112 protein-coding genes, 2 tRNA genes and 1 pseudogene (2 of these 115 only partly in view) are annotated in these 115343 nt (G+C 42.2%); 52 read left to right on the plus strand and 63 right to left on the minus strand.

The features are described 5' to 3' along the window. A protein-coding gene (locus J699_RS11000) for an ADP-ribosylglycohydrolase family protein (protein ID WP_032867513.1) crosses the window boundary here: on the plus strand, positions 1 to 886 show its 3' portion. Its footprint begins 38 nt before the window's first position; only the last 886 of its 924 coding nucleotides appear in the window; its start codon lies off the left edge, out of view; it ends in the stop codon at positions 884 to 886. Positions 887 to 890: 4 nt separating this feature from the next. Then, entirely contained in the window at positions 891 to 1499 is a 609-nt protein-coding gene (locus tag J699_RS10995; protein WP_032868252.1) for an alpha/beta fold hydrolase, read from the plus strand. Between the two features lie 44 nt (positions 1500 to 1543). Here the strand turns inward: J699_RS10995 and J699_RS10990 are convergent, their stop codons facing one another. Continuing rightward, on the minus strand, positions 1544 to 2155 hold the full coding sequence (locus J699_RS10990) for a LysE family translocator (RefSeq protein ID WP_032867511.1): 612 nt from the start codon (positions 2153 to 2155) through the stop codon (positions 1544 to 1546). A 160-nt stretch (positions 2156 to 2315) separates the two neighbouring features. Between J699_RS10990 and xerA the strand changes: the two genes are divergently transcribed. From xerA to gyrA, 7 genes are all read left to right on the plus strand, one after another. Next, positions 2316 to 3209 (plus strand): site-specific tyrosine recombinase/integron integrase, encoded by an 894-nt coding sequence (gene xerA / locus J699_RS10985; protein ID WP_162137922.1) that lies wholly within the window; start codon positions 2316 to 2318, stop codon positions 3207 to 3209. A gap of 431 nt (positions 3210 to 3640) precedes the next feature. Then, complete coding sequence (locus J699_RS10980) at positions 3641 to 4390, plus strand: electron transfer flavoprotein subunit beta/FixA family protein (protein ID WP_032867509.1); 750 nt, start codon at positions 3641 to 3643, stop codon at positions 4388 to 4390. 17 nt (positions 4391 to 4407) lie between these two features. Beyond that, positions 4408 to 5343, plus strand: a complete 936-nt coding sequence (locus tag J699_RS10975) for an FAD-binding protein (RefSeq protein WP_004771288.1) — start codon at positions 4408 to 4410, stop codon at positions 5341 to 5343. Positions 5344 to 5419: 76 nt separating this feature from the next. After that, entirely contained in the window at positions 5420 to 6259 is an 840-nt protein-coding gene (locus tag J699_RS10970; RefSeq protein ID WP_032867507.1) for a helix-turn-helix transcriptional regulator, read from the plus strand. Between the two features lie 87 nt (positions 6260 to 6346). After that, complete coding sequence (locus J699_RS10965) at positions 6347 to 7309, plus strand: MBL fold metallo-hydrolase (RefSeq protein WP_416202133.1); 963 nt, start codon at positions 6347 to 6349, stop codon at positions 7307 to 7309. A gap of 213 nt (positions 7310 to 7522) precedes the next feature. Continuing rightward, positions 7523 to 8179 (plus strand): hypothetical protein, encoded by a 657-nt coding sequence (locus J699_RS10960; protein ID WP_032867504.1) that lies wholly within the window; start codon positions 7523 to 7525, stop codon positions 8177 to 8179. A gap of 345 nt (positions 8180 to 8524) precedes the next feature. After that, the gene (gene gyrA, locus J699_RS10955) at positions 8525 to 11254 is read left to right on the plus strand and encodes a DNA gyrase subunit A (RefSeq protein ID WP_032867502.1); all 2730 of its coding nucleotides are present in this window, start codon (positions 8525 to 8527) and stop codon (positions 11252 to 11254) included. Between the two features lie 25 nt (positions 11255 to 11279). Here the strand turns inward: gyrA and J699_RS10950 are convergent, their stop codons facing one another. The 4 genes from J699_RS10950 to J699_RS10935 are packed head-to-tail and all read right to left on the minus strand — an operon-like array spanning position 11280 to position 16195. Beyond that, complete coding sequence (locus J699_RS10950) at positions 11280 to 12392, minus strand: ABC transporter permease (RefSeq protein ID WP_032867499.1); 1113 nt, start codon at positions 12390 to 12392, stop codon at positions 11280 to 11282. After that, positions 12389 to 13519: an ABC transporter permease gene (locus J699_RS10945; RefSeq protein ID WP_032882799.1), complete on the minus strand. Its 1131-nt coding sequence runs from the start codon at positions 13517 to 13519 to the stop codon at positions 12389 to 12391. Before J699_RS10945 ends, J699_RS10950 begins: the two co-directional genes overlap by 4 nt. A gap of 3 nt (positions 13520 to 13522) precedes the next feature. Next, positions 13523 to 14686 (minus strand): HlyD family secretion protein, encoded by a 1164-nt coding sequence (locus J699_RS10940; RefSeq protein ID WP_032882800.1) that lies wholly within the window; start codon positions 14684 to 14686, stop codon positions 13523 to 13525. Between the two features lie 12 nt (positions 14687 to 14698). Beyond that, positions 14699 to 16195 (minus strand): TolC family protein, encoded by a 1497-nt coding sequence (locus tag J699_RS10935; RefSeq protein WP_032867495.1) that lies wholly within the window; start codon positions 16193 to 16195, stop codon positions 14699 to 14701. Positions 16196 to 16543: 348 nt separating this feature from the next. Between J699_RS10935 and serC the strand changes: the two genes are divergently transcribed. Continuing rightward, entirely contained in the window at positions 16544 to 17623 is a 1080-nt protein-coding gene (gene serC, locus J699_RS10930; protein WP_032867493.1) for a 3-phosphoserine/phosphohydroxythreonine transaminase, read from the plus strand. Positions 17624 to 17698: 75 nt separating this feature from the next. Here serC and J699_RS19630 read toward each other — a convergent pair whose 3' ends face one another. Beyond that, the gene (locus J699_RS19630) at positions 17699 to 17842 is read right to left on the minus strand and encodes a hypothetical protein (RefSeq protein WP_004771301.1); all 144 of its coding nucleotides are present in this window, start codon (positions 17840 to 17842) and stop codon (positions 17699 to 17701) included. 35 nt (positions 17843 to 17877) lie between these two features. Then, the gene (locus J699_RS10925) at positions 17878 to 18816 is read right to left on the minus strand and encodes a hypothetical protein (protein WP_005229387.1); all 939 of its coding nucleotides are present in this window, start codon (positions 18814 to 18816) and stop codon (positions 17878 to 17880) included. A gap of 230 nt (positions 18817 to 19046) precedes the next feature. On the opposite strand from J699_RS10925, the gene J699_RS10920 reads away from it, so the two are divergent. Next, positions 19047 to 19517, plus strand: coding sequence for a YaiI/YqxD family protein (locus J699_RS10920; RefSeq protein ID WP_005284529.1), 471 nt, complete (start codon positions 19047 to 19049; stop codon positions 19515 to 19517). 7 nt (positions 19518 to 19524) lie between these two features. Next, positions 19525 to 20418, plus strand: a complete 894-nt coding sequence (locus J699_RS10915; RefSeq protein WP_005284533.1) for a DMT family transporter — start codon at positions 19525 to 19527, stop codon at positions 20416 to 20418. 13 nt (positions 20419 to 20431) lie between these two features. Here the strand turns inward: J699_RS10915 and J699_RS10910 are convergent, their stop codons facing one another. Beyond that, on the minus strand, positions 20432 to 21013 hold the full coding sequence (locus J699_RS10910) for a PilZ domain-containing protein (protein ID WP_032867491.1): 582 nt from the start codon (positions 21011 to 21013) through the stop codon (positions 20432 to 20434). Between the two features lie 25 nt (positions 21014 to 21038). Between J699_RS10910 and J699_RS10905 the strand changes: the two genes are divergently transcribed. The 4 genes from J699_RS10905 to J699_RS10890 all read left to right on the plus strand — a co-directional run bounded on the left by J699_RS10905 (position 21039) and on the right by J699_RS10890 (position 26699). Further along, positions 21039 to 22274: a lipoprotein-releasing ABC transporter permease subunit gene (locus tag J699_RS10905; protein ID WP_032867489.1), complete on the plus strand. Its 1236-nt coding sequence runs from the start codon at positions 21039 to 21041 to the stop codon at positions 22272 to 22274. Beyond that, complete coding sequence (lolD, locus tag J699_RS10900) at positions 22267 to 22956, plus strand: lipoprotein-releasing ABC transporter ATP-binding protein LolD (protein WP_005229406.1); 690 nt, start codon at positions 22267 to 22269, stop codon at positions 22954 to 22956. The genes J699_RS10905 and lolD overlap by 8 nt, the downstream gene beginning before the upstream one ends. Continuing rightward, positions 22949 to 24184 (plus strand): lipoprotein-releasing ABC transporter permease subunit, encoded by a 1236-nt coding sequence (locus J699_RS10895; protein WP_032867486.1) that lies wholly within the window; start codon positions 22949 to 22951, stop codon positions 24182 to 24184. Before lolD ends, J699_RS10895 begins: the two co-directional genes overlap by 8 nt. An 88-nt stretch (positions 24185 to 24272) precedes the next feature. After that, complete coding sequence (locus tag J699_RS10890; protein ID WP_032867484.1) at positions 24273 to 26699, plus strand: DNA internalization-related competence protein ComEC/Rec2; 2427 nt, start codon at positions 24273 to 24275, stop codon at positions 26697 to 26699. A gap of 1 nt (position 26700) precedes the next feature. Here J699_RS10890 and J699_RS10885 read toward each other — a convergent pair whose 3' ends face one another. Continuing rightward, a complete protein-coding gene (locus J699_RS10885) occupies positions 26701 to 27690 on the minus strand; it encodes a lysophospholipid acyltransferase family protein (RefSeq protein ID WP_416202135.1) in 990 nt (329 codons plus the stop codon). 102 nt (positions 27691 to 27792) lie between these two features. On the opposite strand from J699_RS10885, the gene sppA reads away from it, so the two are divergent. From sppA to J699_RS10870, 3 genes are all read left to right on the plus strand, one after another. After that, positions 27793 to 28815, plus strand: coding sequence for a signal peptide peptidase SppA (gene sppA, locus J699_RS10880; protein ID WP_032867480.1), 1023 nt, complete (start codon positions 27793 to 27795; stop codon positions 28813 to 28815). A gap of 184 nt (positions 28816 to 28999) precedes the next feature. Next, the gene (locus J699_RS10875) at positions 29000 to 29791 is read left to right on the plus strand and encodes an alpha/beta fold hydrolase (protein WP_032867478.1); all 792 of its coding nucleotides are present in this window, start codon (positions 29000 to 29002) and stop codon (positions 29789 to 29791) included. 8 nt (positions 29792 to 29799) lie between these two features. Continuing rightward, positions 29800 to 30174 carry a hypothetical protein gene (locus tag J699_RS10870; protein ID WP_032867474.1) on the plus strand — a complete coding sequence of 125 codons (375 nt, stop codon included), beginning with the start codon at positions 29800 to 29802 and terminating at the stop codon, positions 30172 to 30174. 30 nt (positions 30175 to 30204) lie between these two features. Here J699_RS10870 and purN read toward each other — a convergent pair whose 3' ends face one another. After that, positions 30205 to 30834, minus strand: a complete 630-nt coding sequence (gene purN / locus J699_RS10865) for a phosphoribosylglycinamide formyltransferase (protein ID WP_171062221.1) — start codon at positions 30832 to 30834, stop codon at positions 30205 to 30207. Continuing rightward, entirely contained in the window at positions 30831 to 31901 is a 1071-nt protein-coding gene (gene purM, locus J699_RS10860) for a phosphoribosylformylglycinamidine cyclo-ligase (RefSeq protein WP_032867472.1), read from the minus strand. Before purM ends, purN begins: the two co-directional genes overlap by 4 nt. Before the next feature lie 133 nt (positions 31902 to 32034). Between purM and cxpE the strand changes: the two genes are divergently transcribed. The 4 genes from cxpE (at position 32035) to J699_RS10840 (ending at position 38468) form a co-directional block, all read left to right on the plus strand. After that, positions 32035 to 33228 carry a chloramphenicol efflux transporter CxpE gene (gene cxpE / locus J699_RS10855; protein ID WP_009514801.1) on the plus strand — a complete coding sequence of 398 codons (1194 nt, stop codon included), beginning with the start codon at positions 32035 to 32037 and terminating at the stop codon, positions 33226 to 33228. 20 nt (positions 33229 to 33248) lie between these two features. Continuing rightward, positions 33249 to 33947 (plus strand): DnaA regulatory inactivator Hda, encoded by a 699-nt coding sequence (locus tag J699_RS10850; protein WP_004771428.1) that lies wholly within the window; start codon positions 33249 to 33251, stop codon positions 33945 to 33947. A 115-nt stretch (positions 33948 to 34062) separates the two neighbouring features. Further along, positions 34063 to 35949 (plus strand): rhombotarget A, encoded by a 1887-nt coding sequence (gene rbtA, locus J699_RS10845; RefSeq protein WP_032867469.1) that lies wholly within the window; start codon positions 34063 to 34065, stop codon positions 35947 to 35949. A gap of 14 nt (positions 35950 to 35963) precedes the next feature. After that, on the plus strand, positions 35964 to 38468 hold the full coding sequence (locus J699_RS10840) for a CSLREA domain-containing protein (protein WP_032867466.1): 2505 nt from the start codon (positions 35964 to 35966) through the stop codon (positions 38466 to 38468). A gap of 55 nt (positions 38469 to 38523) precedes the next feature. Here the strand turns inward: J699_RS10840 and J699_RS10835 are convergent, their stop codons facing one another. The 5 genes from J699_RS10835 to J699_RS10815 form a co-directional block, all read right to left on the minus strand. Then, on the minus strand, positions 38524 to 38913 hold the full coding sequence (locus J699_RS10835; RefSeq protein ID WP_005284567.1) for a DUF3106 domain-containing protein: 390 nt from the start codon (positions 38911 to 38913) through the stop codon (positions 38524 to 38526). After that, positions 38903 to 39226 carry a hypothetical protein gene (locus tag J699_RS10830; protein ID WP_005229427.1) on the minus strand — a complete coding sequence of 108 codons (324 nt, stop codon included), beginning with the start codon at positions 39224 to 39226 and terminating at the stop codon, positions 38903 to 38905. The genes J699_RS10835 and J699_RS10830 overlap by 11 nt, the downstream gene beginning before the upstream one ends. Beyond that, positions 39213 to 39830 carry an RNA polymerase sigma factor gene (locus J699_RS10825; RefSeq protein WP_032867464.1) on the minus strand — a complete coding sequence of 206 codons (618 nt, stop codon included), beginning with the start codon at positions 39828 to 39830 and terminating at the stop codon, positions 39213 to 39215. Before J699_RS10825 ends, J699_RS10830 begins: the two co-directional genes overlap by 14 nt. Before the next feature lie 160 nt (positions 39831 to 39990). Then, the gene (locus tag J699_RS10820; protein ID WP_005229429.1) at positions 39991 to 40767 is read right to left on the minus strand and encodes a TrmH family RNA methyltransferase; all 777 of its coding nucleotides are present in this window, start codon (positions 40765 to 40767) and stop codon (positions 39991 to 39993) included. A 59-nt stretch (positions 40768 to 40826) separates the two neighbouring features. Beyond that, positions 40827 to 41798: a class 1 fructose-bisphosphatase gene (locus J699_RS10815; RefSeq protein WP_032867462.1), complete on the minus strand. Its 972-nt coding sequence runs from the start codon at positions 41796 to 41798 to the stop codon at positions 40827 to 40829. A 177-nt stretch (positions 41799 to 41975) separates the two neighbouring features. Between J699_RS10815 and J699_RS10810 the strand changes: the two genes are divergently transcribed. Further along, positions 41976 to 42161 carry an NF038105 family protein gene (locus J699_RS10810; RefSeq protein WP_005229431.1) on the plus strand — a complete coding sequence of 62 codons (186 nt, stop codon included), beginning with the start codon at positions 41976 to 41978 and terminating at the stop codon, positions 42159 to 42161. A gap of 58 nt (positions 42162 to 42219) precedes the next feature. Here J699_RS10810 and pal read toward each other — a convergent pair whose 3' ends face one another. The 12 genes from pal to J699_RS10750 form a co-directional block, all read right to left on the minus strand. Then, positions 42220 to 42786, minus strand: a complete 567-nt coding sequence (gene pal / locus J699_RS10805; protein WP_005229441.1) for a peptidoglycan-associated lipoprotein Pal — start codon at positions 42784 to 42786, stop codon at positions 42220 to 42222. Between the two features lie 22 nt (positions 42787 to 42808). Then, on the minus strand, positions 42809 to 44092 hold the full coding sequence (gene tolB, locus J699_RS10800) for a Tol-Pal system beta propeller repeat protein TolB (RefSeq protein ID WP_005229443.1): 1284 nt from the start codon (positions 44090 to 44092) through the stop codon (positions 42809 to 42811). A 98-nt stretch (positions 44093 to 44190) separates the two neighbouring features. Further along, positions 44191 to 45624 (minus strand): cell envelope integrity protein TolA, encoded by a 1434-nt coding sequence (gene tolA, locus J699_RS10795; RefSeq protein WP_032867460.1) that lies wholly within the window; start codon positions 45622 to 45624, stop codon positions 44191 to 44193. 3 nt (positions 45625 to 45627) lie between these two features. Then, positions 45628 to 46080: a protein TolR gene (gene tolR, locus J699_RS10790; protein ID WP_005211482.1), complete on the minus strand. Its 453-nt coding sequence runs from the start codon at positions 46078 to 46080 to the stop codon at positions 45628 to 45630. Next, positions 46080 to 46778, minus strand: coding sequence for a protein TolQ (gene tolQ, locus J699_RS10785; protein ID WP_004771450.1), 699 nt, complete (start codon positions 46776 to 46778; stop codon positions 46080 to 46082). Before tolQ ends, tolR begins: the two co-directional genes overlap by 1 nt. Positions 46779 to 46802: 24 nt before the next feature. Continuing rightward, positions 46803 to 47210: a tol-pal system-associated acyl-CoA thioesterase gene (gene ybgC / locus J699_RS10780; RefSeq protein ID WP_004771451.1), complete on the minus strand. Its 408-nt coding sequence runs from the start codon at positions 47208 to 47210 to the stop codon at positions 46803 to 46805. Between the two features lie 132 nt (positions 47211 to 47342). Beyond that, positions 47343 to 48251 carry a hypothetical protein gene (locus J699_RS10775; protein ID WP_032867458.1) on the minus strand — a complete coding sequence of 303 codons (909 nt, stop codon included), beginning with the start codon at positions 48249 to 48251 and terminating at the stop codon, positions 47343 to 47345. A 91-nt stretch (positions 48252 to 48342) separates the two neighbouring features. Beyond that, complete coding sequence (ruvB, locus tag J699_RS10770) at positions 48343 to 49338, minus strand: Holliday junction branch migration DNA helicase RuvB (RefSeq protein WP_005229454.1); 996 nt, start codon at positions 49336 to 49338, stop codon at positions 48343 to 48345. Between the two features lie 7 nt (positions 49339 to 49345). Then, positions 49346 to 49951 (minus strand): Holliday junction branch migration protein RuvA, encoded by a 606-nt coding sequence (gene ruvA / locus J699_RS10765; protein ID WP_005284596.1) that lies wholly within the window; start codon positions 49949 to 49951, stop codon positions 49346 to 49348. A gap of 8 nt (positions 49952 to 49959) precedes the next feature. After that, entirely contained in the window at positions 49960 to 50634 is a 675-nt protein-coding gene (locus tag J699_RS10760) for a hypothetical protein (RefSeq protein ID WP_032867455.1), read from the minus strand. After that, the gene (locus J699_RS10755; protein ID WP_005229461.1) at positions 50634 to 51974 is read right to left on the minus strand and encodes a deoxyguanosinetriphosphate triphosphohydrolase; all 1341 of its coding nucleotides are present in this window, start codon (positions 51972 to 51974) and stop codon (positions 50634 to 50636) included. Before J699_RS10755 ends, J699_RS10760 begins: the two co-directional genes overlap by 1 nt. Positions 51975 to 52231: 257 nt before the next feature. Beyond that, on the minus strand, positions 52232 to 54400 hold the full coding sequence (locus J699_RS10750) for a tetratricopeptide repeat protein (protein WP_032867453.1): 2169 nt from the start codon (positions 54398 to 54400) through the stop codon (positions 52232 to 52234). Positions 54401 to 54940: 540 nt separating this feature from the next. Between J699_RS10750 and purL the strand changes: the two genes are divergently transcribed. The 6 genes and pseudogenes from purL to J699_RS0218635 all read left to right on the plus strand — a co-directional run bounded on the left by purL (position 54941) and on the right by J699_RS0218635 (position 61984). Next, entirely contained in the window at positions 54941 to 58771 is a 3831-nt protein-coding gene (gene purL, locus J699_RS10745) for a phosphoribosylformylglycinamidine synthase (RefSeq protein WP_032867450.1), read from the plus strand. 74 nt (positions 58772 to 58845) lie between these two features. Further along, positions 58846 to 60051, plus strand: coding sequence for a multidrug effflux MFS transporter (locus J699_RS10740; RefSeq protein ID WP_032867447.1), 1206 nt, complete (start codon positions 58846 to 58848; stop codon positions 60049 to 60051). 229 nt (positions 60052 to 60280) lie between these two features. Beyond that, complete coding sequence (locus tag J699_RS19780; RefSeq protein WP_228131909.1) at positions 60281 to 60526, plus strand: hypothetical protein; 246 nt, start codon at positions 60281 to 60283, stop codon at positions 60524 to 60526. Further along, complete coding sequence (locus J699_RS19785) at positions 60499 to 60810, plus strand: DUF4189 domain-containing protein (RefSeq protein WP_228131908.1); 312 nt, start codon at positions 60499 to 60501, stop codon at positions 60808 to 60810. The genes J699_RS19780 and J699_RS19785 overlap by 28 nt, the downstream gene beginning before the upstream one ends. A 189-nt stretch (positions 60811 to 60999) precedes the next feature. After that, complete coding sequence (locus J699_RS10735) at positions 61000 to 61512, plus strand: SMI1/KNR4 family protein (protein ID WP_228133438.1); 513 nt, start codon at positions 61000 to 61002, stop codon at positions 61510 to 61512. Between the two features lie 62 nt (positions 61513 to 61574). Then, positions 61575 to 61984 (plus strand): annotated as a pseudogene (locus J699_RS0218635) (NUDIX hydrolase). Here J699_RS0218635 and J699_RS0218640 read toward each other — a convergent pair. Beyond that, the gene (locus J699_RS0218640) at positions 61979 to 62572 is read right to left on the minus strand and encodes a hypothetical protein (protein ID WP_032867443.1); all 594 of its coding nucleotides are present in this window, start codon (positions 62570 to 62572) and stop codon (positions 61979 to 61981) included. The pseudogene J699_RS0218635 and the gene J699_RS0218640 sit on opposite strands and share 6 nt — an antisense overlap. 165 nt (positions 62573 to 62737) lie before the next feature. Between J699_RS0218640 and J699_RS19895 the strand changes: the two genes are divergently transcribed. Both J699_RS19895 and J699_RS10730 read left to right on the plus strand, forming a co-directional pair. After that, on the plus strand, positions 62738 to 62869 hold the full coding sequence (locus tag J699_RS19895; protein WP_265596580.1) for a KGW motif small protein: 132 nt from the start codon (positions 62738 to 62740) through the stop codon (positions 62867 to 62869). Positions 62870 to 62931: 62 nt separating this feature from the next. Next, complete coding sequence (locus tag J699_RS10730) at positions 62932 to 63246, plus strand: NGG1p interacting factor 3 protein, NIF3 (protein ID WP_032882802.1); 315 nt, start codon at positions 62932 to 62934, stop codon at positions 63244 to 63246. 6 nt (positions 63247 to 63252) lie between these two features. Here J699_RS10730 and J699_RS10725 read toward each other — a convergent pair whose 3' ends face one another. Both J699_RS10725 and J699_RS10720 read right to left on the minus strand, forming a co-directional pair. Beyond that, entirely contained in the window at positions 63253 to 64395 is a 1143-nt protein-coding gene (locus J699_RS10725) for a glycerate kinase (RefSeq protein ID WP_032867439.1), read from the minus strand. A 130-nt stretch (positions 64396 to 64525) separates the two neighbouring features. After that, positions 64526 to 65326 (minus strand): enoyl-CoA hydratase-related protein, encoded by an 801-nt coding sequence (locus J699_RS10720; RefSeq protein WP_032867437.1) that lies wholly within the window; start codon positions 65324 to 65326, stop codon positions 64526 to 64528. Between the two features lie 107 nt (positions 65327 to 65433). Here J699_RS10720 and J699_RS10715 point away from each other — a divergent pair, with 107 nt between their 5' ends. Further along, positions 65434 to 66006 carry a nicotinate-nicotinamide nucleotide adenylyltransferase gene (locus J699_RS10715; RefSeq protein WP_165569300.1) on the plus strand — a complete coding sequence of 191 codons (573 nt, stop codon included), beginning with the start codon at positions 65434 to 65436 and terminating at the stop codon, positions 66004 to 66006. Between the two features lie 13 nt (positions 66007 to 66019). Here J699_RS10715 and J699_RS10710 read toward each other — a convergent pair whose 3' ends face one another. The 8 genes from J699_RS10710 to dapD form a co-directional block, all read right to left on the minus strand. Further along, positions 66020 to 66382 (minus strand): glyoxalase superfamily protein, encoded by a 363-nt coding sequence (locus J699_RS10710; RefSeq protein ID WP_032867431.1) that lies wholly within the window; start codon positions 66380 to 66382, stop codon positions 66020 to 66022. 12 nt (positions 66383 to 66394) lie between these two features. Continuing rightward, a complete protein-coding gene (locus J699_RS10705; protein ID WP_032867428.1) occupies positions 66395 to 66961 on the minus strand; it encodes a CAP domain-containing protein in 567 nt (188 codons plus the stop codon). A gap of 114 nt (positions 66962 to 67075) precedes the next feature. Further along, positions 67076 to 67537 carry a peroxiredoxin gene (locus J699_RS10700; RefSeq protein ID WP_005229490.1) on the minus strand — a complete coding sequence of 154 codons (462 nt, stop codon included), beginning with the start codon at positions 67535 to 67537 and terminating at the stop codon, positions 67076 to 67078. A gap of 19 nt (positions 67538 to 67556) precedes the next feature. Continuing rightward, a complete protein-coding gene (locus tag J699_RS10695; protein ID WP_032867427.1) occupies positions 67557 to 68243 on the minus strand; it encodes a diphthine--ammonia ligase in 687 nt (228 codons plus the stop codon). Between the two features lie 94 nt (positions 68244 to 68337). After that, the gene (locus J699_RS10690) at positions 68338 to 68760 is read right to left on the minus strand and encodes a hypothetical protein (protein ID WP_005229494.1); all 423 of its coding nucleotides are present in this window, start codon (positions 68758 to 68760) and stop codon (positions 68338 to 68340) included. A gap of 32 nt (positions 68761 to 68792) precedes the next feature. Next, on the minus strand, positions 68793 to 69461 hold the full coding sequence (queC, locus tag J699_RS10685; RefSeq protein WP_199949367.1) for a 7-cyano-7-deazaguanine synthase QueC: 669 nt from the start codon (positions 69459 to 69461) through the stop codon (positions 68793 to 68795). Positions 69462 to 69535: 74 nt separating this feature from the next. After that, on the minus strand, positions 69536 to 70246 hold the full coding sequence (gene queE, locus J699_RS10680) for a 7-carboxy-7-deazaguanine synthase QueE (protein WP_032867423.1): 711 nt from the start codon (positions 70244 to 70246) through the stop codon (positions 69536 to 69538). Between the two features lie 116 nt (positions 70247 to 70362). Continuing rightward, on the minus strand, positions 70363 to 71184 hold the full coding sequence (gene dapD / locus J699_RS10675) for a 2,3,4,5-tetrahydropyridine-2,6-dicarboxylate N-succinyltransferase (protein WP_005229497.1): 822 nt from the start codon (positions 71182 to 71184) through the stop codon (positions 70363 to 70365). A gap of 600 nt (positions 71185 to 71784) precedes the next feature. Between dapD and carO the strand changes: the two genes are divergently transcribed. Further along, complete coding sequence (gene carO, locus J699_RS10670) at positions 71785 to 72540, plus strand: ornithine uptake porin CarO type 5 (RefSeq protein ID WP_032867421.1); 756 nt, start codon at positions 71785 to 71787, stop codon at positions 72538 to 72540. A 104-nt stretch (positions 72541 to 72644) separates the two neighbouring features. Here carO and J699_RS10665 read toward each other — a convergent pair whose 3' ends face one another. The 6 genes from J699_RS10665 to J699_RS10640 all read right to left on the minus strand — a co-directional run bounded on the left by J699_RS10665 (position 72645) and on the right by J699_RS10640 (position 78171). Next, entirely contained in the window at positions 72645 to 73568 is a 924-nt protein-coding gene (locus J699_RS10665) for a CysB family HTH-type transcriptional regulator (protein WP_005229503.1), read from the minus strand. 74 nt (positions 73569 to 73642) lie between these two features. Beyond that, entirely contained in the window at positions 73643 to 74713 is a 1071-nt protein-coding gene (locus J699_RS10660; RefSeq protein WP_005229505.1) for a sulfate/molybdate ABC transporter ATP-binding protein, read from the minus strand. An 11-nt stretch (positions 74714 to 74724) separates the two neighbouring features. Beyond that, positions 74725 to 75624 carry a sulfate ABC transporter permease subunit CysW gene (cysW, locus tag J699_RS10655; protein WP_009514839.1) on the minus strand — a complete coding sequence of 300 codons (900 nt, stop codon included), beginning with the start codon at positions 75622 to 75624 and terminating at the stop codon, positions 74725 to 74727. Then, on the minus strand, positions 75621 to 76454 hold the full coding sequence (gene cysT / locus J699_RS10650; RefSeq protein ID WP_005229508.1) for a sulfate ABC transporter permease subunit CysT: 834 nt from the start codon (positions 76452 to 76454) through the stop codon (positions 75621 to 75623). Before cysT ends, cysW begins: the two co-directional genes overlap by 4 nt. A gap of 75 nt (positions 76455 to 76529) precedes the next feature. Beyond that, positions 76530 to 77132: an RBBP9/YdeN family alpha/beta hydrolase gene (locus J699_RS10645; RefSeq protein ID WP_005229510.1), complete on the minus strand. Its 603-nt coding sequence runs from the start codon at positions 77130 to 77132 to the stop codon at positions 76530 to 76532. A 31-nt stretch (positions 77133 to 77163) separates the two neighbouring features. Further along, the gene (locus tag J699_RS10640; protein WP_005284652.1) at positions 77164 to 78171 is read right to left on the minus strand and encodes a sulfate ABC transporter substrate-binding protein; all 1008 of its coding nucleotides are present in this window, start codon (positions 78169 to 78171) and stop codon (positions 77164 to 77166) included. A gap of 252 nt (positions 78172 to 78423) precedes the next feature. Here J699_RS10640 and pabC point away from each other — a divergent pair, with 252 nt between their 5' ends. The 3 genes from pabC to tmk are packed head-to-tail and all read left to right on the plus strand — an operon-like array spanning position 78424 to position 80916. Then, positions 78424 to 79236 carry an aminodeoxychorismate lyase gene (gene pabC / locus J699_RS10635; protein ID WP_005229514.1) on the plus strand — a complete coding sequence of 271 codons (813 nt, stop codon included), beginning with the start codon at positions 78424 to 78426 and terminating at the stop codon, positions 79234 to 79236. Position 79237: 1 nt separating this feature from the next. Next, positions 79238 to 80317 (plus strand): endolytic transglycosylase MltG, encoded by a 1080-nt coding sequence (gene mltG, locus J699_RS10630; protein WP_032867417.1) that lies wholly within the window; start codon positions 79238 to 79240, stop codon positions 80315 to 80317. Next, positions 80317 to 80916, plus strand: coding sequence for a dTMP kinase (tmk, locus tag J699_RS10625; RefSeq protein WP_005284658.1), 600 nt, complete (start codon positions 80317 to 80319; stop codon positions 80914 to 80916). The genes mltG and tmk overlap by 1 nt, the downstream gene beginning before the upstream one ends. A gap of 253 nt (positions 80917 to 81169) precedes the next feature. Here the strand turns inward: tmk and nadB are convergent, their stop codons facing one another. Further along, on the minus strand, positions 81170 to 82807 hold the full coding sequence (gene nadB, locus J699_RS10620) for an L-aspartate oxidase (RefSeq protein ID WP_171070844.1): 1638 nt from the start codon (positions 82805 to 82807) through the stop codon (positions 81170 to 81172). Between the two features lie 372 nt (positions 82808 to 83179). Here nadB and J699_RS10615 point away from each other — a divergent pair, with 372 nt between their 5' ends. The 13 genes from J699_RS10615 to J699_RS10560 all read left to right on the plus strand — a co-directional run bounded on the left by J699_RS10615 (position 83180) and on the right by J699_RS10560 (position 93704). After that, positions 83180 to 84556, plus strand: coding sequence for a Do family serine endopeptidase (locus J699_RS10615; RefSeq protein ID WP_032867413.1), 1377 nt, complete (start codon positions 83180 to 83182; stop codon positions 84554 to 84556). A 115-nt stretch (positions 84557 to 84671) separates the two neighbouring features. Next, positions 84672 to 85130: an acyl-CoA thioesterase gene (locus J699_RS10610; RefSeq protein ID WP_005229525.1), complete on the plus strand. Its 459-nt coding sequence runs from the start codon at positions 84672 to 84674 to the stop codon at positions 85128 to 85130. 226 nt (positions 85131 to 85356) lie between these two features. Beyond that, positions 85357 to 85542 (plus strand): hypothetical protein, encoded by a 186-nt coding sequence (locus J699_RS10605; RefSeq protein WP_005284672.1) that lies wholly within the window; start codon positions 85357 to 85359, stop codon positions 85540 to 85542. A 291-nt stretch (positions 85543 to 85833) separates the two neighbouring features. Then, the gene (locus tag J699_RS19935) at positions 85834 to 85947 is read left to right on the plus strand and encodes a hypothetical protein (protein ID WP_009514844.1); all 114 of its coding nucleotides are present in this window, start codon (positions 85834 to 85836) and stop codon (positions 85945 to 85947) included. A gap of 530 nt (positions 85948 to 86477) precedes the next feature. After that, entirely contained in the window at positions 86478 to 88295 is a 1818-nt protein-coding gene (gene lepA / locus J699_RS10600) for a translation elongation factor 4 (protein WP_005229528.1), read from the plus strand. A 71-nt stretch (positions 88296 to 88366) separates the two neighbouring features. Next, on the plus strand, positions 88367 to 89230 hold the full coding sequence (gene lepB / locus J699_RS10595) for a signal peptidase I (protein ID WP_032867410.1): 864 nt from the start codon (positions 88367 to 88369) through the stop codon (positions 89228 to 89230). Positions 89231 to 89254: 24 nt separating this feature from the next. After that, on the plus strand, positions 89255 to 89632 hold the full coding sequence (locus J699_RS10590; RefSeq protein ID WP_032867408.1) for a DUF4845 domain-containing protein: 378 nt from the start codon (positions 89255 to 89257) through the stop codon (positions 89630 to 89632). After that, positions 89601 to 90296 (plus strand): ribonuclease III, encoded by a 696-nt coding sequence (rnc, locus tag J699_RS10585; RefSeq protein WP_004771512.1) that lies wholly within the window; start codon positions 89601 to 89603, stop codon positions 90294 to 90296. The genes J699_RS10590 and rnc overlap by 32 nt, the downstream gene beginning before the upstream one ends. Positions 90297 to 90300: 4 nt before the next feature. Beyond that, complete coding sequence (era, locus tag J699_RS10580; RefSeq protein WP_005229533.1) at positions 90301 to 91329, plus strand: GTPase Era; 1029 nt, start codon at positions 90301 to 90303, stop codon at positions 91327 to 91329. Positions 91330 to 91344: 15 nt separating this feature from the next. Then, a complete protein-coding gene (locus tag J699_RS10575; protein WP_032867406.1) occupies positions 91345 to 91542 on the plus strand; it encodes an NF038104 family lipoprotein in 198 nt (65 codons plus the stop codon). A 9-nt stretch (positions 91543 to 91551) separates the two neighbouring features. Further along, the gene (gene recO, locus J699_RS10570) at positions 91552 to 92259 is read left to right on the plus strand and encodes a DNA repair protein RecO (RefSeq protein ID WP_005284688.1); all 708 of its coding nucleotides are present in this window, start codon (positions 91552 to 91554) and stop codon (positions 92257 to 92259) included. Positions 92260 to 92314: 55 nt separating this feature from the next. Beyond that, positions 92315 to 93043, plus strand: coding sequence for a pyridoxine 5'-phosphate synthase (gene pdxJ / locus J699_RS10565; protein WP_009514627.1), 729 nt, complete (start codon positions 92315 to 92317; stop codon positions 93041 to 93043). 4 nt (positions 93044 to 93047) lie between these two features. Further along, a complete protein-coding gene (locus tag J699_RS10560; protein WP_032867404.1) occupies positions 93048 to 93704 on the plus strand; it encodes a tRNA-(ms[2]io[6]A)-hydroxylase in 657 nt (218 codons plus the stop codon). Between the two features lie 110 nt (positions 93705 to 93814). Here J699_RS10560 and J699_RS10555 read toward each other — a convergent pair. The 10 genes from J699_RS10555 to gloB form a co-directional block, all read right to left on the minus strand. After that, positions 93815 to 93890 (minus strand) — tRNA-Asn (locus tag J699_RS10555). Positions 93891 to 93899: 9 nt separating this feature from the next. Then, positions 93900 to 93975 (minus strand) — tRNA-Asn (locus J699_RS10550). Between the two features lie 142 nt (positions 93976 to 94117). Then, a complete protein-coding gene (locus J699_RS10545) occupies positions 94118 to 95344 on the minus strand; it encodes a multifunctional CCA addition/repair protein (RefSeq protein ID WP_032867401.1) in 1227 nt (408 codons plus the stop codon). Between the two features lie 96 nt (positions 95345 to 95440). Then, a complete protein-coding gene (locus J699_RS10540) occupies positions 95441 to 97711 on the minus strand; it encodes an NADP-dependent malic enzyme (protein ID WP_009514604.1) in 2271 nt (756 codons plus the stop codon). Positions 97712 to 97902: 191 nt separating this feature from the next. Then, positions 97903 to 100773: an EAL domain-containing protein gene (locus tag J699_RS10535; protein ID WP_032867399.1), complete on the minus strand. Its 2871-nt coding sequence runs from the start codon at positions 100771 to 100773 to the stop codon at positions 97903 to 97905. A gap of 119 nt (positions 100774 to 100892) precedes the next feature. Next, positions 100893 to 101609 (minus strand): 16S rRNA (uracil(1498)-N(3))-methyltransferase, encoded by a 717-nt coding sequence (locus J699_RS10530; RefSeq protein WP_032867397.1) that lies wholly within the window; start codon positions 101607 to 101609, stop codon positions 100893 to 100895. 22 nt (positions 101610 to 101631) lie between these two features. Beyond that, on the minus strand, positions 101632 to 102468 hold the full coding sequence (metF, locus tag J699_RS10525; protein WP_005229551.1) for a methylenetetrahydrofolate reductase [NAD(P)H]: 837 nt from the start codon (positions 102466 to 102468) through the stop codon (positions 101632 to 101634). Positions 102469 to 102541: 73 nt separating this feature from the next. Next, positions 102542 to 103924 carry an adenosylhomocysteinase gene (gene ahcY, locus J699_RS10520; protein WP_004771530.1) on the minus strand — a complete coding sequence of 461 codons (1383 nt, stop codon included), beginning with the start codon at positions 103922 to 103924 and terminating at the stop codon, positions 102542 to 102544. A 302-nt stretch (positions 103925 to 104226) separates the two neighbouring features. After that, positions 104227 to 104433 (minus strand): hypothetical protein, encoded by a 207-nt coding sequence (locus tag J699_RS10515; protein WP_004771531.1) that lies wholly within the window; start codon positions 104431 to 104433, stop codon positions 104227 to 104229. A gap of 299 nt (positions 104434 to 104732) precedes the next feature. Next, positions 104733 to 105464 carry a hydroxyacylglutathione hydrolase gene (gene gloB, locus J699_RS10510; protein WP_032867395.1) on the minus strand — a complete coding sequence of 244 codons (732 nt, stop codon included), beginning with the start codon at positions 105462 to 105464 and terminating at the stop codon, positions 104733 to 104735. 352 nt (positions 105465 to 105816) lie between these two features. On the opposite strand from gloB, the gene J699_RS10505 reads away from it, so the two are divergent. Next, entirely contained in the window at positions 105817 to 106803 is a 987-nt protein-coding gene (locus J699_RS10505) for a hypothetical protein (RefSeq protein WP_032867393.1), read from the plus strand. Then, positions 106797 to 107666: a histone deacetylase gene (locus J699_RS10500; protein WP_032867391.1), complete on the plus strand. Its 870-nt coding sequence runs from the start codon at positions 106797 to 106799 to the stop codon at positions 107664 to 107666. Before J699_RS10505 ends, J699_RS10500 begins: the two co-directional genes overlap by 7 nt. A gap of 44 nt (positions 107667 to 107710) precedes the next feature. Here the strand turns inward: J699_RS10500 and J699_RS10495 are convergent, their stop codons facing one another. The 7 genes from J699_RS10495 to J699_RS10465 all read right to left on the minus strand — a co-directional run. Continuing rightward, positions 107711 to 108406 (minus strand): methionine ABC transporter permease, encoded by a 696-nt coding sequence (locus J699_RS10495; RefSeq protein ID WP_004654491.1) that lies wholly within the window; start codon positions 108404 to 108406, stop codon positions 107711 to 107713. Further along, positions 108403 to 109431 carry a methionine ABC transporter ATP-binding protein gene (locus J699_RS10490; protein ID WP_032867388.1) on the minus strand — a complete coding sequence of 343 codons (1029 nt, stop codon included), beginning with the start codon at positions 109429 to 109431 and terminating at the stop codon, positions 108403 to 108405. Before J699_RS10490 ends, J699_RS10495 begins: the two co-directional genes overlap by 4 nt. A gap of 72 nt (positions 109432 to 109503) precedes the next feature. Continuing rightward, positions 109504 to 110379 carry a MetQ/NlpA family ABC transporter substrate-binding protein gene (locus J699_RS10485; protein WP_032867386.1) on the minus strand — a complete coding sequence of 292 codons (876 nt, stop codon included), beginning with the start codon at positions 110377 to 110379 and terminating at the stop codon, positions 109504 to 109506. Between the two features lie 610 nt (positions 110380 to 110989). Next, entirely contained in the window at positions 110990 to 112276 is a 1287-nt protein-coding gene (gene purD, locus J699_RS10480) for a phosphoribosylamine--glycine ligase (RefSeq protein ID WP_032867384.1), read from the minus strand. Positions 112277 to 112476: 200 nt separating this feature from the next. Continuing rightward, the gene (gene purH, locus J699_RS10475; RefSeq protein ID WP_032867381.1) at positions 112477 to 114051 is read right to left on the minus strand and encodes a bifunctional phosphoribosylaminoimidazolecarboxamide formyltransferase/IMP cyclohydrolase; all 1575 of its coding nucleotides are present in this window, start codon (positions 114049 to 114051) and stop codon (positions 112477 to 112479) included. A gap of 80 nt (positions 114052 to 114131) precedes the next feature. Next, entirely contained in the window at positions 114132 to 114401 is a 270-nt protein-coding gene (gene fis, locus J699_RS10470; RefSeq protein ID WP_001086304.1) for a DNA-binding transcriptional regulator Fis, read from the minus strand. Positions 114402 to 114775: 374 nt separating this feature from the next. Further along, positions 114776 to 115343: the 3' portion of a DUF3426 domain-containing protein gene (locus J699_RS10465; protein WP_032867379.1), read on the minus strand. 293 nt of this gene lie beyond the right edge of the window; 568 of the gene's 861 nt are visible here — the last part of the coding sequence; the start codon falls outside the window, past its right edge; the stop codon is at positions 114776 to 114778.

Consider the following 115343-nt stretch of genomic DNA (forward strand, 5'->3'; position numbering starts at 1 on the left):
AATCGGTGATGCGGTTGGTGTGCCTTATGAATTTAACCTACCTGAACAACTTCCACATTTTGTTGATATCGATATGATTCCGCCTAAAAATTTTAGTCGAACCTATCCGGATATTCCAGTGGGGACATGGTCAGATGATGGTGCACAAGCTTTGTGTTTACTGGCATCTTTACTTCATTGTCAAAAGTTAGACCCAATTGATTTAATGAATCGTATCGCGAATTGGTATCAGTTTGGATATATGGCTCCTGATTATCATGTATTTGATGTAGGCGTGCAGACGGCCACAGCCATTCGGCAATATTTACAAGGCACGCCAATTATGCAAGTCGCGATTGATGATGAACATGCCAACGGCAATGGGGCATTGATGAGGGTTTTACCATTAGCGTTGTGGCATCAAGGGGCGGACGAGGCATTAATTTTAGCTGCCTATTTACAATCTCATATTACCCATGCGCATCTACGCTCAAAAGTATGTTGTGCTTTATATTGTTTATGGGCGAGATATATTTTAAAAGGGATGACGATTAATACGGCGTGGTCACATGCTGTGACTATCTTAAGAGGATATTGTGGAAATCGGCCAGATGAATTGGAACAATTAGAATTTTTTATCCGCCCTGATGATTTGGAGAAGGGAACGGGAAGTGGTTATGTGGTAGATTGCCTAAAATCAGCTTATTTAGCCTTACAAGAGTCAAGCTACCAAGCTGTGATAAAAAAAGCAATTTCTTTGGGGCGTGATACAGATACAACAGCATGTGTGGCTGGTGGATTGGCAGGACTTGCTTTTGGAGATGAGAATATTCCTCCTGTATGGTTACAGCAGTTAAGAGCGAAGGAAATGGTTGAGCCTTTGCTTACACAATTGATAGATGGCTGATGAGATGAACTTAGTCTTTCTTGCGGGCGCATCAGGCGATATACAATTTTGGAATCCTCTGATTGCACAGCTTCCTAATCATTATACAACGCAAGTGATTACGTATCCCGGTTTTCATGGAATGGCAACAGATCCTGATATTCACAGTTTTAATGATCTGAGCAATTATGTGATTGCACAGATTCAGCAACCTTCTATTCTTATTGCTCAATCCATGGGTGGAATCTTTGCTATAGCTGCGGTATTACAAAAAACAGAATTGGTTAAAGGTTTGATATTGATCGCAACTTCGGGTGGAATTAATTTAGACCGCTTTGAAGTTCAAGACTGGCGTCAGTTTTATCGACAGGAATATGTCGAATATCCTGATTGGTTTGTAACAACGAAAGTCGATTATGAGCAATCTTTATCAGATATTAAGGTGGACACTTTATTGATCTGGGGTGATCAAGATCCGATTAGTCCGATTGAGGTAGGTGAATATTTAAATCAGATTTTGCAAAAATCCAAACTCTATATTGTTGAAGGCGGTGATCATCAACTTGCAGAGAAATATGCTGAACAAGTTGCCATACAGATAAACGATTATTTAAAAAATTTAGAGCGTGATTGAAATTGGTATTGAGCGTGCTGTGATCAGCACGCTTTTTTTATGCTTTATCGTTTGCTCAAAGCCAGCTTGAGTGCAAATAGGATAAACACACTACCTGTGATCCGATCCATATATTGAATAAATTTGGGTTGTTTTAAATAGGCTGAAATGGACTGCATTGCAACAATCAGGAATATCGACCAAAACAACCCAATCATCACATGAATCATCACTAATCCCATGGTCCAGATGATTGGAGAAGAGGACTGGGGAATAAACTGCGGTAAAAAGGAAATATAAAAAATACCGACTTTAGGATTAAGCAAATTGCCCCAAAAACCTTTGATAAACCAGTTTTGCGCCGTCGTAGAATCATTCAGACCAGCGAGTTGGCTACGAGGTTTTAAGATCAGATTGAGTCCTAACCAGGCTAGATAAATGGCGCCCATCCATTTTAAAAGATTAAAGGCCAGATCTGAGGTCATCAATAAGGCGCCCAATCCACAGGCCACAATAACTCCCCACACGATACAACCCAGATTAATCCCCAAGGCCGCTTGAAATGCTTTGGCCTTACCTTCAAGCGTTGCGGTACGGATAATTAGCGTGGTATCAAGCCCGGGGGTAATGGTCAGCAGTGTAATTGCGATCAGATAGGGAATAAGCATTGTTGTCATGATGAGGACACCACTTAAAACTTGAAAAATGATTGTAGTACAGTGCACTACATTGTTCGAGTAGGTTTAGCAGGAATCGAGGGAAAAATTTGCTAGACTGTCGCTAGGTCTTGTTTTCAGCATGGAGCGTCATTTGGAAACCCCTGCAAAACTTCTATCCATGTGGTTAAAAGAACGGATGATTCAAAATCAGTCGGAACATACCATTGCGGCCTATCAACGCGACTTGACTGATTTCTTCCGGTTTTGTGAACAAAAGCAATTACAACTCCAGGATATTGAAGCTTCAGACCTGAGAGAATATCTGGCTGCCCGGGTTGAGCGGGATCAATTGAGTTCCAGCACGCTACAGCGACATTTGACTTCTATTCGCCAATTTATGAAGTGGGCAGAGCAAGGGCAATATCTGGAGCAGAATCCATCTGAAGATTTTAAATTAAAGCGCCAGCCACGTCCTTTACCGGGCATGATTGATATTGAGACGGTTCATCAAATTCTAGATCAGGCTGCCCCCGAAAAACCTGTTGAGCAGCAATTATGGCTACGCGATAAAGCCATGCTGGAACTGCTATATTCCAGTGGTTTGCGTCTGGCAGAATTGCAAGGCTTAAGCATTAAGGATATTGATTTCAATCGGCAGTTATTACGTATCACTGGTAAAGGCAATAAAACCCGCATAGTCCCATTTGGAAGCAAAGCCAAAGACAGTCTGGTGGAATGGCTAAAAATCTATCGGATCTGGCAAGGCGGCTTTCATGCGGATTCTGCGGTTTTTATCTCGCAACGCGGCAATGCCTTAACGCCTCGACAAATTGAAAATCGGGTCAAGTTGCAAGCGCAACGAGCAGGTGTCAATGTCGACCTGCATCCGCATTTATTACGGCATTGTTTTGCCAGTCATATGCTTTCTGCTAGTGGCGATTTACGTTCCGTGCAGGAAATGTTGGGACATAGCAACCTTTCCACCACTCAGATCTATACCCATGTCGACTTTGATCAGTTGGCAAAAGTCTATGATCAAACCCATCCACGGGCGCAAAAGGCGAGTTCCTGATATATTATGTTGCAAATTTGAACGATTAATCGTCGTCTACTTTTCCAGTTTATTCCGTACATTTGTTGAATTGATGTTATTACTTAATTGCCACGTTTTTGTAAAAGCGAAAAGGCAACCAAATTTGCAGGAAACGATCCGTTACAGATCGTTGCAATCCTGATGAAAAATGCTGGTTTAGATCGTTGAATTTTATAAAATATTAAAAAAATCAAAGTTTAATATTCATCATCTTGATGAGCTAAATAAATAGAATGAATCATTATTTTCAATTTGTGAACTGAGCGTTTCATGTTTTTTATGGCTGTAGCGGAAATTGTGACTTGACCGAAATGCCAAATACATTGCAAGATAGGGCACCTAAAAAGTTTCAATCGAAGAGTTAGAATACTCTTCATTACATTTACTTGCTTAGAACAGCCGAGGATTACATGAAGGCTCTTGTCGCTGTAAAACGTGTGGTTGATGCCAACGTTAAAGTTCGTGTTAAGCCGGACAATAGTGGGGTTGACCTTACCAACGTTAAGATGTCAATCAACCCATTCTGTGAAATCGCAGTGGAAGAAGCGGTTCGCTTAAAAGAAAAAGGAACAGTTTCTGAAATCGTTGTGGTTTCAGTGGGTGCTAAAGAAGCTCAAGAACAAATTCGTTCTGCAATGGCGCTAGGTGCTGACCGTGGTATTTTAGTTGAAACTGCTGATGAAGTTGGCGCTCTTGAAGTTGCTAAAATCTTGAAAGGCGTAGTTGATGCTGAAAAACCGGAACTTATTCTTCTTGGTAAACAAGCAATTGATGACGACTCTAACCAAGTAGGTCAGATGCTTGGTGCTTTACTGGGTGCAGGTCAAGGTACTTTCGCATCTGAAGTTAAAGTTGACGGCGGTAAAGTTCAGGTAACTCGTGAAATCGACGGTGGTTTACAAACTGTTGAGCTTACACTTCCTGCAATCATCACGACTGACTTACGTTTGAATGAGCCACGTTATGCTGCTCTTCCAAACATCATGAAAGCGCGTAAAAAGCCACTTGATACCAAATCACCTGCTGATTATGGCGTTGCAACAGGTACTAAGCTTAAAACAATTAAAGTTGAAGCTCCTGCTGAACGTAAAGCTGGCGTACAAGTGAAGTCTGTAGACGAGCTTGTTGAAAAATTGAAAAACGAAGCGAAAGTGATCTAATACAGAAGGATAAAATCATGAGTATTTTAGTTATCGCTGATCACAACAACCAGACACTTAACGGTGCAACTTTAAACGTTGTTGCGGCAGCTCAAAAAATCGGTGGTGATATTACTGTATTGGTTGCTGGTTCTGGCGCTCAAGCAGTTGCAGACGCTGCTGCTAAAGTTGCTGGTGTGAGCAAAGTATTACTTGCTGACAATGCTGCTTATGCAAACCAATTGGCTGAAAACGTTGCTGGCTTAGTTGCTGACATCGCGAAAGGCGGTTACAAATACGTATTAGCTGCATCTACAACAACGGGTAAGAACATTCTTCCACGTGTTGCTGCACTTCTTGACGTCAGCATGATTTCAGACATCATCGCTGTTGAATCTGCAAATACATTCAAGCGTCCGATCTATGCAGGTAACGCGATTGCAACTGTTCAATCTGACGAAGCAATCATCGTGGGTACCGTTCGTGGTACAGCATTTGATGCAGTTGCTGCTGAAGGTGGTTCTGCTGCAGTTGAAGCGGTTGCTGAAGCAAAAGACGCTGGTATTTCTACCTTTGTAAACGAAGAAATCGTGAAACTTGATCGTCCAGAGTTAACTGCTGCACGTATCGTTGTTTCTGGTGGTCGTGGTGTAGGTTCTGGTGAGAACTATCACAAAGTCCTTGACCCATTAGCTGACAAGCTTGGTGCTGCTCAAGGTGCTTCACGTGCTGCGGTAGATGCTGGCTTCGTACCAAACGATTTCCAAGTTGGTCAAACGGGTAAAATCGTTGCGCCTGATCTTTATATGGCGATTGGTATCTCAGGTGCGATTCAGCACTTGGCAGGTATGAAAGACTCTAAAGTGATTGTTGCAATCAACAAAGATGAAGAAGCGCCAATCAACAGCGTTGCTGACTACTGGTTAGTCGGTGATTTAAACACTGTTGTTCCAGAATTGGTAAGCAAACTGTAATTTATAGTCTGCTACTTATTCAAGAAAACGCCCTTGTGCTATACATTGCACAAGGGCGTTTTTTATTGGATAGATGATGAATATTGATTCTGCTGCTACGATGGATGCACAGCATTTACATGGTTCGCTGGTCAGCTTGGCACGTGCAGATATGGCGCGGGATTACTTATGTATTCGGGCGAAAAATCAGCATGGGTTAGCGAATATTCAAGTGAACCAGTTACACATGGGCATGATTCTGCATGGGCAGAAACAATTAAAGCTGCATCATCAGCAGGTGAATCTCAGTGCGGGTGACCTGTTTATTATCAAACCCGATACTGTTGCCGATACCGTCAATATTCCAGATCCGGAAACGGGCGAATATCTAACCATTCTGGTGCCGATGTGTGAAGAGGTGATTCAGGCTGCACAGATGATCTGGGCCAAGCCAATTACCGATAAAACAGAAGCAATCTTACGGTTTTCAATCCATGATTTTGCCCCTCATCTTCTAAGCTGGCAAACCGCTTTATTTGAACAGGATCTGGTCAAGGCACGTTTGTCGATTGCAGCGATACTAGTGCAGCTATGTCAACAGCAGTGTTCCGATGTACTGATTGTTCCTGCTCCACAACTCTCCAAACGAATTTACCAGTGGGTGCTGGAGCAGCCACAACATGCATGGCAATCCAGTGAATTTGAGGCGCGCCTAGGTTTAAGCAGTGCCACGTTGCGGCGTAAACTCAGTCAGGAACAGACTTCTCTAAGAGAAATCATTACCCGTGCCCGGCTTGCCTATGCACTGGAGTTGTTGTATTCAAACAAACTGCCGATGAAAACGATTGCAGCGAAGTCCGGCTATCAATCGGTTGCGACGTTCCGTGCCCGATTTATGCAGCGTTATCAGGTTGATCCCAACGTTTTAGCTTTGTAATCATCCAGATTGAGCGATTCACGTCGATGATTGAGCGATTTTGAACACTAGAAATACTTAGAGTTAAATCAATCTAATGTCGAGGTGATGAACGTGAAATTATTAAAACCGGTCCTGATTGCATTATTGTTTAGCACAGCTACTGTCCATGCTGAATCCAGTCCCCAGCTCAAGCAGGTCGCAGGATATTTTCTACAACCGATTGGAAATCTGAAAGTGACTGCGCTGTTTGACGGCGAACTTGGCTTGCCTCGTAGCGATTTGCTGGGAATTTCATCGGAAAAAGCCAATCAGTTATTTGCACAGAATTTTGTACCTGTCGATGAGCACAATCAGATCGTGACTGACTTTTCGGCTTATCTGGTCCAAACTCCGACCCAGAATATTTTAATTGATGCGGGCACGTCCCAATGCTTTGGCCCAAGCTTGGGACATGTTCCGGAAAACCTGAAAAAGGCAGGGGTACAGCCCGAGCAGATTGATACGATTTTGATTACCCATGCCCATCCTGATCATTTATGTGGCATTAGCCTAAACGGAAAAATGCTCTACCCAAATGCCAAGGTATATCTGGCCAAAGCGGATGTCGACTATTGGACATCAGCAGAGAACGAAGCAAAAGCCACTGATTTCTTCAAACCTTTATTTAAAATGACCCGCGATGCATTACAAGCTTATCAGCAAGCAGGGCAGTTGAATGCCTTTACCAAAAGCTCTTTCCATGTGCCGAATGTTGAGCTGATCACCACGCAGGGGCATACCGACGGCCATTCCTCATATCTGGTGGATGGACAAAATAGACAAAAATTTTTGGGACTGGGGGATGTGGTGCATTATGCTGCGGTGCAATTTCCTTATCCCGAAGCCAGCTATAAACCGGATACGGATTCCCGAAGTGCTATTGCAGTGCGTAAACATATCTTTGAACAAGCCTATCAGCATCAATGGTGGATTGGCGCTGCACATGTGGCTTTTCCCGGCATTGGTCATATCGGCAAGAATGCGCATGGCTATCAATGGATTCCAGCCCAATATCGCCCAGAACAGTGAAGGGTGGCTTTGATTTTTTCTTTGCTGATAGCAGGTTCAAGCTTATGAGACAGAGCGTTTCCTTTATGCAACGATACTGTAGCTAATTTAACGTACTGATTTAAATCGTATTTAATTAAGTTTTTCTTAATGGTTAATTTCAATTAAGCTAAAAGTGTACTGATTAGTACACTTTTGTTAGACTTTTATTTTCGCTGGTTTTTTTGTTGAATAATGAAGTTTGATTTCCGCTTAAATGGCGTTGTATTGTTTTTATTCTCCCTCTTATGTCTTACCGCATTTCTAGCCATTGCCCAAAGTGCTGTACTGTTGACATGGAATGTTCATGTTCTGGAGGCCTTTCAGGCCATTGTGTTATTGGCTTGTGTTCCGTTCACCTGGTTCTATGTCAAACCCAAGACCTTAACTGAGCAGAAGAAATGGTTCTGGATCTGGGCCATGGCGTGGTGGTTGATGTTCTTTGGACGAAGCATTAGTTGGGGGCGTGATTTTTTTCCTGAAGTTCCGCATGTCTATTATCGGATTATTTCAATTTTTGTGATTGCACCTGTGGTTCTGATGCTGTTTTCTCCGCACTTAAGAGCTGAAATCAAGTATAAGTGGCAACAGCTCAAGTTGCCGTTCTGGTATTTGCTGATTGCTGTTGTATCGTTATTTTTCGCCGATAGCGTCGAGCATCATCGCTTTATAGATACTTGGTTATTAAGCTATTCTGCAAATCAGGATATCGTGGAAGAGCTCTACGAAAATCCATTTATCCTGGCATTGTTCTGTTCTGCTTTTTATTTTATGCAGCAGGATCGGGTGACTGAACAGGACAAGCTCATGCCGGCGATGCAGTCAGAACTTTCACCCAAGCCCTATCAATAAAAATAGAGACTTTTTAAACGGTTTAGCTCGGGGCTTAACCGATGCGGAATTGCGTTAAATCAGCGACTTTTGCAGCAGGGTTTGCTGATTTTTTATCCAAACCGCTGGGCAAAGTATTTTTATCGGCGCTTTTCTGTTTTTAGCAATTTTAAGTCATTCATTTATATATCCTTTTTATTGTAAAAAAATGCTATTTTTGCAGGCTTAAACTTACCGTTATTTTGTGCTTTATGCTATAATTTTTCGCTGTATTTTTTATTTTAGTTCAAGTCTTTGAGCTGAATTTTTGCAAGATTGAAGACATAAAAACAGGTACAACTCTCTACCTGTAAACAAGGAGTATGCATGAGCGTATCGGAAATCAGACCGATTGCCATTGAGGACGAACTCAAGCATTCATATCTAGATTACGCGATGAGCGTAATCGTATCTCGTGCATTGCCAGATGTGAGAGACGGTCTAAAACCTGTTCATCGTCGCGTATTATATGCGATGCACGAATTGGGCAATGATTATAACAAAGCGTACAAAAAGTCTGCTCGTGTTGTCGGTGACGTAATCGGTAAATATCACCCGCATGGTGATAGCGCAGTATATGAAACAATCGTTCGTATGGCGCAGGACTTTAGTTTGCGTTACATGCTGGTGGATGGTCAGGGTAACTTCGGTTCGGTCGATGGGGATAGCGCGGCAGCAATGCGTTATACCGAAGTTCGTATGCAAAAGCTCACCCATGAAATTTTGGCCGATCTGGAAAAGGATACGGTTGACTGGGAAGACAACTACGACGGTTCCGAGCGTATTCCTCAGGTGATGCCAACGCGTATTCCAAATCTACTGATTAACGGTACGACGGGTATTGCAGTGGGTATGGCGACCAACATGGCGCCACACAACATGACCGAAGTGGTCAATGCATGTCTGGCGTATGCCAATAATCCGAATATTTCTGTAGAAGGGTTGATGGAGCACATCACGGGCCCGGATTTCCCTACAGGCGGTATTATTTACGGTAAATCGGGCATTGTAGATGCCTACCGTACCGGTAAGGGCCGTTTGCATATTCGCGGTAAATATCACTTCGAAGAAGACCAGAAAACAGGTCGTACCACGATCGTCTTTACTGAAATTCCTTATCAGGTCAACAAGGCAAAAACCATTGAACGTATTGCCGAGTTAGTCAAAGAAAAGAAAATTGAAGGTATTTCTGAGCTTCGTGACGAGTCTGATAAAGAAGGGATGCGTATCGCCATCGACTTGAAACGTGGCGAAAATGCAGAAGTTGCAGTGAATAACCTGTTCTTGCATACCCAACTTCAAAACTCGTTCAGTATCAACATGGTCTGCCTGGATAATGGTCAGCCTAAGTTGATGAACCTGAAAGATATTATTGCGGCATTTATCCGTCACCGCCAAGAAGTTGTGACGCGTCGTACCATGTACGAACTGCGCAAGGCGCGTGAGCGTGGTCATATCTTGGAAGGTTTGACCGTTGCCTTGGCTAATATTGATGCCATTATTGAGACCATCAAGACTTCTGCCAATCCGGCTGAGGCGCGTGAGCGTTTACAGGCTGGCGAATGGGCCGGGGGCGGGGTGGTTGCCTTACTGGAAAAAGCAGGCGCGATTTCTGTTCGTCCAGACGAGATTGAAGGCGAAGATCCAGCACGTCCGTTTGGCTTGTCAGGTGATATCTATCGCTTGTCACCAACTCAGGTTGGCGCGATTCTAGAATTGCGTTTACACCGTTTAACGGGCTTGGAACAAGACAAGTTACACGCTGAATATACTGAAATCTTAGGTCAAATTGCTGAATTAACAGCGATTCTGAATGACTTCAATTTGTTGATGAACGTGATTCGTGAAGAGCTGGCGTTGATCTTGCAACAATATGGTGATGGTCGTCGTACTGAGATTGTCGAGTCTGGTGTTGATTTCTGTCGTGAAGACCTGATTCCTGAAGAACAGGTGGTATTGACAGTTTCACAAACAGGTTATGCGAAAACCCAGCCGCTTTCTGATTATCAGGCGCAACGTCGTGGTGGTCGTGGTAAGTCTGCCACTGCAATGAAAGATGATGACATCATCCAGCATTTAATTGTGGCGTCGAACCATGCAACCGTGCTGTGCTTTACCGATGTCGGCAAGGTATATCGCTTACGCGTATTTGAAGTACCGCAAGCCTCTCGTGGCGCCAAAGGTCGTCCAATTATCAATTTACTTCCTCTGGAAGCGAATGAAACCGTTACTGCTATTTTACCGTTGACTGAATTCCCTGAGAACCATTACGTATTCATGGCGACTGCATCAGGTACGGTAAAACGTGTTGAACTGGCACAATTTAGCAATGTCCGTTCAAACGGTTTACGCGCAATTGAGCTGAATGATGAAGATACCTTGATCGGTGTTGCGATTACCGACGGTAACCAGCAGATCATGCTGTTCTCGAATGAAGGTAAGGCGATCCGTTTTGCTGAAACTGATGTTCGTGCCATGGGTCGTACCGCCAAAGGTGTACGTGGTATGCGCGTCAGCTTTGCAAGCAACAGTATCGAAGCTGAAGATGCTGACGTTGAAAATGATGACAGCGATGACAATGATGATTCATCAGATTCAAATGTCATCAGCCGTATCGTTTCGCTTGTAGTTGTACCTGAAACGGGTGAAGTGCTGTGTGCATGTGCCAACGGTTATGGTAAACGTACTCCAGTAGATGACTTCCCGACCAAGAAACGTGGCGGTAAGGGTGTAATTGCGATCAAGACCAGTGAACGTAATGGTGAGCTAGTGGGTGCGGTATCGATTGATGAAAGCAAAGAACTGATGTTGATTTCTGACGGCGGTACATTAGTACGTACTCGTGCTGCTGAAGTGGCAACCACAGGCCGTAATGCGCAAGGTGTACGCTTGATCCGCTTAAGCGATGCTGAAACCCTAGTGGGTGTGGTTTCGATTGAAGCTGTAGAGGATGACGAAGAGTTAGATGCTATAGATGAAGTTGAAAATACCGAAGCTGAAACAGTGACTTCTGAAGAAGTGGTTGCTGAGCCAAAAGATGATGCGCCTGAAGCGTAATCATTGAGGTAATAAAAAAGGAAGCTTATGAGCTTCCTTTTTTTATGGGTTGCATCATTACTAAACGGTAATAAGAAATTGCCAGTAAAATTGCAGCGACAGTAGCTAGATAAATCAGTTTTGGTACCACAATAGAGGTTGGTACACCCATTTGATTGAGCTGGACAAACATCTGGACACCATGTGTTGAAGGAAATATCCAGGCCAACCATTGCATCCAGTGCGGCATGGCTTCATGCGGCCAGGCTGTGCCAGTCAGTAAGAACAATGGAACAGAAGTCACTACAATCAGATGTCCAACCCGTTCCGGCATATCCACCAGTGAACCGAGCAGCATGCCCAAGCCAATCACACAACTGACATAGATTGGAACGGCCAAGAGCATACCCCAGAAGTTGCCACCGTGTGGAAATTCATACAACCAGAAGGTAAAGCCGAATAAATATAGACAGCTGAGGCAACCGGTGGTAAAAATGGCGGCAAATGTGGCCCAGAATTCAACAGGTTTAGCCACCCAGCCCTGTTCACGGTAACTGGCAATCAGCATGGCGAGACCCAACACAATGGTTTGGTGAATGATCAGGCTGGCCACAGCAGGGAAGATATAACTGCCATAACCTGACATGGTATTGAATAACGGAATCTGATGAATTGAAAGCTCTGGCTCAAAAGAAGAGGCATTACCGAATTTCTCTAAATGTTCTTTCAGGGTGTATTCGATTGAGCTTGCCAAACCCACGCCAACCTCTTTGGTCCGAATAAAATAGGCTGTACTCAAGTACAGGCCAATGCCACCCATTTCCCCGCGTTTCAAGCTATTGGTAAGATTCTCTGGAAGCAACAAGATGCCTTCAGCTTGCTGGTTCTGCACCATACGTTGGGCTTCAAGAAAGTTATCCGTCACCGTGGTGATCTTGATATGCGGACTATTCGAGGCCTGACTAATGATTTTTGAAGTCAAAATGCTTTGTTCATCATCCACAATCACAATCGGAATATCTTCTGCGGTTTGTGCTTTATAAGCGGTTGGGTAGAAGAAGCTATACAGCAGGGTTGCTGCAATCAGGGTGGTGAATACCGAATTATTGGCAAAAATATTCTTAAAGGTCTGTAGGTAATAGCTGAAAAATGACTTCATGCGCTCAGCTCCTGAGTATTTTTCTTCAACAGACGCACACTTAATGCAAAGAATAGGCTCCCGAAGACCAGTAAAATAGCAAAGGGAACCATCGAGACATGCAGATCGCTGCCGATAATCCACTGTTCGGTTTGCAGCTTGGCATAAGGGGTGTAGGGAATAATCATTGACCAGAACTGGGTAAATGCAGGCGCATTGTTCAAGGGCAATGTAATCCCTGAGAAACTGGGTGAAGAACCACCATAAAGAGCAATAAAACCAAAGGTTTTAGGCAGATTTTGGGTGGCGAGTACTACGGTGCTGCTGATCACGGCATAGGAAAAATACAGTAAAAATTGTGCTACCAAAATCAGCGTGAGTGAACCTGCAATAAAGTAACCGCGGATCTGTGCTAACCAGAACATCCAGCACCAGGTCCAGGCACAGAAAATAAAGACATAGAGCAATATTTTACCGAGTAGGCTGGAAACCACTTGTTTGGAACTGACCCATTCACCTACTGTTTTGCGCTTAAACTCTTGCCCTATGGCAAAAGCCACGCAGCAACAGAGCAATAAGTGTAAAACGGCTGGCACCATAAACGGCTCAAGAAATAACTCATAACTCATGCTGGGGTTATATAGGGTCGAGATCTTGATATGTGGGGTGGGCATGTCCAGATAGGGGATTGTATTGGACAGATAGCTTTGTCCCATATATTCCGCCATGCCATTCAGGGTGCTGATGAGCATGGCTGAGGAAATGGTATTCCCGATACTAAAAAATGACTGGTTATAGGCGATACTGATTTGTGCATCTTGGGCTTTGACCAGCCGTTGTTCAGCACCTTCGGGGATCATCACGAATCCCCAGGCTTCGGTTTTGTTGATCAGGTGTTCGGCTTCATCCTGACTGGCGGTAATGGTCTTGACCTGTAACGTATGGTTCAGACTTAAGCTACGAATCACCTTACGGCTCATTTCACTCTGGTCCTGGTCAATCACTACAATGGGCAGATGCTCAGCCTTACCGGCTGAAAACATACTGCCAAACAGCAGAATCACCAGCAATGGGGCAATGACCGCCATAAACAGATCGACTTTATGGCGTTTGAGATAGCGTAATTCCCGAAGCATGACAGCAAACATCGGTTATTTGGCCTCTTCGATTTTGAAGAGTACGCTCATGCCGACTTTTAAATCTGGAATACGTTGCTCGGGCACCAAGTGGAATTTAAAGCTGCGGATGTCATAACCACCCGTTTGACGCGTGGTTTTAATGGTTGCAAAATCACCTTCGGCATCAATGTTTTTGACTTTAAAAGTGACTTTCTGATTTAAAGCCGGAATAAAACCTTCAATGGTTTTCATTTGATACACAGCGCTGTACATGTCTTCGCGAACATTTAAGCTGACCCACAAATCGTGATCTTCAATAATACTGACCACAGGCACGCCTGTTGCGACTAACTCTGTCGGTTTACCATAGGTCTTAGAAACAGTTCCGTCAGTTGGTGAATACAGTTTGGTTTCTGCTGTCAATGCGTTGGCTTCTTTGACTGCCGCTTGCGCCATCGCCACTTGTGCATCCGCAGTCGATTTCTGTTGTTCGGTACTACCACGTTTGGCACGGGCATACTGTTGATAAGAAGCTTCGGCAGTTTCACGTGCAGAGGTCTGTGCAGCCCGCATTTCATCGCGACGTTGACGAGAAATCACCCCTTGCTGATAAAGGGTTTCACCACGCTTATAAGTGGTTGCTGCCAATTCTGCCTGGGTTTTCATGGCTTGCCAGTTGGCATACAGGGGCTCAATATTTTCTTGTTGAGCACCACGATACACAGTGGAATGGAATGCAGTTGCACTTTGTAAAGCTGCTTGAGCCTGTTCTTTTTTTGCTTCAAGTTCCGGGCTGACAAAACGGACCAGTGCCTGACCTTTCTTAACCGGCTGGCCTTCAGAAACATAGAACTCTTCGATACGACTTGGCACTTTGGTGCTGATATGCACGGTTTCTGACTCAACCCGACCTTGCAATTCAATGGCTTGCGGTTGATAGGCTTTCCACAAGCCAAAAGCGATTAAACCCAAAAGCAGAATCAAAATAATCAGGCCAATGATTTTTGCCTTGCCTTTTTTAGCTGGCTCGTTCGGTGGCTGCTGTGTATTGGAATTTGATGTCTCAGGTTGTGGCTGCGCAACTTGCTCAGTCGCGCTCACCTGTGCTTGAGCAGATTCAGACGCTTGGGTTTCAGTCTTGTTGTCCACTTGATTTTTATCGCGTTCTGAATTGGATGATGATTGATCTTGGCTCATAAAATTCTCCAATTAACGGATATAGTCAGTACGTGGTTGATGAACATACAGCTTGAACTCATCAATCGAGCCATAGCTTTGTAAAAGTGTTGCTAAAGATAAAATGTATTTATATGAATTAAGCGCCATTTCGCTTTTTAAAGCACTGAGGGCATTTTGTGCATCAATCACTTGTGTCGCTGTGCCCATACCTTCCTTAAAGGAAAGCTGCTGGATACGTAAGTTTTCTTGTGCCGCTTTGGTGTTTTGAACCAGTAATTGATGGCTATTCTGTGAGGAACTTAATTCGCTATAAGACTTATACAACACATTTTCGACTTCCTGCTTGGTGCGTTCGGTCATCAGTTCCGCTGCATACTTTTTAAGTTCGGCGGCACGGATGTTTTTATTGTTATCGATGCCCGAAAATAAATTGTATTTTGCCATGACGCCGACAATCCAGTTCTCTTTGCTGTCCAGTCCATATTCACCAAAGGCAAAAACACTCGGTTTTTTGGCTGACTGTTGAACCTTGATATTTTCATTGGCCAGTTGGGTGTCCATTTGCAGCTTTTTGATCAGATTGGAATTCTGATCATAATTTGCCAGCATTTTATCCAGAGAATGGTTTTGTGCATTATTCACAAACAGCGGCGTAGTGAGATTTAAACTTTCTCTGGTTTTAAGCAAATTTTGCAGGCTAAACTGACTGGCTTGTAAGTTCGATTGAGCATTTTGATAGCTACGTTGCGCATTATTACGTGCTACCTCAAATTGCATGCGCTGGCCTTTATTAATAAAGCCTTGCTTCTCCAGTTTAAGGGCATTGTCATAATGTTCCTGCATGGCATTTAAATTAAACAGGCTGGCATTGAGTAATTGCTGCTGTAATTGCACATTAAAATAGGACTGGATCATCTCAAAACGTTGCGAGTCTTGTTGTTGTTTTTCGCTAATGTTTGAGCGTTGTGCCTGAATGGTGGCAATCTGTTTGGCGCTGCTAATTTTACCGCCGGTATAGAGCGGCATCACCATGGAAACTGAGGTACGCACATCATGGTCTTTAACCGTAACATCTACATTATTCGGCACCTGATTCAAGCCTTCACTTACGGTTTGATCAAATCCCTGACTAACCTGATCAATCACTTCAGGCGGTAATACATTTCCCCATTGCGATAACTTGTCATCAAAACCACGGGTCAACGAATTTTCCAGTCGACGTTTGCTTGACCCTAAAGGCACGCTGGTTTCACTATGAAATGAATAAGCGCGCGCATTTAAATCAATACGGGGAAGGCCCAAGTTTTTAACCGCTTCCATCTCAAGTTGTGAAGCTTGTTGCAGTGCTTGTTGGGCTTGGGAGGCATAGGCATTTTCGACCACATACTGTTCAGCCTCGCTATAGCTGAATGTCTGGGCCCATACAGAAGATGAAAATAAGGCACAGCTGATCAGGCTTATACTCAAGCTTAACATTTTGGGAAAGCGCTTGACCTTGAAATCCGGTCGGTCATGTTGTTTCAACATCAGGTTATGTCGCAATTTAATAATATCCTGCGTTAGTCTAAATTCTTTTTATAAAATTAAAATATTATGTTTTTAATTAAATAGTTATATGGCTCAGATTGGTGTAGTGAATTTGTAAAAAGTAGAGTTTTTAATCTAAATAAAGTGGTGAAAAACCGGGACGTTTTAGGTTCGGGAAAAGGGCTAACAAGTTTGGCCTAAAATAATTGTAATGACAGAACATGATTGAAAAATTAATACTTTTTTTGCAGTCAAATTGAAATATTTACTGCATAAGCTGCTGCAAGCTTCGCCAATCTATGATTAAATTCCCATTCCAATTTGTTCCACTTTAACAAGGGAAAACTCATGCGTGCTTATAATTTCTGCGCTGGTCCTGCTGCATTACCTACTGCCGTTTTAGAAAAAGCTCAACAAGAATTGTTGAATTGGCAGGGCAAAGGTCTGTCGATCATGGAAATGAGTCATCGTAGCAATGACTATGTTGCCGTGGCAGAGAAGGCTGAAGCTGACTTACGTAAGCTCATGAATATTCCAGAAAATTATAAAGTACTGTTTTTACAAGGTGGGGCATCCTTGCAGTTCTCGGCGATTCCGCTGAACCTGTTAGGTAAAAATAACAAGGCAGACTATATCCATACCGGCATCTGGTCTGAAAAAGCGCTAAAAGAAGCGAAACGCTATGGCGATATTAATATCGTTGAAGCAGGTACGCTTATTGATGGTAAACATGCGATCACTGAACAGAGTACTTGGAATCTGTCGAATGATGCAGCCTATGTGCATTATGCAGATAATGAAACCATTGGTGGTTTGCAATTCGCGGCTATTCCAGATGTGAATGCACCGTTGGTCTGTGATTATTCATCTAGCATTTTGTCTGCACCATTGGATGTCAGCAAGTTTGGTCTGATTTATGCCGGTGCGCAAAAAAATATCGGCCCGGCAGGTTTGACCATCGTTATTATTCGTGATGATTTACTCGATCAGGCCAAGCCGGAAATTCCAAGCATCTTGAAATATGCAGATCAAGCCAAAAATGGTTCAATGGTCAATACCCCGGCGACCTATGCATGGTATTTATCAGGTCTGGTATTTGAATGGTTGCTTGAGCAGGGTGGAGTAGATGCTATCTATAAAGTGAATCAGGAAAAAGCCAAGTTATTATATGGTTATATTGATTCGAGTGACTTCTATAACAATCCGATCGCAGTGCCAAACCGTTCAATGATGAATGTACCATTTACCTTGGCGGATGAAGCACTTGAAAAGACTTTCTTGCAAGAAGCTGAACAGCATCACTTATTGAACTTGGCAGGCCACCGTTCAGTGGGAGGCATGCGTGCAAGTATTTATAATGCCGTCCCGTTAGAAGGTGTACAGGCTCTTGTTAACTTTATGGATGATTTTGCGAAACGTCATGGTTAAGCCATAAACAGCAGTTAAAATAAAAGCCCTCATCATTGAGGGCTTTTATATATGAATATAGGGTATGGGCAAAAATCAGAAAAAGCCAATTTGATGAAAAATAAGTGCTGCTAAGAACATACCGAGTAAGAAAAAGCAAAAAGCACCAACATCAAGTTTAAGACCTTGATCACTCGAATGAATCAGACTGGTGGTTGTTTGTTCTGGTATAATTTTCATTAGAACGCCTAAAATGCCATTTATGTGATTTTTTGTCACTCAAGAGCAGTTTTAGCATAAATATTGGCCTGAATCCATAGGTTGCCACGAATATATTGGCCAATGTTAAAGTTTCTATACAATTCGTTTTTAGTGGCAATACGAATCAGGATTGCTGGTAAATCATCTTCTAAAACCAGAGTTACGTCATACAAGGTATATTCATCCTGCATAAACTGCATTTGAGTTTTACCAACAATATTACCTTGGAACCAGGCTTCATCTTCCTGACCTAAAGTTTCACCGAATAAATAAGCCACCATTTTAGAAAAGTCGACCGTGACAGGTTCTTGATCTTCTGGTGTTTTTGGCTGCCACTCATTAATCAGTTCCTGTAAATTTTCAGGCGCTACACCATTATGTTCTGCCAAAATTGCATTTAAAGCGCGATGATGTTTAATCGAAGCAGGATCATCTACAATGATTTTCTCATCTGCAGCCACTGCTTCCAATTCATAGGCCCAAGCATTAAATTGAACTTTATAGCTTTGATTTTTGTCATATTGACAGCTATTTACACTGAATAGATTATCAAAGGCATAAATGGTGGTATCTTTATTTAAATTTAACCGTAATACGGCCTGAGTAGCAGAATCACAGGTAATAATGCGCTCAATTTTAGCATCATATTTATACGGGCTTTCGAAACTTGGAAAAGCAGTTTTTAATGCACGTGGTTTCTGGTCTTCCACCGCGATGATCTGGTTAATCGAAACAGATTCACCGCTTGGACCCTGAATCAACCAGAATGCCTGATCCATCTCATGTTCATCTTCACATAGCCCCATTGGCATAACCGGTGCATCAAGGGCCAGTCCTAACCATTTGGGAACATCAGTTTCGGGTGTATCTGTCAATAAGTTCCAATGCTCGACATGATTACCGAAATTTTGATCTTGAATTTTAATGATTTCTGGACTGTTTTGATTTTTCATAAAGCGAGAGGCTAAAAAGATTGAACTTATTCTATTAAATCGAGGGTAACCGGGATATTTCAAGTCTGAATCTGTAATTCTCTAAAATTTATTTTAATTTTTAAGCTGATATCAACCTCTACTCCAGTCGAAGCAAATGGAAAAATGCATGGGATGACCGCCGCTTTGTTAACTCTACTTTTCCCGTAATCTGCTACACTAGTCTTTTCTTCTCAAGAGTTTTCGTCAACGTGCTGCCATTTAAATTGTGGGTAGATGCTGATGCTTTACCTAAAATTTTACGTGAAGTGATTTTACGCGCATCCGATCGTTATCAACTTGAAGTGACCTTTGTCGCCAACCAGAATGTCGGTATCACCCCGTCCATGCGGATTAAATCCATTCAGGTGATGAGCGGGGCAGATCAGGCGGATCAGGAAATTGTGGAACGCATGCAAGAAAATGACATTGTCATTACACAAGATATTCCGCTGGCGGCGCAAGTGATTGAAAAAGGGGGAATTGCCATTCACCCCCGTGGTGAGATTTATACCACGGCCAATGTAAAAGCACGTCTCCATCTACGTGATTTTATGGATACCTTACGTGGGGCTGGGGTACAGACTGGTGGGCCACCACCGATTTCAGAACGAGATAAACGTGAATTTTCCAGTTCTCTGGATCAGACCATTTTAAAACAAAAACGAAAAACAGCATCTTGAGTTGAGTATGCCATCACGTATTAATCTCATGCTCACTTATGGACTACTGGTCTTTATCTGGGCAACCACGCCGCTTGCAATTGTGTGGAGTGTTTCGGACCTGCATCCGATGTGGGCATTGCTGATCCGCTTTTTTATTGCCTTACCACTGGCTGTGACGGTGTTATTACTGTTAAAAGTGAAATTTCCCACTCATAAAATTGCCTTATTGAGTTATGCCGCGGGCTCATTGAGTCTGATTGGTTCCCAAATCTTTACCTATGCAGCCACGGCTTATCTGAGTTCTGGGCTGATCGCCTTAATGTTTGGTCTGGCACCGATTATGGCGGGATTGATTGGACGTTTTGGTTTTCAGCAAAAACTAGCGGGCTTGCAATGGCTGGGAATGGCAACATCGATTATCGGCTTGGCCATGATTTGCTTGAGTGGTAGCCAGCAGCATGTACAGCCAATTGGCATTATTTTAATGCTGATCAGTGTTTTTTCTTATTCATTGTCGATTTTTCTGGTCAAGAAGATTAATGCAGACTTGCCAGTGATGGCGCAGGCCACCGGTTCAATTCTGGTCTCAACCTTATTGGCCACATTATTGATACCGTGGATCTGGCAATATGCCCCAACGCATTTTCCTTCTGCGAAGTCTTTGTTTGCACTGACCTATACCATCGTGATGGCCTCGTTAATTGCCATGTTCTGTTATTTTAAGCTGGTGCAGAACTTACAGGCGACCACATTATCACTCACGACTGTCATGACACCGATGCTGGCGATTCTGATCGGCGCTTATCTGAACCATGAACAAATATCAGCTCAGGTTTTTGTGGGCGCGAGTATTATCCTGTTCGGTTTAGTGCTGTACTTCTTCAGAGATTTAAGGGCATATCGCCGTTTGAAATCTTAAAGATGAGAGCAGATTAGCTGGCTTCACTTTGTTGAGCCTGTCGAATACTGGCAGCCAATTTGGCGCGATCTTGCGGATTGAGCGTAATAAAATAGGCACCGATACGGAATTTCCCCTGTTCTTCCGCGGTGCTATGGGCGACTTGCGCAATGGCTGCGATATGGAAGAAATTTTCAGGGTGGCTTAGGGTAATGTGGATATAGGAGCCTTGATTAATATCTTGAGAACTAAAGAAACTTAATCCATTCTCGGAAACATTGACCTGCTCAGGAACCGGCAATAAGGATTGCACGATATTGTCATAATAAGACCCCGTAATCAGGTTTAATTTCTGGTTAAAAAGGGATAAGATGCGAGCAATTTGTTGATCTTTTTCATTTAATTGTTCTAATTCGTAGCGAAACGCATGATCAAATTGATCTAATTCTGCAAGTAGTAGAAAATAGCGGGGCAAAACGAAATGGGAATCATACGGGTCATTCAGCGCTACATCATCGGGAATGATTTGATAGTTGATTCTCAACACGGCATCAATACGAGACATCACACGACGTTCAGTGTTGTCGTCAACAAGATGATGTTGTGAATTTTCCATAATAAATCACCTCGGACTAGATGGTATGTTTAAGCCAATTTCGCTGTATATAGGGTTGAGATACACTCGTGCTCAGCGGAGTAATCATTTTATTTCTTTTGTCGCCTTAGTTTCCATGATCGGCTTGACGCTTGGTGTTGCTGTGCTGATTACAGTGCTATCGGTCATGAATGGTTTCGATCGCGAATTAAAAAATCGTGTCCTTGGAATGGTTCCACAAGCCACTGTTTCTTCTAATCAAATTCTAACAGATTGGCCTGAGCTTGTAAAAAAAGTTGAGCATCACCCGCATGTCACAGGTGCTGCGCCTTTTACCCAATTGCAAGGGATGTTGACTGGGCAGGGGCAGGTCGCAGGTATTATGGTGACAGGGATTGAGCCAAAATATGAAAGCAAGGTGTCGATTATCCAGAACCATATGGTTGCAGGTGATTTAAATGCATTAAAAAAAGGCGAGTTCGGGATTGTGCTCGGTAAAGATATGACCGATGCATTGGGTCTGAGTCTGAATGACAATGTGACCTTGGTGCTGCCTGAAGCGACGCCGTCCCCAGCAGGCGTGGTGCCACGGTTTAAGCGCTTTAAAATTGTCGGCATTTTTAGTGTCGGTGCAGAAGTTGATTCTACAGTTGGCTACATTGCCTTGAATGATGCCTCGACCTTATTACGTTTGCCGGATGGTGCCCAAGGTGTACGTCTTAAAGTGGATGACATTTTTGCGGCCCCGAATGTGGTGAACCAGATTGTTAAACAATTACCAGATAATTTTTATGCAACCAGCTGGAAGGAAACGCATGGAAGTCTGTTTGGTGCGGTGCGAATGGAAAAGAATCTGGTGGGTTTACTGCTGTTTCTGATTATTGTGGTGGCTGCATTTAATATCGTTTCGTCACTGGTTATGGTGGTCACCGATAAAAAGGCAGATATTGCAATTCTGCGTACCTTAGGTGCTTCACCACGATTTATTACGTCTGTCTTTATTGTACAAGGGACCATTATTGGGGTGGTGGGTACGGTGACAGGAGTGATTTTAGGTAGTGCTTTTGCCTTAACCATCAGTGATTTGGTGGGCTGGTTAAATCACACCTTTGGACTTAATTTATTTAGTGGTTATGTCATTGGCTATTTACCTTCTTATTTACGCTGGCAAGATGTCCTGATTGTTGTGACCGCATCTTTATCTATCAGTTTTTTAGCAACAATTTACCCTGCTATCCGTGCAGCGAAAACGCAACCAGCTGAGGCATTACGTTATGAGTAAGATCGTTCTAGAATCAAAAAATATCTTTAAGCATTTCGATGATGGCAAAAGCAAAGTAGAAGTGATCAAAGGCTTATCCCTGCAAGTCAATGCCGGCGAGTTTGTTTCGATTGTGGGTTCAAGCGGTTCAGGTAAAAGTACCTTGTTGCATGTGTTAGGCGGTTTGGAGCAACCCTCGGAAGGACAAGTCTTCTTACAAGGCCAACGCTTTGATAATTTAGGCGAAGCGGAGCGTGGCTACAAGCGTAACCAATATCTGGGTTTCGTTTATCAGTTCCATCATTTGTTGCCAGAATTTACTGCATTGGAAAATGTGGCAATGCCATTAATGTTGCGCAGTGAGAGTAATTTTAAGGACGTAAAAAAGCAGGCAGAATATCTGCTGGATCGTGTTGGCCTGTCTCATCGTATGGATCATAAACCGGGTGAATTGTCCGGTGGTGAACGGCAACGTGTGGCTTTGGCGCGTGCTCTGGTGACCAAACCTGCGGTGGTGCTGGCAGATGAACCGACCGGAAATCTGGATCGTAAAACCGCACTCAGTATTTTCGAGCTGCTCACCGATTTGAAAAAAGAACTCAATATGGCGATGTTGATCGTGACCCATGATGAGCAACTGGCCCAGTCCGCGGATTCAATTTTGCATATGCAAGATGGTATATGGGTGGGTGAGCATGTTTAAACCCATTTCATTTTATATTGGGCTGAAATATACACAGGCGAGAAAAAAAAGCCGTCTGGTGTCGTTTATTTCATTGATGACCATGATTGGTCTCACGCTGGGTGTTGCGGTACTGATTACGGTTTTGTCGGTGATCAATGGTTTTGACCGGGAATTGAAAAACCGTATTTTAGGAATCGTGCCACAAGCGACGATTGCCTCCACTCAGATTATGACCAACTGGCAAGACCTGGCTCAAGATATTGCTAAACAGCCCCATGTGACTGCTGTTGCACCCTATACCCAGTTACAGGGGATGTTGACTGCACATGGCGAAGTGACTGGAATCATGATCTCAGGGATTGAACCGGAATATGAAAAACAGGTCTCTATTGTTCATAACTATATGCAAGCCGGTAGTCTGGAGGCCTTGAAGAAAGGCAAATATGGTATTGTGATCGGTCAGGATCTGGCAGACAGTCTAGGCTTGAAGCTGAATGATCCGGTGACGCTTGTGTTACCTGAAGCCACCAATTCATCTGCCGGGGTAGTGCCTCGCTTCAAACGTTTCCAAGTGGTGGGTATATTTAAAATTGGTACTCAGGTCGATTCGATGGTGGGATATGTGGCATTAAATGATGCCTCTACACTATTACGCTTGCCGGAAGGTGCTCAAGGCATTCGCTTAAAGCTGGATGATATTTTTGCTGCACCGGAGATTTCGGAGAGTATTATCAAAAAATTACCAAGTAATTTTTACGCTTCGAACTGGACCTATACACAAGGTAACCTATTTAGTGCCATTCAAATGGCAAAAAATATGGTCGGGTTATTACTGCTGCTCATTATTATTGTCGCAACCTTTAATATTATTTCATCCCTGATGATGTTGGTGACAGATAAAAAATCAGATATCGCCATCTTACGTACTTTAGGTGCATCACCCTTATTGATTACTCAAATCTTTATGGTACAGGGGACAATCATTGGTGTGATTGGTACCGGTTTAGGGACCATTTTAGGGATTATTTTATCATTAAGCATCGGTAATATTGTGTCTTGGGTGAATACCACTTTTGGCTTAAATTTATTAGATGCCTATTTTGTACATTATCTGCCTTCATATTTACGTTGGCAAGATGTATTGCTGGTGGTAAGTGTTTCATTGTTATTAAGTTTACTGGCAACAATTTATCCTGCCTTACGTGCAGCAAAAGTTCAACCGGCTGAAGCATTGCGCTATGAATAATGCATAAATATTGAATAAGACCTCTTGTTAAAGCTCCGAAAAGGGGCTTTAATTTTATCTTTAGAAAAACTAAATGCAATGTTAAGAAATGTTGAAAATTATTTTGTTCGGCTGGCTTGCCGGTATTACTTTGATGGGGCAGGATTTCCATTTTATAGGACAAACATGGTGGATATGGCTGATTTTAGCAAGTCTGATATTCGCTTTAGGACGATATAAAAGGCAGCGCTATTTTCAGCGGACTTGGTATAAGGCGCTCCTTTTAAGCAGTTGCAGCTGGGCATTGTGCTGTACCGGTTATCATTATGCTGATGTGGCTTTAGAACAGCGCTTAAGCTTACGGGAACTTCAGGTTCAACCATTTGAAGCCATTGTTTATATTAAAAAAATAGATGAACTAACAGATGAAGGGCAAAAACAGATTGCTGAAGTCCTCAATCGGCATAGCCAGCCAGTAGACTGGTTACTGTATCTGAATAAAGCACCTGAGCAATCCATGCAGCAGCCGAGCTTACAATTGGGTCACTATTATCGGATCAACGGGATAATCAGGCCTGCGCATAGTTATGCCGTAGCAGGAGCATTTGACCAGGAAAAATGGTTTTTACAGCAGAATATTCTCTCTGCATTTTCAGTCAGGCAGATTCAGCCGTTAAGCCCTGATGAGATTTATCGTTTGGGTTATCAGCAACACGATAAGCAACAACGTACGCTCAAAGCCAAGTTGCTGTTAAAGATTGAAGGCATGCGGCTGGACTTCCGGCAAATGCTGCAAACAAGTTCTCTGCAATATCCAGGTTTGCTGCTAGCTTTGCTGACTGGCGATGAAAGCCTGTTGTCGAGCGAGCTAAAACAGCAATTCCAGTTGCTGGGAATATCCCATTTACTGGCTATTTCAGGGCCTCATGTGCTGATCTTTGCCTTGATGCTGACCTGGTTGTGCCAAAGGTTGATACAGCGTTATTACCTAGAATTATATTTATGGAAACCCAGACAGATTCTGGTTATTTTTCCTTTTGTTGCCAGTGTTGTACTTTATGTAGCTTTTGTCGGCTTTGAGATTCCGGCTATCAGAACGCTGTTCACAGTGCTGATTGCCAGTCTTTTCCTGATCTTGCGACAGTCTATCCAACCTCTGGCTTTGCTGATCTATAGTGCTAGCTTACTGCTGATTTATGATCCATTTAGCATTTTGTCGGCAGCATTCTGGTTATCTTACGGGGCCTGTTTTATTCTGCTACGGATCTATCAAACGACAGCACACTTGCCTCAAGATCAGGTGCAGACCTCAATACAAAAGATGATACTGGCAATTAAAGTATTGATTGATGCCCAATGGAAAGTTTTTATTGCCTTACTGCCTCTGGTGATTATTTTCTTTCAGCAGATTTCCTGGGCAGCGCCATTGAGTAACCTGATTGCAATTCCGCTATTAAGTGGCGTGGTGGTGCCGCTAGATATTCTTGCTGCTTGTCTGTGGCTGATCATTCCTGCATTGGGTCTATTGTTGTTTCAGCTGAATGATCAGTTGCTTGCATTCTTGTTGTGGGGCTTAAACGGTTTACAGCACCTGTTCCCAGCGTTATACGGGGTCAGTTATACACCTGGCATGATGCTGAGCTTGATCTTGGGATTGGTCATTTTATTTATGCCTAGAGGTAGCGTACCCAGGCTTTGGGCTGGTGTCTGCTTTTTACCCATGCTTATCGGTGTAAAAACTCAATCTACGACTTTAACTATTCTCGATGTTGGGCAAGGGCAGGCGATCTTTTTACAGCATCCGCAACAGACATTAATGATTGATACGGGCGGGAATTATGACGAGCCCAAATTTGGTATCGGTGAGCGAGTCGACATCCCGTTCCTAAGACAGCAGGGTATTCGTAGCTTGGATCACGTCATTCTATCGCATCTGGATCAGGATCATAGTGGCGCATTTCCGGCTATACAAAATGCCTTTACGATTACTCAGGTGCAGTCAAGTGAACGAAGTGAAAAGCTCCCGTTTAAGGACAATTTCTCCTATTGCCAACAGGGTCAGCATTGGTCATATTCCAATCTTAAAATTGAGATTTTGTCGCCTACGCAAGATGGCCTGAATTTTGCCGAACATCAACAGAATGAACAATCTTGTGTGGTCTACTTACAGTTTCTCAATGCTCAACCTTATCAAAATTTTCTGATTATGGGCGATGCAGGCTGGGAAACCGAATTTAAGTTGCTACAGCAATATCCAGATTTAAAAGTAGATGTTCTGGTTTTAGGCCATCATGGCAGTAAAAATAGTTCTGCTTATGATTTTTTAAAAGTTTTAAAACCCAAGCTGGCGATTGCTTCAGCTGGCTTTAATAATCGTTATGGGCATCCGAGCCGGGAAGTCCAAAAGCGTCTGCAAGCTCTGAATATTCCGTTACTTAATACTACACGAACAGGGTCGGTGAATTTCCTGTTTGAGCATGGTAAAGTTGAGATAAAGCTGCAACGGCAGCAAAGGGAATGGTTACAACGAGAATAGCCTAAGCAAACTCTTCTTGGGCTTGCTGACGAACTGCAGCCACTTGAGCCAGTGCCTCCTGTTCATCAATATCATAAATTTTCTTCAGCGCGGGATTGGCACGAAAACGTTTATAGCTCCAGTGATAGTGTTCCGGATAGCGTTGAATCAGTTGTTCTAAAGTTTGATGAATGATCAGGGTACCTTGTTTGGCACCGCCTTCATAAATTTGAGGATTGACCGGCTCAATGAACATATCAAAGCCATCTCGCTCATTTCTTTTGGTGTAAAGCAACAGGGCTTTGGCCTTGGTTTTCTGGATCAGCTTGGCACTTAAACTGCTGGAAGCTAAAGGAATGCCGAAATAATTTACCATGTCACCGCCATGATCGGGGGTATGATCAGGCAAAATGGCGGTAGTACCACCTTGTTTTAAGGCTTTGAAAACTTGTCGTACACCACTTTCATCGGTCGGGACCAGATGCGCTTGCTCACGGCTACGTGCATCACGGACAAACTGGTCAGCATCAGGATTCTTAACGGGCTTATATAAGATAGTCATTTGGGTATATTGCGCTAACCATGCATTCATCACTTCCCAAGTGCCAAAATGAGGAACAACCAAGACCACGCCTTTTTTTTCTGCCAGCGCTTCATGCAGGTAGTGTTCGCCCTGAACGATATCAATACGCTGAATATTTTTCTGATTGGAAGCGCCCCAGATACTCAAAAACTCGAAATAAGAGGTGAGCTCATTCTGAATGGCGTGTTTGGTTAATAATTGTCTTTGTTGCGGTTCCATATCTGGAAACGCGATCTTTATATTCAGGCGAATAATTTTTGAAAGTTTAGATAGTTGAAAAGTATTGACCAGTCCAGCAACCAGACGTGCCAAAAAACGTCCTAATTGAATCGGCTGACGACTTAGGAGCTTGATGAGACGGTAATTTGAGCTGATCGTTCTGGAATGGGTCATGGAGGCGGTATGAGAAAAATTACAAAGGAAAAGTATAATGTAAAAAATAATTATAAGTTAAAACAAGTTATTTAAACAGTTTTGTTGAAATCAGCGTATATAATAAAGCCACTTTAAAACATATTGGATTGGAATCTTATGTCCGATTGGCCACCAAAACCAAAAAATGAATCAACAAATAGTGACAATGTTACGGGCAAAGAATGGCAGATTTTAGAAAAAGCCGTTCTTGCCTCTGTAGAGGAACAACGACGTAGCCGTCGTTGGAGTATCTTTTTTAAATGTTTAGGTTTCGCTTATTTACTCATTGTCCTGATTGCAATGACCAAGAGTTGCTCGACATCGACAGACAAATCAACCACCAATATCAGTAGCGACCATCTGGCCGTAATTGATATTGTAGGGACAATTGATTCATCTGCGGGTCAGTCGACTGTTAACAGTGAAGATACCAATAAAGCGCTTAAACGAGCGTTTGAGGCGAGTGGCAGTAAAGCAATTGTTTTAAATATTAACTCTCCTGGTGGTTCGCCGGTACAGTCAGATGAAATCTGGCAGGAAATTCGCTACCAGAAAAAACAGCATCCAGACAAGAAAGTCTATGCAGTAATTGGTGATATGGGTGCGTCAGGTGCATATTATATTGCGTCTGCTGCTGACGAAATCATTGTCAATCCATCGAGTTTGGTGGGTTCCATTGGCGTGATCATGCCAAACTATGGTTTAAGCGGACTGGCACAAAAGTTAGGAATTGAAGACCGGACTTTAACTGCGGGAAGTAATAAAGATATCTTAAGTATGACCAAGCCATTAGATCCGGCACAAAAACAACATGTGCAATCTGTACTGGATAATGTCCATACTCACTTTATCAATGCGGTAAAAGAAGGTCGTGGCAAACGTTTGAAGACTAACGATCCAGCGGTATTCTCTGGTTTATTCTGGACAGGTGAACAGGCGATTGCTTTAGGTATTGCAGATCGTAGCGGTAGCATTACCACACTGATGCGTGATCTTAAAGTTGAACAAAAAGTGGATTATACCGTTCAACGTAATCCTTTTGAGTCGATTTTAGGCCGTATGGGCGCCAAGATTGGTGAAGGAATTAGTAGTTCGCTTGCGTCACAGCTGGAAACTCAGCAGAACGCGAAAATTCAATAACAGGTCAAATTGTTCCAACTTTATTAAAGCGATGCTTTTGCTGGAATAGATTCTTCATACTCAGGCTGTGTTTTTCACAGCCTTTTTTATTGTAAAAATAACTGGGCAGTTCTTGTTTTGATTTGCAATACATGTGTAGAGCAGGATAATTGAACGATCAGTGAAAACAAATAAAGAACCCTCTATGAAACCCTTGATTCATTTTGCCCATGCCAACGGTGTTCCTTCTAAAGTTTATCAAAAGCTGTTTGATCAGTTGAAAGATCAATATGACATTATTTATCTGGCTGAAATTGGCAATGACAAACGTTATCCGATTACGCATGGCTGGACACATCTGGTCGATCAGGTCATTGATAATATTGTTCAGCAAGCCCAAGGACGTCAAGTGATTGGTGTAGGACACTCTTTGGGTTCGGTCCTGACTTTAATGGCTGCCTATCGTCTCCCCGAGTTATTTTCCCAAGTAATTATGCTGGATCCACCTCTAATCATTGGTAAAGCCTCTTTTGTGTTTCATTTGGCTAAACTTTTTAAACCTAAGCTGGTGGATAAAATTACCCCTGCGGGTTTATCTGCACGCCGTCGTGATCATTGGGAGTCGCGTGAACAAGCGGCTGAGCTGCTGGGTTCACGTGGTTTTTACCAACATTTCGATGCCGACTGTTTTCAGGCCTACATTGATCATGCCTTAACCGTTGATCCACAGCGGGGCGGTGTTACTTTAACCATTCCTAAGCAGGATGAAGTGAAGCTGTTTAGAACAACCCCATCGATGTGGTGGTTACCAATGCCAAAACCACCCGTTCCTGTACAGTTAGTAGTAGGCCAAGATAGTGTGTTTTTAAAAGAGAAATTTCCGCAGGTTGCACAAAAGAAACTGGGTATTCCATTTTCTGTTGTTGAAGGAGGGCATATGTTCCCATTGGAGCATCCACTGGATACCGTTGAGAAAATTAAAAGTCTGGTGCTTTGATTGTTTCGATGAGAAATACTGAGATTATTCTAAATGCACTCGGCTTGCTGGGGTATGGGCAAGAAAGTTGCCAAGCAAGCGTACTGATTTTTTTTGATGCTTATCAACAACGGGTTGCATATATCAGCAATTTTTTAGATATATTGGGCCTTGCGTTAAGCAATGTGCAAGCCCAAGACCAACTTGTAAGCATATTTGATCGATTCAATCATAAAAACTGGCAAGAAATAGATCAGTATTCATTTCAAGAAGGTGAGTATTACTGCTTTCTTCGCATCAAAGTTTTTCTATTGCATTTAGCTGATGAACATGACGCAGATGAAAGCATGGAGTGGTTAAATATTTTTCAAGAAAAATATTTAACCTATCTTTTAAAGTCATAAAAAAACGCATCCTTAGATGCGTTTTATTTTTTAGAATTGAGCAAACTGAATCGGTCGTTCCAAAGGCTTCTGGTTAAAATAAGCTTGGCCATTTTGCCAGCGCAGTTGACCTGTACAAAACCATTGCGCGACTTGAGGATAAATAAAATGCTCAAGTTCATGCACGCGTTGCGCTAAAGTCTCTACCGTATCATGTAAACCTACCTGAATGGCAGATTGCGCAATACTTTGTCCGGCATCCAGTTCAGCTGTCACAAAGTGAACGGTACAACCATGCAGCCGGTCTCCGGTATTTAATACCCGTTGATGGGTATTAACGCCTTTATATACAGGCAACAGAGAAGGGTGGATATTTAACATTTTGCCTTGCCATTGCAGCACAAAGCCAGGTGTTAAAATCCGCATAAAACCTGCAAGGATCACTAGATCCACCTGCCATGCTAGCAGTTGCTGGTGCATGGCTGCATCAAAGCTTTCGCGATTCGGATAATCTTTATGTGAAATAACAGCGGTTGCAATATTGGCATCTTTCGCACGTTGTAATGCATAAGCATCAGCTTTGTTTGATAACACACCAATGATTTGCCCTGACAGATTTGCATCTATCAGGGCCTGTAAATTACTACCGCTGCCTGAAACAAGGACAGCAATTCTCATTATGCAAAGATCACGCGAATTTTTTCGTCAGCGCCTTCAACTGATTCAGCATTTTCCTGAATGTGACCAATTTTCCAGGCTTTTTCACCTTGAGCATTCAACACATCAATGGCTTTGTCCGCTTCGCTTGGATCAACTGCAATCACCATACCAACGCCACAGTTAAAGGTACGATACATTTCAAAGCGTTCTACGTTACCTTCGCGTTGTAACAACTGGAACAACTCAGACCATTCCCAGCTTGATTCATCAATCACTGCTTGCGCGCCGTTTGGAAGAACACGCGGTAAGTTACCTGGTAAACCACCACCGGTGATGTGAGCCATGGCATGTACATCAACTTGTTTGCAAAGTTCGAGGACCGGTTTTACATAAATGCGCGTCGGTTCCATTGCAACATCGGCAAGTGGACGACCATCAACGATTTGGGTCAGGTCTACATTTTTAACATCTAAGATTTTGCGTAATAATGAATAACCATTTGAGTGTGCACCACTTGATGCCACACCGATGAGTACATCACCAGACTTCACTTTTGTTCCATCAATAATTTTACTGTGTTCAACTACACCCACAGCAAAACCGGCAAGATCGTAATCTTCGCCTTCATACATGCCTGGCATTTCGGCAGTTTCCCCACCAACCAATGCACAACCAGCAAGTTCACAACCTGTACCAATTCCTGTCACTACATTGGCAGCCACATCAACATTTAGATGACCTGTTGCATAGTAGTCGAGGAAGAAAAGTGGTTCAGCACCACAAACAAGCAAATCGTTAACACACATTGCCACAAGATCTTGACCAATCGTGTCATGACGATTGAGATTGAGTGCCAGGCGTAATTTGGTGCCTACGCCATCTGTGCCCGAAACCAATACAGGTTCTTCATAACCTTTTGGAATTTTGCATAGCGCGCCAAAACCACCAAGACCGCCCATTACTTCAGGACGAGTGGTGCGTTTCGCGACAAATTTGATACGATCGACCAGTGCGTCGCCCGCTTCAATGTCGACGCCCGCATCTTTATAGCTTAAACCAGTGTTTGGGGTAGAAGTTGAGTTGCTCATAGTGAAGTCTCCGCATTGGCGGCAGATTATAACCTGAATATACGAAACTCTTATGTTATTTATGCTCGAAAATGCTATCTTTAATTAAAATTTTTTTTATTTATAACGAATATACAATAAAAGGCTAGATTTTATGCAAGATCAGGTACTACGTCGTATCTTTATCCTCGCTGGGCTCGCATTACTGCTTTGGGTGCTCTATCTGCTAAAGCCCATCGTCATTCCTTTCGTAGGCGCTTTTTTTATTGCCTACCTGTTTAGTCCACTGGTGGATGTCCTTGTCAAAATCAAATTACCGCGTTGGTTAGCCATCAGTATCGTCTTTATTGGAATTGGTGTGACCCTGACCATGGTGTTGTGGTTCTTGGTACCGTTGATCTGGAAACAGCTGATGTATGCCCGGGATAGTATTCCTGCGGGTATCCACTGGATTAATGCCACTTTCCTACCTTGGGTATCACATACCTTTAATGTTGTACCTATGGAGATTGACACTGAACAGATTTCAAAAGCCGTAATGGATTATATCCAGACCAATTACAGCGCTGACAGCATCCAGACCATGGCATTACGAGTCGCCCAATCAGGATTGAACTTTATTCAGATTGGTGGGGTCGTTATCCTTATTCCAATTATCTCGTTCTACTTCCTGCTGGACTGGGAGAGAATGCTGCAAAGTTTAAGACGTTTAATTCCACGTCCATATGAAGCTTCAACCTTAACCATCGTGCGTGAATGTCATAGTGTCTTAGGTGCCTTTGTCAAAGGGCAGTTCCTTGTGATGCTTTTGCTGGGAATCGTTTACGCCGTCGGGTTACAACTGATTGGGCTGGAAGTCGGTTTAATTATTGGCATGATTGCTGGTTTGGCAAGTATCATTCCTTATCTTGGATTTGGTGTCGGGATTATTGCTGCTGTGGTTGCGACACTTTTCCAGTTTGGACTGGACTGGACCCAATTGCTGCTTGTCGGCGTGGTGTTCATGATCGGGCAAATGGTTGAGGGATATATTCTGCAACCGTTCTTGCTGGGTGATAAGATTGGCCTGTCACCTGTGGCTGTTGTTTTCGCGGTATTGGCAGGGGCACAGCTGGGGGGATTCCTGGGCATGCTGATTGCTTTACCTGTGGCTGCGGTGATTGTAGTGCTGCTTAAACATGCACGTGATAATTATGAAAGAAGCCGCTTCTATGGTTCTACCACAGAAGTTGTACTGGTACAGGGTGAAACTCAGCACATAAATGTGGATTCAGAGCAAGTAGAGCTTGATATTCAAATTAAAAACTCTCAAGATACAGAGACTTCAAACCCGAAAGATTTAAAGTAATTGAGGAACATATTAAATATATGCGTCAACTACAACTGGATATAGAACCACAACTCGATGCTCGAATCAGTGATTTTTCGGGGCCGGGTTGGGGGCCTGTGGTTGATGCAGTCAGACAATTACATGCGGGTTTGGTCAGCCGATTCTATGTCTATGGTGGAGCAGGAACAGGTAAAAGCCATTTGCTTTCTGCGATCTGTGATTCTTATCTGGAGCTGGGGCGGCCTGCAATTAAAGTCTCGCTACTCGAATTATTAGATGCACCGATCGAAGCAATTACTTCTCTAGAGTTTTATGATCTGGTTGCACTGGATGATATTGACGCCATTAGTGGTGTACCGCATTGGCAAAAAGCGGTTTTCCATTTGATGAATAATCATGAAGGTCAGTTGGTGTTTTCTTCTCGGGTTGCGCCGATTGAATTAAAACTGGAACTGCCTGATCTTCAATCAAGATTAACCCAGGCAGTCAGTGTTAAAGTCCCGAATGGAAGTTCCTATATTGACCGTCAGGCCTTACTTCAATCGGTAATGACTCGTCGAGGCATTCATTTTGACCAGCAAATTGTTGATTATTTATTAAGTAATGGTCCGCATCAGGCCTCAATATTATTACAAACATTAGCCCAACTTGAAAAAATGCTAAAAGGCGAAAAAACCAAGCTATCCAATACTACTCTTAAACAAATTTATGCCTTAATAGATGAATATCGCCAATAGTATAAAATTTCTTGAGTAATTTTGAGAGCTATGACAAAGTACGCACAAAGGAATGTGGTTGCAAACACCTAGTTTGTAAAATTAAAAAAATGAAAAAACATGAAAGGAGATCGGTATGCTCAAACGGACGCTTGCCTGTACTTTATTGGTGATGACTGGGCACGCTTATTCTGCGGATATCCAAGTCAACACATTAGCTGATGACGAGAATTATACCGGTTGTTCTCTGCGCAACGCCGTAGAATTTTTAAATAAAAGAAGTCAAAAAGAATATGAAAATGGCTATCAGGGCTGTGGTGATAAAGATTCAAGCAGTGTAATTATTTTACAACGAGACCAAACCTACCAGCTAAAGTCAGCATTAAATATCAAGGCTGAGATGATCATCCGTACAGCGAATAGCGATGCTTTTAATGATAATAAACGTGGGCTAAACAATGCGACGATCAAAATGGTAGGCAATGATCGTCTGTTTGTAATTGATGACAACAATGTCGAAAAAGCGTTATTAAGAGTGGCATTGCTTGAGCTGAATTTGCAAGGAACGTCAAAAAAGCTCAATGATGGGGGGCTGATTCTCAATCGTGAAAACTTGGCAATCCAATATTCGCGTTTAACGGGAGGCGCTGCAAATAGAGGCGGGGCAATTTATAATGTCGGCGTCTCATCGGATAAGAATACTGCTGGTTACGTAACTGTTACTAATAGCCTTTTGCAAAATAATAAAGCTGATCAAGGGGCAATTATCTATAGTGAAATTCCCATGTATCTGATCACAAACTCTGTGATGCGTGATAACGAAGGCGTATCAGGGACAGAGGGTGCTTTATTGTATGTCTTGAATGGTTTTAATAATGACACCATTGCTGGAGCATTAACGGATCGATCTGCGGGCATTCGAAGCAGTACTATTTTTCAAAATAAAGGTGGCTATGTCGCAAATATTCGTGAAGGGATGATTCTCAATAATAATACAATCATAAAAAATGCCGCTGGTTTATATTTGCAGTCTTTAAATCGCAAGGTAACCACAGAAGAAACTGTGAATGGAGAGAAGGTAGAAAAAGTAACAGAATATCCAAGTGCCTATGTTTCCAATAGTATTCTAGTAGCGAATGGTAATAGTAATTGTGGCAGTATGACTACTGACACAACTATCGTACAAAGCAATTTAACCACTTCTGACTGTGATCGTAATGCTGAAAAGCGTTTACCCAACTTTATATGGAATGCAAATGATCCCGAGCAGGCATTAATCGCAGGAGGCAGCAATGATGAAGGGATTTGTGCGGCCCCTCCTGCAAAAGGATTATTGTGCCCATATAGTATTCCAAAAGATCAAATGCTAGGTTTCTTCAAACCACGTTTATTAACCTCTTATAAGCAATTATCTGACTCAATTATTGTCAATAAGGGAAGAATTTATAGTGATGGGACGACTTTTAGCTTAGCGAGTTGTGAGGGGGCTGATCAGCGAGGAAAACTTCGTACTGGTTTAAATGAGCTTTGCGATTTAGGATCAATTGAATTGACTGTTGATCGAAGTAATGTTGCTGTTGCTGGAATGGATATCCGTTTTAAAGAAATTGCAAAATTTAGTATTGCAGATAATCTATTAGATGGTGAACTCTTAGACCCCGCTTCGTGTGAACAATTACTGGGCAAACGTTCAGATGGTCAAGCTTGGCAATCAGGTTGTCTGGATATTGTGCAAAATCAGACACCATCTAAAGGAAAGCTCACTCTTGATCAGGATGGGAATGTAACTTATGTGCCTTATAGCGATTGGCACGGCGCTGATATGTTTAAAATGCGCATCATGACGACGATCACGCGTTTTAATAACGTGACCAATTACTATATCGAAATTCCTACCAATATTGTTCAAGATCCACCAGATACTTTCAAAAGTAAAACTGTGAATGTCAGTGGGGGAAGCTTAGGGGTTGGAGCGATTTTTATACTGTTAGGCTTAGTACGGTTGCGTCGGTTTAAATCATAATCAGGGATGATCAGATGAAAAATTATAAAAAAGCGGTATTGGCCACTATGGTTATGGCTGCCATGCCATTATTAGCGGCAACAAATGGAACAGCAATCAAAGTTACAACTTTTGTAGATGAGGACGGCGAAAACCTGAATGCCTGTTCATTACGTGAGGCATTAAAAACCGCAGAGACGCGTGTTTCTTATGGTGGTTGTCCCGTTACTGATAAATTATCTAGTACCACAAAAGTAATTCAACTTGAAAAAGGTGTATATACCTTAAAAAAAGAGCTTAGCCCAAATGTATCCGTTTCAATTCTGGGAGCTAGCCCGGAAGACTGGGAGGAAAAAAGTGTTTTACTTAATGATGTTGTGAATCAATATCCTGCTCAAATCCCTTTACAGACTACAATCAAGGCCGAGAACTCGCGTATTTTTAATACTGCCCTAGGTGCAAAAAATCTAAGCTTAACCAACCTAATTTTAACTGGTGGGCGTTCTTCAGATTTTGGGGGAGCCATATATGCAGGGGCGGATGTTGCATTACAAAGTAGCCAGGTTCTTGACTCTCAAGCAAAGGAGGGAGGCGCTATCTTTATGGCGGGACCTTCATCTACATTAACAATTTCTAAAAGTGTTATACAAGGAAATCAGGCGGAAAAGGGCAGTGTGCTGTCAATGGGATGCATGTCAGATGCAAAATATATTAAAAATACTATTAAATTAACTGCAAATAGCTTTATCAATAACGGCTCTGAAAACTCAAATAGTATGTTTGAATTTTGTGGAGAAGTAGATGCTGAGTTAAAAACCAATACTATTGCAAAAAATAGTACTAATACCACAACTGGCAATCTGATTAAATTTACCGGTGATACCAAAGTTGGGTCGGATGTTAATAATCGGCCAAGTGTATTAAGTGATACAAGTAAATTAACGTTGGTTAGTAATACCATAGTCGAGAATAAAGCTTTTACAACACTGTTATATGACAAGCTAGGTAACAAGAAATTAGATTATAATGTGATCGCTTATAATGGTGATGGTAATAGTTATGCCTGTCGTTATTTATTTGGGAACGCAGTCAATGAAGAGAAGGTCAAATTTGCGGTTAGCTATAATGCACTTGCATTGAAGGAAGACACTTCTACCTCTCCTGTGAATAATGTATGTGATGTTCCCAAAGAATCGCTCAAAGATAATAAAACTAATCTCAATGTCAGTAATATCAGTTTTGCAACGTTGCTAGATTATCAAGCCGCTTCTGCTCATACTGCTTTTATGCCGATTTATTATCCAAAACCAAATGTCACAAGTGTGCCTATAAATGATAAAGGAGATACAAAATTAGTAGGTTTATTAGACGTTGAAGGTACCGGCTGTAGTTCAACTGATCAGCGGGGACTAGCGCGTATTACAGATGGAACCTTATATTATGATCCTGATGCACGTAACCGCTGTGATATTGGTTCGGTTGAATTGATGCGTTTTACTGCGGGTGATTTGCAAGATTTAACGAATAGTTCAATTAGTAATGCTATGACAAATTATCAGGCACAACTAGACTTTTTTAATGATTTGGTGAAACATCCCAATAATCCTGACTTTTTAACTTATTATAAATTCCGGGTAGACAAGTATCAAAGATTATTGAAATATACCAAAGAAAACTTTCACTATCGTGCAATTTATATTGATCTCAGAAATTATCAGTTACCTTTACCCCAAGATGTAAAACAGGCTGATGGTAGTTATAAATTACAGTTTTTTGATCCTGAACTATATACGGTAACAACAGAGCCTTTAGGAAAAGGACAAATTAATGAAACTGTAACCGATATTGATGAAAGTGATAAAGAAAATCTGGTATGTCGTTGGGATAACAACTTACAGCAAATTATTTTTTATCGTAAGAATGAAAGTATTACTCAGGCAGGTGATAAAATTTTCTGTAAATATACGGTTACCTCTAAAGCGAATCCGAGTATACATTCTTCAGGCCTGATCCGAGCTGCATTTGCTAATATTGCGCCTGTAGCCACAGATACTTCTATTACCTTTAAATATAAGCAGAAGCAAAAGTTAAGCCTTAATTTATTGAATTTTGCCAATGATTATGGTGATACAGGTGAAGGTGGACCTGGTCCTGAACAGAATCCAAATAAATCCCAGTTTTGGAAAAATCAAGAAGGGGTAGAGTTACCGATCCGTTTGAGTAATGTGCCTTCTAAGGATTTGAGCATAACTGCTGATCGCCAAGGGCCTTGTCCTGAACCTGATCAAAAGGAAACCTGTTATGGTGGGAATATTTATGTTCAAGAAGTAAATGCATTTAATCCATTTAACTTCTCGTTTAATTATCAGGTATATGATGCGGATGGTATGTCATCAAATGCTGCAACAGTCCGTACCATTAATACTGCAACGACAACGGATGATACGCGTACATCAAGTGGCGGCGGCGGAGGTAGCTTTGGTATCTACTCGCTCCTAGGTCTGTTTGGTCTATTAACCTATCGTCGATTGAAAAAGTAAGTCAAAAAAAGAGCGCCAAATTAGGCGCTCTTTTTTTAGAAAAGAAATTAAAAAATCAATGTTCAGCGTATTTACTTAAATATTCTTCTCGGATATTGACGCGTTCTTCAGTACTCGCATTTTGCATACGTTTACGCAAGGTAGTGCGTTCCTGAGTACTCATTTTTTGCCAGACATCACGCATTTTCTGTTTTTCATCTTCCGGCAGTTGAGTAAACCATTCCATTCTTTGCTGGAGCTGTGAACTTTGTGTGGTTGGAATTTCCTTTAACGACTGATAGCGTTTAATTAAAACGCGTTGTTCTTCAGGAGTTAAATCATCCCACGCTTCTTCAGTCGTGGGTTTATTCTGTTTGGAAAAAATCCAGAAACGTTCTGAACCTGCAAAACTGGTTTGCAATAATCCAAGCGTACACACAACAAGTGCTAATCTTTTAGCTGCCATGTGGAACTTTATCCTCACCTAAAACCAGTAACATTTCCATATCTTCAACCATCTGAGGTGAAAGTTTGGGATTCACTACCACTTGATTCTGTGGTTTATCGATTAACTGTAAAGAACTTGGCAATACAGCAATTCCCATAATCGCGGCTGCAAAGGCAAAGCCTGTCATTTTCCAGATACTGTAATAAGACGTTGGTTTCTTTTGTACGGTATCTAAAACATGATTCATCACCCGCATTTTATTGTGGTGCTGCTCTCTTGCAAGTTGATCAAGTTTGGAAGTCACTTGTTTAGCGAACTCATCTTTTTTCATCTGATGATCCTCCCGTATGTGGATTTAAGTGCTCTAAGGCAATTCTGAGTCCCTGAATTGCACGGTGATAATGTGTTTTTACACTACCTTCACTACAATCCATAATTTGCGCTGTCGTTATCGTATCAAAGCCTTCCCATGCTCTTAACATGAACGCTTGTTGCTGACGGACCGGTAGTTGATTGATTGCAGCCTGAATTTCCTCCATAGTCACTTCCTGATCAAGGAACTCAAATGGATTTGGAGTTGATTCATCGACTACATCAATGATTTCTTCGTCATCGTCTAAACTGATCTTTTTAAATAATGAGAATGGACTTGCCCGGCGGGCCTCCTTTCTTCTCCAGTCCTGGAGCTTATTATTCAATATGGTATAGAACAGGGGATACCATTCGTCGGTACTTTTATCGGCATAGGATTTATGCAATGAAATAAAGGCTTCCTGAACCAGATCCATTGCAATACCTTGTTGTCCCTGTGTCGCACTTTCCATCATCACAAGCGCACGACCAGTCACGTCTTGCATAAAGAAACGCAGACGTTGTTCAACTGTACTACGATCAGTACCGTTTTCTGTTCGAGCCTGTTTAGGTGCTAAATCCATAGAGATGGAAAATCCTGTCATGGATACCCACCATTATTATTTCAATTCATTAATCATATAACGTTGAAAATGGTGGGCGCGTTGACAACTTAAGCAATTATTTTTAGTAGTGTAATAGATTTTCCCCGTAAAAAACGCGTATTTAAAATAAAATAACGTTTTACTGACGTTGGCGCACCATTTCAAAGAAGCAGACTGAACCCGCAATTGCAACATTTAAAGATTCTTGACCACCCGGCTGAGGAATTGTAACCGCCTGAGCATGTTCTAGGGCGTAGTCACTTGCACCTTGGCCTTCATTACCCAGGATCCATACACAAGGTTGGGTTAAATCTTGAGTATATAAACTGGTTGAACGATGTGAGCTGGTTACAAAGACAGGAATTTGAAACTTTGGCAGCAGGTCGTTGAGTTGGAAATTTTCAAAACAAGTCAGACTGAAGTGTGCTCCCATACCCGCACGTAACACACGCGGTGACCATAATGAAGCCGAGCCTTGCGTACAAATTACCTGTTTAATATTGGCAGCTGCCGCAGAACGCAACAGTGTACCGACATTTCCTGGGTCCTGAACATTTTCAAGAATGAGTGTATCTGCTTTAAAATCAATGGTCACTGAGCTTTTGGGCAAATCAATAATGGCCAAGCAGGGCAAGGTTGTGCCTAGAGTACTCAAGTCTTTATACAGTACTTCGCTAATGACAAAAATATGCCCTTGGTGTAATTCAATCACCTGTTGTAACTCTGGGTGATTGAGAGCCTGTTCGGTGGTAAAGAGAGAAAAGATTTTTTTCTGCTGTTGTAACCAAGCCAGGCAAAGATGAGTACCTTCCAGAACCGTTTGCTGATGTTTTTTTCGGGCGCTGTTCAGCTCGATCAGCCCACGCAAATGTTTGATCTTTGCATTGTCTTTTGATTCTAGAAAAATAACTGCCATAAGATAAACATCCAAAAGGGCATTATAAATGGATGATAATGCCCTGATTTTAAAATTAATTAGTGATAACTGGTGACGCGTTCAACTTCATTCTTAGAACCAATAATTACTGGAACACGTTGGTGGAGTTCGGTTGGTTGAATATCCAGAATACGAACACGGCCTGTTGTAGAGGCACCACCAGCCTGTTCAATCAACATGCTCATCGGGTTAGCTTCATACATCAAACGTAAACGACCTGCTTTTTTAGGGTCTTTCAAGTCATATGGATAAAGGAAGATACCGCTACGGCATAAGATACGGTGAATGTCACCCACCATGCATGCAACCCAACGCATATTAAAGTCTTTTTCACGCACCGAAGTTTTACCCGCAAGTAACTCATCAATATAACGTTTTACCGGATTTTCCCAATGACGTTGATTAGAGGAGTTGATTGCAAATTCTTGTGTATCTGCTGAAACCTGAACTTTTTCAGAAGTTAACAAGAAGCTTTGTGTCGTCGGGTCAAAAGTAAAGAATACAACACCAGCGCCAACAGTCAGTGCGAGCATGGTTGAAGGTCCATAAAGCACATAACCGGCAGCAACTTGCTCAGTCCCTGCCTGCATGAAATCAGCAGCTTGGGTGACTGCATTTTTTGCTGGAAGGATAGAGAAAATGGTACCTACACACATATTGATGTCGATGTTGCTTGAACCGTCTAATGGGTCAAATAACACCAAGTATTTACCGTTCTCTTGAGCAGGGGTGAAGTCATCCAGTTCTTCTGAAGCCAAGCCACCTACCTGTGGATGTGCTTTCAATGCATCAATCAGGTAATCATTTGAAATGACATCTAATTTTTTCTGGGTTTCACCTTGGACATTTTCGTTGCCCGCGCTGCCTAAAATACCTGCTAAAGCACCTTTTTGTAAGGCTTGGTCAATGGTCTGGCAGGTTGCTGCAATTGTTTCAATGACTTGTGCCAACTCTGGAGTCAAATTCCCGTTTTGTTGTTCTAGGTATTGGGTCAAAGTAAGGTTTGACATATTGAATAGCTCCGATTTAGCCGTGTCAAAAATTGATAAAAATGAATGTGGCTATTCTAGATGAGATCGCCCAAAAATAAAAATTATCTTACTTTATTTATGTTGCTTTTATGATTACAACTAAGCCATTACATGCTATGTTGCATAGATACTAAACAGGATGTTTGGAGGCTAAAGATGACAACCAAGAATTTTGAGGCAACGCCCACGCCAAGTGAACCTATTAACTTAGATACGATTTCCAAAGAAAATGTGAAGGATGCATGGAAAGAGTATGAGGCCAAGCCAGAATATAAAGAGTTTAATAAGCATGATTTGATTGAGTCGATGCAAAATAAGCCTGACGCTCAATCTTCATCTTAAGCAATGGAATAAAAATGCTCACATGAAGTGAGCATTTTTATTTATAGCGGAACCACAATTATTTTAATAGTGGTGGAACTGCTTCGTAGTTAATTTCTACACGGCGGTTTTCTTTCCATGCAGCTTCGTCATGACCTGCATTCACTGGAGATTCTTTACCGTAACTAACTGCTTCAAGCTGTTGCGGATTCACACCATTGGTGATCAAGAAGCTTTCAACGGCTTTGGCACGACGCTCACCAAGTGCCATATTGTATTCACGTGTACCGCGTTCATCTGTGTGGCCTGTAAGGGCAACACGAGAGTTCGCATTGGCAACAAGGAACTGAGCATGGGCTTGTAATGTTTGATAATCTTCGTTTGATAAATCACTGCTGTCATAGTTGAAGTGAACAACACGTTTTGCCAAGAATGCTTTATTGGCAGCAGTTACGCCTTTTGAAGATGCGCCAGCAAGGTTTTGTGCATTTAAAGCAGCATCTTCACTTAAACCGTCAGTGCTGACTGATGATGCGCCATTCGGATTCGTACCTGTAGTAATTTCAGCAGCAGGTTTACGGCTTGCACAACCCGTGAAAACCAGTGTCGCAGCAATCAATGGCAGCGTTAGATATTTAATGTTCATATGATTCTCCAATCAATTAAATTTATTTTGGTGCCCAAGCAGGTTCACGAACTTCACCTTGTTCGCTTGGTAAATTCATGCGGAAACGACCATCAGTAGACATGACTGATAAAAGACCACGATTTCCTTCACGCGTTGCGTAAACCACCATTTGACCATTTGGCGAGAAGCTCGGTGATTCATCTAAACTGGTTGGCGTGAGAATATTGGTGATGCCTGTATTAATATCCTGAATCGCAACTTTGTAGTTACTGCCACTTGGACGATGCACCAGGGCAATCTTTTTACCATCTGCGCTTAAGGTACCGCGCGCATTGAATGCACCTTTAAAGGTAAGACGCTTAACTGAACTGTCATCAAAGCTATAGCGGTAAATCTGTGGTGAACCGCCGCGATCCGAGGTAAATATGAAGGATTTGCCATCTGGTGAGTAGCGCGCTTCGGTATCAATCGCTGAGTCATTGGTCATGCGTTGTACTTGGCGGGTGCTTAAATCCATTTGATAGACTTCAGGGTTGCCGTGCATCGATGCAGTAAATAGCATTGATTTACCATCTGGCGAGAAACTCGGTGCACCGTTTAAACCACGGAAGCTGGCTAGCACTTCGCGCTGGCCAGTCGCTAAATCTTGTAGATAAATTGCAGGTCGTTTGGTTTCAAAAGACACATAGGCAATTTTCTTGGCATCAGGTGTCCAGGCCGGAGAAAGGATCGGATCACGTGATGACAGAACTGTTTTAGGTTGTTCGCCATCCGTATCTGCAATTTGCAAGGTATAACGTTGTGCAGGCGTGGCCTGATTACGTAATACATAGGCAATACGACCGCTAAAGTCACCTGCGATACCGGTTAAGGCCTGATAAATCGTATCACTGATCAGGTGGCCTGCTTGACGCACACGTGAACGAGGCACAGTCAGTACTTCATTCAGTAGATATTGTTGTTTTTGTACGTCATACAACTGGTAGTGAATTTCAAATGTATTGGCATCCACAGCCTTCATTTGGCCCACGACGACATAAGGCACACCCGCAGTTTGCCAATCGCCTGCCTGTACCTGATTAAGGCTGGCAGTTGCAGGTAAGTTCTGAGATGCACTGGTAAAACGGCCTGAACGGTTCAAGTCGCTTTCCACAATTGGATAGATCGCATTGTCATTGGCAAATGGAATGATCGCGATTTTTGGTGCTTGTTCAGGTGCTTTGGCAATTTCTAGATGTAATTGAGCAAAAGTTGCAGTAGGAACAACTGTGCTAATTGCAGCGAAAACTGCTAAAGAGAGGAGGTGTTTACGAGTCTTGTCCATAGTTACAATTACTTGCGTCGTATTTTTGTGGCTGTTGATTATTTAACACAGTTATAGGCTTTGTGCTATTAAAAGCCTATAACGTTAACTATTCATTACTATTTTGCAGTAAAACTTGAAGTAAAGCTTCTTGCCTCACGGCGTGCAACAGGATCATCTGGCATTGGATAAGGTGCAGCAGCACGAACTGCAGCTTCTACACTTGCTTTCACGTCTGGGTCGCTTGCAGAAACAACAACAGATAATACAGCACCGCTATCGCTCAAGGTAACACGTGCGCTGGCACGCTGACCTGATGAACCCGATGGCATATTCCAGGCACGATAGATTTTTTGTTCAAAATCACGTTTAGCTGTTGATGCAATACGTTTTGCATCGGCTTTTTTCTGAGCAGCATCCTGTTCTGCTTTTTTAGCAGCAGCGGCTTTTGCGTCGGCTTCTGCTTCAGCTTTACGTTTCGCGTCTGCCTCAGCTTTGGCTTTTGCATCGGCGTCGGCCTTGCGTTTGGCATCGGCATCCGCTTTTACTTTGGCATCGGCATCCGCTTTACGTTTGGCATCTGCATCTGCTTTGCGTTTAGCATCTGCATCTGCTTTGCGTTTGGCATCCGCGTCAGCTTTTGCTTTCGCATCGGCATCTGCTTTACGTTTAGCATCTGCGTCGGCTTTGCGTTTGGCATCCGCGTCAGCTTTCCGTTTTGCATCGGCATCAGCTTTACGTTTCGCGTCTGCATCAGCTTTGCGTTTCGCATCTGCATCCGCTTTACGTTTCGCATCTGTATCAGCTTTGCGTTTAGCATCTGCATCCGCTTTGGCTTTTGCATCTGCATCCGCTTTGCGTTTGGCATCTGCCTCAGCTTTACGTTTCGCGTCCTGCTGAGCTTGAAGCTTGGCATTTTCAGCCGCTTTCTGCTGTTTTAACTTGGCATCTTGCTCTGCTTTCTGACGAGCTTTAGCGTCTGCTTCAGCTTTCGCGTTTTGTTCAGCCCTGCGTTTTGCTTCAGCTTCATTTTTAGCTTTTGCATCGGCTTGACGTTTTGCTTCAGCTTCATTTTTTGCTTTCGTATCGGCCTGACGTTTTGCTTCAGCATCTGCACGTTGTTTTTGTGCTTGTGCTTCTGCAAGTTTACGTTGTTGTTCCTCTTGCTGAGCGCGAGCAGCTTCTTCAGCTTTACGTTTTTGTTCAGCTAATTTTGCCTGCTGTGCTTGTGCTGCCTTTTGCTTCTCAGCTGCAAGTTGTTGAGCCGTTGGTGGTGGAGGGGCTACAGGAATATTTTCAGGTAGGGTCAGATCTACATTCGGACTGACCACTTCTGGTGCCTGTTTGTCAGCCGTGACCTGTTGTTCAGGCTGTTGTAGCGATGAAGGTAAATCTTCTGGCTTCACCAAAATAGTGGTGAGTTTTTTAGGCTCTTCTGGTGGTTTACTCAAGCCTAAAAACAGTAAGCCAACAATCGCGATTGCATGCACACCGAGTGTGAAACCCAGTGCAATCGCATTTTGTTTAAAAGGCGGCTCTTGAAATTTTTTCATAGCTTATTTTAACGGCTCAGTCAGTAAGCCAACTTGAGTTAGGCCGGCTTCTTGTAGACTCGCCATCAGTGAAACCACTTCACCATAAGGACGAGATTTATCACCATTCACCAGAACAGTCAGTTGCTTATTTTCTTGCTCGGCTTGAGTTTGTGCCTCACTTAAAAGGGTTTCAAGCTGGGCAAGTGATAGCGGTTCGCTACCTTTGTGCTCTTGATATTGCAAAAAGATATCACCATCTTTACCAATCGTGACCATTGCTGGCATATCTTTAGATTCAATAGGGTGATTATTGGCTTGAGGTAAATCCACTTTGATACCACTGGTAATCATGGGTGCGGTCACCATAAAAATGACCAGTAGCACCAACATGACGTCGATATAAGGAACCACGTTCATATCGCTTTTTAGTGGTTTCTTAATCCGCTCAAAACGTCCAGATCGTTGAATCGCCATTATGCATCTTCCTGTGTCGTTCCAATTGCTTGACGCTGTAAAAGAGCAACCATTTCTTCTGCAAATAAGGCACGGTCTGAATAGATTGATTCACCTTTGGCGGTATAGTGGTTAAACGCAAGTACCGCTGGAATGGCTGCAAATAAGCCGATTGCGGTAGCGATAAGGGCCTCGGCAATACCCGGTGCAACGGTGGCTAAAGTGACTTGATCAACTGCAGCTAGACCGATGAAGGCATTCATGATACCCCAGACAGTACCGAATAAACCGATATAAGGTGCAACCGAACCAATGCTGGCCAACGCACCTAAACCTTGCTCCAAACCACCTTGATCACGGCTTAAACCGACACGAAGAATACGTTCAGTTCCTTCGATAGTCTGGTTGGTATCTGCTTTACGTTTTTGTAATTTAAAAAACTCACCCAACCCTTGATAGAAGATGTCTTCCAAACCACGACGTTTAGAGTTGAGTTGAGCATTGTTATAAAGGGTATTTAATTCGGCACCTGACCAGAACATCTTTTGAAAATGCTCATCATCTTGTCCTGCTTTTTTGAAGCCCATATGTAATTTTGCAATCAGATACCAGCTGTAAATTGAAGCAAGTAATAAGATCAGCATGACCAGCTGTACAACAGGACTTGCTTGTAAAATAAGGTCGGAGATGTGTAGAGAAGATTCTAAATTAGTTGCCATAAGTTACTGTGCCGAAAGTTTATTTTAGTCCTGTGCCAATTCTTTTTGAATCAGGTCACGAATTTCATCAGGAAGTCGACGTGGCATTAACTCTTTGTTTAAACATGCCAACACAACCTCACCTGAAGCCAGCAAGATTTCACCACGATAAATATTTTGTTGCAACACAAATGATGCGGCTTTACACGAAATAACACGTGCTGTAACGGTAATTAAGTCATCCATTAATATAGGTCGTACATATTTGACCTGAATCTGGTGCACTACAAAGTTGTAATCTTGTTGATGCCAGTAGTGATCTACACCCGCAGCACGTAACCATTCAGTGCGCGCACGTTCCATAAAACGGATATGGTTGGCGTGATAGACGATACCACCTGCATCTGTATCTTCAATGTAAACGCGAATTTTAAATTCAAAATGATTAGCCATGTTTTTACCTATTTCCATGCTCAGTCGGCAGCAATCAGGGAATGATAGGGGGTCAATTCGAAGATGGAAATAGTAATAAATAACATATTGTTGAACTTGATAAAAAAGAAGCCCTCCGAAGAGGGCCTTTTTCTAATAATTTAAATCTTGCCAGTCTACAACTTTAGGAAAGCCAGTTACGCTTGAACCGTTAGAATAGGCACGCATTAAAGCTTTATAATCAGCGGTTCTGGTAATGGTAATAGAATTTTTACGGTTGCTACTATCCTCAATTACAATTTCAGCAAAACTTGGATAAAAAGCCAGTGCATCCTCAACACTTCCAAATTTGATTTGATTGTTAAAATTCACCGAGAATTCTTTGTTATTTGATATTCCGGTTAAGCTTCCTTTGGTGATAGATCCGGCAGGCCAAGGTTCAAAACTATAGTTAGTGAGTTTATAGATTTCTGTATAGTTTTTATCAGTCCAGGTAAAATCGATTTTACTGATGTCATATTTAAATGGACGTGAATCAGGGAAATAAGACAGGCTACTTTTGCTACCGCTATAGGTAGTTGTTTCGTTGTCCATTTCTACTTTAAACTGAGTGAGTGTCGTATCAATTTTAAAGTTATTCTCTACCCAATAACCCTGAGTATTAATCTTTCCAGATAAAAACATGGGTTCCTCAAAGATAGGCTGTGTAATTCCATCTTTTGTAAATTGGAGTTCACATTTATTGAGGGTAACACTTTGGCGATCTTTGCTGAAACTACCGCCTTTGTTACGGCAAGATGCCTTATAGCCGGATTGTTCTCCGCCTTGTATTAAATAAAAAACAGATTCAGCAAGCGTGATGGTATCAATCAGCTGATTTCCATTAATGCTTGATAAATTGATAATGGGTGCATAAATGATTTTAAGATTTTCTGGTTTGCTATAATCTAGTTTTTCTTTTCCTTGAAATGAATTGCTATTATCTGCATTATCATTTCCGCCCCCACAGGCTACTAGAAATAAACTACTCACAAATACGGCAGTTAAAGTTTTAATTTTCATTTTTACCCTAAAAATAATGAGATGATTAAAATCATGGATATGCTATTCCAATCATCTCATTATATGAAGGGTTTAATTGAAAATATTTATATTACTCAGGTGGCGTCATACCAAACTGCAAATACGCCATATTGGTTGCAATACGACCGCGTGCAGTCCGCATCACATAACCTTGCTGAATTAAATACGGTTCAATCACATCTTCCAGCGTTCCACTGTCTTCTGCCATCGCTGCGGCTAATGCTTCGACACCAGTTGGTCGTCCTTCAAAACGTTCCAGCAACATACTGAGATAACGTCGATCGAGCGTATCTAAACCAGCTTTATCCACATTGAGCATGTCTAAAGCACGTTGAGCCATGTCTTGAGTTACTTCACCTGTGCCTTTGACTTGCGCGTAATCACGAACACGACGTAATAAACGGTTGGCAATACGTGGAGTGCCGCGTGCACGGCGGGCGATTTCGGTTGAACCCTCATGGGTAATCGGCACGTCCATCAAATTGGCAGAACGTGTCACGATATGCGTTAAATCCTCAACCGAATAGAATTCTAAGCGTTGCACAATCCCGAAACGGTCACGTAATGGCGAAGTCAACAAACCTGCACGTGTTGTGGCTGCAACTAAAGTAAATGCAGGTAGATCGAGCTTGATTGAGCGGGCAGCAGGGCCTTCACCAATCATGATATCCAGCTGATAATCTTCCATCGCCGGATACAGAATTTCTTCAATCACGGGTGAAAGACGATGGATTTCGTCAATAAACAGAACATCACCTTCTTCCAGATTGGTCAGCATGGCAGCCAAATCGCCAGCACGTTCTAACACTGGACCAGAAGTCGATTTTAAATTACCGCCCATTTCACGTGCGATAATATTCGCCAAGGTGGTTTTACCCAAGCCTGGTGGGCCAAAGATCAGGGTATGATCGAGTGCCTCACCACGACCACGGGCCGCGCCAATGAAGATTTCCATTTGCTCACGCACCACAGGCTGACCGATATAATCAGCCAAAGACGTAGGGCGAATGGCACGATCAAAATGATCTTCAGGTTTTTCTGTTCCGCTAATAAGACGATCTTGCATATATCTATTACTTCATCATGGATTTAAGCGCAGCACGGATAATATCGGCTGACTCAGTATAATCTGCTTTGACGGCAGCAACGGCTTTTTGTGCTTCAGCCGGCTTATAGCCGAGTGATTGTAATGCGGCCTCGGCTTCGGCAACAGGTGAGTTGGACATGAACTGGATTTGCGTTGCCGCAGCATTGCTTGAGCCACCTGCAGGATGGGCCAATGCTTTAAAGCGGTCACGTAATTCAATCATTAAGCGTTCAGCAGTTTTTTTACCTACACCCGGAACTTTAATCAAGGTATTCACATCATCATGTTCAATGGTATGTATCAGTAATTCAACACTCAAGGTTGAAAGAATACCGAGTGCCATTTTAGGCCCTACACCGTTCACTTTGAGGAGTGTGCGGAAAATGGTTTTTTCTTGAGCATCGCTAAAACCATATAGTTGCTGCGCATCTTCACGTACCACTAAATGGGTCCATAACGTAACTTTTTGTCCTTTTTGTAATTGGCAAAATGTCGAAAGTGGGGTGTCAATTTCATAACCTACACCATTTACATTGAGTAATACGGTTGGGGCTTCCAGGGCAAACACTTCGCCAATCAAACATCCGATCATTGAATCTTTCACTTATTTGTTAATGGTTGAATAGTAGTAGCCATTTGTTCTAAACGCAAAATAGCTTTCAGGATTTCTTTGCGATTTCGTGCGGATTTTATCCAGGCAGGCAATCGGCTTAAGTAAGTTTTATTCTTGTTGGTATAGGTTCTCTGTCTTAGCTCAGCAGAGATGTAAGCCTTCAAATCATTTAACTGTTCCATGTTATACACGAAAATAAGACCATGCCTGGTTTCTGTGGTGAGATACAGCCGATAACCAAAGAAAGGATCTTTGTTGATTTCAAACCCTGACTTTCTCGGGATTTTATAGGTCCATAACGTATAAGGGGAATTATACACTTGCTCTTTTTGGCAGAAAGTACAATTCAGTTTGATAAAAGGCGGAAGAACACTGGGCCGGGCATAAGATTGGGAAAAGTAATATTTCCCACGTTTACAAGTGCAGGTTTGATTAATTTCTACGTTGATCTCGTCAAAATAGCCTAAGTTGTTTTGTTGTTGCTGGTCTTGATCAAAAGTTTTACAACAGGATAAACAGCTAAAAACAAGGCTTTTTTTAGGCTGATCAGGTAATTCTTGTTGAAAGACCTGAGCTTTATGCTGACAAAATGGACATACCACTAAAACAGGAGCATGGGTAAAACTATCCCAAGTCTTACCTTCATCAATAAATCGCTTCATTAAAAAAAGCCTATTTTATTGCCTTGCAACTCTTGCGCCAGACTATAAGCCTGATGGTCTGAGAACTTGCTAATAATATCAAGAACTTGCATAATATTATTATAATGGTTGTTTTGCAGATTTACGCCTGAATGTTGCAAAATTGACATCAATCGCTGCTCTTTAAAGCTGAGTGCCTTATGTGGCATGGTCAGGGGAATAAAGGCATCCAGAATGGTTTGCAAACTTTGATGTGCAATAATTTCTAAACCGGATTTTTGAGGATGTTCAAAGATACGGTCTCTGGCAAGATTCTTGGCGGTTTGAATACCGGCTTCAATATCCGGCGAACAATATTGTAACAGGCTACCTTTGAGCTGACCTGTCAGAATTTCAAAATGATGCTTGGCAAAAGCAGTGGTGACTTCATCGACCAAACGCTTCATGACGCGACCGCGTAAAGCTGCGATCTTCTGTTGCCAGGTAGTATGCGGTAAATGGAGTTCCTCGGGATAACCGTAATCGGCGATCAGGTTCAGAAAAATCGGCTCAACTTCGGCATAGTTCAACATATTCAGAATAATGCCATCTTCCAGATCAATCAGCGCATAACACATGTCATCAGCAGCTTCTAATAAATAGGTCAGGGGATGACGGCAATAATGATATTCACCGAGTTGAATCAGGCCGAGCTGTTCAGCCAGTTGTTTTAAAATTTCTTTTTCAGATTGATAGCAACCAAATTTTGCCCGTTGATGGGAAGGCGTATCACCTTGTTCTTCAATGGTTTTGGATAGCCATGGATATTTTAAATAAGCGCCTAGCGTGGCACAGGTCAGGCGCATTCCGCCATCATCTGGATGATAATCAATCCGGCTAAGCAGGCGAAGTCCTTGGGCATTGCCCTCGAATTGACGCACATCGGCTTGTTCTTCGGGTGTCAGTTTGGTGAGGAAGTCCCGATGAGAGGCATCATCAAACCATTCACGAATGGCATATTCACCGGCATGACCAAAGGGTGGATTGCCAATATCATGGGCCAGACAAGCCGCCTGAATGATCGCCCCGACATCGGCAGGGGAGATCCACATGGGTAATTCATCTTTAATTTTTTCAGCGGCAAGCATGCCGAGTGAGCGGCCGATACAAGACACTTCCAGTGAGTGAGTAAGGCGGGTATGAATACCATCGTGTTGTGTAAGCGGGTGAACCTGGGTTTTTCTATTCAGTTGGCGAAAGCTTTGGGAAAATATAATTCTGTCGTAATCTTTATGGAATGGGCTTCGAGCCAATTCGGTACTGCTTTTTTTACTGCCTAAACGAATTGCAGAAAGCAATTCTAACCAACGCATTTGTTCCATTTATCATTATTCACTATGAATTCAGTTTCATCATGCCAAAAAAAAGATTAAAGCACTAGAGTAGGGCGACATAAATTGTCTTGCTGCTTGTTTTAGGGGCTTAAGGCTATCGAATCGACTTCTATGCTGCGCAATAAACAGCCCACAAGCAGCAGGCTGATCGCGAAACGTCCTAGCAAGTCAGACAAAAGATCTGACTTATTCATACATTAAATAAAAACCTATAAATAAGTCAGAGCAAAGCCATTTAATTGAACTTAAAAAAATCTGGAGAAGAAGCCCGGTTTTTTCCATGACTTCTTGTAGTGCGCGGCAATAGGGATATGGTCGCTATATGACAGGATATGATCCAGATGTTGGTGCGCCTGTTTGATCTGACCGCTGTTATAGTATGCTTCAGCTTCAAGCAGATAGATATATTCCATAAGGTCATTATAGGCCCAGGCTTGCTGTTCATAAATCATTCGAGACTGTTCAGCCAACTGATGTACCATTGCAAAATCACCCAATCTGAGAAAGCTTTTCATCAGGTATTGATTGAGCGAAGGAAAATCTTCCGGATCAAATTCCTGCTCTATTCTGGCTGCATGATACTGATAAAACTGGATTGCTTGCTCATGTTGTTCAAGTAAGCAGTAACTTTTAATGATCAGGTAAATCGTCTTGTCCCAGTCCTGTTGTGCCATCATAAAACTGCGTTTCAACTTTAAATAGCGATAAGCGGATGCATTTATATTTTCATAATCCTCTAACTCATTATAGACCTGCATTAACACATAATGGGGTTGAGACGCGAGAGGGAAGCGAGTCGTAACGCTTTCATAATAGTCTTTGCGAATCAATGCATCCTGATCTTCATACAGTTCATAAATCAGATTCTCTACTGCACATTCTGCCACCTGTAGGTTGCGATAATCTTCATCATGCAGATGAGGTTTCTTAGCAGCATATTGATATAGCTGAAACAGGACTTTTTCAGCTTCTTCCTGAATATTGTCGATTTTGCCTAATTTTGCTTGGCAGGCCACATACTCTGCCACCCGAATTTGATGTTCAGTAAACGGCACACAGCTTGCATCATATTTTTCAAAATATTCTGCTAAAGCATGCTCCATGTCTTGGTAATTTTGCGCCTCTTTATAAGCCCAGATTCGGGTAAAGTGTAACTCCATAAACTCGGAGTAATTTAATCCTTCTGTAGCAATAGCAGCTGCCTGATCATAGTGTCCGGTTCTGATCAGCTTGATGGCATAGTTATTACAACACATCGCAAAATAATGGTAATTACCGTGATAGTCGCTTGGGTATTGATTCTGCTCATAGTACTGTTTAAAGGCGTGATAAGACTGACGATAAATTTCACAATTTAAATGAGTCAGCTCGGATGTGATCTGATCATCGAAATCGTAATTTTCCTCATAAAACTCGTTTAGACTCACCCCTGCAGCATAGAGATCTCTGGGCAGGGTCTGGTTGAATAGTGGAACTTCCAGAGTGATGGATTGTTGCAGCAGATATTTTGATTCCAGCCATCTACGCCAGGTCACAACATCCGGTTTTAAGGCTTGGGCTTTTTCCAGATAAGTGAATGCTTGCTGATATTGTTCGTTTTCATACAGATAAGTTCCAGCAAAATGCAAAGCAGAAGCTTCATCTGGATATTTTTCAATAGTGGCTAAGCTGCGTTGATAATAGGCAGATTCTGTCTTATTGAGTTGTTCATAATAGTTCCGCTCAATAATGATTTGGTAATAGCGAACTTCCGGATGCTCATAACCGTTGTTAATCAGCTCTTCAAAGCGGTGATACCAGCGGACTAATCCAGCCGGAACCTCGGGTTGGTAATTTAATCCTTTGATCAGTTTTAATAATATTTTTTGTGCCAACGTAATGTCTTGATGCTCATACGCAATTTCTGCCAAATGCAAATACTCGGTTTCATCTTCAACAGAGAGCAGATCAATACCATTTTCGATTTGCATGATTAAGTCAGGATGTTGTTGTGACGCTAAAAAATACACTTTGTCGAGCCAGAGCTGTGAAATCATGATATCGCGGCATTCACGGTTATGAGCATAGTGCTGTTGATAAAGCTCAGTATATTCAGCATCATATTTTAAGAAATCGTTTACATCTTTCTGTTGTTTGGCGAGCAATAAATAATAACGCAGTGCTGCTTCTTTCTCATTTTCCTGCTGATAAAGGCGTTGTATCAGCGCTTTATATTGATCTGCATGTTCACTATTCAGCAAGGAGAGAGGTTGAGTTTTACTTTCCAAAGAAGTTTCATGTTTAAACAGATAGTCCAGCATGGTCTTGAGGGTATTCAGGTCGTTGGGATGTTCTGTTAGATATTCTTCAGCAGCTTCAATACATTGGGAAATTTTCTTTTGTTTAAATAGTTGCTCGATTATTTGCTTATTCATTAAAGCTCTCTAGGCCGTTCTAAGTTGTTAGGAAGACAGGTCTGTATTATATATTTTTTCAGGCAAGTTACTATCAAGCTATTGATCTGATCCAGGTCATGACAAATAGAGCTGAGAAAATTAAAGCTTAGCTATTGAGATAAACGGGAGATAGGTACTGGTGTAGGGGTAAGCGATGCACCCATTCCACCGTATTTATCGAGTGGCTGAGCTTGTTATGATCTCTAGCGAGATAGAGCGACGAATCAGCGTATAGAAAAGTCGTTTTATGGTCGGCTTGACTGGGTGTGTGGTATTTGCTGCCGGATCAGGAAACCAAATTTGGAATGCACCGATATTTTGTCCCTTGCAGTAAATGAATTGTTACGAATAAAGTAAAATGGATAAAGCTACAATAAATTAAGTCATTTGAAGCAGAAAACTCTGATTTTTAAGATGGATATGGCTAGCTGAAAAGCGCCTTTCACAGTAGAATATGCGCTCTCTTATAAGTCACATTGTGGTAGGTTCGTTAGACCCGCCCGTGGAGCCAAAGTCAACATGTTTATCGTGGCCGGTGCATCAGCACATTCTTCTTTCAAGAAAGCTCAACTCTTAAACCGATTAACGTCAATGAGTTCTGTTCAATCTTTTGACAGCCAGTGGGTTTATTTGTTTGATCAAGCGCTCAACGAGCAGCAACATCAATCGGCATTACAACTTTTAAACGATGGTCAATCTTTCGAACTTCGCCAAGCTGCAAGTGATGAAATCCAGATTTTAGTGACACCGCGTGTCGGGACAATCTCGCCGTGGTCATCTAAAGCAACAGATATTTTCAAAAACTGTAATACCCCGGTTCACCGTTTGGAACGTGGTCTGTTATTTACCTTGAAAGGGGTGAAAGAGATTTCAAACGAAGTGAAACTGGCTTTACATGATCGTATGACAGAAAGCGTTTTTGCTCATATTGATGAAGCAAAAGCGTTATTCTCGGAAACCGCACCGAAGCCGTTAAACTCAATTGACATCTTGGGTCAAGGTAAAGAAGCATTAGTCAAAGCCAACAATGAGTTTGGCTTTGCTTTATCTGAGCAGGAAATTGATTACTTGACCGAAGCTTTTACCAAGCTCGGTCGTAATCCAAATGACATCGAATTGATGATGTTTGCTCAAGCGAACTCTGAACACTGTCGTCATAAAATCTTCGGTTCAGAATGGACAATTGATGGTGAGAAACAACCATTGTCCTTGTTCCAGATGATCAAGAATACCTATAAAGAATCGCCAACCGATGTGTTATCGGCATATAAAGATAACGCGTCTGTGATCGTGGGGTATGACACCATGCGTTTTTATCCGAAAGCGGATGAAAATGGCCACTTCGTTTATAAATATAAGAGCCAGGCTGCTCATATCCTCATGAAGGTGGAAACCCATAACCATCCAACTGCAATTGCACCATTTGCAGGTGCTGCAACAGGTTCGGGCGGTGAAATCCGTGACGAAGGTGCAACAGGCCGCGGTGGTAAACCAAAAGCAGGCTTAACCGGCTTTACCGTTTCAAACTTGAATATTCCTGGTTTTGAACAACCGTGGGAAGAAAACTATGGCAAACCTTCACGTATGGCATCGCCATTACAAATCATGATTGAAGGTCCATTGGGTGGTGCTGCGTTTAACAACGAATTCGGTCGTCCTGCATTAAATGGTTATTTCCGTACTTTCGAACAGAATGTGAATGGTGAAGTGAAAGGCTTCCATAAGCCAATCATGATCGCTGGTGGTTACGGCAATATCCGTCCTGATCATGTTGAAAAAGATGCGATTCAACCGGGTGACTTGCTCATTGTATTGGGCGGTCCTGCCATGTTGATTGGTCTTGGTGGTGGCGCGGCATCTTCTGTAGACAGCGGTACCATGGGCGAGAGCTTGGACTTTGCTTCTGTTCAACGTGAAAACCCGGAAATGGAACGTCGTTGTCAGGAAGTCATCGATACTTGCTGGCGCTTGGAAGATTTCAACCCGATCGTGTCTGTACATGACGTAGGTGCGGGTGGTCTCTCCAATGCCATGCCTGAACTGGTGAATGATCACGAGTTAGGTGCGGTATTGAATCTTCGTAAGATTCCATCTTTAGAGCCAGGTATGAGCCCGATGGAAATCTGGTCAAATGAAGCGCAAGAGCGTTATGTACTTGCGATTCGTCCAGAGTCTTTAGAACAGTTTGAAGAAATCTGTGCACGTGAGCGTTGCCCGTTTGCAGTATTGGGTGAAGCGACTGAAGCACGTCATTTAACCGTTGAAGATCCTTTGTTTGACAACAATGCGGTCGACATCCCGATGCAAGTGATGTTGGGCGGTACGCCACGTATGCAACGTGCCTATGAAACGATTGAACGTACTGGCAATGACTTTGATGCTGCAAAAGTTGATTTGAAAGATGCGATTTTCCGCGTCTTGAAAAATCCAACCGTTGCATCTAAATCATTCCTGATCACCATCGGTGACCGTTCGATTACCGGTATGGTTGCACGTGACCAGATGGTGGGTCGCTGGCAGGTTCCTGTTGCGGATGCAGCAGTGACCACCACAAGTTTGCAAGGTTTCACTGGTGAAGCAATGGCCATGGGCGAACGTCCACCTGTTGCATTGTTGAATCCGGCTGCATCTGCACGTTTAGCGGTTGCGGAAGCGATTACCAATATTGCGTGTGCCAACATCGAACAAATTAGCGATATCAAACTTTCTGCGAACTGGATGGCAGCGGCGGGGCAAAAAGGTGAAGACCAAGCCTTGTTTGAAGGTGTGAAAGCGATTGGTATGGAAATGTGTCCTGCTTTAGGCATCGCAATTCCAGTCGGTAAAGATTCACTTTCAATGCGTACGACGTGGAACGATGGTGAAGAGAAAGCCGTAACTTCGCCAATGTCGGGTGTCATTACTGCATTTGCACCTATATTGGATGTACGTAAAACTTTAACACCTGAACTTAAAAATTTAGAAGATTCAGTACTTGTGCGTATTGACCTATCTAAAGGTCAGTTCCGTTTAGGCGGTTCGATCTTGGCACAGGTGTATAAAGCTATCGGTTCAGTGACACCTGACGTCGATAGTTTTGATGACTTCAAAGCATTCTTTGCCTTGATTCAGGACTGGAACAATCGTGGTGTGATCAAGGCTTACCATGACATCGGTGATGGTGGTTTACTCGCGACTGTTGCTGAAATGATGTTTGCTTCACGCTTGGGTGTCGCTTTAGAAAATCAAAGCACTGAAAGCTTATTTGCTGAAGAAATTGGCGCTGTACTGCAAATCACAGCAGCGGATTGGGCACAGTTAGAAGTTGAAGTTGCAGCATCAAGCCTGAAAGATGCCATTGCAGTTGTGGGCCGTGTTAATACAACTGATCAATTGGCTGTCAATGGTTTAACGCTAGAGCGTGCTGAATTGCAACAAGCATGGGCAGAAGTATCGCATCAGATCCAACGCTTACGTGACAACGTAGAAACGGCTGATCAAGAGTTTGCATTAATCGCAGATAAAAACCACAAAGGTTTGATTGCACAAGCAACTTATGATTTGAATGAACCTGTTGAAGCGCCGTTTATCAATACACGTCGTCCAAATATGGCAATCTTGCGTGAGCAAGGTGTCAACGGTCACGTTGAAATGGCTGCTGCATTTGACAAGGTCGGCTTCAATACCATCGACGTACACATGAGTGACTTGCTTGCAGGTCGTGTCAGCTTGAGCGATTTCGAAGGTTTAGTGGCGTGTGGTGGCTTCTCATACGGTGATGTCATGGGCGCAGGTGGCGGCTGGGCGAAATCAGTATTGTTCAATGCCAAGTTACGTGACCAGTTTGAGCAGTTCTTCCATCGTGAGAGCACCTTCAGCTTAGGCGTATGTAATGGCTGTCAAATGATGTCGCAACTTGCACCACTGATTCCGGGTGCAGAGCATTGGGGCCGTTTCCACCGTAATACTTCAGAAGTATTTGAAGCACGTGCTGTGAACGTTCGTGTAGAAAAATCGGTGTCGGTCTTGCTTGAAGATATGCAAGGTTCGATTTTACCAATCGCGGTTGCGCATGGTGAAGGTCGTCTGGTTGCAACTGAACAGCAAATTGCTGCTTTAAATGCTGAGAACCAGGTGATCTTGCGTTATGTAGATAGCTTGGGTAATCCAACTCAACATTATCCGTTGAACCCGAATGGTTCACCTGAAGCAATTACAGGCTTAACCTCTAAAGATGGTCGCGCAACAGTGATGATGCCGCATCCAGAACGTAATTTCCGTGCTTTACAGCATTCTTGGAAGCCAGAAGACTGGGCTGAAGATGGTGCTTGGTTACGTATGTTCCGTAACGCACGTAAATTTATTGGTTAATCAATCCATGCCATAAGCCACCGTCAGGTGGCTTATTTAATTCCAAATACAATAATCATCAATGGACAAGAAAAATGAAATCAAAAATCCATTTCCATGAATTTGCACTATTGATGGCATTACTGATGTCCATCGTCTCATTTTCAATTGATGCGGTTTTACCTGCACTGGGTGAAATTGGTCGTGTTTTTATCCTGCAAAATAGCAATCAGGCCCAATGGGTGATTATTAGCATTTTCTCAGGCATGACCATTGGTCAATTGATAGCAGGACCATTGTCCGATGCGATTGGGCGAAAACGGATTTTATTCACAGGTATTGTGATCTACTTTTTAGGAAGCTTATTGTGCTATTCCACCCAAAGCTTTGAATGGTTCTTGATCGGACGTTTTATTCAGGGTATTGGCGTTTCTGGACCTTATGTCGCTTCGATTTCGATTGTGCGGGATAAATATAGCGGTGCCCAAATGGCACGTATCATGTCTCTGATTATGATGGTGTTTATGGTCGCGCCTGCGATTGCGCCGAGTTTGGGACAACTGATTATTCATTTCTTTGGCTGGCGCGATATTTTTGTATTGTATATGGTCTATGCCACGGTTGTGGGAGCATGGGTTGCTTTGCGCTTGGAAGAGACCTTAGTGCCTGAGAATCGTCTGCCGATGCGGGTACAAGCTTTTAAGGATGGCTTTAAAGAAGTGGTGAGCAATAAAACCACCATGAGTTATCTACTCTGTGCAGGTTTCTGTTTTGGTGGATTCATTGGCTATCTTGGAACGTCACAGCAAATCTTTATGCAGCAATTTGGCAAAACAGGGCAGGAGTTTAGTGCTTATTTTGCTTTATTAGCAGGTGTGATGGGGATTGCGTCTTTTACCAATTCTAGAATTGTGATGAAGTTTGGCATGCGTCCGATTTGTATTTATGGCTTTCTTGGCCTGTGTTTAATTTCATTGGTATTTTTGATCATCCAGCTTGCAGGTGTAACCGTTTCATTCTGGATGTTTATGTTGTATGCCTGCATTCTGTTTTTATTGTTTGGTACATTGTTTGGAAATCTGAATGCGATTGCCATGGAACCGATGGGGCATGTGGCAGGTATGGCTTCGGCGATTATAGGGGCATCATCTTCGGTGTTATCTCTTATTCTCGCCTCTATTATTGGTCAGTTATATAACGGCACGTTGATTCCAATGACCAGTGGTTTTGTGATTTTGTGTGGTTTGGCATTTGCGATGACAATGTATGAGCACAGATTACATAAGAAATCAGAAGCCTAAAGAATATTATTAGTTCCTAATCTTTTTAAAGGGTAGTAAAAGTATAAAGCTCTTTCTTAGATGGCTTTTATACCTAGCTCATATTATTTATAAATCTATCCTAATAAATCGTTCATAAAATTTTAACCCATTAGGCCAATTTCTTTTTTGAATACTTAGTTTTACTCGCAATGATTCAAAATGCAGTAATCTTTAATTTATATCAACCTTGAATAAAGAGAGATAAGAGATGAAAGAAAATTATGGTTTATTTATTGGATTGGTCTTTGCTTTATTTACACCATATTCAGTCGCGCAGGTTCCGATTGCCCCTGGCGTTTATGCTTGCGATGGTGCTGCTCAAGCAGGGCCATGTAATGGTGGAGGTTCGGGTGGAACAAATTCTTCATCGAGTTCACCTTATGGTGTCGTCGGATATGCTCATGCTGCACCAAAATGGGCAGATCGGTGGGGGCGATTGCATCTGATAGAATAGCTATTTTTGGTATTGTAAGTAATAAAGCAAGTAAAAAGGAAGCGAAAAGCTCTGCGATTCAAGAATGCATAAATAGAGGAGGAGCGAAGTCTAAGTGTGAGATTACTTTAATCTATTATAATCAGTGTGCAGCTGTAGTGGCAGGATTAAATGGTACAATTTCCTCGCATGCTCCCAGTGTAGAAAATGCTGTGCAACAAGCTATGAATAAATGTAATGCTGAGAAGGGTGGACAATGCCGAGTTTATTATTCGGGCTGTAGCTATCCAGAGCAGATTCAGTAAGTTTTTTTTATAAAGAGAGTGCTGTAAATCAGTAATATAAAAGTGTATATGAGCGCATTAATTTAAAAACACATACTAGATGTTTCTTTTATATAATGTTCAGCATAATTAAAGAGTTAGAGATTCTTATACATGGTTGATTTTGTTTCTGAGCTGATAAGCTGTCGACATGAAGATACGCATTAGCCTTTGTATCCAGAACATATTCAAGGCTATACAGAGCAAGAAATTAACCAGATTGCTGAAATTTATAATCTAAAGATACATGGACAGTTCCGAGAGTTTTTATTGCAAATGGGAAGATGCTCAGGTGGTTTGTTATGGGGTGATTCTGTTCTTATGTATGGACCTGCATGGGAAAAACAGAAATATAAGGATTTGCAGCAAACTTTTATTAAAGATGAAATTGCTAATCCTACCAAAGGGATGATTGATGCTATTGAAAATAAATTATTTTTTCTAACAATGGAAAATGAATGCTGCTTTTTTACTTATTTAGCCACAGCAAGAGAAGATGGGAGGAATAGTGTCTGGGCATTGGATGACGGACAACCTGAGTCAGAATTTAGTTCTACTGGATCCACGCTGTTAGAATATTTAAGATGGTTAGTAAAATATGAGACGAAACAAGCACGTTTTGAGAAAAAAGTGGTCAACTTTAAACAGGATAAAAAATATATTACTGGACGGTTATTAGACTAAATCATTAGTCTGGAACTAAAAGTTTTATTTATATAACTTCAAGTAACTAAAAGTGTAGTGTTATGAAAAAAGTTGTCCCGGTAATTTTAAGACATAAAAATCATGGCTTGGAAATATTGGCTTTTCGGCATCCACTTGCAGGGATGTAATTGGTTAAAGGGACAATAGATCAAGAGGAAAAATATGATCAAGCTGCAATCCGTGAATTATTTGAAGAAACAGGGTTGAATGCTGAACCAAATCCCAAGTTTATTGGAAATTTTAAACTCAAATCTAATCAGCAAAACTGGTATTCTATGTATGCGAGGTGAAGGGTGAGCTGGCTGAAACGTGGCAACATCATTGTCAGGATGGAGGTGGTTTAGGCTTTAGGTTCTTTTGGTATTGTTTAGATCAACAACCAGAGGATTATTGGCATGAAACCTTTAAAGAAGCTCTAAGCTTTTTAAGGAATAGCTTAACGTGGTCATAACCCATCTTCTCTTGATGAAAGCCAGTCTTGATATTTGTCTCTTAAATCATTTCTTTTCGCTTCATCAAAGATAATAAAATCAATACCACCATCATAAGGTGCAACAATTATATTCTGCTCAAAAGAAACCATAAAAGCCTTTAATTCATCATCAGCGATCTTTTTCAACAAGTCATTGTGTTGATTGGTTTGCCAAGTGACTTCGACACTACATGGTCTAAAGAAATGATCTTCATCTTCTCCATCATAATATTCAGGATTGGCTTGCGTTAAGTTGATTTCCTGCTCTAAATGAAATTGGTATTTGAGCATAAAGGCAGGGACATAAACTTTCTTGTTTCTGCTCAATGTGAAGTAATGGCCTGAAACAATAAAAATAGAAGTGTCAGTACCGAAGCAGTCTGTAATAATTCTATTATGTCGATCTAGCAATAATTCATATTCTGCAGCCGTATCTGCATATCTTTTGGACTTGGGTAGGCTATGAATCCTAAACCAAAATTGTGGAAAATCTTGGATTAAATAATGAGAAATTGGAAGTTTGTTGGGATAATAAAAATCCCATTGTGATTGGAAAGAATGAGCCATATTAATTTATAAGAATTCTATAGAAATTTATTTTATTTTAATTAGATAGAAAGATAAATCTAGAGATTAGGATTGTTTTATTGAATCACTTATAAAAATTTTTGCAGAGTTGGTTTAATTCTTGCTTCTCTTATTTCCACAATGAATAACATAGGCGAGAACGGCATGATGAAAAATGAAAACTATTTAAGAACAAGCTATTCAAAAGACAAAGGCTGGTTTTGGTTTGGCTTCACGGTGTTTATCCAATTGCTATTTATTGCTGTAAGTTATCTCATGATTAATCTTCAACTTTGATTGTTCAGCACTTATACCGTTATGATTGAAGCCAGATTGATTTCAATTTGAGCCATTTTACGATGTTAAAACTGATTTATTACGTACCTGAATCTCATCTGGAAGCGACCAAACAAGCAATTTTTGATGCTGGGGCGGGTGGTATTGGAAACTATGAACACTGTGCTTGGCAAGTCAAAGGCATCGGGCAATTTAAGCCCGTTAAAGGTGCCAATCCGTTTTTAGGACAATTGGATAAACTCGAGCAGCTTGAAGAATGGCGAGTTGAAACTATTGTCTTAGAGGAGAAGGCCAGTGCAGTAGCAAAAGCTTTAAAGGCAAGCCATCCTTATGAAGAACCGGCCTTTGAGTTTATCCTGATTTTAGATATTCAATAAGCTTTATTATTTATCAGGCATCGTGCTTTGAATTAATCGGGCGATATCGGCTGTGCGTGCGCGGATCAACTCTGCTGCATTTTGACAGGCTTGTTCTAGCGTGCTTGGGCCGGAAGTTAAAGAAAAGGCAGCGGTAATGCCATGTTCGTATAAAGCTTGATAGTTTTGCCCAAGTGTTCCTGCAATCACAATCACCGGGATATTGGCAGCTTGTGCGATTTTGGCCACACCGAATGGGGTTTTGCCATTTAAGGTTTGTTGGTCAAGTTTACCTTCGCCAGTAATCACCCAATCCGCCCCCTGAATTTTATCGGCAAGTTGATTTAGTTCTGCAATGACTTCGACACCCGATCGAAACTCGGCCTTTAAAAATGTTTTAGCCGCAAAACCCAAGCCACCCGCAGCTCCTGCACCAGTTTCATTACGTTGATCAAAGCCAAAGTATTGAGCCGTAACATCGGCAAAACGGGAGAGGGCTTGATCTAAGGCCAACACTTGTTGAGGTGAAGCGCCTTTTTGTGGCCCGAAAATATGTGAAGCGCCGTTTACTCCGCAAAGTGGATTGGTGACATCAGCGGCCAATAAAAATTTAGTCTGTTGAATTCGTGAATCAAAATTTTCCAGATCGATCTGTACCAGGTTTTGCAGAGCAAGACCACCAACAGGCAAGACTTGATGATCTGCATCCAGAAATCTGGCACCTAATGCATGGAGTAAGCCTGTACCTGCATCATTGGTTGCGCTACCGCCAATTGTCAGAATAATTTCCTTAGCACCGGCATCCAAAGCAGCCAGGATCAGCTCACCTGTACCAAAAGTACTGCTGATACAGGCATTACGTTGTGAAGGCTTTAGCAACTGGATACCACTGGCTTGTGCCATTTCAATGATGGCGATCTTTTCAGCCTCTAACCAGCCCCATTTTGCCAGTACAGATTGCCCAAGTGGGCCTTGTACGGTTTGTTCGCGCCATTGACCTGAACAAGCTGTTAAAACTGCGTCAATTGTTCCTTCGCCGCCATCCGCCATGGGGCAAGTCACAATTTCTGCATCAGGAAAAACCTGTTGCCAACCCAAAGCAATTGCTTCTGCCACATGCTGTGCGGATAAGCTGTCTTTAAATGAATCAGGAGCAATGACGACTTTCATAGTTTTAAAATTTAGTTTTGATCTGAGTCGAGCTTAGACGGTCTATTCTTAAATATCTATATGGATATGCAAAATAAAAAACCACTTAACTTTTAGGCTAAGTGGTTTATTTAAATGATTTGGACAGTGATTAATTAAACTGAGAAAAATCAGGCTTACGTTTTTGCATAAAGGCTTGTACCGCTTCCATCATTTCTGGAGAACGTACACGTTGCATAAAGATTTCAGCTTCATCATCAACACACTGGATGATTTCAGCCAAGTCCTGTTTCATCAGTGCTTTAGTTTGTTTGATCGACGCCAATGGCAGCGCAGCTAAATGTTGCGCAGTTTGCTGTGCAGTGACATAAACATCTTCAACCACATCATTGACCAGATTGGCTTTTACCGCCGTTGCTGCATCAAATTTCTTCGCCGTGAATAATAACTCGGCGGCTTTCTGGTAACCTGCCTGTTTGACCAGTAAACGGCTAGCTGCACCTTCCGGAGATAGGCCAAGGCTGACAAATGGAATCTGGAACAGGGCCGTATTGTCTGCAAACACCAGATCGGCATGTAATAAAATCGTAACCCCAATACCAATCGCAACCCCTTTGACTGCAATGATTAGCGGTTTTGAAAAACGGGCAGCTGCTTTTAATAACACAAATGGCGGTTGGTCGCCCGCTTTACCTTCATGCGGCTTTTGAATAAAGCCCATAAAGTCTTTCATGTCATTACCCGCAGTAAAGTCTTGTTCTGCACCACGGAAGATCACCACACGAACGTCTTTATCCGCATCGGCTTCATCCAAAGCTTTTGCGATCCAAAGATAAAGTTCACCATAGAGTGCATTTTTTGCTTCTGAACGGTTAATGGCTAAGGTGAGTACGCCATCTTCTAAATTTGCTTGCAAATGTTGATGAGGTTGTTGAATACAGCTAAGTGTCATCGTACTATCCTTGCTTTAATCCAGATTGTTGTTAAGTGCACTCATTATGTCGCATATTTACCAGAATGGCACAACTGATGAGTTCACAAAAAAGTGAAATTAAGCCTATGTACACATTTGACTATCTCGTTTTTATTGGACGCTTCCAGCCATTTCATCTGGCACATATGCAAACCATTGAAATTGCGTTACAACAAAGTCAAAACGTGATCTTGGCTTTAGGTTCGGCTCAATCGGAACGTAACATCAAGAATCCTTTTCTGGCGGTTGAGCGTGAGAAAATGATCTTGTCGAACTTTTCTGAACAAGATCAAAAGCGCATTCATTTTGTGCATGTGGTTGATGTGTATAACGATGAAAAATGGGTCAAGCAGGTCAAAGATTTGGTCAACGGGATCATTCAACCAGATGCAAAAGTCGGTCTGATTGGTCACTTTAAGGATGAATCTTCCTATTATTTACGCTTATTTCCTGAGTGGCAGATGGTGGAACTGGAGAGTTTGAAAAACTCGATTTCTGCAACGCCCATGCGTGAAGCGTACTATCGGGGGGAGATTCAAACCGAATTTTTCCCTGAGGGCACCATTCAGTTTTTAAATGATTTTCAGCAATCGGCAGTTTATCCAAAATTACAGCAAAAATTTAAGGATAATGATCGTTCCAATATTGATGAAGCTTGATCGCTTGGGGAGACTAGGTATCTTCCCAAAAAATAATTCGATTTGAAAATGGATCGCTTATACTCAGCTCCAAGGTTTCCCAATCGGTTTTCTCCACTTGAGGTTTGGCAAATTTATAGTCTTTTGCATTCAGTTCTGCATGAAGCAAACTGAGGTTTTCCCAGTAAATACGGATGGCACTGTGCGGGCTGGCATCCCCAAAATGCTCAGTTAAATGAATGATGCAATCTTCTCGGGAAATCTGTAGATAAAGTGGGAAGTTATCCCCAAAGCTATGTTGCCAGTCGAGTTGAAAGCCCAAATAGTCCAGATAAAATGATTGGGCAAGTTCGACATCGAAAATACGGAGAATGGGGGTAATTGAGCCAGATTGCATGCTTATTCCTTTTTATCGAACACCAAATTGTTGAGTCCAATACGTTTTTTGCTTCGCCGATTGATCAACTGTACAGGCGATCGCATAATCTGTAAATTTTGGATGCATCAAATTGCGACAATGCACCGGACTGGCCAGCCATGTTGCCATCACTTCATTCAAGCTATTTTGTCCACGTGCCACATTTTCTCCACCGCCGTGGCCTTTAAATTGTGTCTTTAAGCGGCTTCTAAAATCTTGACCTGTACTACTGGTGTGTCCGAGCATACCGTGTTGAGCCATATCCTGCGCATGCGCAAACGCACTTTGGGATAAAGCATGACTCCATTTTAAGGGAGCTACGGCAGGGAAATGCTGACCACCACATTGCTGTGGATGCTGCCGAATTTCATTGATTGCATTCAGAATAGCCTGCTGATAGGCAGGGTTTTGTATATCCTGACAGCGTATTGAGGCGGTCGGCTGATTAATTTGTGCGACACTAAAGGACTGTTGTTGAGATGTCGCAGGTGTGCTTCTACTACAAGCGGATAAGAACATGAGACAGATAAGGCTAGAAAGTGGTTTTAGAGGATTCATTTTCAGTATCTTTTAATTATTTTTAATGTCCTTATCATACGCTAAGCAGCAAGTGAACAGCAATTTGCCTGAATAAAAAAGCGGATATGGAATCCGCTTTTTTATAGAATCATCTTAAGCTGTTTGCAGGGCTTTTAAGTCTTCTAATACTTGTTCAGCATGTCCAGCCGCTTTAACTTTGCGATAGCTTTTTACTAACTGCTTGTTATGGAAAATAAAGGTTGAGCGTTCAATGCCCATGACCTGTTTGCCATACATATTTTTTTCTTTAATCACGTCGAAATGTTTACACAGCACTTCTTCTTTATCACTGATTAAATCAATACTGAGCGATTGCTTTTCGGTAAAGTTCTGATGCGCTTTGACCGAGTCGCGTGATACGCCAATAATTTGACAGTTTAAAGCATCAAACTGGTCTTTCAAGCAAGAAAAGCCCACTGCTTGAGTGGTACAACCAGGGGTTGAGTCTTTAGGATAGAAATAGAGTACCAACCATTCACTGCCAGTCTCAGCCAGATTGATTTCACCTTGTGTAGTTGGGAATACATGATTCGGTAATTGAATATTCTCAGACATTGTTCATCCTTCAATAAAATTAGTTTTGCTCAAGCTCAAGCGGTAAAAAAGCATATTCTTCATGATAAACAATATCGCCGTGACGTACAGGAATAGCTTTGTTAAAAATTGGTCCGTCAATCACGGTGGTGTGAAATTCTCCACCTTCACCGCATGGATCAACGCCACGATCTTCCAATTCTTGGATGTATTCCAGTGTGAGAATTTTGCCTAAATCTTCGACTTGCATACCCAGTTTCAGATTGATGGTGACGATGACACTTTTAAACCCCAGCTGAATAAATTCTTCGACCACTTCCCGGTGAGGGCGTAACCACAGCGGCATGCCCAGTTTCAGTCCCACTTGCTGGGTGACTCGATCATGCCAGCAACCATGCTCAGGCATATCCAGATCACCGGTAACCAGCACTTCTGCACCATGTTGTTTGGCTTGATCGAGCAGGGCAATGAACCTTGTTTCATAATCAGCCCAACTGGAAGAGGTCATAAACACGGGTAAAGCAACCGCATCTGCTTGTGCCCGGATAATCTCCAGCGGCATGGCATGGGAACGAGAACGCTGACCTTGTTCTTCCAGCATGACAATGAGCCCAATCACAGTGCCTGTTTGCATAGCATGATATAGGGCGAGGGAACTGTCTTTACCACCACTGAACGAGACAATAGATTGTCGTTGCTCGGCATTGGTTTTCCATTGATCTTGCATGGTGTTATTCAACTGATTCTAGATAAAGGGGATTTTAACAAAGCCCAATAAAAAAGCCTGCATAAATGCAGGCTTTGTTTTCAACAATACAGGCTTATTTTTTCGGAGCCTGTTGTTGCTGTTGAGCAGCTTTCATTGCTTCTTCAGTCAGTTTCTCTAACTTGCTAACAAGTGGAGCACCTAAACATGCTTGTAGGTCTTTATTTTGCTGTTGCACAAAACCTAAAGAGCTTGGGCTTTTCTTGGCATTGATTGCGCTCTGGATTTCCCATTTTTGCGCTTCAGTTACTTTACCTTGAGCATCAATCTGGCAACCACAGAACTTGCTAACTTCAGCCGCTGTTAATTTACCGCCTTTTGCAGTCTGGTCTTTACATACGTTGACCAATGCTGCTTTTACATTGGTACTTTTATACGCAGTTTGTAATGGATTATCAGCTGCGTGAGTTGCTGTCGCAAAAAGTGCAGCAGCTGACATCATTGTAGAAAGAATAAGATTTGATTTAGAAAACTTCATATAATGTACCTAATTTTTTACCCTAATATCGATTATTCAGCGTAACGCGTAGGATCCGCAATACCTGCTTCGATAAAACCTTGTTGACGTAAACGACAACTGTCGCATTTGCCACATGCACGTCCTTGAGCATCTGCCTGATAGCAGGATACCGTTTGACTGTAGTCTACGCCATGTTCGATGCCTAAGCGTATAATATTCGCTTTGGATAAATGTAACAAAGGTGTTTCTATTTTAAGGGGTTTTCCTTCAACGCCCGCTTTGGTTGCTAAATGCGCAAGATTGGCAAAAGCGTCAATAAATTCAGGTCGACAATCAGGATATCCTGAATAATCAACAGCATTGATACCAATCACGATGGCAGCAGCGTCAAAAACCTCTGCCGCAGCAAGGGCATAAGACAAGAAAATTGTGTTACGTGCTGGAACATAAGTTACAGGAATCCCTTCTTGTAATTGTTCTGGGACTTCAATGTTATGATCTGTAAGCGCGGAACCGCCTAAATTGCCTAAATCAATATTAATGATACGGTGTTCAACGCCTGCGCGTTGAGCGAGTGCTTTGGCTGCATCAAGTTCAGTGGTTGAACGTTGACCATACATAAAGCTGAGGGCGATACATTCATAATTTGCCTGTGCCCAGGCCAGACACGTTGTTGAGTCTAAGCCGCCAGACAATAATACGATGGCACGAGAACGCATATTATTTTCCATTATTCAACCTAAAATAAATTTGAGGAAACCATTTCTCTGAGAGATGTGGTTTTCATAAGCTTTTAACGACCGGATTCATCATTCCATAACAGTTTGTGCAACTGTAGTTGGAAGCGAACAGGGAGATGGTCTTCTAAAATCCACTGGGCCAAGTCGCGTGCCAATGCTGGCAGGGCAACTGCACCTTTTTCCACTGCAAAAGCAGGTGAGAACCAAACCGTACTCACTTTGTCTTGCAATTGGAACTGTTCCAGCTGTTGTTTTGACCATTCATAATCAGCCCGATTACAGATCACAAATTTAATCTGGTCATGCGGGGTGAGATGGTCAAGATTGCTGAACAAATTACGGTGATCTTCTTTCGAGGTGGGTGTTTTCAAATCCAGCACTTTGGAAACACGTGGGTCAACCTTGGAAACATCCAAAGCGCCACTGGTTTCAAGAGAAACCTGAAAACCAAGATCACAAAGGCGTTGTAACAGGATCAGACAGTTTGGTTGTGCAAGCGGTTCGCCACCTGTGACACAAATATAAGGTGTTTTATGCTGGCTTGCGGTTTCGATAATCTGTTCCAGCGATAAACGCTCACCACCTTCAAAAGAATAGGTGGTATCACAATAACTGCAACGTAACGGACAACCTGTTAAGCGAATAAACACCGTCGGTAGACCAAAGGTATTCGCTTCGCCTTGCAAAGAGTAAAAGATCTCCGTAATGCGTAAACCAGCCGCAGGATCAGAGACAGGAATTGCAGAAGAACGTAAGGAAGCCATAAATAGTTACCACAGACAGGTGCCACACAAGCAGCATGCTACATAAAAAACAAAATCTCTACGACCATGACTGATCGTAGAGACGAGGAACCATTAAGTTCCGTATATATTACAAATTAGTCAGCGCGTAATAAATCGTTCAAGCTGGTTTTTGCACGTGTTTTTGCATCCACTTTTTTCACGATGATGGCTGCATATAAGCTGTAAGTACCGCATTTTGATGGAAGGCTACCCGCAACAACCACAGAACCTGCTGGTACACGGCCGTAGTGAATTTCACCCGTTTCACGATCAAAGATTTTGGTAGATTGACCGATGAAAACGCCCATTGAAATGACCGAACCTTCTTCAACAATCACGCCTTCAACGATTTCAGAACGTGCACCGATGAAACAGTTATCTTCAATAATGGTCGGGTTTGCCTGTAAAGGTTCTAAAACACCACCGATACCAACGCCACCAGACAAGTGAACATTTTTACCGATTTGTGCACATGAACCTACAGTTGCCCAGGTATCAACCATTGTGCCTTCATCTACATAAGCACCAATGTTGACATAAGAAGGCATTAACACCACATTTTTAGCCTGGAAGCTACCACGACGGGCAACTGCAGGAGGCACGACACGTACACCCGCAGCTTTGAACTGTTCTTCAGTCCAGCCTGAATGTTTGGTATCTACTTTGTCATAGAAACGAAGATCACACGATTCAATCGGTTTGTTATCATTGAGTTTGAATGAAAGCAAAACGGCTTTTTTCAGCCACTGGTGAACAACCCATTCACCATCGATTTTTTCGGCAACACGTAGTGTACCGTTATCTAAACCGGCCAATGCTTGTTCTACAGCTTGACGGATTTCAGTTGGGCAGTCCGCTGCACTATAGTTGGCACGGTCTTCAAATGCTTGCTCAATGATTGTAGAAAGCTGAGACATGATCTTCCTTCTTCCAAAAAAATTTTGAAGATTTTACACTAATTTTGTAGGGTCTGTTGCCATTTTATAAATAGGTTGCGTTATAAGCTAAAATTTTATCAGACGAGGCATGAAACGCAGGGAATGGCTATTCCCTTGCCAAGTTTCATAACGAAGTATGAGGGAGTTTTAGCTATAACCTGAGCAAGAGCAAAGCACTGCTTTGATTACAGCGCAAGGCGAAGCTTAATGACAAGGAGTTTTTTTGTCGTTACATCGTTATGTCTTGTTCATTTAGAAAGCCTAAACTTCACAAGCCATGCCTTGTATCGCCTAAAAAATCTCCATTGTCGCAACCATAGATAAAGTGGCAGCAGACCCTCAGAATATTTGAAAAAAGTAGTTACAATATTTTGTTTTAAAGTCGAGCAATAAAACTGTCATAAAAATGGAGCTCATTGTTTTTTATCTATAATTTAGAAATACATAATTCCTTCGAATTTGTATCAAAAAATAACAAAAAATAATCACTTTCTGTATAAAAAAATAGCGTCATTTATTTTATGCTATGTCCACAGTAACAATTATACTTTAAATAAGAGCATTTTTGAGGAGACTTCAATGAAAGCTTTGCGTGTTATGTTAGCAGCAGGTGCATTAACAGCGATTGCAGGTACTGCATTTGCAGCAGATGAACAAGTTGTGCAGGAATCTGTTTACGCTTTTCCTTCATACTTAGATCCAGTTTCAGTTCGTGCTGAAGTGGGTACTACTGGTTACGGTGGGGCTATTTCATATAAAGTCAACCCATACGTTAGCTTAAGCCTTGGTTACAATGGTGGCGATATTTCTTGGTCAGATAGCTTAAAAGTTGATGGCACGAAATATGATATGGATATGGATAACAAAAATGCATATTTAAATGCTGAAATTTATCCATGGGGTACTAACCAAAATACATTTGTTCGTTCTCTTTATGTAGCAGCAGGTGTTGGTTATCTTGACAATACCTATGATTTGAAAAAACGTGTTGGTGGCAACAGTTTGGTTAAGGTTAATGGTGAGCGCTTTACAACAACCAATACTCAGAGTGCACAAATTGATGGTACGATGAATTATGATAATGATATCGCACCATACGTAGGTTTTGGTTTAAATGCCCCTGTGTATAAAAATATCGGTTTATTTGGTGAAGTTGGTGCTTATTATACAGGTAACCCAACTGTTAACTTAAAAACTTCTGGCGATGACCAAATCATCGGTAGTAACGGTAATACTTTAGAAAGCGCTGTTGATAAAGAACAACGCAATATTGAAAACAAAAGCAAATATGAATGGATGCCAGTTGCGAAAGTGGGTGTGAGCTTCAAGTTCTAATCCATGCATCCAGCATAAAAAAACGAGCGTCATGCTCGTTTTTTTATGTCTGTGAAATAGTCAACATAAAAGGCGCATCATGCGCCTTTTATGTTCCGGATCATTTATTCTTCTGGATAAGCGACTTTTTTCAAAGCCTTAATATCTGTTTCTGGGGAGCATAAGGAAATGAATTCATAACCATAGCCACGCAGTAAATGGCCTTTGCGTACCGCGATCCAGGTGGTATTTACGCCAAATACATCAGTCTTGATCTGTTGTAGGCGATAATCACGTTCGGCATCATAAGCGACATCATTGACAATCCCGACGCCCATATTCAGTTCAACATAGGTTTTAATGACATCGGCATCAAGTGCTGACATTACGATGTCTGCATGAAGTTGTGCATCTTCAAAAGCTTTATCAATTTTTGAACGACCCGTGAAACCGCCGTGGTAAGTAATCAGCGGATAGTCAGCCAATACATCCAGGCTGATTTTATCTAGTTTTGCCAATGGATGGTCTTTCGGGGTAATAATGCTATGGTGCCATTCATAATACGGCACACTGGCCAGATTTTCTTCTGTGGTTAATGATTCGGTTGCGATCCCGATATCGGCTTCACCCTGAAGCAGCATTTCTGCAATTTCAACAGGACTGGCTTGTTGTAAAACCAAATGAACTTTAGGAAATAATTTTTTGAACTGATTCACAATGGGTGGCAACACATAACGCGCTTGGGTATGTGTGGTGGCGATGGTTAATGTGCCTTCATCAACTTTATTAAAATCATCGGCGAGGCGTTTAATATTATCGGCATCGACCAACATGCGTTCCACGATGCTGAGTAAAGACTGACCTGGCTCGGTCAGACCCAGTAAGCGTTTGCCTTTACGTACAAATAACTGTACGCCCAGTTCATCTTCTAAATCTTTGATATGTTTGCTGACGCCAGATTGAGAGGTATAAAGGGCCGCAGATGCTTCGGTTAAATTAAAGTTTTGGCGAACAGTTTCTCGAATAATTCTGAGTTGTTGAAAGTTCATAGTCTTTTTTCCACATAAGGTGAGAAACGGCTAAAGTCCTGCAAGGATAGTTTAACCGCCCTCAAAGTATTCTTCTAAGCAACTTGCGTTGATTGATCTGCAAATAAATGAAGTTGAGCAGCACTAATCCAAACGGTTTGATTTGGTTTGAATTGATGTAAGTTCGCCTCTTCTACACTTAATAAAATTTCAATGGTTCGTCCACTACGATCTTGTAATTCAGCGACAACCCGGCCGGCAATCCATACTTCACGTAAGAAGGTTGCCTCAATGGTATTGGCTTGAGGCTGGGTATGAATATGTAATTCATTTGGTCGTGCAAATGCAATGACTTTGCCTTGCGGGGCCTCAAGGCTGGTTGGTAACTGAATACGATCATCGCCGATACGGATAATACCGCCTGTATGCTCCCCTTCAAAACGATTTGCTTGACCAAGGAAATCAAAAACAAAAGGCGTTGCCGGTTTTTCGTACACTTCGCGTGGTGAACCGATTTGTTCAACATCGCCTTTGTTCATGACAATAATTTGATCTGCAACTTCTAAAGCTTCTTCCTGATCATGGGTGACAAAGATCGAGGTAATATGCAGTTCATCATGTAAGGTACGTAGCCAGCGGCGTAATTCCTTACGAACTTTGGCATCCAGTGCACCAAATGGTTCATCCAGCAACAAAACACGTGGTTCAACTGCAAGCGCACGGGCTAAGGCAATACGTTGACGTTGGCCACCAGAAAGCTGGGCCGGATAACGATCTGCCAAGAAGCCAAGTTGCACCAGATCCAGCAAGCGTGTCACACGTTTCTTAATTTCAGCTTCCGATGGACGTGTTGCACGCGGACGCACACGTAAGCCAAAGGCAATATTGTCAAAAACGCTCATGTGACGGAACAGGGCATAATGCTGGAATACAAAACCTACTTGACGTTCACGCACATGGATATCGGTTGCGTCTTCACCTTCAAGTAAAACCTGTCCGCCATCGGCAGATTCCAGACCTGCAATAATCCGTAATAAGGTAGTTTTACCACAGCCTGAAGGACCAAGTAGGGCAACCAATTCACCTTCAGGAAAATCTAAAGAGATATTTTTTAGCGCATGGAATGCACCAAAGTGTTTTTCAATATTTTTAACTTGAATACTCATGTGTTTATTCCTTAGTGGCTAGGTTGATCTTGAGTGGGCTGATGTTGATTTGCTTGTTCTTGGCGGACTTCGAGCCACGTTTTCAAGATCAAAGTGAGAATCGCTAAAAATGCCAGTAACGATGACACAGCAAATGCAGCACTAAAGGTATATTCGTTATAAAGAATCTCGACGTGGAGCGGTAAGGTATTGGTTTGACCGCGGATATGGCCAGAAACCACGGATACTGCACCAAACTCACCCATTGCCCGGGCATTACACAAAATCACGCCGTAAATCAGACCCCATTTGATATTGGGTAAAGTGACTCTCCAGAAGGTTTGCCAGCCTGAAGCACCAAGTACAATTGCGGCTTCTTCTTCCTCGGTACCTTGTGCTTCCATCAACGGAATCAATTCACGTGCAACAAAAGGTACGGTAATAAAAATAGTGGCTAATACAATCGCAGGTACGGCATACAGGATTTTGATATCGTTATCCATTAACCAGCCACCCATCCAGCCTTGAGCACCAAAAATCAGTACCAGCATTAGACCTGCAATTACAGGAGAGACCGAGAACGGTATGTCTATAATCGTGGTGAGAATCGCTTTACCTCGGAACTGGAATTTGGCAACAGCCCATGCTGCTGCTACACCAAATACCACATTAATCGGAACTGCAATCGCTGCAGTGATTAAGGTGAGTTTGACTGCGGATAAGGTATCCGAATCGGTCAGAGCATTGATATAAACTGCAATCCCTTGCTTGAACGCTTCAACAAAAACTAGAATCAGGGGTAACAGTAAGCAGCTTAAAAAGAAGATTAAAGCCACAGCAATTAAGCTATAACGTACCCAGATCGGTTCACGGGTGGCGTCTCTGCTTTGCAGTTTGAGTGCCAAAGCATTGCTATTGGTATTTAAGCTCATTGCGCAACTCTCCCTGTACGGCGGCTTGCCCATGCTTGTACTAAATTAATTAAAAATAAGATGGCAAATGACAGAACAAGCATAACGACCGCAATCGTGGTTGCACCTGCATAATCATATTCTTCTAAACGAGAGATAATCATCAGTGGCGCGATTTCGGTTTTATAAGGCTGGTTACCGGCAATAAAAATCACTGAGCCATATTCTCCGACACCCCGGGCAAAGGCCAAGGCAAAACCGGTAAGTACCGCTGGAAACAAGATCGGCAAAATGATTTTGGTAATCGTCTGCCAACGATTTGCACCCAGGGCAGAAGCCGCTTCTTCCAGCTCGGTTTCAATATCGCTCAATACGGGCTGTACGGTACGAACCACGAAGGGTAACCCGATAAAGATCAGTGCCAGTGTAATCCCGATTGGCGTATACGCTACTTCAATTCCAAGAGGAGAAAGATACTGTCCGATCCAGCCTGTTGGTGCATATAAAGAGGTAAGGGCAATACCTGCAACCGCCGTCGGTAATGCAAAAGGTAAATCGACTAAAGCATCGATAATACGTTTACCTGGAAAGCTATAGCGAACCAGACACCAAGCCAGTAACAAACCAAAAATAACATTCACTAATGCAGCAATCAGCGCTGCACTAAAACTAAGTTGCAAGGATTTTAAAATTCGTTCTGAGGTTAAGATTTCCCATAAGCCATCCCATCCAATCCCTAAAGATTTGATAAATACAGCAGATAAAGGAATAAGCACAATCAAAGACACGTAAGCGAGGGTAAAGCCTAATGAGAGACCAAACCCAGGCAGCACTCGGGAACGCTGCGACATGATATTTCCTCAAAGAGAAAGGTTTGCTAAAACCAGCAAATAAATAATGCGATGACTAAAAATACGGGGCGGAACTTAGGCAAACTTCAGATTAAAGTTTGCCTGACTCATTCGGGCAACGAACTGCGTCTTTTTTTCAGGTAACAGATAATTCAGGATTTCCGGAAAAGGACCGAATCCGGAAGCAACATTGACATGACCCACAGCGCCTAAATTAATCGGTGTCAGTTTCCATGCCTGGGCCAGTTGTAATGCATCGACATATCCCAGCCAAGGATCATTTTCACTAATCAATAAGGTGGTGGGTACCTCAATATTGAGCTGCTGAAAATACTGTTGATAGTCTGTCAAGCTATGACGTGCAAAGCCGGCTTCACCAAAACGTGCTGGATTGGCAGGCGCAACCAGAAGCAGGTTTTTAACTTTGGTCCGGAGTTCTGGATGCTCAGCAAGTGCAGCAACGCTGGTCAAGCAGCCAAAGCTATGTGCCACGATTTGCACTGGCGCAGGCGCGGCTGCAACTGTTTTTACAAACTGGGCAATCCATTCACTTAATACTGGACGATCCCAATGTTTCTGTTCAACGCGAGAGCTAGACACGAGTTGCTGTTGTAACCAAGACTGCCAATGCTGCGCTTCGCTACCACCTACACCTGGAACAATTACCGTATGAATCATGTCCGCTCTCCCTATTTACTCGTCAAGTAAATTATTTACCTGTGCTGTTCTGTTTGACGATCTGGTCAAAGATACCGCCATTATCAAAGTGGGTTTTTTGCACTTTGGTCCAGCCACCGAACTCTTGATCAATCGTGACAAGTTTTAGTGGTTTGAATACATTGCTATATTTCTTTAATACCGCTGCATTACGTGGGCGGTAGAAGTTACGTGCAGCAATCTCTTGTCCTGCCGGTGAATACAGGTAGTTCAAGTAACCACGGGCGATTTGTAGATTGCCTTTTTTCTCGGCATTCTTTTCAACCACTGCAACTGGCGGTTCTGCAAGAATAGAAAGAGAAGGGGTGACGATTTCGAATTTGCCTGGTTGCTCACGTACCGCAAGATAAGCTTCATTTTCCCAAGCCAGCAATACGTCACCGATACCGCGTTCAGCAAAGGTTGTAGTTGCGCCACGTGCACCTGAATCAAGTACTTTGGTTTGTTTATAAATTTGACGAACAAATTCTTGAGCTTTGGCGTCGTTACCGCCTTTCTGGTGTTTTGCCCATGCCCAAGCACCTAAGTAGTTCCAGCGTGCACCGCCAGAGGTTTTCGGGTTTGGTGTAATGATTTCTACACCTGGTTTAACCAAGTCACCCCAATCTTTGATTTGTTTTGGATTACCTTTACGAACCAGGAAAACAATGGTTGATGTGTATGGTGTAGAGTTATTCGGTAATTTCTTTTGCCAGTCTGCTGGGAGTAATTTTGCATTTTGAGCAATCTCATCGATATCTGCTGCAAGCGCAAGTGTAACTACATCTGCATTTAAGCCATCAATCACGGAACGGGCCTGTTTACCTGAGCCGCCATGTGACTGTTTAAAATCGATGTCCTGACCGGTACGCTGTTTCCAGAAGGTACCGAACTGTTTGTTGAAATCGGTATAGAGTTCACGAGTTGGGTCATAAGAGACATTTAAGAACTCTTGTGCCGCAAATGAAGAAACTGAGAGTAATGCAGCAATGACGCCGACTTTAACTTGAGAAAAACGCATGGAAAACCCCTTAAAAACTAAATCACTGTTTGGAATATGTACGCAGCATAACGCCAGTTTTTTTGCAAAAAAAATAATTAAAATCGAATTTGTTATGAAAAATATAGAAATAGATAAAACAGATAAGCTTTGCTGAATTATTGATATATAACACATTTTTAATTCACTCTTTTAATTGTTATAATTGTTTAAAATCAAATATTTATTTCTTTTTGGTCGTGCGGTCTTGTTGAGTGAGTAGGTGCTTAGATCATGCAGTGTTATAAAAATGGACAGTTAATTGACGCCATTCCTTTATTAGACCGTGCTTTTCACTATGGTGATGGTTGCTTTACCACAGCACGTATTTTTCACGGAAATTTTGAGCTAAAAGAGTTGCACTTTGCACGTTTAAAACTGGCCTGTAATAGCCTAAGCCTCGATGCCGATTTATCCTTGATTGAAAAGTCACTTGTACATTTACAGCAGCAATATGCAATGCTGAATGGTACCTTAAAAGTGGTGATTAGCCGCGGTGAGGGAGATCGTGGCTATAGTCTACCGCTACATGCAGCCGATATTTATGTCTGGTATTACCCGAGAGTGACGCAGGTTTTTCAACCTGAATGGATTGAAAGTGGCCTGTTAAATCATGCCTTGGGGCTGAATATGCCACATCTGGTTGGACTGAAAACATTAAACAGATTAGAGCAGGTCTTACTCAAGCAAGAGGCAGATCAGCATGGCTGGCTGGAAGCATTGGTCAGTGATGTGCAGGGGGCTATTGTTGAAGGGGTGAGCAGTAATTGTTTTATTCGTATAAATGATCGGTGGATTACGCCTGAACTTCGTTATAATGGCGTCCACGGTGTGATGCGGGCCAAAATTCTATCGAGAATGCAGCAATATCAGGTTAAATGTGAGCAGCGTTGTATTGAGATGAACGAAATTGGCCGTATTCAGAGTTTATTCTTCTGCAACGCCTTGCACCCGATGAAAGCGGTGATTCGATTTCATGACCGTTGTCTAGAGCAACAACCTTATCTTGATTTATTTGAAACGTTAAAACTTAGCCAGATTGATTAATATGCCAAAGCCGCCTAGTTCCAGCAAAAGTAAGAAAAAGCCAAAAGCGAAACCAAAATCCAGTTTTTCTTTTTTTAAAGCCTTTTTGATCGCCATTGTGGTTTTTATTTTGGTGATCTTTGGCATTGTATGGTCAAGCTTATTCAAAGCTTATCCCGTAGAAGGCAAGAAACAACTTCTGGTCATCTCTTCTGGCGATACCTATTCACGTTTTATTGATCGTTTAGCCAAAGAAAATAATGTGAACTTTCCGATAGTTTTAAAGCTCTATCAGAAGTTTATGATTCATGACACCATGAAAGCAGGTGTTTATGAAATTACGCAAGGCATGACGGTCCGCCAGGTCATGGATATGCTGTCTGATGCAGATAATGCGCAGATGAACCGTATTCTGGTGATTGAGGGAACCACATTTTCTCAGTTGATTCAGAGTTTAAGAAAAGATTCGAATGTCACCAATACCTTGCTTGACCTTCCTCAATCTGAACTGTTAAAGCAATTAGACATTCCATATACACACCCAGAAGGTCTATTTGCACCAGATACTTATTTCTTTGCCAAAGGTGAAACGGACAAGAAAATCTTAACCGATTTATATCGCCGTCAAATGAAATCATTAGATGAAGCCTGGGCCAAGAAAGCACCGAACCTACCGTACAAAGATAAGTATGAAGCCTTGATCATGGCTTCGATTATTGAAAAAGAAACCAGTCTGGATAGTGAGCTACAGCAGGTTTCAGGTGTGTTTGTCCGTCGTCTGAAAATAGGTATGCGCCTACAAACCGATCCAACCGTGATTTATGGTATGGGCGACAACTATAAAGGCAATATCACCCGTAATGACTTACGTACGCCAACGGCCTATAACACTTATACCATCAATGGATTACCGCCAACACCTATTGCTTTGCCAAGTAAGAAAGCGATTGAAGCAGCGATGCATCCAGACGATGCCAAAAATATCTATTTTGTTGCTACAGGCAATGGTGGACATAAATTTACCGCGTCTTTAGAAGACCATAATCGTGCAGTGCAAGAATATTTAACTGTACTACGTTCAAAGAAAAAGCAGGGCGAATAATGTTTATTAGTTTTGAAGGGACGGAAGGCGTAGGGAAGACTACGCTGATTCGTAAAATTCATCAGTACTTTGAGCAGCAAGGTAAAGAAGTGGTGTTGACCCGTGAACCGGGCGGCACCCCATTGGCTGAACAAATTCGTTCATTATTATTAGCAGTAAATCATGAAGAGCAAATGAGTCATGATACTGAGCTGTTATTGATTTATGCAGCACGTGCACAGCATTTACAGCAAGTGATTTTACCCGCATTAGAAGCAGGTAAAATTGTGCTGAGTGATCGTTTTACCGATGCCAGCTTTGCTTATCAATGTTCTGGACGTGGTTTAAGTCAGGAAAAGCTGCAACTGTTAAATCAAACTTTTGTGGCGAAAATGCCGAATATTACCTTTTGGTTAGATGCGCCGATTGAGTTGGGCATGACTCGTGCGCGAGAGCGTGGTGCACTGGATCGTTTTGAGCAAGAGAAATTAAGTTTCTTCGCTAAAGTTCGGGCGGGTTATGAGACCTTGTGGCAAGCAGAGCCTGAGCGGATCAAACGTTTGGATGCAACACAAAATGCGGGTGTTGTGTTTGAAGAAGCGCTGCAATATTTGAAATAGGCTTTAAACAATAGCTAATCTGAAAATAGTCTGATTTTTAGTATTTGAATCCAAGTTGTTATTTACTATCGAGATCGGCGGCATGGATGCCGCCAGTTGGACAGGGGTACCAAGGATGTACCCTCTGTCCAACAAGGGATTTTGATTACTTTGATCCTTCAAAGTAATGTATTGCCTATACAAACGAGATCTAATGATTCTGTTTATATGAGGCCATGCCAATCAAAAAATAATAGCTAAAATAAATTGAGTGTTATTCATTCACCAACGGCTGTTCCACTTTGAAATTTGGCGGTGTGAGCACCGTCTTACGAATCTCATTGGAGAGTTCAGGATAATCCAGTGTGTAATGCAAACCACGTGATTCCTTACGTTCCATTGCACACCGTACAATCATTTCTGAAACCAGAACCAGGTTACGCAATTCAATCAGGTTCTTGCTAACACGATAATCCTGATAATACTCAGTGATTTCATGCTTGAGCATTTCAATACGGTGTAAGGCACGTTGCAAACGTTTAGTGGTACGCACAATACCGACATAGTTCCACATGGTGGAACGTAGCTCATCCCAGTTTTGCAGGATCACCACATCTTCATCGGCATCGGTAACTTGCGTTTCATCCCAGGTTGGAACATCTGGAAATTGAAACTCAGCATCAAACTTCTGTTCAATATCTTCTGCTGCACTCATGCCATAAACGAAACATTCAAGGAGTGAGTTACTGGCCATACGGTTGGCGCCGTGTAGACCTGTATAAGAGGTTTCACCAATGGCATATAAACCATCGAGATCAGTCTGACTATGTTCATCGACCACCACACCACCACAGGTATAGTGTGCTGCTGGAACTACAGGAATCATATCTTTGGTGATATCAATGCCGAGTTCAAGCAGACGGGCATACAGTGTCGGGAAATGTTCAGTAATGAACTCTGGCGATTTATGGGTGATGTCTAACCAGACATGACGAATCCCGAGACGCTTGATTTCATGGTCAATGGTACGCGCCACAATATCACGCGGTGCAAGTTCAGCACGTTCATCAAAACGCAGCATAAAACGTTCGCCGTCTGGTAGGCGCAAATAAGCACCTTCACCACGCATCGCTTCGGTAATTAAGAACGAGCGTGCTTTCGGGTGATATAAACAGGTCGGATGGAACTGGTTAAATTCCATATTGGCGACACGACAACCGGCACGATAGGCCATGGCAATACCATCACCAGTCGCAATATCAGGATTTGAGGTGTAGAGATAAGCTTTCATTGCACCGCCACAGGCAAGTGCAGTAAATGGAGCCAGGAAGGTATGCACCTGTTCGTGAGTCTCATCTAAAGCATAGAGGCCGATCGCACGATTAGCTTGGTTTTGATGACCAAGCTTGTGTAGGGTAATTAGATCAATCGCAATATAATTTTCAAAAATTGTAATATTTTTTCGTTCTTTGGCGCGTTCGACCAGCGTGGTTGAAATGGCTTTGCCGGTTGCATCGGCAGAGTGAATGATACGGCGTTGGGAGTGACCACCTTCACGGGTGAGATGCAGTTGTTCGTCTTCATCTAGCGTAAATTGCACGCCTTGCTTGAGCAGGAAATCAACGGATGGTTTGCCACCTTCAACGGTATGTTTGACCGCATCTAGCTCACACAAATGACCGCCTGCAATCATGGTGTCATTAATATGTTGTTGAATCGAATCTGTTTCGTCTAAGACTGCCGCAACACCGCCTTGTGCATAGAAGGTACTGGCTTCCGTCAGCGCCGCCTTTGCCAGAATTGCAATGTTATAATGACTTGGTAAAGAGAGTGCGAGGCTTAAACCTGCACCGCCACTGCCCACAATAATCACATCAAAATGGTGAATTGTTTTTAAATCAGGCATGTCAATCTGCTTCAGTTTTAAACGTTCGCTAATGACACCGCTTTTTTATCAAAAAGGCAAGGGCCAATCTGCCTGAAATTGAGTGAATTTTTAGCGAATGCGATTTATTTATTGATTAATTTGGCCTCATCTGTATGAATGAGAAAACGATTAACTTTCAGTACGTGGTTTTAATCTAGCCTTAAGCTGTCCAAGATAAAACCTTAATTGAAAGGTGAACATCTGGAAAATGCTCCATAATTTATTCACATTTCATTGTTCTATTTGGTTGTATGCATTGAAAATATAAACATTTTTTTACGAAAAGAATGCTAGGGTTATGCTACAAACATAGATCATAACTTTTATTTTAATCAACAGTATGTAGGTTCTTGCTTCATGAAAAGTCGCTATTTACAACAAGGAATGTATGCTGCGGTATTTACGGTAGCAGCTGCTCAAGTCAATGCTGCATCGCCAGTAGATTTTTCAAATCTCGTTGAGCAGGTTAGTCCTGCTGTGGTGAGTGTCAATGTGGTCAAGAAAATGACTCAGGAAGAGTTATTACAACAACAGGTTCCGGAAATTTTGCGTCGTTTTTTTGGTAATCAGGTGATTATCCCGCAACAACAGGGACCACAGGAAAAAACCGGCTACGGCAGTGCATTTTTTATTGGTAAGGACGGATACTTGTTAACCAATCGTCATGTGGTTGAAAATGCTTCCCGCATCAGTATTATCCTGAATGACCGCCGTGAAATTGACGCAACACTTGTTGGTAGCGATGAGCGTACGGATATTGCATTACTTAAAGTCAATGGAAGCAATTTCCCGGAATTAAAAATTGGTAATGTTAACCAGCTTCGCGTCGGTGAACCTGTACTTGCGATTGGTTCGCCATTTGGCTTTGATTATTCTGCATCAGCGGGGATTGTCAGTGCCAAATCACGTAATATGAGTGGTGAAACTTCAGTACCGTTTATCCAAACAGACGCCGCATTGAACCCGGGGAACTCTGGTGGTCCATTGTTTAACCAGCGTGGTGAAGTGGTGGGGGTTAACTCGCGTATCTTCAGTGGTACCGGCGGTTATATGGGATTGTCTTTTTCGATTCCAATCGATGTTGCAATGGATGTAGTACAACAGTTAAAGACTACAGGTAAAGTAACACGTTCATATCTTGGTATCATGCTACAAGACATTGATCGGAACTTGGCCGAAGCCTATAAGTTACCGAAACCGGAAGGTTCTTTGATCACGCAGGTTGCACCGAAATCACCTGCTGAAAAAGCAGGCCTAAAATCAGGCGACGTGATTTTAAAAGCCAATGGTGTGCCGATTTCACGCACAGGCGATTTACTTTATTCATTGAATCGCATTGCGCCAAATCAAACCGTTCAGTTAGAAATTTTACGTGATGATAAAACACGCGCCATTTCTGCAACACTGGGTACCGCACCAGATGATACGGCTGCGGATGCTGAGAAAAATAATCCAACCAGCGGTTTAGGCATGAGTATTCGAGACCTGACTGCGGCTGAGCAAGCACGTTTGGACATTCGCAGTGGTATTCTGATTCAGGATGTGAAACGTGGTGGCCTTGCATCATTATCAAATCTGGTTGCAGGGGATGTCATTGTTCAGGTTAATGGTATAGCGATTACCAACAGTCAGATGTTCGCTAAAACGGTGGGTGCCTTGCCGAAGAATAGTGTTGCCCGTGTGACCATTATCCGTCAGGGCCAACGTGCAATTCTAGGTTTACGTCTACCTTAAACCTGCTATGGTTGCTCAAAACCACTCTGAAAAGGGTGGTTTTTTATTTTGTAATACACTGCAGTTTAGACTAGTGTATCTAGCTGAGTTTTGATTGATGAAAGAAGGCAGATAAATGAGTACGATTTTTGATTTGGAATTACAAGTTCAACCTGAGCATATCGATGTATTGGGCCATGTCAATAACGTGATGTATATCCAGTGGATGCAGGATGTCGCTGCAGCACATATCGAAACATTAGGATTGGGACTTGCTCAGTATCTGGAACTTAAACATGCAATGGTCGCGGTTGAACATCATGTGCAGTATCGCAAAGCCGCTCTGGAAGGTGAACACATCATCTTGCGTACATGGCTGGATGATATAAATGCCTTATATTCTTTCCGTCAGTATGCATTTTATCGTCCGAAAGACCAAAGTGTTCTGTTTATGGGAAATACCAAATGGGCCTGTATTGAAATTGAAACAGGACGTCCAAAACGGATGTCACCGAGTTTTACTCAGGCTTACCAACCGATTTCACCAGATTTAAATCCAATGGACTTTTCAATTTCATATACGCAGTCTGAATAAATTCAGAAATCAGCAGCAAATGAATGATCAGAGGGCGGCAGTTTACGATCAATTCATCAAACTAAGTTTAAAAATAGTGAATCAATTAACCTAAACTCGGATTAAATACTTAAAAAAACGTTTAATAACGTTGGCTTATGCGAAAAATTCAATAGATTAAGCTGATTGTATAATTTTTGTATATTGGTTATTTTGTAGCCTCTTAAATTGTGTTTTGGGGAACATGATGAATGACAACGTGGGGGTTGTTGTTTTTTATTTGCTGTGCTTGTTTGCAGGCATTGTCCTTGTAATCGGAAGTGTTGTTTTTGATATGACACTCCTGTTTGTGGGGCTAGGTCTGATTGCTTGCGCTTTTTTAATTAAATCCGAGTTTAATTTAACCGTGATGTTCTGGCATAAAATTGAATAATTAAAAAAAGATGATGAAAAAGCCGTACTGATCAAGTACGGCTTTTTTTATGGGAGAAAATTTATCGCGATAGCTCAGCCATTCATTTTTGCCTTGAAGGCTGACATTGCAACCGAAATTTACGCGATTGAGCCTTTTTGATAGCTATTAGCGTGACTGTTTAATATCAAAAGGTGTGTAAAACCGAGCGAAAAAGCTGGTCGGATTAATTGATGCTTTTATCGGCGGTTATTTCACTGTTTTGAGTAAAATCTGTGATAATGGTCACAATATTTTTAAAAATCATGAAGTATGGATATCTTAAAATTCGTAAAAAGCTTTAATACCGTGGGATGCTATTTAACTCTTGCCAGCATTTTGCTCGCGATTCTGATTTTTTATTTCTATTATGTAAACCCAAATTAATGTTATAAATTAAATGGTTAAATAGGTTTTAAGTTGTTCTGGAAGGGGACTCAGCCTGCTACTTTTAAGTGGTTTAGTTTGTTCATTATCAGCATTTGCAACCATAAACCAAACATCAGGCGGAGAAGAAAATTCTTCTCAGGCTCGATATGCGCTTGTTGAATACATATTGTGAAGTATCCTGTTGTTGTTTCGAATCATGCTCAACTCGTCATACAAGCTTTGCATTATCAAAATAAGGATGGAATGGCACGGCACCAAGACAGGTCATCCATTCTTACCTTTGTACAACTCACAAACTCTGCAGCATTTTTTAAAGCAATTGTCAGGTTCTGGTGGGGGAAATTAATTTCTCACTTAAATATTGCTTTTCAGCATCGCGATGTAGTCTCGGTCACATATACTTTTAACACTATATTTTTAACATTGTTGTGCTTATACTGTGCCGAACTTTTTAAACATTATTTTTCGCAGCAATAGGCAATTATTTAATTGATTAGATTGCTGTGTACATATTCTTAAGGTAACCCATGGCGCAAGCTAAAAAATCCGTAGATATCAAAAATATACGCAATTTCTCGATCATTGCACACATTGACCATGGCAAGTCGACGCTGGCTGACCGTTTCATTCAAATGTGCGGTGGTTTACAAGATCGTGAGATGCAAGCTCAAGTATTAGACTCTATGGAGCTTGAGCGTGAGCGTGGGATTACAATTAAAGCCGCTTCGGTGACGTTGTATTACACCCATCCGAATGGTCAGGAATATCAATTAAACTTCATTGATACCCCAGGGCACGTTGACTTCTCTTATGAAGTGTCACGTTCTTTGGCTGCGTGCGAAGGTGCATTGCTGGTTGTCGATGCTGCACAAGGGGTTGAGGCACAGTCGGTTGCTAACTGCTATACCGCAATTGAGCAGGGGCTGGAAGTTTTACCTATCTTGAACAAGATTGACTTGCCTCAGGCCGAGCCTGAACGTGTCATTCACGAAATTGAAGAAATTATCGGCATTGAAGCGACTGATGCACCCACCTGTTCTGCAAAAACCGGTCTAGGTGTGGAAGGTGTGCTTGAGCGTCTGGTTGATGTCATTCCAGCACCTGAAGGCGACCGTGATGCACCATTACAGGCATTGATTATTGACTCATGGTTTGACAACTATTTAGGTGTTGTTTCCCTGGTCCGTATCAAGCAAGGTCGTATCCGTAAGGGCGATAAGATGCTGGTTAAATCGACAGGTCAAACTCATCCGGTCACTTCAGTGGGTGTGTTCAATCCGAAACATACTGAAACCGACATTCTCGAAGCCGGTGAAGTTGGCTTCGTGATTGCGGGTATTAAAGATATTTTTGGTGCGCCCGTCGGTGATACCATCACACTTTCTTCTACGCCTGAAGTGGAAACTTTGCCTGGTTTTAAAAAGGTAAAACCACAGGTATATGCTGGACTTTTCCCGATTGATTCAAGTGACTTTGAACCGTTCCGTGAAGCACTACAAAAACTACAGATCAACGATTCAGCTTTATTCTTTGAACCGGAAAGTTCAGATGCATTAGGCTTTGGTTTCCGTTGTGGCTTCTTAGGCATGCTCCACATGGAGATCGTACAAGAGCGTTTAGAGCGTGAATACGATCTGGATCTGATCAGTTCTGCGCCAACGGTCATTTATGAAGCTTTGACCAAGAAAGGCGATATCATTTATATCGACAGTCCATCAAAAATGCCGGATGGCTCTACGGTTGAAGACTTGCGTGAACCGATTGCCGAATGTCATATCCTTGTGCCACAAGAATATTTAGGTAACGTCATGACGCTGTGTATCGAACGTCGTGGTGTTCAAAAAGACATGAAATTCCTGGGGAATCAGGTTTCTATTACTTTTGAAATTCCAATGGCTGAAGTGGTCATGGATTTCTTTGACAAATTAAAATCATGTTCACGTGGTTTTGCATCACTCGACTATAACTTCGTTCGTTTCGAAAGTTCAGCTTTGGTTAAGGTAGATGTATTAATTAATAGCGAGAAGGTCGATGCCTTGGCGATGATTTGCCACCGTCAGGATGCACGTCATCGTGGTATTGCATTGGTAGAGAAGATGAAAGATCTGATTCCTCGCCAAATGTATGATGTTGCGATTCAGGCTGCGATTGGTGCACAAATCATTGCCCGTTCTACTGTGAAAGCGATGCGTAAAAACGTACTGGCCAAATGTTATGGTGGTGACGTTTCACGTAAGAAGAAACTTCTTGCGAAGCAGAAAGAAGGTAAGAAACGTATGAAGCAAGTGGGAAGTGTTGAAATTCCACAAGAAGCGTTCTTGGCTGTATTGAAAGTCGATAGATAAAGAAATGAGGCTGGGGAAACCTCTGGTTTACCCAGCTGCAAAACGAGCAGTGAGACTGCAAGAGAGGGTTTGTGGATTTTGATTTTAATTTGATTCTGGTACCAGCGACACTGATTTTCTTTCTGGTGTGGTTGCTTGATAAATTTGTATTTAAACAACGTGCAAATAAAGGGCGGAATCAGGAAAACTTTCTTATCACATGGGCATATGACTTCTGGCCAGTGTTGGCAGTGGTGCTGATCCTACGCTCTTTCTTATATGAACCGTTTAATATTCCTTCTGACTCAATGGTACCGACCTTGGAGACAGGTGATTTTATTCTGGTCAATAAATTTGATTATGGTTTACGTCTACCTGTGGTCAATACCAAAGTGGTTAATGTTGGCGAGCCGAAACGTGGCGAGGTGATTGTATTCCGCTATCCGCCACAACCTACGATTAGCTACATTAAGCGTGTTGTTGGCTTGCCGGGTGACCATATCCAGTTTAAAGCGGGTGAGTTGACGATTAATGGTCAGCAAATTGCAAAAGTTGCCACACAATTTTCACGTGTGAAAGACCAGCAAGATACACCAAGTGCTTTGTATTTTAAAGAAACCTTAGGTGAGCATCAGCATCTGATCCGCTATCTGGAAGGGCGTAACCCACTGGTTGAACAGTTCCAGTTTGCGCAGTTAAAAGGTGCTGAAGCCTTGGTGCCATTTGTTGCCAAAGCCAATGACGTCTTTATCAAAAGCAATGGACAGGATTGGGAAGTCAACGTACCTGAAGGTCAATATTTCGCAATGGGCGATAACCGTGACCAAAGTGCGGACAGTCGTTTTTGGGGCTTTGTACCTGAAGCGAATTTAACGGGTCGAGCTTTTTATATATGGATGCATAAAGAGCCAGGCTTTAATCTTCCAAGTTTCAACCGAAATGGTAAGATTGATTGATAAAAACATAAAGGAAATATAAAGATGCGTAAATCTCAACTTGGGACTTCGTATATTGCAATTTTATTTGGGGTGGTTTTATTTGCAGTTGCTGTAAAAGCAGCAATTGCAATTTGGCCAGCATACTGGGATGACAAGCTGATTAATAATCAGATTGAAGGCTTATTAAAAGATAGCCCAGCAAACATTACACCAAGTAAGTTTGCCTCCCAGATGGATCAACGTTTTGATATGAACGGGATCCGTGATCTACATTTTAAAGATATTGCACAAGTGACTTATAAAGATGATCTTGTGGTAATCAAGAAGTATGAAATCCGTAAGCCTTTCATGCTAAATATTAGTCTAGTTATGACCTTTGAGAAGACTTTTGACCAAAAATCTGCAAAACAAGCTCAATGATACTCGGTTGCAAGGACGAATTGGTCACCAGTTTAAACAGATTGATTTGTTAAAACTGGCTTTAACCCATCGTTCTGTCAGCCATAAACACAATTATGAACGCCTAGAATTTCTAGGCGATTCGTTATTGGGAATGATCGTTGCGAATTATTTGTATAATGCCTATCCGCTGGAAAATGAAGGCCGCTTAACGCGAATGCGTGCAACGCTGGTTCGACAAGAAGCCTTAGGAAAAATTGCAAATGATTTACAACTGAGTCGGTCATTAATTTTAAGCACTGGCGAGCTAAAATCAGGTGGTCATCACCGTGAATCGATTTTGGCGGATACAGTAGAGGCAATTATCGGTGCTATTTATTTAGACTGTAATGATCTCAACCTGCTGGAACGCATTGTGTTAAAATGGTATGAACCATATCTTGATCATATCGAACCGACAGATCAACTGAAAGACCCGAAATCACGTTTGCAAGAGTATTTACAAGCACGTAAAAAACCTCTCCCAGTTTACGAGGTTGTAGATATTCAGGGCGATGCACCGAATCAGCATTTCAAAGTGGAATGTTTAGTCGATGGATTGCCAAAAATTCAAGGCGAGGGCTCAAGTCGTCGTTTTGCCGAACAAACGGCAGCGGCAGAGATTTTAAAATTATTGGAGCAATAACCTGATGTCCCATTCAGAAGAAAATAAGCCAGAAGCAGCAGCTGAGCAGCAAGACGGCAATAACTTGATTGATCAATTTTTTAGTTCTCAAGGAACCACGATTCCTTCAGATTTTAAAAGCGGTTTTGTTGCGATCGTTGGTCGTCCAAACGTCGGTAAGTCGACCTTAATGAACCATTTATTGGGTCAAAAACTGTCAATTACTTCACGTAAGCCACAAACCACACGTCATAAGATTGTTGGTATTGATTCTCGTGAAAAATCACAGGCGGTATTTGTAGATACGCCAGGGATGCACAAGAAAGAAGTCCGTGCCATCAATAAGATGATGAACCGTGCTGCTCACTCGGCTTTGCGTGATGTAAATCTGGTTTTATTTGTGGTTGATGCACAAAAGTGGACTCAAAACGACGAACTGGTTTTGGAAAAGCTGAAAAATGCAGATATGCCTGTGATCCTTGTGATCAATAAGCTGGATACCTTCGAGAACAAAAACGAAGCATTGCCATTGATTCGTGAACGTGCCAAGTTAATGAACTTTGCCGAGATTGTTCCGGTATCGGCATTACGTGGCGCCAATCTTGAGCATCTGCGTGATACCATTGAAAAGTATTTACCTTATCAGCCACCATTGTATTCACTGGACCAGATTACAGACCGTTCGGAACGCTTCCTTGCGAGTGAAATTATTCGCGAGAAAATCATGCGCCAGTTGGGTGAAGAGCTGCCATACGATTTGACTGTACAGATTGAATCTTTTAAAACAGAAGAAGCGACTGTCAATGAAAAAACCGGTCGTTTAAAACCACCTTGTACTTATATTGATGCGACTATCTTTGTTGAGCGCCAAGGACAAAAAGCCATTGTAATTGGTGATAAAGGTGCGAAGCTCAAAAGTATCGGTATGGATGCACGTGCAGACATGGAAAAAATGTTTGAACAAAAAATCATGCTCACGCTTTGGGTGAAAGTCAAAGGCGGCTGGTCTGATGATGAGCGTGCTTTAAAGAGCTTGGGCTATAGCGATATTTAAGCAATGGAAACAGGTATGAAAACAACAATTCGTGTATTCGCAATCGTGACATGTATTTTCATGTTGCAGGGCTGTATTCATAAACTTGTGACTGTACCTGTTAAAGTGGCTTATAAGACAACCAAAGAGGTGGTCAAAGGCACGGCTGCTGTGGTCGGTGCGGTTATTCCTGATGGCGATGATGAAGAAAAGGATGACAAGAAGAAGGACTAATCTCGTTCCATGATGCGTAATGAAGTCCTGCATGGCTATTTGATTCATCATCGTAAATATCGTGAAAAAAGCCATATTGTGCATTTATTTACACAAGAATATGGTCGGGTGGATGGAATCTTAAGACAGATTCCTCCACCGCAGTATCAACCTATTTGCTTGCAAGCGACAGGCAAATCCGAGCTTAAAAACTTCACTAAACTGGAAATTCTGAACCAGCCTGTTTTCTTTCATGGCGATGCTTTTTTTGCTGGGTTCTATCTCAATGAAATTGTGTTGCGGCTTTGCCCTCTGGAAGAAGCAATGCCTCAGACATTTGAGCAATATCAGTTGACCTTGTTGCAATTGCAGCAACTCGCCTCACATGAGCAAGCGTCTTTATTCTTACGACAAATCCTGCGTCAATTCGAGCATGTTTTATTGCAAGAGCTGGGCTATGCCATCGATTTTTCAGTAGATGCAAATCAGCAGCAAATTCTGCCACTTCGGCATTACCAGTTTCAGTTGAATGATGGCTTTTTGCCGGTTGCACAAGCGTCACGTTCGACACTTTCCGGTACGTTGATTGCGTCTATGCAAAACTATGAAGATGGTCAGGATTTTTCTCACGAACAATTGCAATTATTGGGTAAACTATACCGTCAAATGATTAGCTCATTGCTGGGTGACCGGCCACTTAAAAGCCGTCAACTCTGGATTCAAAGTACACAAACTTGATATTCCTGATGTATTGAAAATTATTATTCAGGGCTCAACCGATAGGATATTTTTTATGGCTGCAATCTTGGGTGTAAACATTGATCATGTTGCAACATTAAGACAGGCACGTGGTACAACTTACCCTGATCCAGTTCAGGCTGCTTTGGTTTGTGAGCAAGCGGGTGCAGAGGGGATTACCTTACATTTACGTGAAGATCGTCGTCATATACAGGACGATGATGTACGTCGTATGCGTCCATTATTGAAAACGCGAATGAATCTGGAACTGGCTGTGACAGATGAAATGGTTGCATTTGCCAAAGAGATTCAACCGCAACATGTTTGTTTCGTGCCTGAACGTCGCCAGGAAGTCACCACCGAAGGTGGTCTGGATGTTGTAGGGCACTTTGAAAAAGTGAAGGCGGCAACGGCAGCACTGACCGCAATTGGTAGTGATGTGTCGTTATTTATCGATGCAGATCTGGCACAGATTGATGCGGCTGTCGCATGTGGTGCGCCAACGATTGAAATTCATACCGGCGCTTATGCAGATGCAGAAACTGATGAACAGCAACAAGCCGAATTGGCGCGTATTATCAAAGGTGCAGAGTACGCAGCTGCCAAAGGTCTGGTGGTCAATGCAGGTCATGGTTTAAATCTGGACAATGTCGCGGCGATTGCAGCGATCCCGCAAATTCATGAGCTGAATATTGGTCACTCGATTATTGCAGATAGCGTATTCGTTGGACTGGCTCAAGCAGTAAAAGATATGAAAGCAGCAATTCAGGCTGCTGCGAGATAAGTTGATGAGTAGTGTAAATTATGATGAGTTAATGCAACCCGTCATGGCGTTTTTGGGTTGTACAACACCTCAGGCATGGCTAGATGAAGCGGTGAATAACCTTGATATCTTGATGCAAGACCATGCCAACTGTGAGAAAAAAGCGGCAAGTACAGCCATGAACCTGATGTTCCGCTACAGCTTCTTTACCGATTTGCAAGTGAAATTGGCGCAATTGGTGCGTGAAGAAATGCTGCATTATGAGCAGGTGCTGGAATTCATGAACAAGCGCGGCCAAGAATGGAAGGGCTTGAGTGCAGGGCGTTATGCAGGCGGGTTGCGTAAAGAAATCCGTACTTATGAGCCTGAAGCATTGATTGATGTCATGATTATTGGTGCTTTTGTAGAAGCCCGTTCATGCGAGCGTTTCTATGCGCTGGCACCGATTGTTGATGATGAGCTGGGGCGTTACTACCGTTATTTGCTTAAATCGGAATCTCGCCATTTTGAGGACTATTTAGCGTTGGCTTTAGATGTTGCAAAATCAGCGAAGCTCAAAGACCCGGAAGAAGATATTCAGCAACGGATTGAATATATCCGTGAAGTGGAAAAAAATCTGATTTTAACTCCGGATGATACCTTCCGTTTTCATAGTGGTGTACCTGCAACAGTGGCAGCTTAATCTGAATCTGAAAGAAAAAACCTCTGATCAGCAGAGGTTTTTTTATGGGAGTTTAATTTTATCATGTCATAAAAAAAGCCCCAATCAATGATCAGGGCTTTTTAGAATCTTGGCTCTCCCACCTGGGCTCGAACCAGGGACCTGCGGATTAACAGTCCGTCGCTCTACCGACTGAGCTATGGGAGAATAGTAGATTGGCTCTCCAACCTGGGCTCGAACCAGGGACCTGCGGATTAACAGTCCGTCGCTCTACCGACTGAGCTATTGGAGAATCTGATGCGCATTTTAGGCATGAAAAGCAGATGCGTCAACAACAATAGTAAATAAAATTAATCGTTTGCTTGATTAATAATCTTTTTAGCGTAAAGCGAGCAAAAAATGTGGCAAAAAGATCTTATTTACTTAAAAATTAATCAGTTAATGTGCTGTTCCTTGAACTTTGCCAACGCATCAATTCGATATTGAATCAGCATTTCTCCAATTTCAGGGCCGCTGACATGTTCGGGCAAATCCTGCGCACGTATATTTCTGACAATTTGCATTGCATCTAACATATATTGGGCTTGCGGATAAGGACGTTGCTCTAAACCTAAACGCCCTTTGGCATCACATTCACAGGCCTGTACAAAAGCCTCTACTTTCTCTGGTCGGCGTAGCACATCCAAACGTTGTAACAAGCGCCATAAGGTACCCGGTTTCAGATTCTTTACCTGATGACATTTTAAATGCTCTTTACATACGATCAGGGCCAGATTTTTCAAGGCAGTCGGTACCTTCAAGCGGTCACAGATCTGGGTAACGGGTGGGATACCACGTTCTTCATGCATGATATGCCGTGGTAACTCGTCTACAGGGGTGAGTGCTTTTCCTAGGTCGTGTACCAGCACTGCAAAGCGCACTTCAAGCGCATAATTCGCTAGACAGGCCTGTTTTAGTGCCATCAGGGTGTGAATGCCGCAATCAATTTCCGGATGATATTCTGGACGTTGAGGAACGCCGAATAATGCATTGATTTCCGGGAATAAGGCTTCCAAGGCATCACAGTCTTTTAAGATCTGGAAATACACATCTGCATGATCTTCCATTAAGGCACGAGAGGTTTCTTTCCAGACGCGTTCGGGCGTTAATGCACTTAATTCACCTGACTGGGCAATCTTTCGCATCAATTGCAGGGTTTCTTCAGCAACCTTAAAGCCGTAACTGGCATAACGTGCGGCAAAACGGGCTACGCGAAGTACACGTAATGGATCTTCGGTAAATGCATCTGAAACATGACGTAGAATTTTGTGTTGCAAGTCCTGCTGACCACCATAGGGATCATAGACTGTGCCATTTTCATCCATTGCCATTGCATTAATGGTCAGGTCACGACGAATCAGATCGTCTTCTAATTTTACGCTGGTATCAGTGAAAAACTGAAAGCCATGATAACCCACACCAGATTTGCGTTCAGTACGTGCCAGTGCATATTCTTCTTTTGTTTTTGGATGTAAGAATACAGGAAAATCTTTACCGACAGGTTGATAACCTTCGGCCAATAATTGTTCGGGTGTTGCTCCAACCACCACATAATCTTTTTCGTGATAGGGATGGCCGAGTAAATGATCCCGGACTGCACCGCCTACTAAATAAACTTGCATGAAAAAACCTCGATTCTTCACACAATCATGCTACAGAATAGAGGTTTTCTCAAGCGCTAAGCGAAGCTTTTCCAGAAAAGCTTCGCTTAGGTGAACTTAGTTCTGGCTTTGTTGAATTTCAGCAACTGTTAATGCTGTCATATTGACCAGACGGCGAGTCGTTGCCGTAGGTGTCAGAATATGAACAGGTTTTGCAGCACCGAGTAAAATAGGACCAATGGTCACATTATTACCCGAAGTTGCTTTTAACAGGTTGAATGAAATGTTTGCCGAATCGAGGTTAGGCATAATCAACAAGTTTGCCGAGCCTTTGAAGCGTGAATTCGGGAATGCAAAATGACGAATATTTTCATCTAATGCAGCATCACCGTGCATCTCGCCTTCAACTTCAAGTTCAGGAGCCTGTTCAGACAACAAACGGTAAACTTCACGCATTTTTTGTGCGCTTGGATCGGTTTGATCGCTACCAAAGCTCGAGTGTGAAAGCAGGGCAACACGCGGTGTAATACCAAAACGGCGAACTTCTTCTGCTGCCAAAATTGTCATTTCAGCAAGCTGAGCCGCAGTTGGGTTGGTGTTTACATAGGTATCGGCAATAAATAAATTGCGATCCTCAAGCATCAAGGCGTTCAAGGTAAAGAATGTGCTGCGACCTTCTTTTAAGCCAATGATATTTTTCACGAAATCTAAGTGAATGTCATAGCTTGAATAAGTACCACATAACATGCCATCTGCTTGACCAAACTTCACCAGCATGGCTGCAATGAGTGTAGAACGACGGCGTGCTTCACGTTGCGCGTATTCAACCGTAACGCCTTTGCGTTGCATGATCTGGTGATATTCTTTAGAGAACTCTTCGTACTGAGGATTTTTTTCCTGATCGACAATTTCAATGTTTACACCATGTTGTAAGCGTAAACCAAGCTTTTTGATATTCTCTTCGATCACCGCGGTACGACCAACAAGAATCGGTTTTGCCAAGCCTTCGTCAACAGCAATCTGAACTGCACGTAATACGCGTAGATCTTCACCTTCAGCATAGGCAATGCGTTTCGGGTCGGTTTTTGCCTGTGCAAAGATCGGTTTCATCAAGAATGCCGAGTTATAAACAAACTCAGAAAGACGTTGACGATATGCAGAGAAATCTTCGATTGGACGGGTTGCGACGCCAGAATCCATTGCTGCTTTGGCAACGGCTGGGGCAATTTCCAGAATCAAACGTTGATCAAGCGGGCGAGGGATCAGGTAGTCACGACCAAATGAAGCTGATTTTTCACCATAAGTGGCAGCATCTGCTTCCACATGTGCCATACGCGCAATCGCGTGGACACAGGCAATTTTCATGTCTTCGTTAATGGTTGTGGCACCAACATCCAGTGCACCACGGAAGATATAAGGGAAACAAAGTGCATTGTTCACTTGGTTCGGATAGTCAGAACGACCTGTTGCCATAATCACATCTGGGCGAACTTCGTGTGCATGTTCAGGTAAAATTTCCGGATCAGGGTTTGCCAAGGCAAAAATGATCGGGTTCTCAGCCATTTCCTTAACCATTTCTTTGGTCAAGATGCCTGCAGCTGAAAGACCAAGGAACATGTCTGCGCCTGCCATGACTTCATGCAACTGGCTGGCTTGAATGTCTTGAACATAACGTTTTTTCGACTCGTCCAGACCTTCACGGGCAGTGGTTAAAAGACCGCGAGAGTCGGCAACAACGATGTTGTTTTTATTTACGCCTAATGCGCAAAGTAAGTCTAGGCAAGAAAGTGCAGCAGCACCTGCGCCTGAGGCAACAATTTTAATTTCATCAATTTTCTTATTTACGATCTGTAAAGCATTAAGCAATGCTGAACCGACAATAATACTGGTTCCATGTTGGTCATCATGGAATACCGGAATTTTCATGCGTTCGCGAAGTTTCTTTTCGATATAGAAACATTCTGGCGCTTTGATATCTTCAAGGTTGATACCACCAAAAGTTGGCTCTAGGGCCGCAACGATATCAACGATTTTGTCTGGATCATTTTCATCAATTTCGATATCGAAGACATCAACACCAGCGAACTTTTTAAATAGAACGCCTTTACCCTCCATAACCGGCTTAGAAGCAAGAGGACCAATATTTCCCAAACCAAGCACGGCAGTACCATTACTCACGACGGCGACCAGATTACCACGTGCTGTATATTTTGCAGCGGTAGAAGGGTCACGTTCGATTTCTAAACATGGAGCTGCAACACCAGGGGAATAAGCAAGCGCTAGATCTCGTTGGTTAACGAGCTGCTTGTTTGGTGTCACACTGATTTTTCCAGGTGTAGGAAATTCATGGTAATACAAAGCGGCTTGTTTTAAAGATTGATCGTCCATCTGAGTCTCATTTGTTCCGATAATAATCAGACATATACAAGTCCAATTACTATATTAAGATAAGTGCACAAGAATATAGCACTAGTTCATGCTTTCGCACAGTCAAAAAAGCTTATTTTCACTCAACGTTACAGCGATTCACAGGCTAGATTTGCTTCAAAGAAAAGGACCAAAAAGCTTAAAATTCACGTTTAAATGGAATATCTTGCCGTTGACAGTTGTAGGTGCTGTTGCAGGTACTCTGTTGCAGCAGTCGCAGTTAGTGGTTTCGAGAACAGGTAACCCTGTAATATGTCGCAGTTTTGTTTTTTGAGATAGTCGCGTTGCTGTTCGGTTTCCACACCTTCGGCCACAACTTTTAAGCCAATGGTTTTACCCATGGCGATCATGGCATTAACGATCGCATCCTGTTTCGGATTGCCAATTTTCAAAATAAAAGCACGATCAATTTTTAAAATGTCAATTGGATATTCGGTTAAGTAGGCCAGAGAAGAATAGCCGGTACCAAAGTCATCCAGTGCGATGCAAATCTGACGTTGTTTCAGGGCATTGAGAATGGTTTTAACATTTTCGGTATTTTCCAGAAAGGCGGATTCGGTAATTTCCAGTTCCAGATTTTTGCCAGAAATGCCATACGTCATCAGGACATCATCAATATCATGCAGCAATTGACCACGCAAAATTTGTTGGGCCACAATATTGACGGCAATATTGATATTATTAAAGCCAAGTTGCTGCCAGACCTGTAATTGCTTGGCCGCTTCATGTAATACAAACTGTCCGATATCAGAGATTAAACTGGTACTTTCTGCCAAAGGAATAAAGATGCTTGGCATAATTAGTCCTTTGCTTGGATGTTTCCAGCGAATCAAGGCTTCAAAACCATTAATCTGGTCATCGATTGCGCTGATCTTCGGTTGATAGTAAACCACCAGTTCCTTGTTCTGAATGGCCTTCCGCAGATCAAGTTCCAGATCACTATATTTGGCAACAAAATTGGCTCTTTCATTGGAATAATAATGGATGGTATTACCGCCTAAACGTTTGGCTTCGTTCAGTGCCTGTTCAGCATGGGTATTTAAATTATCCACCTGACGGCCATGCTCTGGATAAATGGCCACGCCAATGGAAATGCTGACAAAATACTCCTGATCGGCAATATAAAATGCTTTGCTAAAAGCTTCTACAATGTTATTGCAGAGTTGATGAATAGGCGGATGCAGATGGGATATCTCATAAATAATGGCAAAATCATCTGCGCTTAAATGCGCCACCAGCAGGGCATCAATATTACTGATGCGTAGACGTTGCGCCACCTGTTTAAGCAGCTCATTGCCGGCTTTATTGCTGATGATTTCATTGAGTGCGCGGAAACGGTCAATGTTTAGACGGATAACAGCCAAATGTTGAATGGCAGGTTCATTGACCAGATATTGATGCAGTTGCTGCTGATAATAAAAACGGTTGGGCAGGTCGGTTAGCGTATCGTAATTGGTCAAATACGATAAGCGCTGTTCCTGATGCTTACGTTCAGTCTGATCCGAAACAATACCGATATAATTAATAACGCGATCCTGTTCATCTTTGACTGCATTGATATGAATCCAGAGGAAACATGACTTATCTGAGATATAGGTTTCCTGAAATTCACCTTCATATTCCTGCGCTTCACGCAAGGTATCCAAGATGGAGAGATGGAAATTATGATGATGCTGTTTATTTTGTCTGGTAATTTCAAACAGCTGTTTGCCTACAACAGCTTGCTTATCCAGACCGGTCAGCTGCTCGTATTTAGGATTGATCTCAACATAATTAAAGTGTTCATCCAGAATGAAAATACCTTCGGATGCCTGCTCAAATACATTGGCAGCCAATTTCAGCCGTTCCTGATCTTTCTTTTCCTGATTGATATCACGGTGCACACCCACCATACGTAAAGCGTTGCCATTTTTCGGATCTCTTAAAATCACCTGACCGACAGCGTGAATCCAGGTCCAGTCACCATTTCCATATTTAACACGAAAGGTTTCTTCATAACGTGGGGTTTGGCCGGATAAGTGTTGATGGAGCGTGTTTTTTACCCGTTCAACATCATTAGGGTGGGCAACCTCATTGAGCAGGCTATAAAGGTTCTGGGCATTATGCTCAACTTCATGCGGTGGAGTTATATTATGAATGGTATTTTCAAGATTCCAGTCCCAATGCTGAATACCTGCAGTTTCGTGCGCCAAGGCCAGACTCTGACGATTTTCCTCTAAACTTTCGTTCATCTGGGTCAGGTCAAAAGTACGCTCACGAACTTTTTGTTCGAGCAAATGATTATTGAACTGCAACTGGGCTTCGATATCTTTAGACTTGTTCACCTCATGCTGCAGTTGCTGGCACAGTTCTTCTGTCCAGTGGTTGTGCTGTTCTGCGACATCAATCAGCTGTTTATTTTTTTCAAGCACCAGTGCCAGATGCTTGTGAATCTTGTAGGTGGCCTGGGCACAAAGTACGGTTGCGAAAAAAGATGAATAATAGGCCAGATAGAATAAATTATGTTCATGATCCCGCTGTATAAGCTGGGAAATAAATAATGGCGTAATACTCGGGATAAAAAATAAGAAAAAATAACGAATATGTTGGGTTAAAAAAGTCAGCGCAATAATATGAGAGGCAGTCAGTAATAACGCGGTAAGTGTTAAAACATGCGTGCCGATTAAATTCGGAACATCATTGCCTAAATAATCATTAATAATGACCGTATTGGCACCAATCAATAAACCAGTAAAAAAACAGATCAACTGAAAGATAAGATGGGTGGTGTGGCTATAGCGAACCGCAGAGTAACGTTTTAATAAAAAATGACAAATACAGGAAAAACCAAACAGGATGGCAAGGGTTATACTCATCCAGGTGGTAAAAATATTGGATTCAAATGTATAAAAAGCGCCAAACAGCGCATAATCTAACAGACAAATACCAAACACACTTATGACAAATAAGCGGACATGATTCGGATAACTAATTTGATCCGTATAGATAAACTGTGGCAAGCTTTTGTCCTGTACCCCTAACATATAAAGCATAATCCTTTTCATTTTTTATCTATGTGCACAGTCTTTGTTTTTTTGTAAACATAGTCGATTTGCGCTTTAAATTAGCGCTAAATAAAATGGAAAGCAATGCTCAGGCATGATTAGGGAGCAAAGTGATAATTCAAAATGGATAAAGCCACAACCGGCGCGGTTTCTGTTCTTAAAACCCGATCTCCGATACACCAGTTTTTAAAATTATTTTGATTAGCAATGTTAATTTCTGCTTCACTTAGGCCACCTTCGGGACCAATCAGTAAGGCCAGATCCGGTGAACTATTTAACAATACATTTTCCTGATCTTTATTCGGGGCAAGTACAAAACGTGAGGCAGGTAAATCGGACTCAACCCAGTCGCTGAGTGAAATTGGCGCAAGAATTTCTGGTACACGGTTCATGCCGCATTGTTCACATGCAGCAATGGCAACAGACTGCCAGTGATCCAGTTTCTTTTGGTCACGATCATACTTTAAACGCATTTCGCAACGTTCACTGGTTAAGAGCTGAATGGTGCTCACGCCGAGTTCAGTGGCCTTCTGGATCGCATAATCCATACGATCACCTTTACTCATGACTTGTCCTAAGATCACTTTAAAAGGTGCAGTACGATCTGCTGTATCAAATTGATCGACTGAAACAAAGGCATTTTTTTTGTTGATCTGAGTCAGTGTGACCACATATTCGCCACCTTTTCCATTGAAAAAGATGGCCTGTTCTTGTTCTTTGGCACGAAGCACGCGTACCCAGTGATGAAATACCGATTCTGTTAATTCAATGGTATGGCCAGTATTTAATTCGGTTTCGATATAAAAACGATTCATGCTTGGGTAGGGCTCGTACAAATTAGTTTAAACCAAGATCAACAACCAGTTGTCGAGTCGGTTCGGTTTGGTTCATTGAGTAGAAGTGCAGGGTTGGTGCGCCACCCGCGATCAGTCGCTCGCACAGATTCACAATCACTTCGTGACCGAAAGCTTTGATGCTTGCGCTATCATCACCATAGGCAGCCAGTTGCTTACGGATCCAGCGTGGAATTTCGGCACCTGTACCATCAGCAAAGCGGATCAGGTTGCTTGCATTGGTGATCGGCATGATACCTGGTGCAACTGGAATATTCACGCCTGCTTTGGCAATTCGTTCAATAAAATAGAAATATGCATCTGGATTGAAGAAAAATTGGGTAATACCCGCATTGGCACCCGCATTAACTTTCTCTACAAAACGCTGGATATCACCATCAAAACTGTCTGCTTGTGGATGCATTTCAGGATAAGCAGCGACTTCAATGTGAAAATGGTCACCTGAATGTTCACGAATAAAGCGAACCAGATCCTGAGCATAAGGGAGTTCACCCAGGCCGACCTGACCTGATGGTAAATCACCACGCAATGCCACAATGCGATCAATGCCTTGAGATTTATATAAGTCTAATAGCTCAGCGATACGTGCCTTATCATCCCCGATACAAGACAAGTGCGGTGCAACAGGGGTGCCTTGACCATTAAAGTCATTAATCGCCGCTAAGGTACGTTCACGGGTAGAACCGCCAGCACCATACGTAATGGAGAAAAACTCTGGATTTAACAGTTGTAGTTCTTGGTGAACAACACGTAACTTTTCCGCACCCGCATCAGTTTTTGGTGGGAAAAATTCAAAAGAAATAGGAACACGCTTGGTCATTTCAAATCCTTTTTAACTCGCCTGGAAAATTTTAGAAAAAAGGGCAGTCCGTAAAACGTCTGCCCTGATGTTCTTAGTATTTATAAGCGTCAGATTTGAACGGGCCTTCCACAGGAACGCCTAAGTAATCTGCCTGTACTTGCGTCAACTGTGTAAGCACACCACCAAAGCCAACAACCATTGCCGCAGCAACTTCTTCGTCTAATTTCTTAGGAAGTACTTCTACGCGAATCGCCGCTTGTTTTTGATCGGCAGGTAAATCAGCAAATTTCTCAGCGAATAAATGCATTTGACCTAAAACCTGGTTGGCGAAAGAACCATCCATGACACGTGACGGGTGACCTGTGGCATTGCCAAGGTTGACTAGGCGACCTTCTGAAAGAAGGATCAAATAGTTGTTTTCATCTTCTGAACGATATACTTGGTGGACTTGTGGCTTCACTTCAACCCACTTGTAACCACGGAGGTAAGCTGTATCGATTTCAGTGTCAAAGTGACCGATGTTACATACAACCGCACCCGCTTTTAAGCTATCTAACATGGCTGAATCACATACGTGATAGTTACCCGTCGTTGTTACAACAAGGTCAGTATTGCCGAGTAGGTCGTGATTGATGTCTTCTTTCTTGCCAGTTTGTACGCCATTTTTGTATGGAGAAACAACTTCGTAGCCATCCATACATGCCTGCATTGCACAAATCGGGTCCACTTCAGTCACACGTACGATCATGCCTTCCTGACGTAAAGATTGAGCCGAACCTTTACCCACATCACCATAACCGATCACAAGTGCACGACGACCAGAAAGCAACATGTCAGTTGCACGTTTGATCGCATCGTTTAATGAATGACGGCAACCGTATTTGTTGTCGTTTTTCGATTTAGTGATCGAATCATTCACATTGATGGCAGGAACTTTAAGTGAACCGTCTTTCCACATTTCCAATAGACGTTGTACGCCTGTTGTGGTTTCTTCGGTAATACCGTGGATGCGTTCTAACAGCGCAGGGTATTTTTCGTGAACAAGTGCAGTTAAGTCACCGCCATCGTCCAGAATCATGTTGGCATCCCAAGGTTGACCATTCACATTGATCTGTTGCTCTAGGCACCATACATATTCTTCTTCTGTTTCACCTTTCCAGGCAAATACAGGCACGCCGCTTGCAGCAATCGCAGCAGCAGCATGATCTTGAGTCGAGAAGATGTTGCATGAAGTCCAACGTACTTCTGCGCCAAGTTCAACCAATGTTTCAATTAAAACAGCAGTCTGGATGGTCATATGGATACAACCCAGAATTTTTGCGCCAGCAAGTGGTTTAGCAGCAGAATAACGCTTACGTAAGCCGATCAAAGCTGGCATTTCTGCTTCAGCAAGTTTGATCTCTTTACGACCGTAGTCAGCAAGGGAAATATCGGCAACTTTATAATCTGTAAATGAAGCATTCACCGCGTTCATCAGGATCTCCTAGAAAAAATAGTATGGATCATTCTGTTCGCGGATGCCGTTGTTGGCTAAAGCGAATGTTTAACCGATCGTCGAGCCTGGCAAATTGATCTTTAGTGCCGATCAATTGTCGCAGCATCCCTCGACTGGGCAATATGATACTTGGAAATCGGTTGCGTTCCAATGAAATTTTTATTGGAAATGGCTAGAAAATGAAGAATTAAAAAAGGGAGATAAAGTTGGAACTATGCTTATCTTTATAAATCAAGGATTCCAAATCCCTTTGGAACCCTCGTGTTTTGGAAATTTTATCATTAGGCTTTTAAATGATCTTCGAATTCTTCACCCAACTGCATTGCTAAAGCATTACCAGAGAGATCGCCTGTCACCAAACCATATTCTTTTTTAAAGCTGAAGGTAAAACCACGGTTATCTGTAAGATTTTTAACTGAATATCCCAATTTTTCTAACCAAATACGGAAAGCCAATACGTTTTTTGCTTTAACAACTCTGTTTTTCATGCCAGAGATCTCCTTGTGAACATGTATTTATTAATAAGGGTCAGCCAAATTTTTTTAAAGGGGCAATACATAGAATTATTTTGCCACGTGTAAGTAATGTAAAATTAGCGTAATTTTTCTAAGTATAATTTTATCTAGTGTTTTTATATCTATTTGAATTTAAATACTAAACTATTTTTAATTTTTGGGATTTAAAAATTATTTTTTAAATAAATATTTCATGACAAATGTAAAAAATGATTTCATTTTCTAGCTCAAATGAAGCGTAGAAAATGAATCGCTTAAATTAACATCAATCATTAAAACTGATCTTTCAGGCTACGGATGCGCGCGAACTCCTCAGCACTATCAGTACGTAAAAATGGATTGGTTGCAAGTTCCAGTTCAATGCTACTCGGCAAGGTAATTTGCTCTGCATCACGTAATGCTTTGACCTGTCGCATCCGTTCTTGCAAGGCGACATTATGTGGCTCGACAGTCAAGGCAAACTCGCCATTGGCAAGGGTATATTCATGGGTGCAATACACTTTGGTCTGGATAGGTAATGCGGCCAGTCGATTTAAGGAATGATACATTTGTTCGGCTGTGCCTTCGAATAAACGCCCGCAGCCCATTGCAAACAGGGTATCACCACTGAACAGGCTATCCATTTCTTCAATAAAATAAGTGATATGACCTAAGGTATGGCCTGGGGTTGCGATCACCTCAATTTTCAGATCATTAAATTGAAAATGATCATTATTCTGTAGCGGATTTGAGATGAGAGAGATTTTGCTCAATTCATCCCGCGGGCCAAAGACTTCAATATTCTGATTGGCCAATAAGCCAGGGACACCACCGGTATGGTCTGGATGCCAATGGGTTAGCCAGACCTGTTTCAGCGTGAGTTGATGCTGCTGGCAAAAGGCAGTGACCAGATCGGCTTCTGTGGGATCGACCGCAACAACTTCTTTGCTGCGGGTATCTTCCAATAACCAGATATAATTTTTTAAGGCATTTTTGACGTCAATGACATGGATCTTATAGTGCATGACCGAATCCTGAATCTTTATTGCATGTGGTTATTGTGGGTGGGGTACTAAATATTTAGTGCCTGTCTCTAGTTTAAGTGCAAATGTCATTCAGTGCAAAAAAGCGCTGCATTTGTACAGTAATACTGACTTTTTAAGGCAGATTCTGACGTCGATATCCACGCAATTTATTAATAGTTGACAAGTGTTGTATTTTCAATAAAGATGAAAGAAAAGTTTTATAAGTGAATGATTTATATTCATCTTTGATCCTATAAGAAATACTTTATTAAAGCTAAACTATTTAAAAATTAGATTTAACAAAATAAGGATGAGGTCGTTGTAAATCATCATAACAAAGCAGGGGGAGCTTATGTCTGATGTGGCTGATCACGAAGTGGTCATGATTTTTAAAAAATATTTATATCCGCTCTCTGCCAAACTGACAGAAATGTTAAATGAACACTTTAGCCATCAAACAGAGCGCAGAGGTTGTGGCTATACACAAGCGACGCGGGTGATTGCAGAGTTTGTTTCGCAGGTGCGTGATCCGGTCGGGTTTCAGGATTTACGCATTTTTGAAGATTATGAAAGTAAAGCGCTGAAAAATATTCTTAATCAATCTGCTTCTTATGGCCTGTCACTGCAAACATGGCGTAATCTGGATATGAATGCGGATGTCCAGCAATGTTTACAGCGTTTAGATGCGCAAGAATCATTTACTCAATATTTGCAACAGGAAGTGGAATTCCAAGCCAAACTTAGAAATATTCATCAATATGCCCAGCTCGAAGAAAGCAAACTGATCTGTCAGTTGCTTGCCGATATTATCCTTCCTCATACAGCGCAGGATTTCGACATGATTGAATGTCAGGCTTTGGCTGAAAAGCCTAAGGTGGGTTCTTGTCCCATGGCGGAAAAATTCTTTTTGCGTATCGCCCATCACCGTTTATTACGGCAGGGCGAAATCAATATTTTTGTGGTTCAACAGGATCAACCGGTTATGATGGAAAAGCTGAATATGGGGGATAACCATTCCTGTATCAGTCTGGTTCCTTTAATGATGAATGGAGTACGATTACCGGCAGGCAGTTTATTCTCTACACATTATGAGATTGAACAACTCGAAAAGCATAAAAACAAGCAATATAAAGGTTATGTGATCCCGATTGCCAAAATGAATGGTTTCTGGTTTTTACGTCTAACCACCTTGGCTGTTTCGCCACAACATCGTGCGCGGGCATTTGGTTATCATTTTAAACAACAGGTCGATAATGGATTATTCAGACCGGATAGCACTGAGTTAAGTCAGCTGATGGATATTGCCAAAGATCAGATTTATGTAGGACATCCATGCTAAAGGCTTGTTACTCCCCGCGATACTTTGCACAGACGCATACCAATAGTATGGAAAAACTCACCGCTGTTGCCGATGTGCTGCGTACGCATCAAATGGCAGAGCTGGTTGATCCAGGGCTGATTGATATTGAGATCTTAAGAAAACTACATCATCCACACTACGTCGATGCTTTTCTATCAGGGCAATCGGCATTCGCCACCATTCAAGGTTTTAAGCCATGGAACGAGCAGTTGAGAGATGCGATTTTATCGGTTCAGGCGGGACAATTGCGAGGCGCTGAGATTGCCTTGAAAGAAGGAATCGCTGCCAATATTGCTCAGGGATTTCATCACGCCAGTTATGAATCGGGTGCCGCGTATTGCACTTTTAATGGTCTGGCACTGGTCGCGAAGCAATATCCTGAGAAACGGATCTTCATTTTGGATTGTGATCAACATGGGGGGGATGGTACGGCTATTTTTACCAACCGTATGACCAACCTGATTAATTTTGGCATTTTTGGCATCCGTTTTGGCTGCAAGGCGGGTGAACGTAGTCTGACCCGATATATTCATCCGAAACAGGGAAATTTTGATTTGTATCGAGAGGCGATCTTTGAGGCTTTTCAATATGCATCACGCTGGGAAGCGGATCTGATGATTTATCAGGCCGGGATGGACTGTCATCAACATGATAAATACGGTTCTAAATGGTTGACCACTGAGTTGCTATTTGAACGGGATCGTATTGTCTTTGACATGGCCAAGAAAATGAAAATTCCGCTCTTGTTTGTATTGGCAGGGGGATATCAGGCGCTGGATGATTTGGTGCCTTTACATGTCAATACATTCAAGGCCGCCAATGAAATCTATTTTTCCAACTAAAAAACAAAAAACGCTCAAGTTGAGCGTTTTTTTGAAGTAATTGATTAGCGCAATTTAGCCAACCAATCCCCAAGCATCTGTACCATTTGCACCAGTAGCAATAACACGATTACGGTTAAAATCACCACGCTGGTGTCGAAACGTTGATAACCGTACGAAATTGCCAAGTCACCGATACCACCTGCACCGACTGCACCTGCCATTGCTGTTGCGCCGATCAGGGAAATCGTACCTGTGGTTAGGTTAAGAATCAGGGAGCTACGTGCTTCGGGAATAATAAACTTGAAGATGATCTGCCATGGCGACGCGCCCATAGCCTGAGCGGACTCCACAATACCTTCATTGACTTCGAGCAGAGAGGTTTCAATCAAACGACCTAAGTATGGCCCAACATAGATAGTGAGCGGTACAATCGCAGCCCATGTACCAATTGATGTACCTACCAGCATCTTAGTCAGTGGAATCACAGCGATCAAAAGAATAATGAAGGGCAGGGAGCGCAGGGCATTCACAATCGGATTAAGGAAATAATAAATCGCACGATTTTGTAGGATACCGCCAGTGCGGGTCACGACCAGAGTAATACCCTGAATCAAGCCCCAAATACAACCAAATAGCAAAGAGAAGAAGACCATCTGGAAAGTTTCTTGCAGCGCCGTTACAAACTGGTCGATCGAGAGCGAGCTATGCCAAAAAGGAGCAGTGACTTGCGTGAGCCATTGTACAATTAAATCTCTCATTGGCTGACCACTCCAGATTGTTCTACTTTCACGCCTTGAAGTTCAAGGAAGTTTACGGTTTCTTGAATGATCAACGGATCGCCCAGCAGTTGAATAAACATTTGTCCGATCACGGTACCATTAATCTCGGTCATGTTGGCAAACAGAATATTTAAGCTGACATCAAACTGTTTAATCGCAGCCTGAATCACGGTTTCCTGTGCTGAAGTACCTAGGAACTGCAGGCTATAGATACTATTGTGATGCTGGTGTTCAAGATTACTTAAAATATTGACAGGTAACTGCTGCTGCAAAACCGTTTGGATAAAGGTTTTGGTGGTTGGGTGCTGCGGCTGGCTGAAAATATCCAAGGTTGGACCAGTTTCAATCACATGACCTGATTCCATTACGGCTACATAGTCACATACCGATTCGATCACATCCATTTCATGGGTGACCATGACAATGGTAATGTTCTGTTCCTGATTGATCTTTTTTAAGAGTGCCAGAACTGATTTGGTGGTTTGTGGGTCAAGTGCCGAGGTTGCTTCGTCACAGAGTAGAATCTTAGGATGATTGGCCAGCGCACGTGCGATACCAACACGTTGTTTTTGACCGCCTGAAAGTTCATCAGGGTAGGCATCTTTTTTATGTTTTAGATCGATAAAATCGAGCAATTCAGCCAGACGTTTATCCCGTTCAGCTTTACTATGTCCCAATAATTTAAGCGGCATCTCAATATTTTCAGACACAGTTTTGGTCTGAAGAAGATTGAAGTGCTGAAAGATCATGCCAATATTTGCACGTTCTTGACGAAGTGTTCGTGCGTCCATCGCAGTAAAGTCTTTTTGATTGATAATGACTTGTCCCTGCGTCGGGCGTTCAAGCAAATTAATCAAACGGATCAGTGTACTTTTACCTGCACCACTATAGCCGATAATGCCAAAGATACTGCCGTCCGGGATCTCTAAATTGATCTGGTCCAGTGCATTGATCGTTTGACCTTTCAACTGATAGTGTTTCGAAATGTTTTTAAATTGGATCATGTTCGTCAGTACTATGGCAGAAAAGAAAAAACAGGCAAAATCACTTTGCCTGTTTTATTTGAGAGTATTATATTACGAATTCGCTTCGGTGAGATAGCTTGTTGGTTTGTTCACGTCAACTTTTGTACCCGCGAAGTGTTCTTGCACATATTTCTTCACCGCTTCGGTGTGGTAAAGTGCGCCAACTTTTTGCAATATAGGATCGTCTTTACGCGATTCTGCAGTGGCTAAAACGTTTACATTCAGCTTGGTGCTTTGATCTACAGGCTCATAGAAGATCGCATCTTTCAGAACGTTTAAACCACCTTCCATTGCAAGCGTATTACCTAATAAAATCGCATCAACTTCATCTTTAACACGTACAGCTGTTGCCATTTGAATTGGTTTGATCACAATTTTTTTCGGGTTTTCAGTAATGTCAGCAGGTGTGCCTTTTACCGGATCAAAGTCAGCTTTTAACTTAATCAAGCCCGCGCTTTGTAAAAGTAATAATGCACGTGATTCGTTCGCGCCGTCATTTGGAATGGCAATGGTGGCACCTTCAGCAAACTCTTCAACTTTCTTGACTTTGCTTGAGTAGATCCCCATTGGCTCTAAATAGGTGGTTGAAACAGGTGCAATCTTATCTTTATTGGCAGCATTAAATGCCACAAGGTAAGCGTAAGACTGGAACGCATTCAGATCAACTTCTTTGTTTGCTGCTGCAGTATTCATTGCAACATAGTCAGTGAAGTTTTTAATTTCAAGTTTTAGACCTGCAGCTTTAGTTTCAGGTAAAGTTGCAATATAACGCCAGATATCGGCGTCAGAACCTGTAGAAGCGATTACAACAGTTTGTAATGCAGCAGCATCACCTTTTTGCTCGGTAGATGCGGTATCCGGTTGTTTACTGCAAGCTGCAAGTAATAACACCGATACACTTAAAAAAAGACTAATCAGCTTTTTCATGTATAAATCCTAATCGGAATAATGTCGAGAAAATCAGCCTTTCTCGAACATTAATGATTGCAATAGGTTTGTATGTTGTAAATTGGCATCGTCCTCAAACAATCACGTGAATTATTCTTGAGGTTTTCGGTAGAGTCCTTTCCACAACACGCGAAAAATAAATGAATATTCATGTTCCCATTTAGTATATATACAGCGGGAAATCAAGCATTCATATCTTTTTCTAATCAAATTTGGATTTAGCTGCAATTTGTTTTGTTAGGCTAAATATTCTAATCATTTGAAATGAATGAAAAAGAATACTGATTTAACATAAAAACAACATCTAAAATTTCGGCAATCATAGCAATAATTTAGTGCAGGGGACAGAGCAACCGAGTGTACTATAAGGTATAAGACTATGATTATTTAAGAGAAATTGCAGCATAAGTAAATATAAATTGATGATAGTTTTATGGTTTTTTTTAAAAAGTGCTGTAGCCGGTTGAATTAAAACATAAATATATATTTTTCTGAATTTTATATTTAAATAATGAATATAGAAGTGGAAATTATGCAATTTAAGGAATAAAAAAAGCCTTCCGAAGAAGGCTTTTTTTACAGGATTTACTTATTCTGCTTTTTCACGGGCAATGGCACGATAGCCAATGTCGCTACGGTATTGCATGCCAGTGAAAGTGACCTGACCACACACCTCTAGTGCATTGATTTGTGCTTCAAGTACCGTATCACCTAATGCCGTAACGCACAGTACGCGACCACCCGCAGTAATCACATGACCATCAGCACTCATTGCTGTACCGGCATGGAAAATTTTGGTGTCTTCCGGAGATTGACCAAGACCTGAAATGACATCGCCTTTGCGAACAGTTTCAGGGTAGCCACCGGCAGCAAGCACGATACCAATCGATTTACGCTCATCCCATTCAGCTTCAGCTGGCAAGTTACCTGCAATACCTGCTTCGACCAAATCAACCAAAGAAGATTTTAAGCGCATCATGATCGGTTGGGTTTCTGGATCACCAAAACGGCAGTTGAATTCGATTACACGTGGCTGACCTTGTTCATCAATCATCAAGCCCGCGTATAAGAAACCTGTATAAACATGACCGTCCGCTGCCATACCGTCAACAGTAGGGCGCATCACTTCGTTCATGACACGTTCAAACACTTCTGGAGTTACCACTGGTGCAGGAGAGTAAGCACCCATACCACCTGTGTTTGGACCTTCATCTCCTTCAAAAATGCGTTTATGGTCTTGTGATGTCGCCATTGGCAAAATGTTGTTGCCATCGATCATACAAATAAAGCTAGCTTCTTCACCTGCAAGGAACTGTTCAATCACCACACGTGAACCCGCATCACCGAATTTGTTGCCTGCAAGCATATCGTCAATCGCAGCGAAAGCTTCTTCGTTGGTCATGGCAACGATCACGCCTTTACCCGCCGCAAGGCCATCTGCCTTGATGACGATAGGTGCACCATTTTGCTCTACATAAGCTTTAGCGGCATCGACTTCAGTAAAGACATCATAAAAAGCGGTTGGAATGTTGTGGCGCTTTAAGAAGTGTTTTGCAAATGCTTTAGAACCTTCTAGCTGCGCTGCATATTGGGTTGGTCCCCAGATTTTTAAACCAGCTTCGCGTGCTGCATCCACCACGCCATTTACTAAAGGTGCTTCAGGGCCAACAATCACTAATGCCACATCATTTTCTTTGGCAAAAGCAATAATGGCTGGATTGTCTAAAATATCGAGTTCAACGTTCTTGCATTTGTCTTCAGTTGCAGTGCCTGCATTACCTGGCGCCACAAAAACCTGAGTGACTTTTGCATCTTGTGCGATTTTCCATGCAAGTGCATGTTCACGGCCACCGCTACCCAAAACTAAAATATTCATTATAAAGTTATTTCCCTTTTTCCATATCTAAGAATATACCTGTTCAGAATAAAAAAGTCCCTCTTAACCTCTCTCTTGCGGAACTACAATCGTTCCTCATCTCCTAAGAGGAGAGGGAACCATTGATATTGGTGTAGTCTCCCTCCTTTTAGGAGGGAGATTTAGAGGGAGGTAAATAAGATGGAAATTTTAAAGTAGCATTAGTGACGGAAGTGACGCATACCCGTGAATACCATGGCAATACCAGCTTCATCTGCTGCTGCAATGGTTTCTTCGTCACGCATTGAACCGCCTGGCTGGATAATGCATTTAATGCCAGCTTTGGCAGCATTATCAATACCATCACGGAACGGGAAGAATGCATCAGAGGCCATGACTGCACCTTCAACCACTAAACCAGCATGTTCAGCCTTAATCGCAGCAATACGTGCCGAGTTGACGCGGCTCATTTGACCTGCGCCAACACCAATGGTTTGGCGGTTTTTCGCATACACGATCGCATTTGATTTCACATATTTTGCAACTTTCCATGCAAAGATAAGATCATCAATTTCCTGTTCAGTCGGCGCACGTTTGGTCACAACTTTCAGGTCATCTTTAGTGATCATGCCCAAGTCTTGGTCTTGAACCAATAAACCGCCATTCACGCGTTTATAGTCAAGCTGTGGCGCACGTGTATCAATGGCCGGAAGTTCACCACAGACCAGTACGCGTACATTCTTTTTCGCACCGGTGATTTCAAGTACACCTTCTGCAATGCTTGGTGCAATAATCACTTCAACAAATTGACGATCAACGATTGCTTGTGCTGTCGCAGTGTCTAATTCGCGGTTGAATGCAATGATGCCGCCAAATGCTGATTCAGGATCGGTTGCATAAGCAAGATCATAAGCTGCCTTGATGCCATCTAGTGAAACTGCAACACCGCAAGGGTTAGCATGTTTAACGATCACACAAGCAGGTTTCGCAAATGATTTCACACATTCAAGTGCTGCATCGGTATCTGCAATATTGTTATAAGAGAGTTCTTTGCCTTGTAATTGCTTAGCAGTAGAAACAGAGGCTTCTTTTGCATTTTCTTCTACATAGAAGGCTGCGTTCTGATGTGGGTTTTCACCATAACGTAAATCTTGTGCTTTATTCAGTTGCGTATTGAAGGTACGCGGGAAGAGATCCGCTTCGCCTTCTGCTTTACCCACGCGTGCACCTAAATAAGAAGCAATCATGCCATCGTATTGTGCTGTATGCTCAAATGCTTTAACTGCTAAATCGAAACGTGTTTCATAAGACAGCGTACCATTTGCTTTTAGCTCGGCTACGACTGTGTCGTAGTCTGCTGCATTAACGATAATACCCACTGAAGCGTGGTTTTTCGCTGCTGCACGAACCATGGTCGGACCACCGATGTCGATGTTCTCGATTGCATCTGCAAGTGAACAGTTTGGCTTTGCCACAGTTGCCGCAAATGGATACAGGTTAACAATCACCAGATCAATCGGATCAATGTTGTGTTCTTGCATCACCGCTTCGTCCAGACCACGACGCGCCAAGATGCCTCCATGAATTTTTGGATGCAGTGTTTTAACACGGCCATCCATCATTTCAGGAAAACCTGTATGTTCAGAAACTTCTACGACGGCAATATTGTTGTCTTTAAGCAACTTATAGGTACCGCCCGTAGATAAAATTTCTACCCCTAGCGCTACAAGATTTTGAGCGAATTCAACGATTCCGGTTTTGTCGGATACAGAGATTAAAGCACGTTTGATAGTCATGATTTTAGTCAACAGTTTGAAGTCTACAGATTAAAACAAAGGCAAAAAAAATGCCCACGAGAACGTGAGCATTTTATCAATTATTCACTCATTAAACCGTGAGCTTTTAACTTTTTGCGTAAAGTTCCGCGGTTAAGGCCTAAAATCTCAGCAGCACGCGTTTGGTTGCCACGAGTATATTCTAAGACCACAGATAAAAGAGGTTTCTCCATTTCTGCTAAAACCATGTCATAAACTTGAGATGGTTGCTCACCTTGCAATTGTGCAAAATAATGACGAACTGCGCGATCTACATGGATGCGAAGAGCGACATCAGATTGAGCCGTAAAAATAGGAGATTTGCTATTCATGCGTGTTAATCCGAAAAATCAAAATATCACTTGGGTAAAGTGATATAAATGTGGTCTAAATTACTGAGCCCCGTTTTAGATCCTAAAACAGTGACTCTAAAACAAAAGGACTATTAGCTTGCCACAAATCCTCGAGTTGTGTAAAAAATAAGCGTAACAATAGTTAAATATTTGTTACCGCCTACTTTCAAAAACAAAAAAACCAACAATGCGCTTATTGGGTAAAAGCACAGTTCGTTTAACGATTTTATTGTCTGTAAATTACGAGGAGTAAGTGGGTCAAAGCATTCGTGGCGCGTATCATACCACTGTCAGCGAAAAAGTGAGCAAATTAACTGCACTTTTTTTTGTTTTTTTGTCACTTTTTTGAGCTTTTAGGGCTGTACAAATTCTAAACTATAGTCATTGAAGCTATTTTTGCTTTTTGGAATGGTAAATTCGAAGCGAAAAGGGCTATTGGATGGAATGCGTTGAATCGTTTTTAAACTGTCAACTAAATAGTCTTGTGGTTTTAAAACTGTAGATGAAATCGCTTCACCATTTTGTTTAAGTACCACTTTTATTGGAGGCAACACTACGCTATTGGCATCCTGATTAAGCAATACGCCTGAAAAACCTGTGGCATCCTGCTTAACCCGTTTCAATTTTACTTTCTCAAATGACAGCGACTGATATTGCTCATTGCTGATCTTGCAGTTGAAAACACCACAGACATAATTAAACATCTGATTTAATGCCGGGCTTTCATGCATGAGTTTCGGGTTAAACCATAAAATCTGGAAAGCAAACACCAGAATCAGGGCAATATTACCGATACCCCAAAGGGTGTAATACAACCAGCCATGTTGTTTGTCGTTATTTTCCTGCTCAATTAAAAGTGCATCTTCTGAAAGATTCAGGTTGGGCAGGGCAGTAACCGGTTCGGTATTAAAATAATTCAGG

Origin of the sequence: Acinetobacter sp. 1000160 (assembly GCF_000588715.1) — a bacterium.
Classification (GTDB): domain Bacteria; phylum Pseudomonadota; class Gammaproteobacteria; order Pseudomonadales; family Moraxellaceae; genus Acinetobacter; species Acinetobacter courvalinii.

Bases quoted from the DNA above. Each gene is read 5' to 3' on its own strand.
- J699_RS10935 (WP_032867495.1), bottom strand. From the start codon at position 16,195: ATGTTGAAACAACATGACCGACCGGATTTCAAGGTCAAGCGCTTTCCC.
- J699_RS10840 (WP_032867466.1), top strand. From the start codon at position 35,964: ATGAAAAATTATAAAAAAGCGGTATTGGCCACTATGGTTATGGCTGCC.
- J699_RS10980 (WP_032867509.1), top strand. From the start codon at position 3,641: ATGAAGGCTCTTGTCGCTGTAAAACGTGTGGTTGATGCCAACGTTAAA.
- tmk (WP_005284658.1), top strand. From the start codon at position 80,317: ATGTTTATTAGTTTTGAAGGGACGGAAGGCGTAGGGAAGACTACGCTG.
- J699_RS10965 (WP_416202133.1), top strand. From the start codon at position 6,347: ATGAACGTGAAATTATTAAAACCGGTCCTGATTGCATTATTGTTTAGC.
- J699_RS10950 (WP_032867499.1), bottom strand. From the start codon at position 12,392: ATGAAGTCATTTTTCAGCTATTACCTACAGACCTTTAAGAATATTTTT.
- J699_RS10540 (WP_009514604.1), bottom strand. From the start codon at position 97,711: ATGGACGATCAATCTTTAAAACAAGCCGCTTTGTATTACCATGAATTT.
- J699_RS10575 (WP_032867406.1), top strand. From the start codon at position 91,345: ATGAAAACAACAATTCGTGTATTCGCAATCGTGACATGTATTTTCATG.
- J699_RS19630 (WP_004771301.1), bottom strand. From the start codon at position 17,842: ATGAAAATTATACCAGAACAAACAACCACCAGTCTGATTCATTCGAGT.
- J699_RS10810 (WP_005229431.1), top strand. From the start codon at position 41,976: ATGACAACCAAGAATTTTGAGGCAACGCCCACGCCAAGTGAACCTATT.
- J699_RS10905 (WP_032867489.1), top strand. From the start codon at position 21,039: ATGTTTAAGCCAATTTCGCTGTATATAGGGTTGAGATACACTCGTGCT.
- J699_RS10990 (WP_032867511.1), bottom strand. From the start codon at position 2,155: ATGACAACAATGCTTATTCCCTATCTGATCGCAATTACACTGCTGACC.
- metF (WP_005229551.1), bottom strand. From the start codon at position 102,468: ATGACCAAGCGTGTTCCTATTTCTTTTGAATTTTTCCCACCAAAAACT.
- J699_RS19895 (WP_265596580.1), top strand. From the start codon at position 62,738: ATGATGAAAAATGAAAACTATTTAAGAACAAGCTATTCAAAAGACAAA.
- purM (WP_032867472.1), bottom strand. From the start codon at position 31,901: ATGAGCAACTCAACTTCTACCCCAAACACTGGTTTAAGCTATAAAGAT.
- J699_RS10710 (WP_032867431.1), bottom strand. From the start codon at position 66,382: ATGCAATCTGGCTCAATTACCCCCATTCTCCGTATTTTCGATGTCGAA.
- J699_RS10850 (WP_004771428.1), top strand. From the start codon at position 33,249: ATGCGTCAACTACAACTGGATATAGAACCACAACTCGATGCTCGAATC.
- J699_RS10535 (WP_032867399.1), bottom strand. From the start codon at position 100,773: ATGTTAGGGGTACAGGACAAAAGCTTGCCACAGTTTATCTATACGGAT.
- carO (WP_032867421.1), top strand. From the start codon at position 71,785: ATGAAAGCTTTGCGTGTTATGTTAGCAGCAGGTGCATTAACAGCGATT.
- J699_RS10960 (WP_032867504.1), top strand. From the start codon at position 7,523: ATGAAGTTTGATTTCCGCTTAAATGGCGTTGTATTGTTTTTATTCTCC.
- ruvA (WP_005284596.1), bottom strand. From the start codon at position 49,951: ATGATCGGATGTTTGATTGGCGAAGTGTTTGCCCTGGAAGCCCCAACC.
- J699_RS10545 (WP_032867401.1), bottom strand. From the start codon at position 95,344: ATGCAAGTTTATTTAGTAGGCGGTGCAGTCCGGGATCATTTACTCGGC.
- queE (WP_032867423.1), bottom strand. From the start codon at position 70,246: ATGGCTTCCTTACGTTCTTCTGCAATTCCTGTCTCTGATCCTGCGGCT.
- pal (WP_005229441.1), bottom strand. From the start codon at position 42,786: ATGAACATTAAATATCTAACGCTGCCATTGATTGCTGCGACACTGGTT.
- pdxJ (WP_009514627.1), top strand. From the start codon at position 92,315: ATGGCTGCAATCTTGGGTGTAAACATTGATCATGTTGCAACATTAAGA.
- J699_RS10995 (WP_032868252.1), top strand. From the start codon at position 891: ATGAACTTAGTCTTTCTTGCGGGCGCATCAGGCGATATACAATTTTGG.
- tolQ (WP_004771450.1), bottom strand. From the start codon at position 46,778: ATGGCAACTAATTTAGAATCTTCTCTACACATCTCCGACCTTATTTTA.
- lolD (WP_005229406.1), top strand. From the start codon at position 22,267: ATGAGTAAGATCGTTCTAGAATCAAAAAATATCTTTAAGCATTTCGAT.
- J699_RS10505 (WP_032867393.1), top strand. From the start codon at position 105,817: ATGTCTGATGTGGCTGATCACGAAGTGGTCATGATTTTTAAAAAATAT.
- J699_RS10830 (WP_005229427.1), bottom strand. From the start codon at position 39,226: ATGAAAAAAGATGAGTTCGCTAAACAAGTGACTTCCAAACTTGATCAA.
- J699_RS10610 (WP_005229525.1), top strand. From the start codon at position 84,672: ATGAGTACGATTTTTGATTTGGAATTACAAGTTCAACCTGAGCATATC.
- J699_RS10560 (WP_032867404.1), top strand. From the start codon at position 93,048: ATGAGTAGTGTAAATTATGATGAGTTAATGCAACCCGTCATGGCGTTT.
- tolA (WP_032867460.1), bottom strand. From the start codon at position 45,624: ATGAAAAAATTTCAAGAGCCGCCTTTTAAACAAAATGCGATTGCACTG.
- lepA (WP_005229528.1), top strand. From the start codon at position 86,478: ATGGCGCAAGCTAAAAAATCCGTAGATATCAAAAATATACGCAATTTC.
- J699_RS10660 (WP_005229505.1), bottom strand. From the start codon at position 74,713: ATGAGTATTCAAGTTAAAAATATTGAAAAACACTTTGGTGCATTCCAT.
- J699_RS10690 (WP_005229494.1), bottom strand. From the start codon at position 68,760: ATGAAGTTTTCTAAATCAAATCTTATTCTTTCTACAATGATGTCAGCT.
- cysT (WP_005229508.1), bottom strand. From the start codon at position 76,454: ATGTCGCAGCGTTCCCGAGTGCTGCCTGGGTTTGGTCTCTCATTAGGC.
- purH (WP_032867381.1), bottom strand. From the start codon at position 114,051: ATGACTATCAAACGTGCTTTAATCTCTGTATCCGACAAAACCGGAATC.
- J699_RS10825 (WP_032867464.1), bottom strand. From the start codon at position 39,830: ATGGATTTAGCACCTAAACAGGCTCGAACAGAAAACGGTACTGATCGT.
- J699_RS10945 (WP_032882799.1), bottom strand. From the start codon at position 13,519: ATGTTTGCTGTCATGCTTCGGGAATTACGCTATCTCAAACGCCATAAA.
- J699_RS10835 (WP_005284567.1), bottom strand. From the start codon at position 38,913: ATGGCAGCTAAAAGATTAGCACTTGTTGTGTGTACGCTTGGATTATTG.
- J699_RS10775 (WP_032867458.1), bottom strand. From the start codon at position 48,251: ATGAAAATTAAAACTTTAACTGCCGTATTTGTGAGTAGTTTATTTCTA.
- J699_RS10975 (WP_004771288.1), top strand. From the start codon at position 4,408: ATGAGTATTTTAGTTATCGCTGATCACAACAACCAGACACTTAACGGT.
- J699_RS10605 (WP_005284672.1), top strand. From the start codon at position 85,357: ATGAATGACAACGTGGGGGTTGTTGTTTTTTATTTGCTGTGCTTGTTT.
- purL (WP_032867450.1), top strand. From the start codon at position 54,941: ATGTTTATCGTGGCCGGTGCATCAGCACATTCTTCTTTCAAGAAAGCT.
- ybgC (WP_004771451.1), bottom strand. From the start codon at position 47,210: ATGGCTAATCATTTTGAATTTAAAATTCGCGTTTACATTGAAGATACA.
- J699_RS10740 (WP_032867447.1), top strand. From the start codon at position 58,846: ATGAAATCAAAAATCCATTTCCATGAATTTGCACTATTGATGGCATTA.
- rbtA (WP_032867469.1), top strand. From the start codon at position 34,063: ATGCTCAAACGGACGCTTGCCTGTACTTTATTGGTGATGACTGGGCAC.
- J699_RS10705 (WP_032867428.1), bottom strand. From the start codon at position 66,961: ATGAATCCTCTAAAACCACTTTCTAGCCTTATCTGTCTCATGTTCTTA.
- J699_RS10515 (WP_004771531.1), bottom strand. From the start codon at position 104,433: ATGAAAAACAGAGTTGTTAAAGCAAAAAACGTATTGGCTTTCCGTATT.
- ruvB (WP_005229454.1), bottom strand. From the start codon at position 49,338: ATGCAAGATCGTCTTATTAGCGGAACAGAAAAACCTGAAGATCATTTT.
- J699_RS10820 (WP_005229429.1), bottom strand. From the start codon at position 40,767: ATGGCAGTTATTTTTCTAGAATCAAAAGACAATGCAAAGATCAAACAT.
- cysW (WP_009514839.1), bottom strand. From the start codon at position 75,624: ATGAGCTTAAATACCAATAGCAATGCTTTGGCACTCAAACTGCAAAGC.
- J699_RS10695 (WP_032867427.1), bottom strand. From the start codon at position 68,243: ATGCAAGATCAATGGAAAACCAATGCCGAGCAACGACAATCTATTGTC.
- J699_RS0218640 (WP_032867443.1), bottom strand. From the start codon at position 62,572: ATGGCTCATTCTTTCCAATCACAATGGGATTTTTATTATCCCAACAAA.
- fis (WP_001086304.1), bottom strand. From the start codon at position 114,401: ATGAATAGCAAATCTCCTATTTTTACGGCTCAATCTGATGTCGCTCTT.
- J699_RS10725 (WP_032867439.1), bottom strand. From the start codon at position 64,395: ATGAAAGTCGTCATTGCTCCTGATTCATTTAAAGACAGCTTATCCGCA.
- J699_RS10870 (WP_032867474.1), top strand. From the start codon at position 29,800: ATGAGAAATACTGAGATTATTCTAAATGCACTCGGCTTGCTGGGGTAT.
- tolR (WP_005211482.1), bottom strand. From the start codon at position 46,080: ATGGCGATTCAACGATCTGGACGTTTTGAGCGGATTAAGAAACCACTA.
- J699_RS10500 (WP_032867391.1), top strand. From the start codon at position 106,797: ATGCTAAAGGCTTGTTACTCCCCGCGATACTTTGCACAGACGCATACC.
- J699_RS10895 (WP_032867486.1), top strand. From the start codon at position 22,949: ATGTTTAAACCCATTTCATTTTATATTGGGCTGAAATATACACAGGCG.
- J699_RS10645 (WP_005229510.1), bottom strand. From the start codon at position 77,132: ATGATTCATACGGTAATTGTTCCAGGTGTAGGTGGTAGCGAAGCGCAG.
- pabC (WP_005229514.1), top strand. From the start codon at position 78,424: ATGCAGTGTTATAAAAATGGACAGTTAATTGACGCCATTCCTTTATTA.
- J699_RS10700 (WP_005229490.1), bottom strand. From the start codon at position 67,537: ATGTCTGAGAATATTCAATTACCGAATCATGTATTCCCAACTACACAA.
- J699_RS10485 (WP_032867386.1), bottom strand. From the start codon at position 110,379: ATGAAAAAGCTGATTAGTCTTTTTTTAAGTGTATCGGTGTTATTACTT.
- J699_RS19780 (WP_228131909.1), top strand. From the start codon at position 60,281: ATGAAAGAAAATTATGGTTTATTTATTGGATTGGTCTTTGCTTTATTT.
- J699_RS10940 (WP_032882800.1), bottom strand. From the start codon at position 14,686: ATGAGCCAAGATCAATCATCATCCAATTCAGAACGCGATAAAAATCAA.
- sppA (WP_032867480.1), top strand. From the start codon at position 27,793: ATGTCCGATTGGCCACCAAAACCAAAAAATGAATCAACAAATAGTGAC.
- dapD (WP_005229497.1), bottom strand. From the start codon at position 71,184: ATGTCTCAGCTTTCTACAATCATTGAGCAAGCATTTGAAGACCGTGCC.
- J699_RS10760 (WP_032867455.1), bottom strand. From the start codon at position 50,634: ATGAAGCGATTTATTGATGAAGGTAAGACTTGGGATAGTTTTACCCAT.
- J699_RS10910 (WP_032867491.1), bottom strand. From the start codon at position 21,013: ATGGAAAATTCACAACATCATCTTGTTGACGACAACACTGAACGTCGT.
- serC (WP_032867493.1), top strand. From the start codon at position 16,544: ATGCGTGCTTATAATTTCTGCGCTGGTCCTGCTGCATTACCTACTGCC.
- J699_RS10815 (WP_032867462.1), bottom strand. From the start codon at position 41,798: ATGTCAAACCTTACTTTGACCCAATACCTAGAACAACAAAACGGGAAT.
- gloB (WP_032867395.1), bottom strand. From the start codon at position 105,464: ATGCACTATAAGATCCATGTCATTGACGTCAAAAATGCCTTAAAAAAT.
- J699_RS10925 (WP_005229387.1), bottom strand. From the start codon at position 18,816: ATGAAAAATCAAAACAGTCCAGAAATCATTAAAATTCAAGATCAAAAT.
- J699_RS10640 (WP_005284652.1), bottom strand. From the start codon at position 78,171: ATGCGTTTTTCTCAAGTTAAAGTCGGCGTCATTGCTGCATTACTCTCA.
- J699_RS10755 (WP_005229461.1), bottom strand. From the start codon at position 51,974: ATGGAACAAATGCGTTGGTTAGAATTGCTTTCTGCAATTCGTTTAGGC.
- J699_RS10915 (WP_005284533.1), top strand. From the start codon at position 19,525: ATGCCATCACGTATTAATCTCATGCTCACTTATGGACTACTGGTCTTT.
- xerA (WP_162137922.1), top strand. From the start codon at position 2,316: ATGTGGTTAAAAGAACGGATGATTCAAAATCAGTCGGAACATACCATT.
- J699_RS10720 (WP_032867437.1), bottom strand. From the start codon at position 65,326: ATGACACTTAGCTGTATTCAACAACCTCATCAACATTTGCAAGCAAAT.
- J699_RS10495 (WP_004654491.1), bottom strand. From the start codon at position 108,406: ATGAGAGATTTAATTGTACAATGGCTCACGCAAGTCACTGCTCCTTTT.
- J699_RS10530 (WP_032867397.1), bottom strand. From the start codon at position 101,609: ATGAATCGTTTTTATATCGAAACCGAATTAAATACTGGCCATACCATT.
- J699_RS10590 (WP_032867408.1), top strand. From the start codon at position 89,255: ATGCGTAAATCTCAACTTGGGACTTCGTATATTGCAATTTTATTTGGG.
- gyrA (WP_032867502.1), top strand. From the start codon at position 8,525: ATGAGCGTATCGGAAATCAGACCGATTGCCATTGAGGACGAACTCAAG.
- queC (WP_199949367.1), bottom strand. From the start codon at position 69,461: ATGCGTTCTCGTGCCATCGTATTATTGTCTGGCGGCTTAGACTCAACA.
- ahcY (WP_004771530.1), bottom strand. From the start codon at position 103,924: ATGAACGCGGTGAATGCTTCATTTACAGATTATAAAGTTGCCGATATT.
- J699_RS10665 (WP_005229503.1), bottom strand. From the start codon at position 73,568: ATGAACTTTCAACAACTCAGAATTATTCGAGAAACTGTTCGCCAAAAC.
- J699_RS10490 (WP_032867388.1), bottom strand. From the start codon at position 109,431: ATGATCCAATTTAAAAACATTTCGAAACACTATCAGTTGAAAGGTCAA.
- J699_RS10730 (WP_032882802.1), top strand. From the start codon at position 62,932: ATGTTAAAACTGATTTATTACGTACCTGAATCTCATCTGGAAGCGACC.
- J699_RS10750 (WP_032867453.1), bottom strand. From the start codon at position 54,400: ATGAATAAGCAAATAATCGAGCAACTATTTAAACAAAAGAAAATTTCC.
- J699_RS10715 (WP_165569300.1), top strand. From the start codon at position 65,434: ATGTACACATTTGACTATCTCGTTTTTATTGGACGCTTCCAGCCATTT.
- purD (WP_032867384.1), bottom strand. From the start codon at position 112,276: ATGAATATTTTAGTTTTGGGTAGCGGTGGCCGTGAACATGCACTTGCA.
- recO (WP_005284688.1), top strand. From the start codon at position 91,552: ATGATGCGTAATGAAGTCCTGCATGGCTATTTGATTCATCATCGTAAA.
- J699_RS10890 (WP_032867484.1), top strand. From the start codon at position 24,273: ATGTTGAAAATTATTTTGTTCGGCTGGCTTGCCGGTATTACTTTGATG.
- mltG (WP_032867417.1), top strand. From the start codon at position 79,238: ATGCCAAAGCCGCCTAGTTCCAGCAAAAGTAAGAAAAAGCCAAAAGCG.
- J699_RS19935 (WP_009514844.1), top strand. From the start codon at position 85,834: ATGGATATCTTAAAATTCGTAAAAAGCTTTAATACCGTGGGATGCTAT.
- era (WP_005229533.1), top strand. From the start codon at position 90,301: ATGTCCCATTCAGAAGAAAATAAGCCAGAAGCAGCAGCTGAGCAGCAA.
- J699_RS10615 (WP_032867413.1), top strand. From the start codon at position 83,180: ATGAAAAGTCGCTATTTACAACAAGGAATGTATGCTGCGGTATTTACG.
- J699_RS10970 (WP_032867507.1), top strand. From the start codon at position 5,420: ATGAATATTGATTCTGCTGCTACGATGGATGCACAGCATTTACATGGT.
- cxpE (WP_009514801.1), top strand. From the start codon at position 32,035: ATGCAAGATCAGGTACTACGTCGTATCTTTATCCTCGCTGGGCTCGCA.
- J699_RS10875 (WP_032867478.1), top strand. From the start codon at position 29,000: ATGAAACCCTTGATTCATTTTGCCCATGCCAACGGTGTTCCTTCTAAA.
- tolB (WP_005229443.1), bottom strand. From the start codon at position 44,092: ATGGACAAGACTCGTAAACACCTCCTCTCTTTAGCAGTTTTCGCTGCA.